Source organism: Ruegeria sp. BA2, assembly GCF_056539605.1.
In genome coordinates, this window is sequence record NZ_JBQFVE010000004.1 from 226,066 (window position 1) to 336,971 (window position 110,906).

120 protein-coding genes (1 of these 120 running past the window's edge) are annotated in these 110,906 nt (G+C 58.4%); 56 read left to right on the forward strand and 64 right to left on the reverse strand.

Features of this window, described 5'->3' with window-relative positions; genetic code table 11:
* From ACR0NN_RS11145 to ACR0NN_RS11185, 9 genes are all read right to left on the reverse strand, one after another.
* Positions 1-211, reverse strand: the 5' portion of a protein-coding gene (locus ACR0NN_RS11145; protein WP_170685228.1) for a YHS domain-containing (seleno)protein. It extends 263 nt beyond the left edge of the window; 211 of the gene's 474 nt are visible here — the first part of the coding sequence; the start codon lies at positions 209-211; its stop codon lies beyond the left edge, outside the window.
* Between the two features lie 173 nt (positions 212-384).
* Positions 385-657: a hypothetical protein gene (locus ACR0NN_RS11150; RefSeq protein ID WP_170722248.1), complete on the reverse strand. Its 273-nt coding sequence runs from the start codon at positions 655-657 to the stop codon at positions 385-387.
* Positions 654-1,259, reverse strand: a complete 606-nt coding sequence (gene plsY / locus ACR0NN_RS11155; RefSeq protein ID WP_170722247.1) for a glycerol-3-phosphate 1-O-acyltransferase PlsY — start codon at positions 1,257-1,259, stop codon at positions 654-656. Before plsY ends, ACR0NN_RS11150 begins: the two co-directional genes overlap by 4 nt.
* Positions 1,259-2,539 carry a dihydroorotase gene (pyrC, locus tag ACR0NN_RS11160; RefSeq protein WP_170722246.1) on the reverse strand — a complete coding sequence of 427 codons (1,281 nt, stop codon included), beginning with the start codon at positions 2,537-2,539 and terminating at the stop codon, positions 1,259-1,261. Before pyrC ends, plsY begins: the two co-directional genes overlap by 1 nt.
* On the reverse strand, positions 2,536-2,922 hold the full coding sequence (locus ACR0NN_RS11165) for a hypothetical protein (protein ID WP_480684674.1): 387 nt from the start codon (positions 2,920-2,922) through the stop codon (positions 2,536-2,538). Before ACR0NN_RS11165 ends, pyrC begins: the two co-directional genes overlap by 4 nt.
* Positions 2,907-3,431, reverse strand: a complete 525-nt coding sequence (locus ACR0NN_RS11170; protein ID WP_170722244.1) for a hypothetical protein — start codon at positions 3,429-3,431, stop codon at positions 2,907-2,909. The genes ACR0NN_RS11165 and ACR0NN_RS11170 overlap by 16 nt, the downstream gene beginning before the upstream one ends.
* A complete protein-coding gene (locus ACR0NN_RS11175) occupies positions 3,428-4,363 on the reverse strand; it encodes an aspartate carbamoyltransferase catalytic subunit (RefSeq protein WP_170722242.1) in 936 nt (311 codons plus the stop codon). The genes ACR0NN_RS11170 and ACR0NN_RS11175 overlap by 4 nt, the downstream gene beginning before the upstream one ends.
* Positions 4,364-4,423: 60 nt before the next feature.
* Positions 4,424-4,777, reverse strand: a complete 354-nt coding sequence (locus tag ACR0NN_RS11180) for a hypothetical protein (protein WP_480684677.1) — start codon at positions 4,775-4,777, stop codon at positions 4,424-4,426.
* Positions 4,774-4,962 (reverse strand): hypothetical protein, encoded by a 189-nt coding sequence (locus ACR0NN_RS11185; RefSeq protein ID WP_480684679.1) that lies wholly within the window; start codon positions 4,960-4,962, stop codon positions 4,774-4,776. Before ACR0NN_RS11185 ends, ACR0NN_RS11180 begins: the two co-directional genes overlap by 4 nt.
* Before the next feature lie 160 nt (positions 4,963-5,122).
* Here ACR0NN_RS11185 and ACR0NN_RS11190 point away from each other — a divergent pair, with 160 nt between their 5' ends.
* From ACR0NN_RS11190 to ACR0NN_RS11210, 5 genes are all read left to right on the forward strand, one after another.
* On the forward strand, positions 5,123-5,896 hold the full coding sequence (locus tag ACR0NN_RS11190; protein WP_170722233.1) for a uracil-DNA glycosylase: 774 nt from the start codon (positions 5,123-5,125) through the stop codon (positions 5,894-5,896).
* On the forward strand, positions 5,893-6,492 hold the full coding sequence (locus ACR0NN_RS11195; RefSeq protein ID WP_170722231.1) for a metallophosphoesterase: 600 nt from the start codon (positions 5,893-5,895) through the stop codon (positions 6,490-6,492). The genes ACR0NN_RS11190 and ACR0NN_RS11195 overlap by 4 nt, the downstream gene beginning before the upstream one ends.
* 79 nt (positions 6,493-6,571) lie before the next feature.
* The gene (gene moaB / locus ACR0NN_RS11200; RefSeq protein ID WP_170722228.1) at positions 6,572-7,114 is read left to right on the forward strand and encodes a molybdenum cofactor biosynthesis protein B; all 543 of its coding nucleotides are present in this window, start codon (positions 6,572-6,574) and stop codon (positions 7,112-7,114) included.
* A 106-nt stretch (positions 7,115-7,220) separates the two neighbouring features.
* On the forward strand, positions 7,221-8,678 hold the full coding sequence (locus tag ACR0NN_RS11205) for an RND family efflux transporter (protein WP_170722226.1): 1,458 nt from the start codon (positions 7,221-7,223) through the stop codon (positions 8,676-8,678).
* A gap of 5 nt (positions 8,679-8,683) precedes the next feature.
* Positions 8,684-12,085 (forward strand): efflux RND transporter permease subunit, encoded by a 3,402-nt coding sequence (locus tag ACR0NN_RS11210; RefSeq protein ID WP_170722224.1) that lies wholly within the window; start codon positions 8,684-8,686, stop codon positions 12,083-12,085.
* Here ACR0NN_RS11210 and ACR0NN_RS11215 read toward each other — a convergent pair.
* Complete coding sequence (locus tag ACR0NN_RS11215) at positions 12,065-12,550, reverse strand: NUDIX hydrolase (protein WP_480684682.1); 486 nt, start codon at positions 12,548-12,550, stop codon at positions 12,065-12,067. The two genes, ACR0NN_RS11210 and ACR0NN_RS11215, sit on opposite strands and share 21 nt — an antisense overlap.
* A complete protein-coding gene (locus ACR0NN_RS11220; RefSeq protein ID WP_170722220.1) occupies positions 12,504-13,316 on the reverse strand; it encodes a protein-disulfide reductase DsbD domain-containing protein in 813 nt (270 codons plus the stop codon). Before ACR0NN_RS11220 ends, ACR0NN_RS11215 begins: the two co-directional genes overlap by 47 nt.
* Positions 13,317-13,464: 148 nt before the next feature.
* Here ACR0NN_RS11220 and ACR0NN_RS11225 point away from each other — a divergent pair, with 148 nt between their 5' ends.
* Positions 13,465-14,019 carry a YqgE/AlgH family protein gene (locus tag ACR0NN_RS11225; protein ID WP_170685240.1) on the forward strand — a complete coding sequence of 185 codons (555 nt, stop codon included), beginning with the start codon at positions 13,465-13,467 and terminating at the stop codon, positions 14,017-14,019.
* On the opposite strand, the gene ACR0NN_RS11230 is transcribed toward ACR0NN_RS11225, so the two are convergent.
* Positions 14,016-14,963 (reverse strand): L-threonylcarbamoyladenylate synthase, encoded by a 948-nt coding sequence (locus ACR0NN_RS11230; protein WP_170722218.1) that lies wholly within the window; start codon positions 14,961-14,963, stop codon positions 14,016-14,018. The two genes, ACR0NN_RS11225 and ACR0NN_RS11230, sit on opposite strands and share 4 nt — an antisense overlap.
* 132 nt (positions 14,964-15,095) lie before the next feature.
* Here ACR0NN_RS11230 and ACR0NN_RS11235 point away from each other — a divergent pair, with 132 nt between their 5' ends.
* From ACR0NN_RS11235 to ACR0NN_RS11265, 7 genes are all read left to right on the forward strand, one after another.
* Positions 15,096-16,799 (forward strand): acyl-CoA dehydrogenase family protein, encoded by a 1,704-nt coding sequence (locus ACR0NN_RS11235; protein ID WP_170722216.1) that lies wholly within the window; start codon positions 15,096-15,098, stop codon positions 16,797-16,799.
* On the forward strand, positions 16,799-17,845 hold the full coding sequence (locus tag ACR0NN_RS11240) for an MBL fold metallo-hydrolase (protein WP_170722214.1): 1,047 nt from the start codon (positions 16,799-16,801) through the stop codon (positions 17,843-17,845). The genes ACR0NN_RS11235 and ACR0NN_RS11240 overlap by 1 nt, the downstream gene beginning before the upstream one ends.
* Positions 17,846-17,849: 4 nt before the next feature.
* Complete coding sequence (locus tag ACR0NN_RS11245) at positions 17,850-18,299, forward strand: DUF6173 family protein (RefSeq protein ID WP_170722210.1); 450 nt, start codon at positions 17,850-17,852, stop codon at positions 18,297-18,299.
* A 64-nt stretch (positions 18,300-18,363) separates the two neighbouring features.
* Positions 18,364-20,202 carry a glycerophosphodiester phosphodiesterase gene (locus ACR0NN_RS11250; RefSeq protein ID WP_170722209.1) on the forward strand — a complete coding sequence of 613 codons (1,839 nt, stop codon included), beginning with the start codon at positions 18,364-18,366 and terminating at the stop codon, positions 20,200-20,202.
* The gene (locus ACR0NN_RS11255) at positions 20,189-20,743 is read left to right on the forward strand and encodes a hypothetical protein (RefSeq protein ID WP_170722207.1); all 555 of its coding nucleotides are present in this window, start codon (positions 20,189-20,191) and stop codon (positions 20,741-20,743) included. Before ACR0NN_RS11250 ends, ACR0NN_RS11255 begins: the two co-directional genes overlap by 14 nt.
* Positions 20,744-20,811: 68 nt before the next feature.
* Positions 20,812-20,946 carry an aa3-type cytochrome c oxidase subunit IV gene (locus ACR0NN_RS11260; protein WP_170685247.1) on the forward strand — a complete coding sequence of 45 codons (135 nt, stop codon included), beginning with the start codon at positions 20,812-20,814 and terminating at the stop codon, positions 20,944-20,946.
* A 23-nt stretch (positions 20,947-20,969) separates the two neighbouring features.
* The gene (locus tag ACR0NN_RS11265; protein WP_170722204.1) at positions 20,970-21,602 is read left to right on the forward strand and encodes a hypothetical protein; all 633 of its coding nucleotides are present in this window, start codon (positions 20,970-20,972) and stop codon (positions 21,600-21,602) included.
* Here the strand turns inward: ACR0NN_RS11265 and ACR0NN_RS11270 are convergent.
* The gene (locus tag ACR0NN_RS11270) at positions 21,591-21,923 is read right to left on the reverse strand and encodes an AzlD domain-containing protein (protein ID WP_170722202.1); all 333 of its coding nucleotides are present in this window, start codon (positions 21,921-21,923) and stop codon (positions 21,591-21,593) included. The genes ACR0NN_RS11265 and ACR0NN_RS11270 overlap by 12 nt on opposite strands.
* Positions 21,920-22,630 (reverse strand): AzlC family ABC transporter permease, encoded by a 711-nt coding sequence (locus tag ACR0NN_RS11275; RefSeq protein ID WP_170685250.1) that lies wholly within the window; start codon positions 22,628-22,630, stop codon positions 21,920-21,922. Before ACR0NN_RS11275 ends, ACR0NN_RS11270 begins: the two co-directional genes overlap by 4 nt.
* 49 nt (positions 22,631-22,679) lie before the next feature.
* Here ACR0NN_RS11275 and ACR0NN_RS11280 point away from each other — a divergent pair, with 49 nt between their 5' ends.
* Genes ACR0NN_RS11280 through ACR0NN_RS11295 form a run of 4 tightly spaced genes read left to right on the forward strand, consistent with a single transcriptional unit; the run spans position 22,680 to position 25,969 of the window.
* Entirely contained in the window at positions 22,680-23,570 is an 891-nt protein-coding gene (locus ACR0NN_RS11280) for a formate dehydrogenase accessory sulfurtransferase FdhD (RefSeq protein ID WP_170722937.1), read from the forward strand.
* Positions 23,563-24,219 (forward strand): molybdenum cofactor guanylyltransferase MobA, encoded by a 657-nt coding sequence (mobA, locus tag ACR0NN_RS11285; RefSeq protein WP_170722200.1) that lies wholly within the window; start codon positions 23,563-23,565, stop codon positions 24,217-24,219. Before ACR0NN_RS11280 ends, mobA begins: the two co-directional genes overlap by 8 nt.
* Positions 24,216-24,707 carry a molybdopterin-guanine dinucleotide biosynthesis protein B gene (gene mobB, locus ACR0NN_RS11290; RefSeq protein ID WP_170722198.1) on the forward strand — a complete coding sequence of 164 codons (492 nt, stop codon included), beginning with the start codon at positions 24,216-24,218 and terminating at the stop codon, positions 24,705-24,707. The genes mobA and mobB overlap by 4 nt, the downstream gene beginning before the upstream one ends.
* On the forward strand, positions 24,704-25,969 hold the full coding sequence (locus ACR0NN_RS11295; protein ID WP_170722195.1) for a molybdopterin-binding protein: 1,266 nt from the start codon (positions 24,704-24,706) through the stop codon (positions 25,967-25,969). The genes mobB and ACR0NN_RS11295 overlap by 4 nt, the downstream gene beginning before the upstream one ends.
* Here the strand turns inward: ACR0NN_RS11295 and ACR0NN_RS11300 are convergent.
* From ACR0NN_RS11300 to ACR0NN_RS11310, 3 genes are all read right to left on the reverse strand, one after another.
* Positions 25,966-26,958 carry a hypothetical protein gene (locus ACR0NN_RS11300; protein ID WP_170722193.1) on the reverse strand — a complete coding sequence of 331 codons (993 nt, stop codon included), beginning with the start codon at positions 26,956-26,958 and terminating at the stop codon, positions 25,966-25,968. The genes ACR0NN_RS11295 and ACR0NN_RS11300 overlap by 4 nt on opposite strands.
* Before the next feature lie 15 nt (positions 26,959-26,973).
* Positions 26,974-27,444: a transcription elongation factor GreA gene (greA, locus tag ACR0NN_RS11305; RefSeq protein WP_170395722.1), complete on the reverse strand. Its 471-nt coding sequence runs from the start codon at positions 27,442-27,444 to the stop codon at positions 26,974-26,976.
* A gap of 229 nt (positions 27,445-27,673) precedes the next feature.
* On the reverse strand, positions 27,674-28,054 hold the full coding sequence (locus tag ACR0NN_RS11310; RefSeq protein ID WP_170722191.1) for a VOC family protein: 381 nt from the start codon (positions 28,052-28,054) through the stop codon (positions 27,674-27,676).
* An 89-nt stretch (positions 28,055-28,143) separates the two neighbouring features.
* Between ACR0NN_RS11310 and soxR the strand changes: the two genes are divergently transcribed.
* The 4 genes from soxR to ACR0NN_RS11330 all read left to right on the forward strand — a co-directional run bounded on the left by soxR (position 28,144) and on the right by ACR0NN_RS11330 (position 33,009).
* Entirely contained in the window at positions 28,144-28,599 is a 456-nt protein-coding gene (gene soxR, locus ACR0NN_RS11315; protein ID WP_170722189.1) for a redox-sensitive transcriptional activator SoxR, read from the forward strand.
* A gap of 135 nt (positions 28,600-28,734) precedes the next feature.
* A complete protein-coding gene (locus ACR0NN_RS11320) occupies positions 28,735-30,381 on the forward strand; it encodes an electron transfer flavoprotein-ubiquinone oxidoreductase (RefSeq protein ID WP_170685257.1) in 1,647 nt (548 codons plus the stop codon).
* Between the two features lie 104 nt (positions 30,382-30,485).
* Positions 30,486-32,198 carry a tetratricopeptide repeat protein gene (locus ACR0NN_RS11325; protein ID WP_170722186.1) on the forward strand — a complete coding sequence of 571 codons (1,713 nt, stop codon included), beginning with the start codon at positions 30,486-30,488 and terminating at the stop codon, positions 32,196-32,198.
* Entirely contained in the window at positions 32,188-33,009 is an 822-nt protein-coding gene (locus ACR0NN_RS11330; protein WP_170722182.1) for a 4-(cytidine 5'-diphospho)-2-C-methyl-D-erythritol kinase, read from the forward strand. Before ACR0NN_RS11325 ends, ACR0NN_RS11330 begins: the two co-directional genes overlap by 11 nt.
* Here the strand turns inward: ACR0NN_RS11330 and ACR0NN_RS11335 are convergent.
* On the reverse strand, positions 33,002-34,000 hold the full coding sequence (locus ACR0NN_RS11335; protein WP_170722179.1) for a polyprenyl synthetase family protein: 999 nt from the start codon (positions 33,998-34,000) through the stop codon (positions 33,002-33,004). The genes ACR0NN_RS11330 and ACR0NN_RS11335 overlap by 8 nt on opposite strands.
* A 56-nt stretch (positions 34,001-34,056) precedes the next feature.
* On the opposite strand from ACR0NN_RS11335, the gene ACR0NN_RS11340 reads away from it, so the two are divergent.
* From ACR0NN_RS11340 to ACR0NN_RS11350, 3 genes are all read left to right on the forward strand, one after another.
* Positions 34,057-34,272, forward strand: a complete 216-nt coding sequence (locus ACR0NN_RS11340) for a putative signal transducing protein (RefSeq protein ID WP_008755664.1) — start codon at positions 34,057-34,059, stop codon at positions 34,270-34,272.
* On the forward strand, positions 34,269-35,036 hold the full coding sequence (locus ACR0NN_RS11345) for a methyltransferase (protein ID WP_170685261.1): 768 nt from the start codon (positions 34,269-34,271) through the stop codon (positions 35,034-35,036). The genes ACR0NN_RS11340 and ACR0NN_RS11345 overlap by 4 nt, the downstream gene beginning before the upstream one ends.
* Positions 35,037-35,160: 124 nt before the next feature.
* The gene (locus ACR0NN_RS11350) at positions 35,161-35,325 is read left to right on the forward strand and encodes a DUF465 domain-containing protein (protein WP_170685262.1); all 165 of its coding nucleotides are present in this window, start codon (positions 35,161-35,163) and stop codon (positions 35,323-35,325) included.
* Here ACR0NN_RS11350 and yddG read toward each other — a convergent pair.
* The 10 genes from yddG to ACR0NN_RS11400 form a co-directional block, all read right to left on the reverse strand.
* Complete coding sequence (gene yddG, locus ACR0NN_RS11355) at positions 35,322-36,188, reverse strand: aromatic amino acid exporter YddG (protein WP_170722177.1); 867 nt, start codon at positions 36,186-36,188, stop codon at positions 35,322-35,324. The two genes, ACR0NN_RS11350 and yddG, sit on opposite strands and share 4 nt — an antisense overlap.
* Positions 36,185-37,132 carry a transcriptional regulator GcvA gene (locus tag ACR0NN_RS11360; RefSeq protein ID WP_170722175.1) on the reverse strand — a complete coding sequence of 316 codons (948 nt, stop codon included), beginning with the start codon at positions 37,130-37,132 and terminating at the stop codon, positions 36,185-36,187. The genes yddG and ACR0NN_RS11360 overlap by 4 nt, the downstream gene beginning before the upstream one ends.
* 303 nt (positions 37,133-37,435) lie before the next feature.
* Complete coding sequence (gene phbB / locus ACR0NN_RS11365; protein ID WP_170685266.1) at positions 37,436-38,158, reverse strand: acetoacetyl-CoA reductase; 723 nt, start codon at positions 38,156-38,158, stop codon at positions 37,436-37,438.
* A gap of 187 nt (positions 38,159-38,345) precedes the next feature.
* A complete protein-coding gene (locus ACR0NN_RS11370; RefSeq protein ID WP_170685267.1) occupies positions 38,346-39,521 on the reverse strand; it encodes an acetyl-CoA C-acetyltransferase in 1,176 nt (391 codons plus the stop codon).
* Between the two features lie 194 nt (positions 39,522-39,715).
* On the reverse strand, positions 39,716-40,549 hold the full coding sequence (locus ACR0NN_RS11375) for an EAL domain-containing protein (protein WP_170722172.1): 834 nt from the start codon (positions 40,547-40,549) through the stop codon (positions 39,716-39,718).
* Positions 40,550-40,660: 111 nt separating this feature from the next.
* Positions 40,661-40,849, reverse strand: a complete 189-nt coding sequence (locus ACR0NN_RS11380; protein WP_170685268.1) for a hypothetical protein — start codon at positions 40,847-40,849, stop codon at positions 40,661-40,663.
* A gap of 88 nt (positions 40,850-40,937) precedes the next feature.
* Entirely contained in the window at positions 40,938-41,909 is a 972-nt protein-coding gene (locus ACR0NN_RS11385; protein WP_170722170.1) for a sterol desaturase family protein, read from the reverse strand.
* Positions 41,906-42,292 (reverse strand): hypothetical protein, encoded by a 387-nt coding sequence (locus tag ACR0NN_RS11390; RefSeq protein ID WP_170722168.1) that lies wholly within the window; start codon positions 42,290-42,292, stop codon positions 41,906-41,908. Before ACR0NN_RS11390 ends, ACR0NN_RS11385 begins: the two co-directional genes overlap by 4 nt.
* Before the next feature lie 59 nt (positions 42,293-42,351).
* On the reverse strand, positions 42,352-42,681 hold the full coding sequence (locus ACR0NN_RS11395; RefSeq protein WP_170685271.1) for a hypothetical protein: 330 nt from the start codon (positions 42,679-42,681) through the stop codon (positions 42,352-42,354).
* A gap of 93 nt (positions 42,682-42,774) precedes the next feature.
* Positions 42,775-43,341, reverse strand: coding sequence for a TlpA disulfide reductase family protein (locus tag ACR0NN_RS11400; protein ID WP_170722166.1), 567 nt, complete (start codon positions 43,339-43,341; stop codon positions 42,775-42,777).
* 21 nt (positions 43,342-43,362) lie between these two features.
* Here ACR0NN_RS11400 and argH point away from each other — a divergent pair, with 21 nt between their 5' ends.
* The 4 genes from argH (at position 43,363) to ACR0NN_RS11420 (ending at position 49,068) form a co-directional block, all read left to right on the forward strand.
* Positions 43,363-44,751, forward strand: coding sequence for an argininosuccinate lyase (gene argH, locus ACR0NN_RS11405; RefSeq protein WP_170722165.1), 1,389 nt, complete (start codon positions 43,363-43,365; stop codon positions 44,749-44,751).
* Entirely contained in the window at positions 44,751-44,933 is a 183-nt protein-coding gene (locus tag ACR0NN_RS11410) for an argininosuccinate lyase (protein ID WP_170722162.1), read from the forward strand. Before argH ends, ACR0NN_RS11410 begins: the two co-directional genes overlap by 1 nt.
* Before the next feature lie 288 nt (positions 44,934-45,221).
* Positions 45,222-46,487 (forward strand): diaminopimelate decarboxylase, encoded by a 1,266-nt coding sequence (gene lysA, locus ACR0NN_RS11415; RefSeq protein WP_170722160.1) that lies wholly within the window; start codon positions 45,222-45,224, stop codon positions 46,485-46,487.
* Positions 46,488-46,521: 34 nt separating this feature from the next.
* Entirely contained in the window at positions 46,522-49,068 is a 2,547-nt protein-coding gene (locus ACR0NN_RS11420; RefSeq protein WP_170722158.1) for a TIGR02302 family protein, read from the forward strand.
* Here the strand turns inward: ACR0NN_RS11420 and ACR0NN_RS11425 are convergent.
* Entirely contained in the window at positions 49,065-49,787 is a 723-nt protein-coding gene (locus tag ACR0NN_RS11425; RefSeq protein WP_170722156.1) for a zinc-ribbon domain-containing protein, read from the reverse strand. The two genes, ACR0NN_RS11420 and ACR0NN_RS11425, sit on opposite strands and share 4 nt — an antisense overlap.
* Positions 49,788-49,969: 182 nt before the next feature.
* On the opposite strand from ACR0NN_RS11425, the gene ACR0NN_RS11430 reads away from it, so the two are divergent.
* From ACR0NN_RS11430 to ACR0NN_RS11445, 4 genes are read left to right on the forward strand one after another with little or no spacing between them, the layout of a single operon-like run.
* The gene (locus ACR0NN_RS11430; RefSeq protein ID WP_170685279.1) at positions 49,970-50,647 is read left to right on the forward strand and encodes an ATP-binding cassette domain-containing protein; all 678 of its coding nucleotides are present in this window, start codon (positions 49,970-49,972) and stop codon (positions 50,645-50,647) included.
* The gene (locus ACR0NN_RS11435; RefSeq protein ID WP_170722155.1) at positions 50,644-51,543 is read left to right on the forward strand and encodes an FtsX-like permease family protein; all 900 of its coding nucleotides are present in this window, start codon (positions 50,644-50,646) and stop codon (positions 51,541-51,543) included. The genes ACR0NN_RS11430 and ACR0NN_RS11435 overlap by 4 nt, the downstream gene beginning before the upstream one ends.
* Positions 51,543-52,283: a lysophospholipid acyltransferase family protein gene (locus ACR0NN_RS11440; RefSeq protein ID WP_170722153.1), complete on the forward strand. Its 741-nt coding sequence runs from the start codon at positions 51,543-51,545 to the stop codon at positions 52,281-52,283. Before ACR0NN_RS11435 ends, ACR0NN_RS11440 begins: the two co-directional genes overlap by 1 nt.
* Positions 52,270-52,875, forward strand: coding sequence for a pyridoxamine 5'-phosphate oxidase family protein (locus ACR0NN_RS11445; protein ID WP_170722151.1), 606 nt, complete (start codon positions 52,270-52,272; stop codon positions 52,873-52,875). The genes ACR0NN_RS11440 and ACR0NN_RS11445 overlap by 14 nt, the downstream gene beginning before the upstream one ends.
* Before the next feature lie 20 nt (positions 52,876-52,895).
* On the opposite strand, the gene ACR0NN_RS11450 is transcribed toward ACR0NN_RS11445, so the two are convergent.
* Complete coding sequence (locus ACR0NN_RS11450; protein WP_170722149.1) at positions 52,896-53,489, reverse strand: NAD(P)H-dependent oxidoreductase; 594 nt, start codon at positions 53,487-53,489, stop codon at positions 52,896-52,898.
* A gap of 101 nt (positions 53,490-53,590) precedes the next feature.
* Between ACR0NN_RS11450 and ACR0NN_RS11455 the strand changes: the two genes are divergently transcribed.
* A complete protein-coding gene (locus tag ACR0NN_RS11455; protein ID WP_170722147.1) occupies positions 53,591-54,169 on the forward strand; it encodes a TetR/AcrR family transcriptional regulator in 579 nt (192 codons plus the stop codon).
* Positions 54,170-54,186: 17 nt separating this feature from the next.
* Here ACR0NN_RS11455 and lpdA read toward each other — a convergent pair whose 3' ends face one another.
* The 9 genes from lpdA to mdh all read right to left on the reverse strand — a co-directional run bounded on the left by lpdA (position 54,187) and on the right by mdh (position 65,097).
* A complete protein-coding gene (lpdA, locus tag ACR0NN_RS11460) occupies positions 54,187-55,575 on the reverse strand; it encodes a dihydrolipoyl dehydrogenase (protein WP_170722145.1) in 1,389 nt (462 codons plus the stop codon).
* A 69-nt stretch (positions 55,576-55,644) separates the two neighbouring features.
* Positions 55,645-55,917, reverse strand: coding sequence for a hypothetical protein (locus ACR0NN_RS11465; RefSeq protein ID WP_170722142.1), 273 nt, complete (start codon positions 55,915-55,917; stop codon positions 55,645-55,647).
* A 2-nt stretch (positions 55,918-55,919) separates the two neighbouring features.
* Positions 55,920-57,440, reverse strand: a complete 1,521-nt coding sequence (gene odhB / locus ACR0NN_RS11470) for a 2-oxoglutarate dehydrogenase complex dihydrolipoyllysine-residue succinyltransferase (RefSeq protein WP_170722140.1) — start codon at positions 57,438-57,440, stop codon at positions 55,920-55,922.
* A gap of 3 nt (positions 57,441-57,443) precedes the next feature.
* Positions 57,444-60,401, reverse strand: a complete 2,958-nt coding sequence (locus ACR0NN_RS11475) for a 2-oxoglutarate dehydrogenase E1 component (protein ID WP_170722137.1) — start codon at positions 60,399-60,401, stop codon at positions 57,444-57,446.
* On the reverse strand, positions 60,398-60,937 hold the full coding sequence (locus tag ACR0NN_RS11480) for a DUF805 domain-containing protein (protein ID WP_170722135.1): 540 nt from the start codon (positions 60,935-60,937) through the stop codon (positions 60,398-60,400). The genes ACR0NN_RS11475 and ACR0NN_RS11480 overlap by 4 nt, the downstream gene beginning before the upstream one ends.
* Before the next feature lie 34 nt (positions 60,938-60,971).
* Positions 60,972-61,853: a succinate--CoA ligase subunit alpha gene (sucD, locus tag ACR0NN_RS11485; RefSeq protein WP_170455655.1), complete on the reverse strand. Its 882-nt coding sequence runs from the start codon at positions 61,851-61,853 to the stop codon at positions 60,972-60,974.
* Between the two features lie 33 nt (positions 61,854-61,886).
* Positions 61,887-62,594 carry a class I SAM-dependent methyltransferase gene (locus ACR0NN_RS11490; RefSeq protein WP_170722133.1) on the reverse strand — a complete coding sequence of 236 codons (708 nt, stop codon included), beginning with the start codon at positions 62,592-62,594 and terminating at the stop codon, positions 61,887-61,889.
* A gap of 39 nt (positions 62,595-62,633) precedes the next feature.
* Positions 62,634-63,827 (reverse strand): ADP-forming succinate--CoA ligase subunit beta, encoded by a 1,194-nt coding sequence (gene sucC, locus ACR0NN_RS11495; protein ID WP_170722130.1) that lies wholly within the window; start codon positions 63,825-63,827, stop codon positions 62,634-62,636.
* Positions 63,828-64,134: 307 nt separating this feature from the next.
* Positions 64,135-65,097: a malate dehydrogenase gene (gene mdh, locus ACR0NN_RS11500; protein WP_010442827.1), complete on the reverse strand. Its 963-nt coding sequence runs from the start codon at positions 65,095-65,097 to the stop codon at positions 64,135-64,137.
* 161 nt (positions 65,098-65,258) lie between these two features.
* On the opposite strand from mdh, the gene ACR0NN_RS11505 reads away from it, so the two are divergent.
* Positions 65,259-66,014 carry a sulfite exporter TauE/SafE family protein gene (locus ACR0NN_RS11505; RefSeq protein ID WP_170722127.1) on the forward strand — a complete coding sequence of 252 codons (756 nt, stop codon included), beginning with the start codon at positions 65,259-65,261 and terminating at the stop codon, positions 66,012-66,014.
* Here the strand turns inward: ACR0NN_RS11505 and ACR0NN_RS11510 are convergent.
* On the reverse strand, positions 66,011-66,310 hold the full coding sequence (locus ACR0NN_RS11510) for a hypothetical protein (protein WP_170722125.1): 300 nt from the start codon (positions 66,308-66,310) through the stop codon (positions 66,011-66,013). The two genes, ACR0NN_RS11505 and ACR0NN_RS11510, sit on opposite strands and share 4 nt — an antisense overlap.
* 175 nt (positions 66,311-66,485) lie before the next feature.
* On the opposite strand from ACR0NN_RS11510, the gene ACR0NN_RS11515 reads away from it, so the two are divergent.
* The 11 genes from ACR0NN_RS11515 (at position 66,486) to ACR0NN_RS11565 (ending at position 75,267) form a co-directional block, all read left to right on the forward strand.
* On the forward strand, positions 66,486-67,343 hold the full coding sequence (locus ACR0NN_RS11515) for an HpcH/HpaI aldolase/citrate lyase family protein (protein ID WP_170722122.1): 858 nt from the start codon (positions 66,486-66,488) through the stop codon (positions 67,341-67,343).
* A 7-nt stretch (positions 67,344-67,350) separates the two neighbouring features.
* The gene (locus ACR0NN_RS11520) at positions 67,351-67,905 is read left to right on the forward strand and encodes an NnrU family protein (RefSeq protein ID WP_170722120.1); all 555 of its coding nucleotides are present in this window, start codon (positions 67,351-67,353) and stop codon (positions 67,903-67,905) included.
* A 12-nt stretch (positions 67,906-67,917) separates the two neighbouring features.
* Complete coding sequence (locus ACR0NN_RS11525; RefSeq protein ID WP_170685297.1) at positions 67,918-68,124, forward strand: DUF1737 domain-containing protein; 207 nt, start codon at positions 67,918-67,920, stop codon at positions 68,122-68,124.
* Complete coding sequence (locus ACR0NN_RS11530) at positions 68,124-69,152, forward strand: MaoC family dehydratase (RefSeq protein ID WP_170722118.1); 1,029 nt, start codon at positions 68,124-68,126, stop codon at positions 69,150-69,152. Before ACR0NN_RS11525 ends, ACR0NN_RS11530 begins: the two co-directional genes overlap by 1 nt.
* A 66-nt stretch (positions 69,153-69,218) precedes the next feature.
* Positions 69,219-69,893, forward strand: a complete 675-nt coding sequence (locus ACR0NN_RS11535) for a DUF1194 domain-containing protein (protein ID WP_170722116.1) — start codon at positions 69,219-69,221, stop codon at positions 69,891-69,893.
* Positions 69,894-70,097: 204 nt separating this feature from the next.
* A complete protein-coding gene (sdhC, locus tag ACR0NN_RS11540) occupies positions 70,098-70,481 on the forward strand; it encodes a succinate dehydrogenase, cytochrome b556 subunit (RefSeq protein ID WP_170722934.1) in 384 nt (127 codons plus the stop codon).
* Between the two features lie 13 nt (positions 70,482-70,494).
* Positions 70,495-70,878, forward strand: coding sequence for a succinate dehydrogenase, hydrophobic membrane anchor protein (locus ACR0NN_RS11545; RefSeq protein WP_170722114.1), 384 nt, complete (start codon positions 70,495-70,497; stop codon positions 70,876-70,878).
* A 12-nt stretch (positions 70,879-70,890) separates the two neighbouring features.
* Positions 70,891-72,699: a succinate dehydrogenase flavoprotein subunit gene (sdhA, locus tag ACR0NN_RS11550; protein ID WP_170722112.1), complete on the forward strand. Its 1,809-nt coding sequence runs from the start codon at positions 70,891-70,893 to the stop codon at positions 72,697-72,699.
* Between the two features lie 12 nt (positions 72,700-72,711).
* Positions 72,712-73,491, forward strand: a complete 780-nt coding sequence (locus ACR0NN_RS11555; protein ID WP_170408332.1) for a succinate dehydrogenase iron-sulfur subunit — start codon at positions 72,712-72,714, stop codon at positions 73,489-73,491.
* 88 nt (positions 73,492-73,579) lie between these two features.
* A complete protein-coding gene (locus ACR0NN_RS11560; protein WP_170722110.1) occupies positions 73,580-73,831 on the forward strand; it encodes a hypothetical protein in 252 nt (83 codons plus the stop codon).
* 572 nt (positions 73,832-74,403) lie between these two features.
* Positions 74,404-75,267 carry a DUF1989 domain-containing protein gene (locus ACR0NN_RS11565; RefSeq protein ID WP_170722108.1) on the forward strand — a complete coding sequence of 288 codons (864 nt, stop codon included), beginning with the start codon at positions 74,404-74,406 and terminating at the stop codon, positions 75,265-75,267.
* A 13-nt stretch (positions 75,268-75,280) separates the two neighbouring features.
* On the opposite strand, the gene deoD is transcribed toward ACR0NN_RS11565, so the two are convergent.
* The 3 genes from deoD to ACR0NN_RS11580 form a co-directional block, all read right to left on the reverse strand.
* Positions 75,281-75,991 (reverse strand): purine-nucleoside phosphorylase, encoded by a 711-nt coding sequence (gene deoD / locus ACR0NN_RS11570; RefSeq protein ID WP_170722106.1) that lies wholly within the window; start codon positions 75,989-75,991, stop codon positions 75,281-75,283.
* A 17-nt stretch (positions 75,992-76,008) separates the two neighbouring features.
* Positions 76,009-76,320, reverse strand: a complete 312-nt coding sequence (locus ACR0NN_RS11575; protein ID WP_170722103.1) for an H-NS histone family protein — start codon at positions 76,318-76,320, stop codon at positions 76,009-76,011.
* 113 nt (positions 76,321-76,433) lie between these two features.
* Complete coding sequence (locus ACR0NN_RS11580; protein WP_170722101.1) at positions 76,434-78,401, reverse strand: protein meaA; 1,968 nt, start codon at positions 78,399-78,401, stop codon at positions 76,434-76,436.
* A 145-nt stretch (positions 78,402-78,546) separates the two neighbouring features.
* Here ACR0NN_RS11580 and ACR0NN_RS11585 point away from each other — a divergent pair, with 145 nt between their 5' ends.
* The 6 genes from ACR0NN_RS11585 to ACR0NN_RS11610 all read left to right on the forward strand — a co-directional run bounded on the left by ACR0NN_RS11585 (position 78,547) and on the right by ACR0NN_RS11610 (position 85,454).
* Positions 78,547-79,929 (forward strand): 1-acyl-sn-glycerol-3-phosphate acyltransferase, encoded by a 1,383-nt coding sequence (locus tag ACR0NN_RS11585; protein WP_170722099.1) that lies wholly within the window; start codon positions 78,547-78,549, stop codon positions 79,927-79,929.
* A gap of 111 nt (positions 79,930-80,040) precedes the next feature.
* Positions 80,041-81,327 carry a crotonyl-CoA carboxylase/reductase gene (gene ccrA, locus ACR0NN_RS11590; RefSeq protein ID WP_170589705.1) on the forward strand — a complete coding sequence of 429 codons (1,287 nt, stop codon included), beginning with the start codon at positions 80,041-80,043 and terminating at the stop codon, positions 81,325-81,327.
* Positions 81,328-81,694: 367 nt separating this feature from the next.
* The gene (locus ACR0NN_RS11595; protein ID WP_170722097.1) at positions 81,695-82,414 is read left to right on the forward strand and encodes a helix-turn-helix transcriptional regulator; all 720 of its coding nucleotides are present in this window, start codon (positions 81,695-81,697) and stop codon (positions 82,412-82,414) included.
* Positions 82,415-82,497: 83 nt separating this feature from the next.
* Positions 82,498-83,136, forward strand: coding sequence for an acyl-homoserine-lactone synthase (locus ACR0NN_RS11600; protein WP_170722094.1), 639 nt, complete (start codon positions 82,498-82,500; stop codon positions 83,134-83,136).
* A gap of 60 nt (positions 83,137-83,196) precedes the next feature.
* On the forward strand, positions 83,197-84,729 hold the full coding sequence (locus ACR0NN_RS11605) for an AAA family ATPase (protein WP_170722092.1): 1,533 nt from the start codon (positions 83,197-83,199) through the stop codon (positions 84,727-84,729).
* Positions 84,726-85,454: an SDR family NAD(P)-dependent oxidoreductase gene (locus ACR0NN_RS11610; protein WP_170722090.1), complete on the forward strand. Its 729-nt coding sequence runs from the start codon at positions 84,726-84,728 to the stop codon at positions 85,452-85,454. Before ACR0NN_RS11605 ends, ACR0NN_RS11610 begins: the two co-directional genes overlap by 4 nt.
* A 3-nt stretch (positions 85,455-85,457) precedes the next feature.
* Here the strand turns inward: ACR0NN_RS11610 and ACR0NN_RS11615 are convergent, their stop codons facing one another.
* The 13 genes from ACR0NN_RS11615 to ACR0NN_RS11675 form a co-directional block, all read right to left on the reverse strand.
* Positions 85,458-86,222 (reverse strand): TIGR02186 family protein, encoded by a 765-nt coding sequence (locus ACR0NN_RS11615; RefSeq protein WP_170722088.1) that lies wholly within the window; start codon positions 86,220-86,222, stop codon positions 85,458-85,460.
* Position 86,223: 1 nt separating this feature from the next.
* Positions 86,224-87,144 (reverse strand): sulfite exporter TauE/SafE family protein, encoded by a 921-nt coding sequence (locus ACR0NN_RS11620; RefSeq protein ID WP_170685314.1) that lies wholly within the window; start codon positions 87,142-87,144, stop codon positions 86,224-86,226.
* A 260-nt stretch (positions 87,145-87,404) separates the two neighbouring features.
* A complete protein-coding gene (locus tag ACR0NN_RS11625) occupies positions 87,405-88,415 on the reverse strand; it encodes an ABC transporter permease (RefSeq protein ID WP_170722086.1) in 1,011 nt (336 codons plus the stop codon).
* Positions 88,415-89,509, reverse strand: a complete 1,095-nt coding sequence (locus ACR0NN_RS11630; RefSeq protein WP_170685316.1) for an ABC transporter permease — start codon at positions 89,507-89,509, stop codon at positions 88,415-88,417. The genes ACR0NN_RS11625 and ACR0NN_RS11630 overlap by 1 nt, the downstream gene beginning before the upstream one ends.
* A 3-nt stretch (positions 89,510-89,512) precedes the next feature.
* On the reverse strand, positions 89,513-91,042 hold the full coding sequence (locus ACR0NN_RS11635) for an ABC transporter ATP-binding protein (RefSeq protein WP_170722084.1): 1,530 nt from the start codon (positions 91,040-91,042) through the stop codon (positions 89,513-89,515).
* A gap of 81 nt (positions 91,043-91,123) precedes the next feature.
* Positions 91,124-92,122, reverse strand: a complete 999-nt coding sequence (locus ACR0NN_RS11640; protein WP_170722081.1) for a BMP family ABC transporter substrate-binding protein — start codon at positions 92,120-92,122, stop codon at positions 91,124-91,126.
* A 147-nt stretch (positions 92,123-92,269) separates the two neighbouring features.
* Positions 92,270-92,689, reverse strand: coding sequence for a GNAT family N-acetyltransferase (locus tag ACR0NN_RS11645; protein WP_480684705.1), 420 nt, complete (start codon positions 92,687-92,689; stop codon positions 92,270-92,272).
* Positions 92,686-93,276, reverse strand: coding sequence for a tRNA (adenosine(37)-N6)-threonylcarbamoyltransferase complex dimerization subunit type 1 TsaB (gene tsaB, locus ACR0NN_RS11650; protein WP_170722079.1), 591 nt, complete (start codon positions 93,274-93,276; stop codon positions 92,686-92,688). Before tsaB ends, ACR0NN_RS11645 begins: the two co-directional genes overlap by 4 nt.
* A complete protein-coding gene (locus ACR0NN_RS11655; protein ID WP_170722077.1) occupies positions 93,266-93,829 on the reverse strand; it encodes a NifU family protein in 564 nt (187 codons plus the stop codon). The genes tsaB and ACR0NN_RS11655 overlap by 11 nt, the downstream gene beginning before the upstream one ends.
* A gap of 69 nt (positions 93,830-93,898) precedes the next feature.
* The gene (locus ACR0NN_RS11660; protein WP_480684708.1) at positions 93,899-94,492 is read right to left on the reverse strand and encodes a DsbA family protein; all 594 of its coding nucleotides are present in this window, start codon (positions 94,490-94,492) and stop codon (positions 93,899-93,901) included.
* A 9-nt stretch (positions 94,493-94,501) separates the two neighbouring features.
* Positions 94,502-94,957 carry a universal stress protein gene (locus ACR0NN_RS11665; RefSeq protein WP_170685323.1) on the reverse strand — a complete coding sequence of 152 codons (456 nt, stop codon included), beginning with the start codon at positions 94,955-94,957 and terminating at the stop codon, positions 94,502-94,504.
* 72 nt (positions 94,958-95,029) lie between these two features.
* Positions 95,030-95,893 carry a branched-chain amino acid aminotransferase gene (locus tag ACR0NN_RS11670; protein WP_170722071.1) on the reverse strand — a complete coding sequence of 288 codons (864 nt, stop codon included), beginning with the start codon at positions 95,891-95,893 and terminating at the stop codon, positions 95,030-95,032.
* Between the two features lie 58 nt (positions 95,894-95,951).
* On the reverse strand, positions 95,952-96,413 hold the full coding sequence (locus tag ACR0NN_RS11675; protein WP_170722068.1) for an Lrp/AsnC family transcriptional regulator: 462 nt from the start codon (positions 96,411-96,413) through the stop codon (positions 95,952-95,954).
* A 129-nt stretch (positions 96,414-96,542) separates the two neighbouring features.
* Between ACR0NN_RS11675 and ACR0NN_RS11680 the strand changes: the two genes are divergently transcribed.
* On the forward strand, positions 96,543-97,592 hold the full coding sequence (locus ACR0NN_RS11680; protein ID WP_170722066.1) for a Glu/Leu/Phe/Val dehydrogenase: 1,050 nt from the start codon (positions 96,543-96,545) through the stop codon (positions 97,590-97,592).
* Positions 97,593-97,654: 62 nt separating this feature from the next.
* Here the strand turns inward: ACR0NN_RS11680 and trpS are convergent, their stop codons facing one another.
* Positions 97,655-98,683, reverse strand: coding sequence for a tryptophan--tRNA ligase (gene trpS / locus ACR0NN_RS11685; RefSeq protein WP_170722930.1), 1,029 nt, complete (start codon positions 98,681-98,683; stop codon positions 97,655-97,657).
* An 86-nt stretch (positions 98,684-98,769) separates the two neighbouring features.
* Here trpS and ACR0NN_RS11690 point away from each other — a divergent pair, with 86 nt between their 5' ends.
* The gene (locus tag ACR0NN_RS11690) at positions 98,770-99,456 is read left to right on the forward strand and encodes a rhomboid family intramembrane serine protease (protein WP_170722063.1); all 687 of its coding nucleotides are present in this window, start codon (positions 98,770-98,772) and stop codon (positions 99,454-99,456) included.
* A gap of 6 nt (positions 99,457-99,462) precedes the next feature.
* Here the strand turns inward: ACR0NN_RS11690 and murJ are convergent, their stop codons facing one another.
* The 3 genes from murJ to ACR0NN_RS11705 are packed head-to-tail and all read right to left on the reverse strand — an operon-like array spanning position 99,463 to position 104,952.
* Positions 99,463-101,004, reverse strand: coding sequence for a murein biosynthesis integral membrane protein MurJ (murJ, locus tag ACR0NN_RS11695; protein ID WP_170722061.1), 1,542 nt, complete (start codon positions 101,002-101,004; stop codon positions 99,463-99,465).
* Entirely contained in the window at positions 101,001-103,820 is a 2,820-nt protein-coding gene (locus ACR0NN_RS11700) for a [protein-PII] uridylyltransferase (protein ID WP_170722059.1), read from the reverse strand. Before ACR0NN_RS11700 ends, murJ begins: the two co-directional genes overlap by 4 nt.
* Positions 103,780-104,952, reverse strand: a complete 1,173-nt coding sequence (locus ACR0NN_RS11705) for a penicillin-binding protein activator (protein ID WP_170722057.1) — start codon at positions 104,950-104,952, stop codon at positions 103,780-103,782. Before ACR0NN_RS11705 ends, ACR0NN_RS11700 begins: the two co-directional genes overlap by 41 nt.
* Positions 104,953-105,039: 87 nt before the next feature.
* Between ACR0NN_RS11705 and rsmI the strand changes: the two genes are divergently transcribed.
* The 3 genes from rsmI to gshB all read left to right on the forward strand — a co-directional run bounded on the left by rsmI (position 105,040) and on the right by gshB (position 107,264).
* Positions 105,040-105,897, forward strand: coding sequence for a 16S rRNA (cytidine(1402)-2'-O)-methyltransferase (gene rsmI / locus ACR0NN_RS11710; RefSeq protein ID WP_170722052.1), 858 nt, complete (start codon positions 105,040-105,042; stop codon positions 105,895-105,897).
* A 1-nt stretch (position 105,898) separates the two neighbouring features.
* Positions 105,899-106,270, forward strand: a complete 372-nt coding sequence (locus tag ACR0NN_RS11715) for a YraN family protein (RefSeq protein WP_170722050.1) — start codon at positions 105,899-105,901, stop codon at positions 106,268-106,270.
* A 61-nt stretch (positions 106,271-106,331) separates the two neighbouring features.
* The gene (gshB, locus tag ACR0NN_RS11720; RefSeq protein ID WP_170722048.1) at positions 106,332-107,264 is read left to right on the forward strand and encodes a glutathione synthase; all 933 of its coding nucleotides are present in this window, start codon (positions 106,332-106,334) and stop codon (positions 107,262-107,264) included.
* Here the strand turns inward: gshB and ACR0NN_RS11725 are convergent.
* The 4 genes from ACR0NN_RS11725 to cobU are packed head-to-tail and all read right to left on the reverse strand — an operon-like array spanning position 107,261 to position 110,862.
* Complete coding sequence (locus ACR0NN_RS11725; RefSeq protein ID WP_170722046.1) at positions 107,261-108,775, reverse strand: YifB family Mg chelatase-like AAA ATPase; 1,515 nt, start codon at positions 108,773-108,775, stop codon at positions 107,261-107,263. The genes gshB and ACR0NN_RS11725 overlap by 4 nt on opposite strands.
* Positions 108,776-108,822: 47 nt before the next feature.
* Entirely contained in the window at positions 108,823-109,707 is an 885-nt protein-coding gene (locus tag ACR0NN_RS11730; RefSeq protein WP_170722043.1) for a glutathione S-transferase, read from the reverse strand.
* Between the two features lie 58 nt (positions 109,708-109,765).
* On the reverse strand, positions 109,766-110,344 hold the full coding sequence (locus ACR0NN_RS11735; RefSeq protein WP_170722040.1) for a histidine phosphatase family protein: 579 nt from the start codon (positions 110,342-110,344) through the stop codon (positions 109,766-109,768).
* Complete coding sequence (gene cobU / locus ACR0NN_RS11740; protein WP_170722038.1) at positions 110,341-110,862, reverse strand: bifunctional adenosylcobinamide kinase/adenosylcobinamide-phosphate guanylyltransferase; 522 nt, start codon at positions 110,860-110,862, stop codon at positions 110,341-110,343. Before cobU ends, ACR0NN_RS11735 begins: the two co-directional genes overlap by 4 nt.
* Between the last annotated feature and the right edge of the window lie 44 nt (positions 110,863-110,906).

A 110,906-nucleotide genomic window follows, 5' to 3' on the forward strand; every position in this document is an offset into this window, starting at 1 on the left:
ATGCAAAACGATACAGCGCTTCGTTGTGCAGGGTCGAGATGCGATAGTCGCCTTTGGTCGCCTCGCCAACGGTGAAATAGGCAACGGGGTCATAGCCCTGCATGGCCAGACCGGTCGAGCTTGCGTTGATTTCAACACCGGCCGCCATTGCCGAGCTAGCAATTGCAACAGACAGCGCGACACCGCTGATGATGGATTTGAACTTGTTCATGACTTCACCTTTCGTGAATAGGCTCGCTTTGAGAGCACTGAAATTTTGCCCGGGCGAACCGGATTTGATTGTCGCAACGCCGGTAATTGGTCGTCACAAAATCCCAGTTGGGGAATGGCCTGTTCACGTTCAAAGCAATCAATTGTGATTGTGCAGAAACAAATACCGGGTGTTCATTCCTGCACGTCTGGGACAAGCTTCAGTACGAAATCCACGACCTTCTCAGCGGGCATTTCGCAAGGGCGAAGCAACGCGGCTTTCCCGGTCAGATACAGGTTCAGGCTGATATAGTCAGAACCGCCCAACTGCTCGGCGACCAGTTTGTGAGATTTCCCACCCGCCATGATCTGATGCGACACCACGTATCGGTCATGGCCCGCAGTCCCGGTAAACGTACCGATAGGCAGATTGTTGAGGGCGTCCAGAAAGGCGCTGGGTGCGATCACGACTTGCCGATTTTCGGCTCGGTCCCTGCCTTGATCCGCGCAAGGTTGGCGCTGTGCCGCCAATAGACCAACAGGGTCAGCGCAATCCCAAGGATGAACGTGCTGCCATCCGTCAAAACCATGATCCAGGTCGTCGACAGTGCAGCGGCAGCCAATGCGCCAACGGACGAGATACGCCAGATCAGCGCTGCCACCAACCAAGTCAGGCAGCAGGCAACACCGACGCGCCAATCCAGCGCCAGCCAGAGGCCCAGAAATGTTGCCACGCCTTTGCCGCCTTTGAAGCCCAGCCAGACGGGAAAGCAATGCCCCAGAAACACTGCAAGCGCCGCAACCTGCGCGGCGTCTTCTCCGGCCAATGCCCGTGCAAGCAGTACGGCAACTGCACCTTTGGCGGCATCAAGCAGCAATGTCAGCGCCGCCGCCGCCTTGTTCCCGGTGCGTAAAACATTGGTAGCACCTATATTGCCTGACCCAATCTGCCGAAGATTGCCCAGCCCCATCACACGCGCAACAATCATGCCAAACGGGATAGACCCGAACAGGTATCCCAGCGCGGCCCACAAGATGAGCTGGGTCATTGAACTGTCGATTATGGGCATCAGGTTCTCCGGTACACTTCTTGTCCTGCGACATATGTCGCGGTGACCTTACCCTGCATCCGTTGCCCGTCAAACGGCGTATTCTGTGATTTTGATTTCAGCGAAAAGCGGTCCAGAACAAAAGGATTGTCCGGGTCGAACAGCACAAGATCGGCGGGTGCGCCCTCGGCCAATCGACCGCTTCCCAGCCCAAGCCGTTTGGCAGGGTTCAGCGCCATGGCGCGAAACAGCGTTGGCAGGTCCAACTGCTCCGAGTGATACAGCCGCAGTGCTGCGGGCAGCAGCGTTTCCAGCGCCACCGCGCCCGAGGCGGCTTCTTCAAACGGCAGGCGCTTGCTTTCCTCGTCTTGCGGGGTGTGCATCGAACTGATCGTGTCGATCAGGCCGGTTCGGACCGCTTCGATGATGGCTTGCCGGTCATCTTCGGACCGCAGCGGAGGTTTGACCTTGAAGAAGGTGCGATAGTCGGCCACGTCCAACTCGTTCAGCGTCAGATGGTGGATCGAGGTACCGGCGGTGATATCCAGCCCATTGCGTTTGGCGCGGTCCAGCGCGGGCAGAGCACGGGCCGCTGTGATCTGATCGGCATGGTAGGCCGCGCCCGTCATCTCCAACAAGGCGATGTCACGGTCCAGCCCCATGCGTTCGGCTATAGGCGACACAGCGGGCAAGCCACGCAAGGCGGCGAATTTGCCGCTAGTGGCTGCGGCACCAGCGCTGAGCCCCGGCTCCTGAGGGTGGGCAATGACCAGCGCACCGCAGGATTTCGCGTAGGTCAGCGCGCGCGAGAATACTTTGGTATTGGTGATCACGTGATCGCAATCCGTAAATGCGACAGCGCCTGCGTCTTGCAGGAACCCGATCTCGGTCATTTCGCGCCCATCGCGGCCCTTGGTTAGGGCGGCCATCGGCAGGACATTGACGGGCGCATCAGCCTGCGCACGCCGGGTCGCAAATTCCAGCGTTTCGGGCGTATCGACGGCTGGTAGCGTATCGGGGCGCGTGACGATGGTGGTCACGCCTCCGGCAGCCGCCGCCAAACCGGCAGATTTATAGCTTTCCTTGTGCCGCTCACCGGGTTCACAAACCTTGACGCCGATATCAACGATGCCGGGGGCAAGGCATTGCCCTTTGCAATCGATCACCTGCGCGTTAGCGTCTGGGCCTGCGCCTTCACCGCGCGCGCTGATCCGACCATCAGTGACCTGCAAACACCCTAAGCTGTCCGTGCCCGTTTCGGGGTCGATCAGACGGGCGTTGGTAAAGATCAAATTGCTCATGCCATTGCTCTTTCAATTGCGGCTTTTGTAGCGGCTGGGTCTGATTGGTATTTGATCAGGTGCTTGTCACCGCTTTTGGTGACAATCTGGACAAAGCTGCCCATCGTGTTGACGGCCTGTATCTGATTCAGCGCCACCTTGCGTGGACCGGGACCCGTTAGGTTGGTTTCGGTCATCTCCCAAGTGGCGGCCATCTCTTCCGAGGCCAGATACCACGCGCGGATGGTTATGGCTGCCAGACCGGCAGGCGCGCCGGTCCAGACATAGGGGTTTCCGATCAGCCAAAGTACGATCATCGCACCCGCCATCGCAAACGCAGCCAGCCACGCATTGGTTCGTATATACGCGCCTTTGTCCGGAGTGAACGTCACAGGATCAGCCAAAGGGCGCCTCCGATGATAAGCGCCATGACCACGGCAAATATCGATGACCCCAACCTTTGTGCCTTGGCCCTGGCTTCCCGTGGTGGAGGGGGAGAGGCTGAGAACGGTTTTGCACTTTCGGTTTCGATTGTGCCGCCAGACCAGTTGGTCGCTTCTTCAGTGAACAGGCCGATCAGGCGCAGGCGCGGATCGGGTGACAGCGTTGCCGCTCGACCACCAAACGCAGCGCTGCGCAGGACCATCACCCAGCTCTCTATGGCTTCGAGTTTCGAGCGGTCCAACTGGTCGTCCGAGACACCACAGCCTTCGCTGAGATACCCATATAAGCCCAGGTCTTCCAGGTCAGAGACAGGGAAGATATCGATCTGATCGGGGTCCAACCCCTCAACGCCAAGTACCTGACCAGCGGCACCCGGTTCTCGCAAAAACTTCGCCTCTTCGGGGCGCATATCCAGCGTGAACAGGCGGATCACGCCGCGTTCGTTAGGGGCGACAATCAGATCGCTCATGCCGCCTCGCTTTGGTTGCGCGCTAAAAGTTCCATCGCGGCCATACGCACAGCGACGCCCATCTCAACCTGCTCCTGAATGACGGATCGGTTGATGTCATCTGCCAGAGTGCCATCGATCTCAACCCCCCTATTCATGGGGCCCGGATGCATGACAATAGCGTCCGGCTTGGCCAGCGCCAGCTTTTCAGGGTTCAGCCCGTATCGGTGATAGTATTCTCGTTCTGACGGGATGAATCCGCCATCCATCCGTTCTTTCTGGAGACGCAGCATCATCACCACGTCGACGTCTTTGAGGCCCTCGCTCATGTCATCATAAATCTCGGCTCCGAATTCGGAAAACTGTGGGGGCACAAGCGTCGGGGGGCCGATCAGGCGGATGCGGTTCTCCATCTTGCCCAGCAGGATCAGGTTTGACCGCGCGACGCGGGAATGTGCCACGTCTCCGCAAATGGCGATGTTCAGTCGATGCAGGCGGCCTTTGGCACGGCGGATGGTCAGCGCGTCCAGCAGGGCCTGTGTTGGGTGCTCATGCCGACCGTCACCTGCGTTTAGCACGGCGCAATTCACCTTCTGCGCCAACAGGTCCACCGCGCCGGAATGAGGATGCCGCACCACCAGCAGATCGGGATGCATCGCATTCAGCGTCATTGCGGTATCGATCAGCGTTTCACCCTTTTTGATCGAACTGGCCTGCATCGCCATGTTCATCACATCCGCGCCCAGTCGTTTACCCGCCAGTTCGAAACTGGCCTGTGTGCGGGTGGAGTTTTCGAAGAACATGTTGATCTGCGTCAGCCCTGACAGCACGTCCGAATGCTTGGACGATTGCCGGTTCAGGTCCACATAGGTTTCGGCCAGATCGAGAATGGCGGTGATATCGGATTGCGACAGATGCTCGATGCCAAGAAGGTGACGATGGGCGAAACGCATTGGGCGGGCTCCTGTCTGACAATCGGACCGCTTATAGAAAGCCAAACGCGCAGAGGCAACCTAAGGTTCCGACCCTTCGGGCAGTTTCTCGCATCCGCCTTCGGGCAAACATTGCTCGCCCGGTTTGCACCATTTGCCATAGCCGCAATCGATAGCCTTGATCGGCACACATCCCTGATGTTCCGAGCATTTGAAGCCGGGACGGCATTGCGATCCGGTTTCCTCGCACAGGAACCAGCCGGGGCGGGAGCATCCGCCGCCCGGTAGGCAGGACGAACCGGACCCGCAGGTTCGACCATCGTCGCAGGTAATGACCGGGCTGGGTGTGAAATCCGGTGTGTTGCGTTCGCATTCTCCGCGCCCATTGCAAAAACTGTCGCCCGGGCAATCCAGTCGTGATGTGCATTTGTTCAACCCAGCAGGTGCGCAACGGGTGCCACCTGCCACGCAGCGTTCAAATGGGCCGCAGGTACGACCGCCGCCGCAATAGGTATGACCCGGAGGGATGCAACGCCCATCAAAGCTGCAGCGCTGGCCAGCGGAGCAACATCCGCGACCACACTGCAACTGACCGGGGCGGCATTGAGAGTTGCGGTCAAACAGTTGCGCGTGTGCCGAACCGCCCGAAGTTGCAAGCAACAATCCAATCAGAAGGAATCGCATAAATGACAGCATGACTCTGCCATGGTCGGTGCGACCCTGTGCCATGGCAAGGTCTATTCGCTTTCCCTCGGACAAAAGCTGGTTAGATTGAAAGCTATGGAATCGGGCTTGGATTATCATACGGCGCGTGCGCTGCTGGAATGGCAGATCGAATTGGGCGCAACCGATGCGATTACGGATGCGCCGATCGACCGCTATGCATTGCCGGACAAAGCGCCCAAGGCGGAAAAGCCAGCAGCCGCGAAGCCAGCCAAGACCCCCGCGACGCCCGAAAAGGTCGACCCAGTCGAGATTGCGCAGCACGCAGCGAACGCTGCCGGGTCGCTGGACGAATTGCGCGCCGCGATGGATGCGTTTGGTCTGTGCGACCTGAAACGCGGCGCAAAGCAGCTTGTGTTTGCTGACGGAACCCCCGGTGCACGGGTGATGATCATCGGGGAAGCGCCCGGTCGCGATGAGGATCGCGAGGGCAAGCCGTTCGTCGGGCGCGCCGGGCAGTTGCTGGACCGAATGCTGGCAGCGATTGATCTGGACCGGAACGAAAACGCCTATATCACCAACGTATTGCCATGGCGGCCTCCGCAGAACCGCGATCCCAAGCCGGAAGAGATCGGCATGATGAAGCCGTTTCTGGAACGGCACGTGGCCCTGGCCAAGCCCGAGGTTCTGGTGGTGATGGGCAACATCAGCTGTCAGGCGGTGCTGGGCAAACGCGGGATCACCCGGCTGCGCGGCAACTGGGATCAGGCGCTGGACCTGCCGGTGATCCCCATGTTTCACCCTGCCTACCTGCTGCGCCAGCCGCAGATGAAACGGCAAGCCTGGGCTGATCTGCTTGAGCTGCAAGCGTGGCTGAGAGGTGGCGCATGAGGGTTCTGGCCTTCTCTGATCTGCATATGGCGCGCAACCGGGCCGCTGATCTGGTGGCGGCCAGTACCGAAGCCGATCTGGTCATCGGGGCCGGAGATTTCTGCAACATGCGGCAGGGGCTGGATGAGGCGATGGGAATGCTGTCGGGCATCGCGGCCCCGCTGGTTCTGGTGCCGGGCAACGCCGAAAGCGCCGAAGAATTGACTGACGCAGCACCCGAAGGCGCTCATGTATTGCAGGGGACAGGCATGACCCTGGATGGTTTGCGCCTTTTCGGGTTGGGCTACGGTGTCCCGCCCACCCCGTTTGGCGACTGGTCCTGCGACCTGACCGAGGCTGAGGCTGCAGAGCTGCTGGATCGGTGCGAGACGACGGATATTCTGATCGTGCATTCTCCGCCCAAGGGACATGGCGATACCACCTCGCAGGGGGTGTCGGTTGGGTCGGTAGCTGTGCGCGATGCGGTGGAACGGCTTCAGCCAATTCACGTCTTTTGCGGACATATCCATGATAGTTGGGGCTATCGTGGCACAATCGGGCGCACGCAGATCGCCAATCTCGGCCCGAAAGTGCATTGGTTCGAGGTGACGACATGATCGCGGCAACGGTCTGCCGTTCATTAAATTTCAAACTGTAAATCCGCGCCTTGCGCATCACCGAAAGGGCCTGGCAGACATGTCACGCATCGACGAAAGCATGGAATTCATCCCCATCCGCATCGCGGTCCTGACCGTGTCGGACACACGTTCGCTGGCCGAGGATCGCTCGGGCCAGACACTGGTGGATCGGATCGAACAAGCGGGCCATTCGGTGGCAGATCGCAAGATCATCAAGGATGAACGCTCTGAAATTGCGGACCAGTTGCGCGCTTGGATTGCTGATCCCGAAATTGATGTGGTGATCTCGACCGGAGGCACGGGCCTGACCGGTCGCGATGTCACCGTTGAGGCCCATCGCGACGTCTATGAAAAAGAAATTGAGGCTTTCGGAACCGTCTTCACCATCGTGTCGATGGAAAAGATCAGCACTTCGGCCGTGCAGTCTCGCGCGACAGGCGGCGTGGCCGGTGGGACATACCTGTTTGCTCTGCCGGGTAGCCCGGGCGCGTGTAAGGACGCGTGGGATGCGATTTTGGAGAAACAGTTCGATTATCGCCACCGGCCCTGCAATTTCGTAGAAATAATGCCCAGATTGGACGAACATCTGCGACGGAAGTAAACTGGTCCTGCGTTTAACTCATCATAACCGCTTTGTGGCTTGGCATTTTTTACGGCCCGGCTACCTTTGCGGAAGGCAACATGTGCAACCCGAGGTAAGTTGACCGATGCGATTTCTGCGGCAAAGCCTTGTTGGGGTGTTCCTGGCGTTTCTGACGCTGGGTCTGTTGGTCGTTGCCGCTCAGATGATCTCGGGCGCGGTGCAGGATGTGCTGACGCGGGATAACAAAGCCCCTCAGGCGCGGGAACGCGTTTTCGCCGTCACCGTGCGCACCGCCGAGCCTGAAACTGTAACACCCTATCTGGAAGCGTTTGGTCAGATTCAAAGCCGTCGCAGGCTGGAATTGCGCGCAGCCTTGGGTGGGCGCGTTGTCTCTCTGGCGGAGGATTTCGAGGATGGCGGCACCGTAACAGCAGGTGAGCTGTTGGTGGAACTTGACCCTGCCGATATGCAATCGGCACTCGACCGCGCCAAATCCGATCTTTTGGATGCTCAATTCGAAGAACGGGACGCCGAGCGTTCGCTGCTGCTGGCGCAGGATGAATTGAAGTCGGCTGAAGCACAGGCCGAGCTGCGCGACCGCGCGCTGCAGCGTCAACAAGATTTGCAGACTCGCGGCGTCGGCGCGGCTGCCAGCGTCGAAGAAGCGGAACTGGCGGCAACTTCGGCGCATCAGGCGGTTCTTGCGCGCAGGATTGCCCTGGCGCAGGCGGAATCTCGGGTGGATCAGGCCACAACTCTGTTCGCGCGGGCGCGCATCGCGCTGGAGGGTGCCGAGCGTGATCTGGAAGATATGACCATCCATGCCGGGTTTGACGGGACGCTGACCGAGGTGACCTTGGTCGAAGGCAGGTTGGTCGCGGCCAACGAAAAGCTGGCCGAACTGGTGGATCCGAACGCGCTTGAGGTCGCGTTCCGGGTTTCGACCGCGCAATTCGTGCGGTTGCTGGATGGGCAGGGTGATTTGATCGCCGCGCCGGTTACGGTTTCGCTTGAGGTCACGGGAACGGATCTGACCGCCACGGGACGGATCAGCCGCGACAGCGGTGCTGCAGGCGAAGGGCAGACCGGGCGTTTGATCTATGCCCGTCTTGACGATGCCCCGGGTTTCAAGCCCGGAGATTTCGTGACCGTCTCGATCGAAGAACAACCATTGGACAATGTGGTGCGCCTGCCATCCTCGGTTCTGGACGCCACGGGCAACGTACTGGTGCTCGGCCCTGATGACCGGTTAGAGCCACTGGCCGTTCAACTGATCCGCCGACAGGGCGATGAGGTTCTGTTGCGCGGCGAAGGCTTGGAGGGTCGAGAGGTCGTGATCGGCCGGACCCCATTGTTGGGTTCAGGCGTTCGCGTGCGTCCCCTGCGGATTGAGGCGAATGCCGAAGCTGATCCAGGAATGGTTGAGCTTTCCGATGAAAAGCGCGCGCAGCTTGTCGCGCAGGTCGAGGCCAGCGATGCGATGTCTCAGGAAGACAAAGCCCAAGTATTGGGTCAGTTGAGCGAGGCACAGGTGCCTGCCGCCCTCGTTCGTCGCCTTGATGACAACCGGGCCGGGGGCTAAGCGCGATGATCCGCGACATTCCCAACGCGGCGGGCGGTATCCTCAGCTATTTCACCCGGCATCGCACGGCGGCCAACCTGCTGCTGCTGGTCATGTTGGTCCTCGGGGCTGCTGCGATTCCCAACATGCGGGCGCAGTTCTTTCCTGATGTGATCCTTGAGCGGGTTGATGTGAACGTTCAGTGGGACGGCGCAGGCCCCGAAGATGTCGACAACGGTATTATCCAACTGCTCGAACCGGCGCTTTTGGCGGTTGAGGGCGTCGCCAGTACCGAGTCGACTTCGCGCGAAGGAACGGCGCAGGTCCGGCTGGAGTTTGAGCCGAACTGGGACATGTCTCGCGCGGTTGAGGAGGTTCGAACGGCTGTCGACAGCGTCACCAATCTGCCCGAAGACGCCGAAGAACCAACCATCCGTCGTGGTGCCTGGCGGGATCGGGTCACGGATGTTGTCATAACAGGGCCCATCGAAGCTGAACAACTGGCCAAATTCACCGATGAATTGATAACCCGCCTGTTCGCTGTTGGTGTCACGCGTACCACCATCCGAGGACTGGCTGCACCGCGCGTGGTTGTCGAAGTGCCCACCGCGCAGTTGATTGCCAATGACATCTCGCTTTCAGATATTGCCGAGGCAATATCCGCCGAAGTTACCACTAATCCCGCAGGCGACGTTACGGGAGCCAATGCGCGCATTCGGACTGGCGTTGAAAAACGCACCCCGGAAGAGATCGAAGGCATTGCGCTGCGCAACTTCGCCGATGGATCCAAGCTGGTTGTCGGTGATGTGGCGCAGATACGCGTCGAGGGTGTAACCCGCAACCGCAGTTATTTTGTCGGCGACAACCCGGCGATGTCGATCCGCGTTGACAGGTCCAACCTAGGCGATGCCATCGGCATCCAGCGCGATGTCGAGGATGTGGTGGCCGAGATGCAGGCCAGCCTGCCCGAAGGTATTACGGTCGAATTGATCCGCACCCGCGCGCAGGCGATCACCGACCGGCTGGATATTCTGGTCGACAATGGGTTGGTCGGGCTTGGCCTCGTGGTGTGTCTGCTGTTTCTGTTCCTGAACGCTCGCATCGCTTTCTGGGTGGCCGCCGGTATTCCCGTGGCAATGTCGGCTGCGATTGCACTGATGTATCTGGGCGGGCTGTCGCTAAACATGGTCTCTCTGTTCGGGCTGATCATCACACTCGGCATCGTAGTCGATGACGCCATCGTGGTCGGCGAGCACGCCGATTTCCGCGCCCGCCGACTGGGTGAGGCTCCGATGGTTGCCGCAGAACGCGCCGCCCGACGCATGGCGATGCCGGTATTTGCCGCAACCGTCACCACCGTTATCGCGTTTTTCGGCCTGACCGCGATTGGTGGCCGGTTTGGTGAGTTAATCCGGGATATTCCGTTTACGGTTATCGCGGTTCTGATCGCCTCGCTGATCGAATGCTTTCTGATCCTGCCCAACCACATGGCCCATGCCATCGCGCACTCGGCCAAGGAGCATTGGTATGATTGGCCCAACCGCGTTGTGAACAAAGGCTTCCGCTGGGTGCGCGACAACCTGTTCCGCCCGCTGATCGGCTGGGTGGTATGGGCGCGCTATGTTGTCGTTGCCATGATGGTGGTCATTTTGGCCAGCCAGATCGCGCTATTCATCCGGGGCGATGTGAACTGGCGCTTCTTCAATGCGCCGGAACGCGGCTCGGTCACTGGCAATTTCATCATGGTCGAAGGTGCCACCCGCGCCGAGACGCTGGAAATGATGCGCATGGTGCAGCAGGCCACCGAGGAATTGGGCCAGACCTACGAAGAACGTCATGGCCGCAACCCCATCGAATATGTACTGGCTGAAGTCGGCGGAACAGCGGGATGGGGGCTGCGCGCGGCGGATGGCAAGGATGACGACCTGCTGGGTGGTATTTCAATCGAGCTGATCGACGCCGACCTGCGCCCCTATTCCAGTTTCGAATTTGTAGGCGAGCTACAGGATTTCGTGCCCCGGCACCCAAAGGTCGAGCTGCTCAGCTTCCGTGGATGGCGTTCCGGACCGGGTGGCGACGCGATTGATGTGCAATTCTACGGCGCGGATGTGAATTCGCTGAAATCTGCGTCCGAAGACCTTCAGGCTGAACTTGCGAAATACTCTGAAGTTTCAGCGCTCGAAGATAACCTCGCCTATGACAAGGAAGAGTTCATACTGGATCTGACCGCGCAAGGCCAGGCGCTGGGCTTCCGCATCGAAACACTGGGCCGTGTACTGCGGGATCGCCTGAACGGGATCGAGGCCGCAACCTTCCCGGATGGGCCACGCAGCACGGAAATCCGGGTCGAACTGCCCGAGGGCGAGCTGACCGCCGATTTCCTGGAACGCACGCTGATGCGGACACCTGATGGCGTCTATGTCCCGCTGGCCGATATCGTTTCGGTCGAGCGTAAGTCAGGCTTCTCGACGGTTCGGCGCGAGAACGGCCTGCGGGTGATTTCGGTGAATGGGGACATTTCCGAAGACGATCCCGCAAGGGCCGCCGAAATTGCCCGCGCGATGCAGGAAGAAATCCTTCCCAATATTGCCTCTGAACGTCAGGTCGAATGGCGCATGGCAGGCCTGAGCGAGCAGGAGGATGAATTCCTGTCTGAGGCCCGCACAGGCCTGATCCTGTGTCTGACCGGGATTTATCTGGTTTTGGCCTGGGTCTTCGCCAGTTGGACGCGACCCCTTGTGGTGATGGCGATCATTCCCTTTGGCCTCGTCGGCGCGATCTGGGGGCATTATCTGTGGGATGTACCGCTGAGTATGTTCACGGTCGTCGGCCTATTGGGCATGACCGGGATCATCATCAACGACTCGATCGTGCTGGTGACCACCATCGACGGGTACCAACAGGAACGCGGGCTGGTGCCTTCAATCATCGAAGGCACGGCGGATCGGTTACGGCCGGTGATGCTGACCACGCTGACGACGGTCCTGGGCCTGACGCCATTGATGTACGAAAGCTCTCAGCAGGCGCAGTTTCTGAAACCAACCGTGATCACCTTGGTCTATGGGCTGGGCTTTGGGATGGCCCTGATCCTGCTGCTGGTGCCTGCGCTTCTGGCGATCCTAAACGACATCTCGCGCCCGATTACATCAATGCGGCGGGCCCTGCGCGCCCCGGATCGGGTGGTGCGCAACGCCGTTCGCGCAACCGGTGTGGCATTGGCGGTCTGGCTGGGGGCCTCGATGATCTGGCCTGCAGCGACGGGCGCGCCGATCGCATTGCTTTCGGGATTTTATCCTGCCGCTGAAGGCCCGAGCATTTTACAGATGGGATTTGGCGTCTTTGTCGCCGGTGCGACCGTTATCTTGTTGTTGGGCGTTCTGCTGTCGAGCTTGCTTTATGCGCGACTATCAGGACGTGCTGAGGTCTGAGCGGGCAAGCGCAAGACTTAGCAGATCCGGCACGCGGTCGCTCATGGGCAGATTTTGGGCTACGATCTGGGCTATCGGAAACCAGCGCGCATCCCGAGCGTCATCAGCAGCGACGGGTGTTCCCGACACATAGCGACACGCAACACCCACCAGTAGGTAATGTGCCTGCACCTGCCCATCGTCGTCGCGCAGCAGCAGGTCGAGATTGTCGAGGTAAGCCATCGGTTCCGCGATCAGACCCGTCTCTTCCATCAATTCCCGAGCCGCAGCGTCAAGAACGGTTTCACCCCATTCCACGTGACCGCCAGGAAAACCCCACAATCCGGCATCAGGTTGCTTGCTACGCTGAACCAGCAGCACCTGTTGGTCATGCAGAACAACAGCCAGAGCGCCGATCTTTGGAGTTTGGCTCATGCAGTCAGCCAGCGCTGCATCCCCGGATATCCACAGCGTGGTTTGCGCCAAGAACGGTGATCCGCACTTCGGAGCGATCCAAGGCAAATGGTCCGCCCGATGCACTGATGACCTCCGAGCTGGTAATCAAAGTGTTGCCTTGGCGGCGCGTTTCTGGCTGCGATGCCCAAAGTGCGGGATTGCCCGGCTCGATGACAGCGAATTCAGAGCCGCCAGCCGAGGGCATGGTGATATGCGCCTCGATCTGCATGCCGTCCGCCGTTGGTGTCAGATGACAGGTCGCGTCTGCCACCCCGGCCTCACGCTCGGAAAACGGGCGCTGGGCCAGAGCCGCCGCGATGGCCGGATTGCGCCCGGCGTCGGCGTCCAGCGTATGGTCGATATCCAGCCGACCCGGCACGCAGACATCCTTGCACACGCCTAAATCCATCTCACCGCGCAAACGCACGGGCTTTGCCGGATTTTTAGGAGTGATTTCGACCGGCAAAACCAGTTGGTCTTCGTATCCGATCGAGCGCAGGCCGTTCTGGTCAAACACATGCGGCGCGGGCCAGGTAATCGCGATATCCGCGATATTGCCCGAGCCATTCCAGTCGAACTGCGGCGGGATACCTGCATCGCCAGGCGCACGCCAATAGGTTTTCCACCCGTCTTTGAGCGTCAGGCGCAAAGCGCCCTGATACGTGCCTTTGGCGGTTTTACCGCCATCCAACACCTCAAGCTGCACCAGATTGTCGACCCCTTGCGCAAGGGCAGGGGCGCTAATGCACAGGCTGGTGGCACAAGTGGCCACAGTGGATATCCAGAGTTTTCTCATAGGCTGAACATGCGCATTCTGGGCCTGAATGCCAAGTCACGTTCCGGTCACCTCGCTGAAATGCACGGAAATCCTTGCAGGTCCCTTGCCATTCCCCGGTTCGCGGGGTCATTCTAGGGGTATCCGATGGCGCAAGAGATGTCTGCTGATGGACCTTACGGGAAAACTGTTGATTGCAATGCCCGGAATGGGTGACCCGCGATTCGAGCATTCGGTTGTCTATATCTGCAGCCATGGTGATGATGGCGCGATGGGTTTGATTGTGAACAAGCCCTCGGACCTGCGGATCAAGACACTGCTGGAACAGCTCAACATCCCATGTCGCATTCCGGTTATCGGCGAACGTCTGGTGCAGTTTGGCGGCCCGGTTGAGATGTCGCGTGGCTTCGTTCTGCATAGCTCGGATTACGAGGCGAACCTGCATTCGATGCAAATCTCTGACGATTTCAGCATGACCGCAACGCTGGATGTGCTTGAGGATCTGGCCTCGGGCAAAGGGCCGCTGAACTCGATGCTGACACTGGGCTATTCCGGCTGGGGGCCGGATCAGCTTGAGGATGAGATCGCCATGAATGGCTGGCTGACCACCGAGGCGTCTTCGAAACTGGTCTTCGATGTACCCGATGATGAGAAATGGGAGGCCGCGTTGGCGACCCTTGGGGTTGATCCGCTGACACTGTCGGCCAGCGCAGGTCGCGCCTAGTCGCGTGGAGCTGCCGCTCGGCGAAGGCGGTCGTTGATTGCCGCACCCAGTCCAGTGCCAGGTATCGGGGATACGGCAATTGGCCGCCCGGTTTCGTTCAGCTTGTGCAGCGCTGCAAACAGGTTGGCGGCGGCCTCGGGCAGGCTACTGCTTTCGGATAGATTCACGTCACACGCGATCGGGCCAAAACCCAACAAAACTTCATCGCCTTGGCGCGATTCGGCATTCAGGCGCACCGGCGCATCTGGCGCGTAATGCGATTGCAACTGCCCCGGCGCTGTCAGCAGATCACCCGGCTGGTGATGATGCAGTTCCGTCTGTAGCACCTCTTCGATCTGTTCTAGTGCAACACCCCCCGGGCGCAGCAGGGCGGGTGCTCCGGCCAGCCCTACGATGGTAGATTCAAGACCGACACCGCAGGGTCCATCATCCAGAAAGGCCGCGATGCGCCCGTCTAGCCCGGCCCGGACATGTTGCGCTGTTGTCGGGCTGATTTGACCAGAAGGGTTGGCCGATGGGGCGGCGACGGGGCCGTCGAACTCGGCCAACAGGGCTTGTGCAGCCGGATGCGCGGGCACCCGAACGGCCAGAGTATCCAACCCCGCTGTGACGAGTGATGAAATCCCGTGATCGGCCCGCAAGGGGAGAACTATTGTCAGTGGGCCGGGCCAGAAGGCTTGGGCGAGCCGCTCGGCCTGATCGGTCCACTCAACAAACCGTTTTGCTGTCTCGGTGGAGGCGACATGGGCGATCAGGGGGTTAAAGCTGGGCCGTCCCTTGGCCTCGTAGATCGCGGCCACGGCCTCGCCGTTCCGTGCATCACCACCCAAGCCATAGACCGTCTCGGTTGGGAAGGCGACGAGCAGCCCTTGCCGCAACAGATCGGCGGCTTTGGTGATGCCGTCGGCGTCTGCGAATAATTCTTGAGTACCGAGAAGGGTCATAAGTCGTGACGCCGCGTTTTGGTTGCTTGCAGTTCAGGTCACGGTAGGTAATCGTGCCAGCCCAGATGAATACCGGCGTGGGGCCGGGATTCCAACCCCACGCTGACAACGTGCCAGACTCAGAGGGAAACAATGCCCTATCGTGCCCCGATCTCAGACTATGAGTTCCTGTTCCGCAACGTGATTGGTTTTGACCAGATCGCCGCGACCGAGAGGTTCTCGGACGCCAGCGAGGATGTGGTCAGCGCTATTCTGACCGAAGCTGGGAAGATGTGCGAAGAGATCATGGCCCCGCTGCAGCGACCCGGTGATCTGGAACCCGCCCGGTTGGAGAATGGCGTGCTGCGCACCTCTCCGGGCTATGCAGAAGGGTGGAAAGCAATCGCCGAAGGCGGCTGGATCGGGATGAGTGGGGATCCCGAATATGGCGGCATGGGCCTGCCGATGACCATGACCACAGCGGTGAATGAGATGATGAGCGCCGCTTGCCTGTCGCTCCAACTCGCTCCGCTGATGACTCAGGGCCAGATCGAGGCGTTGGAACATCATGCGAGCGATGAACTGAAAGCGATTTATCTGCCCAAGATGATGGCGGGCGAATGGTCAGGCACCATGAACCTGACCGAACCGCAGGCCGGATCGGATGTGGGCGCGTTGACATCGAAGGCCGAAGATAACGGCGATGGCACTTATTCGGTGACCGGCCAGAAGATTTACATCTCGTGGGGCGACAACGACTTTACTCAGAATGTCTGCCATCTGGTTCTGGCCCGTCTGCCCGATGGCGTGCCGGGCACCAAAGGGATTTCGCTGTTTCTGGTGCCAAAATACATCCCCGACGAAAACGGTAATCCAGGTGTTGCCAACGATTTGAAAGTCGTCTCGCTGGAACACAAGATGGGCCTGCATGGCTCGCCCACCTGCGTGATGCAGTATGACGGGGCCAAAGGGTGGCTGGTTGGCAAGGTGCATGGCGGTATGGCCGCGATGTTCACCATGATGAATAACGCGCGATTGGGCGTCGGTGGCGAAGGTGTGGGTGCGGCTGAAGGGGCCTATCAGCATGCTTTGGCCTATGCGCTCGAACGCAAGCAGGGCAAGACGCCCTCGGGTACGATCATCGACCATGCGGATGTGCGGCGGATGCTAATGAGCATGCGCGCGGATGTATTTGCGGCACGGGCGATTATGCTGGCCAATGCCGCGGCGATTGACATGGCGCAGGCCACGGGTGAGGCCGATTGGACGGCGCGCGCGGCGCTTCTGACGCCGATCTGCAAGGCCTTTGGGACCGAAACCGGAATGCGCGTATCTGAGACAGGTGTGCAGGTGCATGGCGGCATGGGCTTCATCGAAGAAACCGGCGCAGCGCAGTATTACCGCGATGTCCGCGTGACTGCGATCTATGAAGGCACCAACGGCATTCAGGCCATGGATCTTGTGGCGCGTAAGATGATGGACGGGGGTGAGGCGGCCTCGAACCTACTGGACGAGATCGAGGATCAGGCCGAAAAAGCCCGCGCGACGATGCCGGAACTCGCGGGTCCCGTGTGGGAAGCTTCTGAGTCTCTGCGTGAGGCGACCGAGTGGGTCGTCGCGCAATCAGATATGAACAACCGGTTTGCCGGTGCGTCAGCCTATCTCAAGGCTTTTGCCCGCGTTCTGGGTGGGCATTATCACCTGTCTGCAGCTCTGGCTGACCCCGAAGGTCCGCGCGCAAAACTTGCGCGGTATTACATCAATGCGCTGCTGCCCGAGCATACGGGCCTACTGGCGCAGGCGCAGAACGGGGCGGATGACCTCTATGCGCTCAGTGCTGAGGAGTTGGCAGTCTGATGGATGGCGAGGCCCCACAAGTGATGCGATACCCGTGGGAAGAACCGCCCGCACCCGGCGAATGGGTCGAAGTTGCAGAAGGGGTTCTGTGGATCAGGCTGCCTTTGCCTATGGCGCTGGATCATGTGAATGTCTACGCGCTGGATGACGGCGACAGTTGGACCCTGGTCGATACGGGGCTGTCTTCAAAGAAAACGCGCGTGATCTGGCAAACCCTGATGGAAGGCCCATTGGCCGGCAAACCCGTTAACCGGGTTGTCGTCACCCATCATCACCCCGACCACATCGGCAATGCGGGCTGGTTCCAGTCCGAACATGGCGCCGAGCTAGTGACCAGCCGCACTGCGTGGCTGTTTGCCCGCATGCTGACGTTAGACGTTCAAGAAAACTGGCCAAAAGAGACGCTTGAATATTATCGCAGTGCTGGCATGGATGCGGATGTGTTGGCGGGCCGGATGGCCGAGCGCCCGTTCAATTTTGCCGACACCGTTTACCCGATGCCGCTGGGCTTTACCCGAGTGAAGCAAGGCGATGTGATCCGCATAGGCGGGCGCGACTGGGATGTTCATATGGGCAACGGCCATGCGCCCGAACACTGCACGTTCTGGAGCCGCGATGACAATCTGGTGCTGACCGGCGATCAGATCCTCAGCTCGATCAGTTCGAATTTGGGCGTCTATGCGACCGAGCCGATGGCTGATCCTGTGGCTGACTGGTTGGAATCCTGCGAACGTCTGCAACCTTTGGCCCGATCAGATCATCTGGTGTTGGGCGGGCACAAATTGCCCTTTACCGGGCTTCCGATCCGGATGCGGCAGTTGATTGACAATCACCATGGCGCGCTGGACCGGCTGCTGAATGACCTCGACCAACCCAAAACCGCCGCTGACTGCTTTGCCCCGCTATTCAAGCGACCGATCAAGGCGGGCGAGTACGGCCTCGCGCTGGTCGAAGCGGTTGCACATGTGAACCATCTCTACCACATTGGAGCTGTCACCCGGACGCGCCGCGCGGATGGGGCGTGGGAATATCAGCGCAAAGGGTAGAGCAATGGACAAGATCGAAACATCGGCCGAAGCGGCGGAATCCGCGGCGCTGCCCCGCTGTTATGAGGTGCACGCCAACCCTGATGCTGCCTCGGGGCAAAAAGACCTGCCCAAGCCGTTGCAAAAGCCGGTAGAAACCAAAAGCCCCGCGCAATGGGCTTATGAACGCCTGATCCTCTATATCCAGAATTTCGAGAAAACGCTGGACGGCGATCACGAGGTTGCCATGGGCTTTACCGGTGGCGACGCAGGCGTCATGCGCATCGAAGGCATGGGCTATTTCGATCCCGATATCATCACCTTCTACGGCTCGGATGGTGGCGGGGCCAAGACCCAGCTGGTCCAGCATGTCAGCCAGTTGAACGTGATGCTGCGCGCATTGCCCAAAACGATCGAGGACAAACCGGCCAACCGTATCGGTTTCCGGCTGGCGGCTGATCTGGAAGACAGCTAACGCGCACCCTTGCAATTCACGCTTTCGCAGCCTTGAATGAGTTCACCATTCAGGAGGGCACCGCGTGACCAATTTCTCAGCCGTTACAACTGCCTATCGTGGCGCCTGGACCCGGCGACGCGTCTTTGTGCCGATCTATCTGGCGGTGCGGTTATTGTTGGTCGCCCTGATCGCGCCGGGTGTGGCGATTGCGGTCAATCTGGCCGTTTCTCTCTCGGATCAATCGGCCCTGACAGATCAGGACATCGCCATGTTCCTGCTGTCGCCTGCCGGATTCATCGCAGCGGTAGTGGTGCTCAGCTTGTTCCTGCTGGCCGAGGTTTTCGTCTTCTCGGTGATGGCCGGATCGCTGCGAATGGGTGAGAGCGACCCGTGGCGCGCTGGCAGTGCCTCGATCCGGTTGATTCTAACACGCCTGCCTGCACTATTCGAATTTGCCGCACGGTTCATACTGCGTGTCTTGCTGCTGGCGCTGCCCTTCGTTGTTGTGGCGGGTGTGATCGCGTGGTGGACGCTGACGGAATATGACATCAACTATTACCTGACCTTCCACCCACCATCATTTTGGGTCGCCGTTGTGTTGATCGGGATTGTAGTGCTGTGTCTGGCCTGGGTTCTGATCCGTAGGCTTTCAGCCTGGGCGCTGGCGCTGCATCTGGTGCTATTTGAGGGCAGCAAATCGAAAGAAGCATTTGCAAGCAGCGCGGATCGGATGGAGGGCAAACGGGGCCGCCTCAAGATCGAGCTTGGACTGTGGCTTGCCATGCGTATTGTCATCGCAGCCCTGATTGCGGGCGTTGCCGGGGTCCTGTTCGATCTGGTGCCACTGCAAGAATGGACCAACCTGCGTTTAGCGCTGATCCTCAGCCTGATCGTTGCGGGCTTGTGGTCGCTTGCGGGGCTTGTCCTTGCAGCTGTTGCGCTGGGTGCATTGGCGGTTCTGCTGGATGGGTTCTTCGACGCAAAAGGCAAAGAGGTGCCGCATCCCGAACCGGGCAATCTGCGCGCGCCGGTTTATGCCGTGGTTGGTAGTGCGATCATTGCTTTGGTCATCGGGCTCTGGTTCGGGCAGGAATTGCTGGCGCGCATTCAGGCCCCCGACCATGCGGATGTCATCGGCCACCGGGGGGCTGCGGCGATACGGCCGGAAAACACTATGGCAGCGGTTCTAAAGGCTATCGAAGACGGGGCCGACTGGGTCGAAATCGACGTACAAGAGACCGCCGATGGCGTGGTCATCATCGCTCATGACAGTGATTTCATGAAACTGGCAGGCGTGCCGCTTAAGGTTTGGGACGCGACAATGGAGGATGTGGCTGAGATCGATATCGGCAGCTGGTTCGGCCCGGAATATGCCTCGGAACGTACGCCCACGCTGTACGATGTATTAGAGGCTGCGAAGGGCAAGTCCAAAGTCATAATCGAGCTGAAATATTATGGCCACGACGTTGATCTTGAGAACCGCGTGGCGGCGATTGTCGAAGAGCTTGAGATGCAGGACCATATCGCCACCATGTCGCTGAAATACCCTGCGGTGCAAAAGATGAAGGCGCTGCGCCCCGATTGGCGCGCAGGGGTTCTGGCCGCGACCGCGATTGGGGATCTCTCGGGGCTCGAAGGTGATTTCGTGGCCGTGAATGCGGCGACGGTGTCGCCGGGGCTGATCCGATCGGTCCACGACGCAGGTAAGGATATCTATGTCTGGACAGTGAATGACCCGTTACAGATGTCGGCCATGGCTTCGATGGGCGTCGACGGGCTGATCACCGACCGCCCGGCCATGGCCCGCGAAGTGCTGCGGGTCCGGGCTGAAATGGGGCCGGGTGAGCGGCTGATGCTTTGGCTGGCAACAACCTTTGGTTTGTCGGTTGACACGTCAGAGATGCGCGATGAAAGCCCTTAAATTCATCGCTCTTCTTGCCTGCTGCGCACTTCCAGCCAGCGCGCAAGACTTGATGCGAAGCGTCGAGATGCCAGCGCATCGGGCGTTGGTAGACACCATCGTGGGCGCTGAGTTGGCCCCGTTTGAAACGGATGGCTGCTCGGGCGGATTATCGTCAAGCTGGCGTCTGGTCGCCGAGACTTTTCCCAAGTTCAGCCTGCTGTATGAGGAACATCCGCCATGGGAATATTGCTGCGTCACCCATGACCGCGCCTACCATAACGCGGGCGGTGCTACGCAGGCCGAGGCCAGTTTTGACGCCCGCCTTACCGCCGACGACGCATTGCGTGCCTGTGTCCAATCTCACGGCGCAACGCATGCCGACGAATATGCCGAACGCTATGATATGACACCGGATCAGATCCGCTCGGTCCATTCAATCACGTCCGAGGCGATGTTTCTGGCGGTGCGTTTCGGGGGCGGCCCCTGTAGCGGCCTGCCCTGGCGCTGGGGGTTTGGTTATCCGGGCTGCACAATCTTTGGCCCAACTGCGCGCGAATGACGTCGTGACAGGCCCGGAATTTTGCATTATCCAACACCTCAAACACGCGAATTGGGATTCTAAGACACATGGCTGATCACAAGCACGGCGAGATGGACATCACTGTTCAGACCAAAACCTTTGACGGGTTCATCAAATTCACCACTTGGTGTGTGGTGGCAATTGTCTTCCTCTGCATCTTCCTGGCAGTCTTCGCGGCGTAATCGGTTTTTCGAGGCGCGTCCCTGTGATCAGGATATTGATAGCCTGTCTTCTGGCAGCGATGGTTGCAGGTTGCGCTGGATCGCAGCGCCCGCAAGCCGATCCTTCGGAAATCGTTGCCCGATCCTATCGTGATCCGGGGCCTTCGACGCTGACACTCTATACGATGATCAGCACGCGCACAGGCTCGGGCGCGCATACGTCGCTAATGATCAGTGGCAGCGAACGGGTGATCTTTGACCCTGCCGGGTCCTTCCGCGCCGACGTCGTGCCGATCAAGAACGACGTATTGTATGGCATCACCCCCAATGTCGAACGCGCCTATCGCAGCAGTCACGCCCGAGAAACACATTACGCCCGCATCCAGACCATCGAGGTAACACCGCAAAAGGCCGAAATTGCGCTGCAATTGGCCAAACAGATGGGCCCGGTCGCGGGGGCGTTCTGCGCCAATTCAACGGCTCAGCTGTTGCAGCAGGTACCAGGTTTCGAACAGATCAGCACCACATTCTATCCTGTCAAACTGTCTGATCAGTTCGGTCAGATACCGGGTGTTGTGACCACGGAATATCGTGAGAGTGACTCGGCCGATCTGCAGCAGGGCCTGGCCGAAAACAACGCGCGTCTCAACCAGCTTGAAGCGGCGTCAACCAACTAGGTAAAGCAAGGCATACAGCGTCGCTGCGCCGCTGAAGATCGCGGCCAGCACGTTCTTTGTGACATACCCGACCGTTAACGCCACCGCCGCTGCGGACATGCGCGGCGGATCCGGTTGGCCGTCTGTGGCCGAGGGCCACACGACCAACGGCGCAATCAGGGCCGGGATGATCGCCACCGCCGTATATCGCAGATGCCGCAACAGCCATGGTGGCATCGGACGATCACCAACCAAGCCGATGAAGGTGAAGCGCAGCAGATAACTGCCAACGGCCAATCCAATAATGATGAACCAGATGGTGGGGTCGCTGATCTGAGTCATGGCCTGCTTCGCTCCAGTATCAATTCAGCTTGTGCACCGGCAATCATGCCCGCAGCACCCGCAATCAGAAGGCCTAGATTAAACGGCACCGCCACCGTAAGCAGAGCCACCACAATCGCCACCAGCGCGGCAACCACATGCGCCAGCGTTCGCATCATCGGCCCGATCATCGCCAGAAAGGTGATTGGCAGGGCGAAATCCAAGGCCCAGCTTTCCGGTATCTGAGTGCCCAGTACCGCGCCCAAATATGTACCCAGAATCCAAAGCGGCGTGATCGGTGTGACTGAACCCACAAAATAGATCATGCGCTGTCGCACAGACATATCAGGCTCTTTTTCGAACTGCACGATCGAGCAGGCATAGGATTGATCGACGATCAAATAGGCCGCACACGCGCGCTGCCACAATGGTGCAGCGCCCAGAAACGGCGTTAGTGAGGCCGAATACATTGCAACACGCAAGTTCACAGCCAGCGCAGAAATCAGAACGATCACCGTAGGCGTATTGTCTTGCAGCAGTTGCAGCGCGGTGAACTGCGCTGCCCCGGCAAAAACCGTGGCGGAAAAGGCCAATGTCTGAACGACGTTAAACCCAGCTTCGGTCGCAAAAACGCCGAACAACAAACCAAAGGGCATTGCGACAAAGACAAAAGGCGTGCCGTCGCGAAAACCTTTCCAGAAGTATGACTTGGTGGTGGCAGAGGTCATGGCTAAATCCTATGGTATTGCGAGCAGCAGTAGCCGTCTTGGGGAGGGGTTGCAATTGGCCACGGAATTGGACCTGTCAGACTATCTTATCGCGCCCGACCCAGGTGCCGCCCGCCTAACCCGCGCGGTGCAAGGCGTGAATCAGAACGGTGAGGTTAGCCAGATATCAGTGGTTGAAGAACGTCCGCTGACGATTTTCCTAAACGCGCAGGAAATCGTGACCGCGATGACCATCGGCGACTATCCCGAATATCTTGCGCTCGGGTTTCTGCGCAATCAGGGGATGCTGCTTGCGGATGATGAGATTACGCGTGTCGACTATGACGACGATCTGGAAACTGTGGTTGTGCGCACCGCCCGTGAAACCTCGTATGAGGACAAGCTGAAGAAAAAGACCCGCACAAGTGGCTGCGCCGTAGGCACTGTGTTCGGGGACATGATGGAGGGGCTTGAGGATGTGCGCCTGCCACAAGTCGCGGTGCGTACCTCGTGGCTCTATGAACTAGCGGCCAAGATCAACCGCACGCCGTCGCTGTATCTTGAGGCCGGGGCGATCCATGGCACGGTCCTGTGCCGCGAAAACCGCCCGCTGGTCTATATGGAGGACGTGGGCCGCCATAACGCTGTCGACAAGATCGCAGGCTGGATGCTGTCCGAGGGTGAAGGCGCTGCGGATAAGATTCTCTACACCACGGGCCGCCTGACCTCGGAGATGGTGATCAAAACGGCGATGATGGGAATCCCGGTCCTCGCCTCACGCTCAGGCTTCACCGCCTGGGGTGTCGAGATTGCGCGCGAGGTTGGTCTGACCCTGATCGGCCGCATGCGCGGGCAGCGGTTTGTTTGCCTGTCCGGTGAAGACCGCCTGGTGCGCGACGTCGATCCGGCATCTGTTGCGGTTGAAGACAAGAAACATCGCAGGAAAAGCGCCAATGAATGAGCAAGTGCAAAGACCGTTGGGTGTGATCCTCGCAGGCGGTCTCGCGACCCGTATGGGTGGGGGCGATAAAGGATTGTTGCAGATCGGCGGCGTCAGCCTGATGGATCGTGTGATCGACCGGCTACGCCCTCAGGTGGATGGGCTGGCGCTCAATGCAAACGGGGACGCGTCGCGGTTTTCCGATTTGGGTCTGCCCGTGATCGCAGATTCGATTGAGGGGTTCGCAGGACCGCTTGCCGGTGTTCTTGCTGGTCTCGATTGGGCCGCAGAACAGGGTGGCCAATCCATCGTGACGGTTGCTGCGGATACGCCGTTTTTTCCGCGTGATCTCGTGCCGCAGTTGGTACAGGCCTCTGAAGGGCAGAAACACCCGCTTGTTCTTGCCACCACACCGCGCACCGGGGAGGAGGCCCTGAAATCCGGTGGCAGCAAGCGGGTGAACCGGCATCCAACCTTTGGTCTTTGGCCTGTCGCGCTGCGCGATGATCTGCGCGCGGCCTTGAGCGATGGATTGCGCAAAGTTGTCCTGTGGACCGATCAACATGACGGGCGCGAAGCCCTGTTCCCGGCTCAGCCGTTTGATCCTTTTTTTAACGTCAACACGCCCGACGATCTGGCCCACGCCGAAACCCTGTTGGAGCAGGCATGAGACTTTACGGCGTCACCGGTTGGAAAAACGCGGGCAAAACCGGGCTGATGGAGCGGCTGGTGGCCGAGATCACCGGGCGCGGGTTTACCGTTTCCACCGTCAAACATGCGCACCATTCCGTCGATGTCGATCAACCCGACACCGACAGTTATCGCCACCGCACAGCAGGCGCGTCCGAGGTACTTTTGGCATCTGGCCAGCGCATCGCTGTAATGCAGGAATTGCGCGGCGCGCCAGAACCAAATCTGGATACATTGCTGGCCCGATTATCGCCGGTTGATCTGGTTTTGATCGAAGGTTTCAAACGCGAGGGCCATCCGAAGATTGAGGCATTCAGGGCCGAGGCGGGCAATCCACTGATCGCCGCCGAAGATAGCTCGATCAGAGCCATTGCCAGTGACACGCCTTTAGAGTTGGATCGCCCGATCTTCGATCTGGACGATACTGCAGCGATCGCAGACTTCATCCTTGGGGAGGTTGGATTATGAGCAAGCCGGATATCGCACCTCCGCCTCTGCGCAATGATTGTTTTGCCTTGCCTGCAGGGGTGAACTGGACGCCCGTCGATGACGCTCTGGCACTGTTGCAAAACAGATTGACCGTTGTGACCGGGATCGAAACCGTACCGCTGATGCAAGCCACGGGTCGCATTCTGGCGCAGGATGTCCAGGCCAGGCGGTCAAATCCGCCGCTGCCGAACACCGCGGTTGATGGGTACGGATTTGCCGGACCTGCGCCGGATGGCCCCTGTATCATGCCGTTGGTCGAAGGCCGTGCCGCGGCGGGTGCTCCGTTCAGCGGTCAGGTGCCCCCGGACCATGCTGTGCGTGTATTGACCGGGGCGGCCCTACCCGAGGGTGTCGATACGGTCATTCTGGAAGAAGACGTGACGCTCGATCAGGGCCACATCGCGTTTCGGGGGCCTTTGAAACAGGGCGCGAACGCACGAAAGGCGGGCGAAGATGTGGTCGAAGGCGCGCTGGCCCTACCTGCCGGGCGGCAACTGACACCCGCAGATTTGGCGCTTCTGTCGGCGGTTGGAGTGGCCGACGTGGCGTTGCGCAAGGCGTTGCGCGTCGGGGTGCTGTCAACCGGGGACGAATTGGTCGAGCCGGGCGATATCGCCGGCCCGGGTCAGATCTATGATGCTAACCGCCCGATGCTGCTGTCGATGATCGACCGGATGGGATTTGTGCCGATTGATCTGGGCCGGGCCGAGGATGATCGCGAGGCGCTGAAACACCATCTGGATCGCGCCGCGCGACAAGTGGATGTGATCCTGACCAGCGGTGGCGCCTCTGCGGGGGATGAAGACCATGTTTCGGCCTTGTTGCGCGAGGCTGGCGCGATGCAGGAATGGCGGGTCGCGTTGAAACCTGGTCGGCCTCTGGCGCTTGGAATGTGGGATCAAACGCCGGTCTTCGGCCTGCCGGGCAATCCTGTGGCGGCAATGGTCTGCACATTGATCTTTGCCCGCCCAGCGCTGAGCCTGATGGTCGGGGCGGGCTGGCAGGAACCGCAGGGGTTTGACGTGCCCGCCGCGTTTGAAAAGCGCAAGAAACCGGGCCGTCGCGAATATCTGCGGGCCCGCATCCGCGATGGACGGGCTGAGGTGTTCCACTCGGAAGGATCAGGCCGGATCAGCGGGCTCAGCTGGGCGGAAGGGCTGGTCGAAATCGAAGATGGTGCGCGCGATATCAAGCCGGGCGATCCGGTGCGATTCATTCCCTACGGCAGCTTCGGGCTTTAATCGAACGTCCCCGCCACGCGTCCCACCAGCATGAAGGCTCGCGCTGTGCGTGTTTCGCCTAGGGCGGTTAGTTCAGCATCGCTGGCCTCGGGTTCGAACTCAACAATCATATGGTCAAAGCGGCGCAGGAAGTGGTGTGCCGCATCACGAAAGATCGGGTCCTGCTTCATCCGCGCAGCGGTCAGGGCCAGCGTTGAGCGATCCCGAATACCACCCAGTGCAGCCACAGATCGCCCGCGCGCGCCTTGCGCAAACTGCCGCCAAATCTCGGGCCGGGCCATGTCGGGGCGCAGGTCGTCCATGTAGATGCCCTCCTGGCTGAGAAGGGTCAGAACGTCCTGCGAGGCCTGTACAAGTTGTGCTGCCTTACGATCTTTCAGCGCAAGGCGCAGCGCATCGAACCCCTCGGCGTCACTTTGTGTTTCGGGGAAATTCAAGGCGCGGATAAAAATATCCGTTGGCAACGGCGGGGCGATCTCATCCGCTGGTGTGCCCAGTTCCAAACTCGTCTGATCCGCCGGTTCCGAGGTGGGTTTGCTGCCGCGTGTCGGTTCGCCGCGATTGGTCGAGAAGGTGGCCAGCGCGCTTTCGGTTTTCTTCGCGCTTTGGGCGATTTCGTCCAGCTTTTTTCCCACGGTTGGCTCATACGTGCTGGCCGCGCGCTGTTGTTGAACCACATAGCTGTTGCGGATTGCATCAATCGCAGTCTGCAACCGGGCGCTTTCTTCGCGCATGACACGGCTGGCGCGCATCGCCAGCGCAGCGACCCAGATCATTGCCACCGGCATGAACACCGCCAGGAACGTAACGATGAACCCGCCCTGCTGTGCGCCGGGCAGCACCAGAAACACAACCGACACCACCAGCCAGATTAGGCTGAGAACAAAGGCCGCAATCTCGATCTCGGTGATCGAAGGATGCGCCGGGCGGTCGTAAATTCCCAGCGAGGTCGGCTTTTCGGTTTCCTGCTCAGGTTCGGACCCTGACATGACAAACGCTCCGGATCAGGCGTATTCGATACTCAGAACTTCGTATGAGCGCACACCGCCGGGGGTGCGGACCTCGACGCTGTCGCCTTCTTCCTTGCCGATCAGGGCGCGGGCGATCGGGGATTTGATGTTCAGAAGGCCTGCTTCAATATTGGCCTCATATTCACCCACGATCTGCCAGGTCTTTTCTTCGTCGGTATCCTCGTCGACCAGCGTCACCTTGGCACCAAACTTGATAGCCCCCGACAGCTTGGCCGGATCAATGACATCGGCGAGCGACAGGATGCCCTCAAGTTCTTTGATGCGGCCCTCGATAAAACCCTGCTTTTCCCGCGCCGAATGATACTCAGCATTCTCTTTCAGGTCGCCGAGTTCCCGGGCCGAGGCAATCGCTTCGATGATCGCAGGGCGCTCGACGGATTTCAGGTTCTTCAGCTCCGCCTCGAGCGCGGCATTGCCCGAGGGCGTCATGGGGATCTTTTCCATAGTCTTGTCGTCCACGCATAAATGTTACGCCCCGCCGCACAAAAGCGTCGGGGCGAAGGATGGGTTGGCATTTACCTGACCCAAATGGAGCGTGAATTGCAAGGGGGGAGGCGTGCCTTGTCAGTAAACTTGCGACTTAGTGCCACCGCCAGTAGGCGCGCGCCGATTGCGCTGCCCCAGAAGTTCGCCGCGTCGCCAACGGCTGGCCTCGTGCCCAAGCCACAACATCTCAATCATACTGAACCACCTCGAACTCGATGCCATTCTCATCGTTGAAATAGAACCGCCTGCCGGGCTCGTAATCCGCATGGTTGTGAGGTTCGAACCCCGCCTTGCGGACCCGTTCTTCGGTGGCGTCAATGTCTTCGACCAGCACGCCGACGTGGTTCAGACCACCCACGAAGTCATAGCTGCTTTCGCCTGACGGCTGTGGATCGCTGGGCGCATAAAGCGCCAGATACGTGTGCGGTCCACCCACGTGCACCGTATAGCCACCCGCGATGGCCGGGCCTTCCCAGCGGGTTTGCCAGTCAAAGACTTTCTGCATCCACGCTGCGGATGCCTTTGGGTCGCGGACCGTGAAATTGGTGTGTTCTAACGTCGCCATCATGGGATCTCCTTCCGGTTTTTAGGCTTGTCCCGACTCACCGTAATTTCTAAACCTAACTTTAGGTCAAGAGATTATTTTGAGAGGATGCAATGGCAGTTTCCGAAGGTCTGGCAATTGGCGCACTGGCGCGGCGCACCGGGTTGGCAGTCTCGGCCATTCGGTACTACGAAGCGCAGGGATTGATATCTCCATGGCGGAATGCTGGAGGGCAGCGCCGATATCAGCGCGCGGATATCCGGCGACTCAGTTTCGTGATGATTGCGCAGCAGTTTGGGCTGACCTTGCCAGAAATACGCGACGTCTTGTCGGAATTGCCCGGAAACCGCACTCCGACCCCGCAGGACTGGAAAAGCATCAGTGAAGGGCTGCGCACCCGATTGGACCAGCGAATCGATACGCTGAAGCGATTGCGCGACAATCTGGATGGGTGCATCGGTTGCGGCTGCCTGAGCCTGCCGAAATGTCGGCTTTACAACCCAGATGACCGGGCGAAATCGAATGGTAGCGGTCCCAGATACCTGATGGGCGACGCTCCCGAGGCATAACTGCCGCATTGCAGCAATGTTACGCCGTGTTTTGATTGACCAAGGTCTTTCAGAACATGTAATCACGCGTGAAACAAAATTGCGCAGACCATGCAGTGATAGCGCCAATTCGGAAAGACAGCTAAGGAGCCAACGATGGCCGAGATTGAACGCGAAGCAATGGAATACGATGTGGTTATCGTGGGCGCAGGTCCTGCGGGCCTGTCGGCGGCCATCCGACTGAAACAACTGGATGCCGACCTGAATGTCGTCGTTCTGGAAAAGGGCTCGGAAGTGGGTGCGCATATCCTGTCGGGTGCTGTGCTGGACCCGTGCGGTCTGGATGCGCTGATCCCGGATTGGAAGGAAAAAGGGGCGCCGCTGAACGTGCCGGTGCACGAAGACAATTTCTATATGCTGGGTGAGGCGGGCAAAATCCGCATCCCCAACTTCCCGATGCCACCGCTGATGAACAACCACGGCAATTACATCGTCTCGATGGGCAATGTCTGCCGCTGGATGGCCGAGCAGGCCGAAGAGCTGGGCGTTGAAATCTTCCCCGGCATGGCCTGTTCCGAAATGGTCTATGGCGAGAATGGCGAAGTCAAAGGCGTTGTGGCCGGTGTCTTCGGTCTGGAGCCTGACGGGTCATACGGCCCCAACACAGAGCCGGGCATGGAGCTGCACGGCAAATACGTATTCCTGTCGGAAGGCGTTCGCGGCTCGTTGTCCAAAGAGGTCATCAACAAATACGACCTGTCTGCGGGTAAAGAACCGCAGAAATACGGCGTCGGCATGAAAGAGATCTGGGAGATCGATCCGGCCAAGCACAAAGAAGGCAGCGTCACACACACGATGGGCTGGCCTTTGGGCAGCAATGCAGGTGGCGGGTCGTTCATCTATCACCTTGAAAACAATCAGGTCTATGTCGGTTTCGTGGTCCACCTGAACTATAAGAACCCGCACCTGTACCCGTACATGGAATTCCAGCGCTTCAAGCATCACCCGATGGTGGCGGACTTGCTGAAAGGCGGCAAGCGCGTGGCTTATGGCGCGCGGGCCATCACCGAAGGCGGCTATCAGTCGATGCCGAAGCTGGTGGCACCGGGCGTGGCGCTGTTGGGGTGTTCGGCGGGCATGGTCAACGTGCCGCGCATCAAGGGCAACCACAACGCGATGCTGTCAGGCAAGGCGGCGGCCGAGGCTGCGTTCGATGCCATCAAGGCCGAGCGTTCGGGCGATGAACTGACCGCCTATGAGACTGAAGTGCGTGACGGCGCCATCGGCAGCGACCTGAAGAAGGTGCGCAACGTCAAACCGATCTGGTCGAAATGGGGCCTGACCGCATCGTTGATGCTGGGTGGTCTGGACATGTGGACCAACACGTTGGGCTTTTCGCTGTTTGGCACTGTGGGCCACGGCAAGAACGATGCTGAATCGACCGAGGATGCCAGCAAGCACCAGCCGATCGACTATCCCAAACCCGATGGTGTTCTCTCGTTCGACCGCCTGACCAATGTGTCCTTCGCGGCAACCAATCACGAAGAAAGCCAGCCCTGCCACCTGCGTCTGGCCGACCCCGAGATCCCGGTAAAGGTCAACCTGCCCAAGTTCGACGAACCGGCGCAGCGCTATTGCCCAGCAGGGGTTTACGAAATGGTCGAGGATGAAAACGGCCCGCGATTCGTGATCAACTTCCAGAACTGCGTGCACTGCAAGACCTGCGACATCAAAGATCCCAGTCAGAACATCACCTGGACCACGCCGCAAGGCGGCGACGGGCCGAACTACCCCAATATGTAGGCAATAACCCGGGCACTGGCAGGGTCGTGAAGGCTCTGCCATTGCCTCTGGACCAGCAAAGCCCTAGCTTGTCGTTCAGTCAACGACAGCAAGGCAGATTATCAGTGGTTTCCCTGGTTCGACGCGCGGCTCTGGCCGTGATCCTCAGCACCTCCTTCGCGCTTCCGGCGGTTTCTGATACCGGATCGGGCTCGTATCTGGCCGGGCGTCAGGCCATTTACCAAAGCGACTACCCCGCTGCCGAGCGCTATTATACACGGGCTTTGCAAGCTGATCCCAGGAACCCGAAGCTGCTGGAGAATGTCGTCGTCGCCCGGCTGGCACTGGGTCAGGTCGAGCGTGCGCTGTCCGTCGCAAAGGTCATCGAAGATAACGAACTGCCCAGCCAGGCTGCACGCATGGTGATCGCGGCCAATCTGGTGGCTGAGGATAAGTTGGATGAATTTCTGGCGCGTGATCCAGAAACGCAGGGCATTGGTCCGCTGGTTGATGGTTTGATGATCGCCTGGGCCCATATGGGTCAAGGCGCAATGACCAAGGCCATGGAGCAATTTGATGTTGTTTCCACGCAGGACGGCCTGAAAGAATTTGCGCTTTTTCACAAAGCGATGGCTTTGGCCTCGGTCGGAGATTTCGAAGGTGCCGAGGAAATCCTTGCTGCTGATGATGGCGCGGTCGCCCGGTTCTCGCGTCGTGCTGCGTTGGCGCATACCGAAGTGCTGTCGCAACTCGATCGCAATGATGAGGCGTTGGAGTTTCTTGAAAACGTCTTCGCGGCAGGCAGCGACCCGACCATCGAAGGATATGTCGAACGTCTGTCCGATGGCGAAACACTGCCGTTTACCCATGTCCGCTCGGCCCGGGATGGTATGGCCGAGGTGTTCTTTTCCGTTGGTGCCGCGCTGAGCGCTGAGGCCGCACAGGACTATGTTCTGCTCTATGCCCGCGCGGCGACCTTCTTGCGCCCCGATCATATCGACGCAATCCTGCTGAGCGCCGAGTTGCTGGATGGACTGGAGCAATATGATTTGGCCGTTGATGTGTATCGTCAGGTTCCGCCGGACAGCAGCGACTACCACGCCGCCGAGCTTGGCCGTGCCGAAGTGCTGAGCCGTTCAGACAGGAAAGATGCTGCCGCTGAAGTGCTGCAAAACCTTGCCGCGCAAAGCCCGGAATTGCCCGGCGTGCATGTGGCTTTGGCTGATCTGCGACGCCAACAAGAAGACTACGCCGCCGCTGTCACGTCTTACGACACAGCGATTGGCCTGACCGAAGAAGGTTCAGGCAGCAATTGGTTCTTGCATTACGCCCGCGGGATTTCGCACGAGCGCCTTAAGAACTGGGACCAGGCCGAGGCCGATTTTCGTCGCGCGCTCGAGCTGAATCCGGACCAGCCGCAGGTGCTGAATTATCTGGGATATTCGCTGGTTGAACGGCAGGAAAAGCTGGATGAGGCGCTTGAGATGATCGAACGCGCCGTCGCCGCACGTCCGGACAGCGGGTATATCGTCGACAGTCTGGGCTGGGTTCTGTTCCGTCTCGGCCGCTATGACGAAGCGGTCGATCATATGGAACGCGCGGTTGAGCTGATGCCGGTTGATCCGGTTGTGAATGACCACCTGGGTGATGTCTATTGGGCTGTGGGCCGCGCCCGCGAGGCCGAGTTCCAGTGGAAACGTGCGCTCTCGTTCATTGATCCCGAAGATAGGGATGGCGAGGCCGACCCCGAGCGCATCCGCCGCAAGATCGAGGTTGGGCTGGACGCCGTTCTGCAGGAAGAAGGCGCCGAACCCCTGAAGGTCGCCAATGAAGGCTGAGGCATTTGCCCCCGCCAAGATCAACCTGACCCTGCACGTAACCGGCCAGCGAGACGATGGCTATCACCTGCTGGATTCGCTGGTTGCCTTCGCAGATGTCGGGGACAAGCTGACCTTTACGCGCGGCCATGATCTGTCCCTGTCGGTAAACGGCGAATTTTCCAAGGGTGTACCCACCGACCAACGGAATCTTGTCTGGCAGGCGGCGGAGGCGATCGGCTGGGCCGGACATATCGAATTGACCAAAGCATTGCCCCACGGCGCGGGCATTGGTGGTGGCTCGTCCGACGCTGCAGCGACGTTGTGGGCATTGTCCGGTCAGGGGATCGATATCCCGGATGATCTGCCATTGTCATTGGGAGCCGATGTACCGGTTTGCATGAAAGCACAAGCAACTCGGATGCAGGGGATTGGCGAGCGACTTTCGCCGGTCCAATTGCCTCATCTGCCTGCCCTTCTGGTCAATCCGGGTGTGCCTGTGCCAACCGCGTCGGTCTTTCGCGCGATTGCAATGCGTAACAATGCACCCATGCCGGATCAGATCCCTGAATTTGAATCGCCCGAAGACTGTGCCGATTGGTTGGGTGATCAGCGCAACGATCTCGAAGTGCCGGCAATGGGCGTTGCACGAGAAATCGAATTTGCGCTGGACGAGCTACGGCTGACCAATCGAGCAATGCTGGCCCGTATGTCGGGTTCAGGTTCAACCTGTTTCGCGCTCTATCCGACCATGAAGGCCGCTCATTTCGCAGCCTATGATATCGGAGCGGCCCACCCAGAATGGTGGTGCCGCGCTGTGCAGCTTAGTTGAGGCGCGATACAACGTAATCGGCCAGATCACTGAGCAGAGTACGGATTTCATGATCTGGCAGCGCGGTCAGAGCGGCCTTGGCCTTGGATGCCCATCCGAAAGCATCCGCACGGGTGGCCTCTAGCGTTTGGTATTTAGCCATCAGCGATAGAGCATTATCCAGATCACCCTCTTCCTGCCGACCGCGCCCGATTGTGCGCTCCCAGAACGCGTGTTCATCGGCGGTGGCTTGTGCCACGGCCTTGATCACCGGCAGGGTCAGTTTGCGTTCGCGGAAATCATCGCCGACATTCTTGCCGGTCGCTTTGCTGTCCCCTTGATAGTCCAGCAAATCGTCAGCGATCTGGAACGCTATTCCCAGCGCGTCGCCGTAATCATACAACGCCTTGACCTGCGCCTCAGATGCGCCCGCTATGACGCCCCCAACTTCGGTCGCAGCCGAGAACAACGCCGCCGTCTTGCCGCGTACGACCTGCAGATAGATGCCTTCGTCCGTGCCCAGATCTGTCGCTGCGGTCATTTGCAATACTTCACCCTCGGCGATGGTTGCCGAGGCGTTGGCCAGAATGTCCAGAACCCGCAATGATCCGGTTTCAACCATCAACTGGAAGCTACGGGAAAACAGGTAATCCCCAACCAGAACACTGGATTTATTATCCCACAGCAAGTTCGCCGTGGGCCGGCCCCGCCGTTGCCCGCTTTCGTCCACGACGTCGTCATGTAGTAGGGTTGCGGTGTGAATGAACTCGACCGTAGCCGCCAGCTTGATGTGATGGTCGCCGGAATAGCCAAACAGCTGCGCCGCTGCCAAAGTCAGCATCGGGCGCAGGCGTTTGCCACCCGCTTCAACCAGATGCGCTGTCACTTCAGGAATGCGAGGGGCATGTTCTGATGCCATGCGCGACCGAATCAGCGTATTTACGGCTGCCATTTCGCCCGCCAGCATCTCTGCCAGACGCTCATGCGGTTTCGAGATCGTGCTGACGTTCATCACACTCCTGATACAAGGCTCGACATCCCACTCACCTTGCCCTTACATCCATCCCCATGAAAGAACTATTGCGCAGCACCGATCCGACAATCTTGGCTTTTGCAACCGCCCTTCTTGAAGGCGAGGATATAGACTGCTTTCAGATGGACGTAAATATGAGCATCCTCGAAGGCGGCATCGGAATCTTCCCGCGCCGCCTGATGGTGCGCGCCGATGATCTGACCCGTGCCGAACGTGTCATGCGCGATAATGAAATACCGCTAGGGCGATGAGCCGTTTCTCCGACTGTGACCTAACCTGCAATGATTTTCTAGGTGGTCGGGTGCGCCTGTGGCAGCCGCGCTCAGGATATCGCGCAGGGGTCGATCCGGTTTTGCTGGCGGCTTGTGTCCCGGCACGCCAAGGCCAGACGGTGCTAGAACTGGGGTGCGGGGCAGGGGCTGCGATCCAGTGTCTGTTGGCACGCGTGCCTGATCTGCAGTCAACAGGGGTTGAGCTACAGCCTGCCTATGCGGATCTAGCCCGCCGCAATGCGATCGAGAATGTCGAGATTACGGTGGTTGAGGCGGATTTGAACGCCCTGCCGGATGATCTGCGCCAAATGCAGTTTGATCATGTGATCGCCAACCCTCCGTACTATCGGGCAGGGGCGCATAGTCCGGCCAGTGATACGGGGCGGCGGATGGCGTTGGGTGAAAACACACCGCTGTCGGATTGGATCGATGTCGCTGCCCGACGTTTGGCACCGCGCGGTTACCTGCACATGATCCAGAAAGCCGACCGCCTGCCGGATATGCTGGCAGGATGTACGGGCCGGTTAGGCTCGGTCGAAATACTGCCATTGTCACCGCGCACAGATCGCGCCGCTGAGCTAGTGATCTTGCGCGCCAGAAAAGGTGGGCGCGCCGCATTCAGGCTGCATGCCCCCCTGGTTCTGCACACGGGCGATAGGCACGTCGAGGATGGCGAAAGCTATACGCCGCAGGTCTCTGCTGTCCTGCGCGATGGGGCGGATTTGACCGGGCTTTTTGCCTGATCGGCAATGACCAGCCGAATTTGTCGGATTTATTACAGATTCTGTGCGTCTGCAGCGTGACAGGCTGGAAATGATATGATCAACTTCCTAGGTGGATAGTATAACCCAACCAAGGAGGATCGCCATGAGCGTGAGCGCACATCTGACGGAGCTGAAGAAAAAACACGAAACTCTCGGTCTTGAAGTGGAAGAAGCCCAACGCTCGCCTGGCATCGACGATCTCCATATCGCGCAACTTAAAAAGCAAAAGCTGAAGCTGAAAGAAGAGATCGAGCGATTGTCGACTTAGGCTTTAAGACTGGCGCGTGCTGCAATGGCCGCGCCACCGGTGACTAACAAGGCCGCGATCGCCAAACCCCAGGACGGGGCGGCGATCCCGGCCAGAACCAGAACCAGCGTGGACAATAACGGAGCTGCATATGAGGCGGTGCCGAGAATTTGAATATCGCCACGCTTGACCCCGATATCCCAGACATAAAAGGCCAGCCCCACAGGCCCTAACCCCAATGCCAGGGTCGAGGCCCAGCTGACGGCGCCTCGCGGCCAAACCGTTTCTTCGACCGCGAAATGCAGCACCCACGAGGCGATTGCAGTCAATACGCAGAACACGGCGACCGAGCTTGTGGGCACGTCCCCCAACCTCCGCGACAGAACCGAGTAGCTTGACCAAGTCAGCGCGCATAACAGCGCCAACCCATAGCCGGGCAAGTGCTGAATCTGGAACCCTGCGCTGCCACCCCCGGTGATGATGACTGCGGCCCCTGCAAAGCCAAGGCATGCGCCGATCAGATGGCCGGGTTTCAGATGCTCACCGGGTAGCAGGCCTGACAGCAATACAATCAGTAAAGGCCAGAGATAGGCGATCAACCCGGCCTCCGCTGCAGGGGCCATTCGCAGGGCCGAGAAATAGAGCGCGTGATAGCCAAAAAGCCCAATAGCGCCAAACAGATAGGTCGTCCAGGCGACTTTGCGCAATTGCCCCAGACCACCGCTTGTCATGGTCCAGATCAGACCCAAAGTGCCGCCAATCGTAAAGCAAATCGCGTTCAGCAACAGGGGCGGTGTCGGGGATGATCCGACTGTAAACAAGGCCAGCAATGACCAAAGCAAAACGGCGATAAAACCGATTGCCGTCGCACCCATTTTGCTCATTCTGAGGCCACTTTCTCGACAGGGATAATTTCGAATTCATCCGATATGTGAGCGGTTTTTTCAATCTCGGATATGAACCAGTCGCGAAAGGCTGCGATCTGGGGCCGAGTCTCCGCGCCCTGTAGGCATAGAAAACGGAAACGTCCTGCGGTTTCCAGCGCGACTTTGAAGGGCGCGACCAGGCGTCCCTCGGTCAGGTCCTTCAGGATCATTGCACGCCGCCCCAGCACGACACCAACTCCGGCCACGGCTGCGTCGATGGCGTGATCGGCATTCGAAAAATGCGCCCCGTGTGTTGGCGTGAAATCCAATCCGATTGCCCGAAACCACGCTGGCCAGTCGCAGCGCGGCTTTAGAAAATTGATCGAGTCATCATGAATTAAAGGTGCCTCACGCAGTGCTTCAGGCGTTGGGAATTGTTCCGCCAATTCAGGCGTCATCACCGGTGTTAGCCATTCCCTGCGGACGGGAACGGAATAAAGACCCTCATCCGGCCCATAGCCAAAGCGGATCGCCACATCCACATCATCGCGCTCAAGGTCCATGTTGCGCAATGTGGCCGAGAACTTAAGGTCAATCCCGGGGTTTGCCCGGGCAAATTCGTACAGACGCGGAGCTAGCCATTTCGCCGTCAGGGCAGGGCCGGCGGTAACCGTCAAGCTCGTTTCGTCCTGCAAGCGCCGCGTCGCCTGCCACGCAGCTTGCAAGGCGGCAAAACCATCAGCCGTTCCGGGTGCCAGCGTACGTCCGGCCTCAGTTAGCTCCACGGCGCGGTTGAGGCGGCGAAACAGTGGGTGCCCCAGATGCTCTTCCAGCGATTTGATCTGAAAGGACAGGGCCGCCGGCGTCACGTTCAACTCATCCGCCGCCTTGGCAAATGACATGTGTCGCGCAGCGGCATCGAAGGCACGCAAAGCGGTGAGCGGAGGCAGGCGGTCGGACATATCGGTTAAGATTCTCTGAACTGAAGCGGCGAAAACTCTCGTTTGTACAGTTTAAAATCAAAGGCCATGTTGATGGCAAGACAAATTCACCTTGATAGAGAGGGCATCAACATGATCGAGATGACATCAAACCCGGCCATCCAAAACGCCATTCACCGTGCCCATGAAGAGCGCAGCAAGGTCGTTGTAGCGTTCTGGACCTGGCTATTCGGTTCCCGCTGATCGCAGCGCGCGCGATCTTACGGGATAAAAGAAGGGCCGGTCCTTGGTGGACCGGCCCGTTTTCGTTTCAATGGCTCCAATTCAGACGAAGAACTGCGCCCCATTGGCTGAGATGGTCGAGCCGTTGATGAACTGCGAATCATCCGACGCCAGGAAGGCCACGCAGCGCGCGATTTCTTCCGGCTCACCCAGACGACCGGCCGGAATCTGGCCAATGATCGATTCACGCACTTTTTCCGGCACCGCCATCACCATCTCGGTCGCGATGTAACCCGGGCAGATTGCGTTGGCGGTGATACCGGCCCGCGCGCCCTCTTGCGCCAGTGACTTCACAATCCCCAGATCGCCAGCTTTGGTGGCGGCATAGTTGACCTGCGCAAACTGACCCTTCTGACCGTTGATCGAGCTGATCACGATGATGCGGCCAAACTTGCGCTCACGCATGCCAGGCCATACCGGATGGACGGTATTGAAGACACCCGTCAGGTTGGTGTCGATCACCTGATGCCATTGTTCGGGCGTCATCTTGTGGAACGGCGCGTCGCGGGTGATCCCTGCGTTGGCGACCACGATGTCGATTGGACCGACCTCGGCTTCGACCTTCTCGATACCCGCTTTGGATTCGTCGTAATCCGCAACATTCCATTTGTAGGTCTTGATACCGGTCTCTTCGGTGAACTTTGCGGCGGCTTCGTCATTGCCTGCATAAGTGGCGGCAACATTGTATCCTTCGGCCTTCAGCGCCTTGGAAATTGCTGCGCCGATGCCGCGGGAACCGCCGGTTACGAGTGCTGTACGTGCCATTTAGGACTCCTCCAAATATAGTCGTCTTGGTAATTCTGTTACTCTGAGATATGTAGATGCGCAATATCGTTTCGCGATCGATTTTGTCTTTCTGTCCGGCGATAGTGTCGCATCCAAGGGATATGATCCGATTGTAACAAAAAAGGGCGCCTCTTGGACGCCCTTTTCTATTGAGTTGTCAACGCACTCAGTCGCGCTCCACGCACAGGGCGACGCCCATGCCGCCACCGATGCAAAGGGTCGCCAGACCTTTCTTCGCGTCGCGGCGTTTCATTTCGAACAAAAGGGTGTTCAAAACTCGGCAACCGGATGCGCCGATCGGGTGACCGATGGCAATCGCGCCGCCATTGACGTTCACGATCGACGGGTCCCAGCCCATGTCCTTGTTCACTGCGCAGGCCTGCGCGGCGAAGGCTTCGTTGGCTTCGACCAAATCAAGATCGTCAACCGACCAGCCTGCTTTTTCCAACGCCTTGCGCGAGGCGTAGATCGGACCGACACCCATGATCGACGGGTCCAAACCGGCGGTCGCGTAGGATGCGATACGGGCCAGAGGCTCAATCCCGCGCTTTTCGGCATTCTCGGCCGACATCAGCAGGGTGGCTGCGGCACCGTCGTTCAGGCCCGAGGCGTTGGCCGCCGTCACTGAGCCATCCTTGGTGAAGGCCGGGCGCAATTTAGCCATTGCCTCCATCGTTGCGCCGTGGCGGATGTATTCGTCCTTGTCCATCACGATGTCGCCCTTGCGGGTCTTGATGGTGAACGGCACGATCTCATCTGCGAATTTGCCCGCGTTCTGCGCCGCTTCGGCCTTGTTCTGCGAGGCAACGGCGAATTCGTCCTGCATGTCGCGGCTGATCTGCCATTTCTCGGCCACGTTCTCGGCGGTCTGACCCATGTGATAGCCGTTGAAGGCATCCCACAGGCCGTCGCGGATCATGGTGTCTATGTATTTCATGTCACCCATCTTGTGACCGGCGCGCAAGGCAGCGGCGTGGGGGGAAAGGGTCATGTTTTCCTGCCCACCGGCGGCCACGATCTCGGCATCGCCCAACTGGATGTGCTGTGCGCCCAGAGCGACAGCGCGCAGGCCCGAGCCGCATACCTGGTTGATGCCCCAGGCGGCGCTTTCTTGCGGCAGACCCGCGTTGATATGCGCCTGACGGGCGGGGTTCTGGCCCTGAGCGGCGGTCAGAACTTGACCCATGATGGTTTCGCTTACCTCGCCCTTGTCGATCCCGGCGCGTTCTACAACGGCCTCAAGGACAGCAGCGCCCAGATCATGTGCGGGGGTGTTCGCAAACGAACCGCTAAAGCTACCGACGCCCGTACGTGCGGCGGATGCGATTACTACGTTGGTCATACAGTCAATCCTTTACCGTCATGGTCTTGCGGGAAATCTGACGGCGCAGGTCACGGAGAAGCAATCTCCAAAAGCAAGAGCGCCTCGTGATCCCCCGCTCCAGCATCTTCTGCAATACCGCAATGCTGCATCTGCAGCAACGGACAGCTTGTCTCAGAGTAGGCAGCGGCGAAGAATTGCGTGGCCTCTTGTAATCAACTGCCCGTTTTTTCGACCTTTTCTCGACTCCATGGCGGAGTGACCGATGGCGCGCCGTATAGGTACCCCTGCAGGCAATCGACTCCATTGGCGATCAGAAAATTGGCATCCTCGGCACTTTCAACCGATTCGGCTGTGACCAGCATTTCAAATTCGCGCGCTGCGGCGATCAATGCCCGCACCAGTGCCTGATTGTCAGGGCTGCCGCTGATACCGCGAATGAACTGCCCGTCAATCTTGGCGGCATCAAACAGAAACTCGCGGAAATGGCGAAAGCCAAAGTTACTGGCCCCGAAATCGTCCAGCGCAAAGGCAATGCCACGGGCCTGTTGGCGATCCATGAAATCGACCACAAGTTCGGGCACCTGCATGGCTGATCCTTCGGAAATCTCCAGGATCAGCCTCTCGCCCAGACTTGCATCTTTCTTAAGGAACCGGTCCAGCACACGCGACCAACTGGCATATCCGATAGACCGGGCCGACATGTTGATGGACAAGCGAATGCCTGGATTTCGGATCAGCGTGCGCAGGCCCATCTCAAGCGCGATACAATCCAGATCCCGGCCGATGGGCGTGTTTTCGACCTGCGGCATGAACTCGCGCGCGGGGATCACCCGGCCGGTTTCGTCCAAAACCCGGATGAACCCTTCATAAAACGCGATGCCTTGCGGGGGGTGCGCTTGAATCACGGGTTGAAACGCCAGCCTGCATTGCTTGTGTTTCACCGCCTCAGTCGCCATTTGCAGCACCGATTGATCCCGAGCGTTTATTGCGGCGCTCAGCGGGTCATCCGATCCCTCGGGCAGGTCTGCGCGTTTCCTGTTTCCCATAATGTTCCGAATCCCTGATCCCGATGATGTGGGTCAGAAATCAGTTTCGGCGAAAGCAGGTAAAACTGGGGTTAACGGATGCAGGATTAATGTGGACGTTCGAACAGAAACTTAATGCGTTGATTGCCAGGCGTGACGAAGCGTGGCTGCGGCCCCAACAAGTGCCCCGAAAAGCCCAAGTGTCGCCATGACGAAACCCAGTGCAAGCAACGTTGGCGCAGCTCCGTTCAGTGCGGCGGTCATGGTTACGACCAGTCCCAGCAAGCCCGTGACTGTCGAAATTTTCAGAAGCTTTGGCATGAGACCCCCGGAAACCGATAACTTAAATCATCCCCCGGATATGGAGCCCCTGTGCCAAAATTCAAGCAGATAAAAGGTCTTTTTGAGACTAGGTCTGTTTTGCCGCAGGGGCGGAATGTTCCGCATCAAACCGCTCAAACCCGGGCGTGCCACGATCTTCGGGATGGCGGGTCAGATGCTTGGCCTTGATCTGCTCGGAATTGTCTCGACTGCCATCATGGCTATAGCCCGGAGGCGCGAAACAATAGGCCAGACGCTGGCGCATACTCAGCCCGGGCTGAGTGGCGTCGTTCCAAATTCCGACCCACTCATGAAAGGCCACGCGTAGCGGGTTGAAGGTGCCGATATTGTGGACCAGACCGTAGTCGACCTTATCGTCCTCTTGCTCGGGAACAAATGTGCCGAACAACTTGTCCCAAATGATGAAGACCCCGGCATAATTGCAATCCAGATACCGCGCATTTCGCCCGTGATGGGCACGGTGGTGGCTGGGGGTATTCATCACCGCCTCGAACCAGCGAGGCATTTTCCCAATGGCCTCGGTGTGGATCCAGAACTGGTAGATCAGATTCAGGCCTCCGACGAACAGCACCATCGCCGGGTGGAACCCCAGCAAAATTAGCGGAGCGCGCACCACCATCATGAAGGTAAAGGTGTAGGTCCAGGTCTGCCGCAGCGCCGTAGTCAGGTTATAGTGTTGCGAGCTGTGGTGGTTCACATGACTGGCCCAGACCCAGCGGATGCGGTGCCCGAAGCGATGCACCCAGTAATAGCGCAGATCATCCAGCACAAAGCACAGGATGATAACCGGAATCGAAGTCCCCAGGTTCAACGGCGTGATCTGCCACAGCCACATGAAGAACGCGTAAGCGATGAAGCCCAGCAAAAAGCCCGAGGCGATATTGCCCGCCCCCATAATCAGCGAGGTCACCGCATCGCGCGTCTCATACCGCCCGCCCCGGCCTTTGACGGCGATCCACAGGAACTCGGCCAGAATGGCTGCGATGAAGAAGGGCACGGCCCATTGCACCGCGTCGGGAAAACTCACGTGATCGGTCATGTGGGATCCATCAGATATTGCCAGTGGCGGCGCTCGGTTTGGTCTAGATGCAGGATCACACGCGGAGTGCCGAAATCGCGAAACTGAACCTCGATCCCTTCCGGGTGGTCGATCCGATCGAAATCCAGCAGATGCCGCGCCACGGTATCAGCCCCAAATGACCAGAGCAGCCCGGCGCCGGTCTCGGTTCGCACAAGGGCTGCGTGGCCGTCATGCGCCACGGTCACGTCGATGACGGTATCGTCTGGGAAATGCCGCAGCCACTCCGAGCGGGCGCTGTCGGGTGTCAGCTGACGCAGGCGCGATTTGCCTGTCACATGCAGCAGCAATGTGATCCCGACGATACCGCCCACCACCAGAATCAACAGAATTTCAAGCGGCATTCCATCCTCCTACAGGCAAACTGTAGGGGAGGTGATGTGCTGTCAAAGGTGGCGTGGCGTCAGGTGTTTTCGAGGCCTTCCAGAATTTCGTGTTGAACGATGCGCTGGACAAACGGCATCAGGCCATCGGGCCCCGAAGCCCTGTCTTTGAGGTGAATGCAGATATCGGGCCTGCGCGCCGCAATTATGCCCACGATTTCCCCGCGTATCTTGTCATCGAGACCTGCGCCCATGATCGCGCAGACGATGCGCGGTTCCGCGTCCAGCTGCCGACGGACCTCATCCTGATCATGCGCACCCAGCCATTGGATCGGCAGATGGTCCAGCTGGCGGGCCACGTCGCCGATCACATTTGGAAGTCGCCCAATTAACAGTACTACCGGTTTCATCGGTGTCCTCCCCCTATCCGGCCATAAACAAAAACCGGCCCATTGGGGCCGGTCACATCTTACCACAATTTTACGACAAGAGCGCGAGAGAGATCAGCTGTTGCCTTCAACTAGGGCCGAGATAATCGCCTTCGCGCTATCCGAGTTCCACTCGGCATCGCCAATCAGGCGCGCGATTTCCCTGCCTTCCGGGTCCAGGATGACCGTGATAGGCAGCGCGATTACGCCAAACTCGCGCGCGGCGGTCTGTTTGGGGTCCTGATGGCGCGGCAGGTTTGCGATGCCGTTCTCGTCAAAGAACTTCTTGATCCCGGCAGGGGTGTTGCGTCCCGTCGCCAGGGTCAGCACCTCGAATTTGTCACCGCCGAATTCGTCCTGCAACTCCGCGATCTGCGGCATCTCTTTGCGGCAAGGCGCGCACCAGGTGGCCCAGAAGTTCACAAGCACGTATTTGCCCGCATAATCCTCGAGCGTGCCGACACCGCCATCATCTTCCAATTGAAACTCGATCGTTTTTGCTTCTTTCGGTTCCTTGTGCAGGATCAGCCGTTTCAGCGTGCCGTCACGCAATGGGGCCAAGGTCTCGGCATCCGTTGCCAAAGCGGCGTTTGCACCCAGCGCGAGGGCCATATAAAGGGGGATCAGACGTAACAGGCGCATATCAACTCCGGGTTTTCTTTCATGACCGATCAATCTTCGAACCAGATGTGGGGCGGCCGCTTTGCCGCCGGTCCAGACGCGATCATGGAGGCGATCAACGCCTCGATCGGGTTCGATCAGCGGATGGCAGCCCAGGACATTGCTGGCTCGCGCGCCCATGCCGCCATGCTGGCTGCCACAGGCGTTATTACTGATAGGGATGCGCAGGCTATTCGGGAAGGGCTGCTCACCGTTTTGTCAGAAATCCAGAACGGAGAATTTCAGTTCTCGACCGCGCTGGAAGACATTCACATGAATGTCGAGGCGCGCCTGAAAGAGGTGATCGGTGAGCCCGCAGGCCGTTTGCACACGGGCCGGTCGCGTAATGACCAAGTGGCGACCGACTTCAAGCTCTGGGTTCGCGATCAGTTGGACGCCGCCGAGACGGGCCTGCTGGCCCTGATCCGCGCGCTTTTGGCGCAGGCCGAGGCCGGAGCGGATTGGGTCATGCCCGGTTTCACTCATCTGCAAACCGCGCAGCCGGTAACTTGGGGCCACCACATGATGGCCTATGTCGAGATGTTCGGGCGCGATTTGTCTCGCGTCCGCGATGCACGCAATCGGATGAACGAATCCCCCTTGGGTGCCGCCGCACTGGCCGGAACCTCCTTCCCGATCGACCGCCACATGACGGCTGAGGCGCTGGGCTTCGACCGCCCAGCTGCCAACTCGCTGGATGCCGTCAGTGACCGCGATTTCGCGCTTGAGTTCCTGTCAACGGCCTCAATCTGCGCCGTCCACCTGTCGCGCTTTGCCGAAGAGCTGGTGATCTGGTCTTCGGCCCAGTTCCGCTTTGTGACGCTGTCCGATCGGTTCTCGACCGGCTCATCAATCATGCCGCAAAAGAAGAACCCGGATGCCGCCGAACTGATCCGTGCCAAGGTGGGCCGCATATACGGTGCCAACACCGCGTTGATGATGGTGATGAAGGGCTTGCCGCTGGCCTATTCCAAGGACATGCAGGAAGACAAGGAACAGGTCTTTGACGCCGCCGACAACTGGATGCTGGCGCTGGCCGCGATGGAGGGCATGGTCAAGGACATGACAGCCAATCGTGACAGCCTTGCCGCGGCAGCGGGTTCCGGGTTCTCGACGGCGACCGACCTGGCTGACTGGCTAGTCCGCGTGCTGGGCTTGCCGTTCCGTGATGCGCACCACGTCACTGGATCTCTGGTGGCCATGGCTGAAACCAAAGGTTGCGACCTGCCCGATCTGACGCTCGAAGACATGCAATCGGTCCACTCGGACATCACCGATGACGTCTATTCTGTTCTTACCGTCGAAAATTCGGTAAACTCGCGCCAATCTTATGGTGGCACGGCACCCGATCAGGTGCGGGCCCAGATCAAGCGGTGGAAGGCGCTGGTGTGATGCGAATGATACGTGTGGTGCTGTTGATTGCTGCCGGTGCAGCTTTGGCTGGCTGCGGTGCAGATGGCGAGCCGATCCAGCCCACAATGAGCGCCAGCGTGGGCGTCGGCAGCAGTGGCACCTATGGCGGCGTTGGTCTTGGCCTCAGACGCGGCGGATTGGGCGTGTATTTGGGGCTCTGACGCCCTGCGATTGCAATTTGCCGAATGCGCCCCATCTGCCATCTACACGTTTCAATGAAATGAGAACACGCATGAGACCTGTCGGCCTGATCCTTTGCCTCGCCCTGCTTGCGGCTTGCGACCCATCGGGCCCACCCCGATCAGAGCCATCAACGTCAACCAGCAGCGGCTCGGGCATCTTGGTGTCTGGCTATGGCCGGGTCGGAATCTCAACACGCAGATGACGCGGGTCAGCTAACTGCGCAGAATCCATTGATCCGCAGGACGCTTTTGGTCTAAGCGCGCGGTATGGATCATTTTCTCTACCGCGACGGCGCGCTTTACGCCGAGGATGTCCCAATCTCCGAAATCGCTGCCGCGGTCGGAACCCCGTTCTATGTTTATTCGACAGCGACGCTACAGCGGCATTTCAAGCTGTTTGATGACGCGCTGGAAGGAACCGATCACCTTGTCTGTTATGCGATGAAAGCGGCCAGCAATCAGGCGATCCTGAAGACGCTGGCGCAGGCGGGCGCGGGGATGGATGTGGTTTCTGGCGGGGAATATATGCGTGCCAAGGCGGCAGGGGTGCCGGGTGAAAAGATCGTCTTTTCGGGCGTCGGTAAAACAGCGGATGAGATTCGTACTGCCCTGACCGGTGGCATCCGCCAGTTCAACGTCGAATCTGAACCCGAGATGCAGGTGATCAATGCGGTCGCAATGGAATTGGGCGTCATCGCGCCGATCACCGTTCGGGTGAACCCGGACGTGGACGCCAAGACCCACGCCAAGATCGCAACCGGCAAGTCCGAGAACAAGTTCGGCATCCCGATCTCGCGCGCCTCCGAAGTTTATGCATTGGCCTCCAGCCTGCCAGGGCTGGAGGTCATTGGGATCGATGTCCATATCGGCTCACAACTCACCGAGTTGGAGCCGTTTGAATTGGCGTACAATAAGGTCGCCGAACTGACCGAGCGTTTGCGCGCCGAGGGTCACACGATCCGCCGCCTCGATCTGGGTGGTGGTCTGGGCATCCCCTATACCCGCTCGAACGACGCGCCGCCGCTGCCGGTCGAATATGGCGCGATGATCAAGAAAACACTGGGCCATCTGGGCTGCGAGATCGAGATCGAGCCCGGTCGCCTGATCGCAGGCAATGCGGGTCTCATGGTTTCCAAGGTCATCTATGTCAAATCCGGCGAAGACCGCGATTTCCTGATCCTCGACGGCGCGATGAACGATCTGATCCGCCCCGCGATGTACGAGGCGCATCATGACATTGTTGCAGTGCAGGAACCTGCGCCCGGTGTGGAACAACGCCCTTATGACATCGTCGGCCCGGTTTGCGAGTCCAGCGATACTTTTGCCAAACAACGCAACATGCCGCCCTTGGAATCAGGTGATCTGATCGCCTTCCGCAGTGCGGGTGCCTATGGCGCCGTCATGTCCAGCGAATACAATACACGGCCCCTGATCCCCGAAGTTCTGGTGAATGGGGATCAATTTGCCGTAATTCGTGAACGCCCAAGCTTTGACGAAATCATAAACCGCGATACCATACCTTCGTGGCTCTGACGCGATAGGCGCGCGGGCCGATCAGGAGGCCCGCTTGCGCGATAACCAGACCCTGCCAATTCCAAGACTGTCCCTGTGGCTGACGCACGGGGGTATGCTGGCCGAGCAGGTCATGCGCGCCTTCTGGCCTTTTTTCTCGATCTTAATGACCCTAATGGCGGCTTTAATGCTGGGGTTACAAGACCTTGTGCGCATCGAAACCGTTTGGGTTTCTGCCGCCATTGGGCTGATTGCGCTGCTTGTAACGGCGATTCTTGGCGTTCGGCGGTTTCATTTGCCGACGCGGGCTGAGGCGCTGATCCGGTTGGATGAAACCCTGCCGGGGCGTCCGATCCAGGCGCTGATGGACGATCAGGCCGTTGGTGCCATGGATGCGGATTCGGTTGCTTTGTGGCAGGCGCACCAATCTCGTATGGCGGACCGCGTATCCAAGGCTGATCCGGTCAAACCCGATTTAAGGTTGGCCTCTCGCGACCCCTACGCCCTGCGCTATGCTGCATTGCTGGCATTGGTTGTTGCAGCGCTGTTCGGGTCATTCTGGCGGATCGGATCCGTCGCTGACATGACACCGGGGACAGCGCAGGCCGCGCAGGGCCCGACATGGGAAGGTTGGGTCGAGCCTCCGCGCTATACCGGCTTGCCAACGCTCTATCTGGCGGATCAGACCGATCCCACGCTGACGGTGCCCCAAGGTAGCCGCATCACGTTGCGCTTTTACGGTGAGATTGGTGCACACAGTCTGACCGAGACAACAACGCCGCTTGGAACCGAAGCCGCGACAGAGCCCGAGCAGGACTTTGTCGCCGACCGCTCTGGCCAGTTGCGGATTGAAGGCCCAGCGGGGCGCGATTGGGCGCTGGAAATCCTTGCGGACACCGCGCCTGAGATCGAAGTGGCGGGGAATGCTGAATCCGAAGCTGGCGGCCAGATGAAGCTGCCCTTTACCGCAGCGGATGACTATGGAATCGTTTCTGGCACGGCCCGGATCGAACTGGATCTTGCTTCAGTGAACCGCGAATTTGGTCTGGCGACCGAACCGGAGCCGCGTGAGACCATCACGGTCGAGCTGCCGATGCCGATCACCGGCGACCGGTCTGAGTTTACCGAAGACCTGATCGAAGATTTCTCGCAGCACCCATGGGCGCATCTGCCTGTAAAGATCACCCTCATGGCCCTTGATGCGGCAGATCAGGAGTCAGTGGCGGAACCCTATTCGACCGAACTGCCCGCGCGGCGGTTCTTTGACCCGCTGGCCGCGGCGGTGGCAGAACAGCGCCGCGATCTGCTCTGGTCACGCGAAAATGCACTGCGCGTGGCGCAATTGCTGCGCGCTGTTTCGCATTTGCCCGAAGACCTGTTTCGATCAGATACAGCCTATCTGCGCCTGCGCGTAATCCTGCGCCGGCTGGAGGCGTTTGACCAATATGGCGCGCTGAATGTCGAACAACAGGAAGAGATTGCTCAGGCCCTTTGGGAACTTGCCGTTCTGATCGAAGACGGAACGCTGGCCGATGCGCTCGAGCGGATGCGCCGCGCGCAGGAGCGTCTGACCGAGGCCATGCAAAACGGTGCCAGCGACGAGGAAATCGCCGAGCTGATGCAGGAACTGCGTGAAGCGACCGAGGACTACATGCGCCAGTTGCAGCGCCTAGCGCAAGAAAACGGTGAAACCCAACAAGGCCAGCAGGGTCAAAATGGCGAGACTATGCAGATGACGCAGGATGATCTGCAGCGCATGATGGATCGCATTCAGGAACTGATGGAACAGGGCCGCATGGCCGAGGCGCAGCAGGCGCTGGAAGAGTTCCAGCAGATGATGGAAAACATGCGCGTCACGCAAGGGCAGGGCCAAGGTGGCCAATCCGAGGGGCAACAGGCCATGGAAGGCTTGGCGGAAACTCTGCGCGAACAGCAAGGGCTCAGTGATCAGGCGTTCCGCGATCTTCAGGAACAGTTCAGCCCCGGCACCCAATCTGGTGAAAGCCAAGGGAACGAAGGCCGCAACGGTGGTCTTGGTCGAGGCCAGAGCCACGAAGGCCAAGGCGGCCAGGGCGAAGGACAGGATGAGGCGGGCGAAGGCCAGCAGGGTCAAGGTTCGCTCGCAGATCGGCAGCAGGCGCTGCGAAACGAACTCAGACGGCAGGAACAGGGTCTGCCCGGCGGTGGCACGCCCGAAGGCGATGCTGCACGCGAATCACTGGGTCGCGCCGGGCGCGCAATGGACGAGGCCGAGGATGCGCTGCGCGGCAATGATCTGGCCGAAGCGATTGATCGTCAGTCAGAGGCGATGGAAGCCCTGCGCGAAGGCATGCGCTCACTCGGAGAAGCGCTGGCGCAGAACCAGCAAAACCAACCCGGGCAAGGCACCGAGGCCGGTGATATGCAGGCCAACAACCGCGACCCATTGGGCCGTGCACCGGGATCGGCAGGATCAATCTCGACCGATGACAACCTGTTGCAAGGTGAAGACGTCTACCGACGCGCGCGCGAGTTGCTGGATGAAATCCGTCGCCGGACGGGCGAACAGGATCGGCCTCAGCTTGAGCTGGAATATCTCAAGCGCTTGCTCGAACGGTTCTAGTTCTGCCCTGCGCCACCCGTTTGCGCTTCCAGCCACAGGCGCGCCTGATCGACCAATGAAACGTATGATTTCAGCACTGGATCAGCTTGCGGTACCGCTTCGCTGATCTGATTGGCATTGCCATAGATCAGAAACAGAATGACCCCGATGATGACGATCAGCGCAAAGCCGCGTAGGAAACCGCCGGACTTGCGCGCCGGGGCGGCCGCCTCGGCCTCGTCCGATGTCAATTCGCTGCGCAGTCCCGAATTGATCGCCTCGACATCCGGTAACTCATCTTTCTGACCGGCATCGGTGGCCGTTTCCGTGGCTGCGGGACGTTTGGGTTTGACTTTGGCTTCTTCGGGCGGGTCCAGCGCCAGATCGGGCTGGCTTTCCAGACTGCTCCCTTCGCGTTCACGAAGTTCCGCCTCGCGCGCAGCCTCTTCTCGCAGGATGCTGGATACCGCAGGGTCCACATTTCCAACGGCTTCCTCTTCTGTCGGTTCGGGCTCGGTCTCGGCCGCTTCGAATTCTAGAGCGTCCCTTGCCTTGACGTTTTCCAGCTCGACCGAAGGCTTTTCAGCCAAAGCTTCCGGCTCTGCGTCGCTCGCGGCGGGGTGTTTGTCCTGAAACCAGGTCTCTTCGCAGTTCGAGCACTGAACTTCGCGCCCGTCTTCCGGGATCACCTCGTCCGGGACTTCGTACTGGGCGCTGCAATTCGGACACGTTAAACGCATTCTGCCTCCTGGCCGTCAAGGCTGGCCTGATAGTAGTTTTTTCAGGGATGATATTCCGTTAAGACCCAACAGCAAAGCGTGTTTTCGGTTTCGCGGGCCAAGTGTCGCCAATTGGCCCCGCCCGAGGCATTGAATCCACCGCTGCGCTCGGGCAAGAGAAGCGCAGAACAATGGGGGCAGGCGTGATCGAGCTGGAAAATCTCAGCTATACCTACGGCGGCGGCGAATTGCTGAGCGATGTGTCGCTGCAATTACAGCCCGGATCGTTCCACTTTCTGACGGGCCCGTCGGGCGCGGGCAAGACCACGTTGCTCAAGCTCTGCTATGGCGCGTTGCTGCCGACCTCGGGCAGGTTGATGGCCTTTGGTGAGGATATCGCCCGCATGGATCGCGATCAGATGGCTCTGCTGCGTCGACGGATTGGTGTGGTGCATCAAGATTGTCGCTTTTTGGATCACATGACGCTGGCCGAGAATGTCGCGCTGCCGTTGATGGTCTCAGGGCGCGCCGAAAATGGGCAGCAGGATGATCTGACCGAGCTGTTGGGCTGGGTCGGGCTTGGCAGCAGACTAGAAGCACACCCGCCCGAATTGTCAGGGGGTGAACGCCAACGCGCCGCATTGGCCCGTGCGGTTATTCTCTCGCCCGATGTCGTGCTTGCGGATGAACCCACCGGCAATGTGGATTGGGAGATGTCGCAACGACTGCTGCGCCTGCTGGTCGAACTGAACCGCATGGGCAAGACCGTGCTGATCGCCACCCATGACCTAAGCCTGATCCGCGCGGCCAAAAGCCAGGTTCAGGCCCGTGTTCTGCGTATTGCCCAACGCCGGCTTCAACTCGCGGGGGCGGATCTATGAGTACGGGCACAATCCGCAACCTGCTGCGCCGAGATACCCGCGCCGATCGGGTGGTGCCACCCACGGGCTTCACCGCGCAGCTGACCCTTTTTGTCTCGGGCGCGATGGCGTTTCTGGCAGTGTTTGCGCTGGCCTTGTCGCTGGCCTCGGGCCGTTTGGCAGATCGCTGGGCATCCGAACTGGCGGGCGCCGCGACCTTGCGGATCAATGCACCTGCCGACCAGCGCGCGGCACAGACTGAGGCCGCGTTGACGGTCCTGCAGCAGACGCCGGGGGTTGCATCAGCCCGCGCGTTGACCAGCGAAGAACAGGCCGCACTGCTTGCGCCCTGGTTCGGGCCGGACTTGCCGCTGGGCGCCCTGCCAATCCCGCAGCTGATCGAGATCATCGAAGGTGAACCCGGTTTGGATGCGGCAGGCCTGCGCCTGCGATTGGGCGCCGAAGTGCCCGGCGCGGTTTTGGACGATCATACCCGCTGGCGCGAACCGCTGGTGGATGCGGCCAATTCGTTGCGGCGTCTGGGCTGGATTTCGATCCTGCTGATCGGCGGCGCCACCGCCGCCATGATCACGCTCGCTGCCAACGCCTCACTCGCTGCCAACGCGCAGATTATCGAGGTGTTGCGGCAGGTCGGTGCACGCGACCGTTTCATCGCCGGAGCTTTCGTGCGCCGTTTCACTTTCCGCGCGCTTTTTGGCGCCACAGTCGGCACCCTGTTGGGAATGTCTGGTGTTTTACTATTGCCCGAGGCTTCGGATACGGGTGGATTTTTGACCGGGCTTGGGTTTCAAGGGATCGGATGGCTGTTGCCTGCGCTGATTCCGATACTGGGCGCCGCCGTCGCCTTTTTGGCCACATGGTCCGCCGCGCAGCGCAAATTGAAGGAGCTTTCGTGATGTTCATGGCCATTCAATGGGTCCGATCGCTGATCTTCATGATCGTCATCTATGCCTGGATGCTCGTGCTGGGCATTGTCTTCGCCCCTTACGCTCTGTTTGCCAAACGCGGTGCATTGCGGGCCTGCAAAACCTATGCGCGCACGACCATGTGGCTGGCCCGCTGGATGGTAGGCATTCGCTGCGAAGTACGCGGTGACGTGCCCCATGGCGAGGTGGTCGTGGGGGCCAAGCACCAGTCCTTCCTCGACATCATCATCATTTTCAACGCGGTGCCTCATGGCAAGTTCATCATGAAACGTGAATTGCTGTGGACGCCGATCATCGGAATGTACGCGCGTCGCTTGGGTTGTATCCCTGTCAATCGTGGCAAACGCGGTGCAGCAGTTGCCAAGATGGTCAAGGACGTTGCCCGCGAGTTCAGCGAACCCGGCCAGTTGGTGATTTACCCCCAAGGCACGCGCGTCGCACCGGGGGTGCATAAACCCTATAAGGTCGGGACGGCAGTTCTGTATGAAGGTCTCGGGTTTCCCTGCGTGCCGGTGGCCACCAATGCGGGGGTCTTCTGGCCCAGAACGGGCGTCATGCGCAAACCCGGCACCGCGATTGTCGATTTCCTCGACCCGATCGAACCCGGCGTGGCGCGCAATGACTTTCTGGGACGGCTGGAAAACGTGATTGAGACACGGTCTAACGAATTGATGCGAGAAGTGGGGTTTGACCCGGATGGAGTTCGTTAAGGATATCACCGCGCTTGAGGCGCTCTATGGCACGCCCGGAGCAGCGGCCACGCGCAAAGTGGCGCGAAGACTGACGCCTCTCTACCGCCAATGGATCATGGCCTCGCGCCTGTGTATTCTCAGCACTGTCGGCCCCGAAGGCGTTGATGGTAGCCCGCGCGGGGATGACGGTCCGGTTGTGCTTGAACTCGATCCGGGCACCCTGGCCCTGCCGGATTGGCGCGGAAACAACCGTTTGGATTCATTGCGAAACATCGTACGTGACCCCCGTGTGTCGCTGATGTTCATGGTCCCCGGTTCGAACAATGTTGTGCGGGTGAACGGGGCGGCCCAGCTGACCGCTGACGAAGGCCTGCGCGCACGGTTCGAGAAACACGATAAGCGCCCCGCAACCGTCATCGTGATCGAGATTTCCGAAATCTACACGCAATGCGCCCGCGCCCTGATCCGGGCCGGAACCTGGCAAGGGCGCGACGAAAGCGGAGGCCTGCCAACGGTAGGTGAGATCCTGTCGGAAATGACGTCGGGTGAAGAAGGCGGCGCGCAATATGATCAGGAATGGGGTGCCCGCGCCGCTAAAACCATGTGGTAGAGCACCCTTGGGGCTTGCGCTCAAAGCGCGGCGGCACCCATTTTGGCCACCTTACTGATCCAACGATCAACATCTCCGGGTTTGGGATAGCTCGCTCCGGCAAAATAAGTAAACCGCGTGGGTTTGAATCCGACAAAGCCCAAAATCTGATCGCGTAGTTGCCGCAGCAACGCCTGGCGATAAATCAGACGCATGAACCAGCCCGGCGTGTCCGATGTCAGGATCACTCGTGCAGTCCGGCCGGTCAGCATCGGCGCAGGAAAACCGATCTTCGTTGTGTTTCGCGTATCGAATGTGCGCCCCGGGATGAAGGCCCGGTCGATTAGCCCTTTCAGTTTGGCAGGCAATCCTCCCCACCACATCGGCGTTGCAAGGACAAGGTGATCGCTCCACTCGAAATCCTGCAACACCTGTTCAAGCACGGGTTCAAGCGGTTTGTAATCTTCATAGTTTCCCTGCCCAAAGTCGTGATCGAACTGCAGATCACTCAGATGTACCATCCGTACCTCATGCCCCTGCGCAAGGGCCGCATCTGCATAAGTTTGTGCAAAGGTTCGCGAAAGACTGCTTTTTCCGGGGTGCCCATCGAGGACAAGTATCTTCTTCGTTTGCATTGTGATTCTCCAAAAATGACCGTGGTCACTTTCTAGATGTAAAAAATGACCGTGGTCAATAATAAATTTGACCGCGGTCAATAAATGTGCGAGCAAGCGTCATGAAACAGCCGATTCAAAAACGAACGCTCAAAACGCGTGCGCGCCTAATCTCCGCAGCAGAGGGCGTGATCCAGGTGAATGGATACGAGGCCTTGCGCGTAGAAGAGGTGGTTCAGGCCGCTGGCGTCGCCAAAGGAACGTTCTTTGCCCATTTCCGTGACAAAGATGCTCTGATGGAAATCCTTCTGGCGGAAAAGCTGAACGCTTACTTTGATCAGGCCGAGGCCGGGCCTTCTCCAAAAACGGTATCCGAACTTATCGCCACGTTGGATTCTGTGCACGGTTTCATGACGGTTGAACGCTATGTATTCGACCTGCTCATCCGATATTCAGGTGCGACAGCGATCACCGAAATCGGTCCGATCGCCTATTTCTTTGAACGGTATTTTCGCGTCGTAATGATGTGGCTTGAAAAAGCGGATGTCCGCAAAGACGTACCTGCTGAGCTTTTGGCCGAAGGGGTGCAGGCCTTTGCCATTCAGGCCATGTCGTTGCGCTTCTGTGCGCTTCACGCATCGACCCGTTTTGAGGACCGGCTCGAAACCTATCTTGAGGCGTGGTTGACCCCGGCGAGATAGTCGCCGGGGTCTGATCGTCAGCTATGAATAGGCCCGTCACCGCAGGCCAAAGCGGCCTCGCGGACCGCTTCGGAATAGGTCGGGTGGGCGTGGCAGGTCAGCGCCAAATCTTCGGCTGACGCGCCGAATTCCATCGCCACGCAAACCTCGTGGATCAAATCCCCTGCTGCTGGGCCAATGATATGCGCGCCCAGAATACGGTCGGTTTCTTTGTCGGCCAGAATCTTAACGAACCCGTCCGTCATCATGTTCGCCTTGGCGCGGCCATTGCCCATGAACATGAACTTTCCGACCTTATAGGCGCGGCCCTGTTCCTTCAGCGTTGTTTCGGTTTCACCCACATTGGCCACCTCGGGCCATGTGTAGATCACGCCCGGAATGACGCCATAGTTCACGTGGCCATGCTTGCCCGCGACCTGCTCGGCGGCGGCCATGCCCTCGTCTTCGGCCTTGTGGGCCAGCATCGGTCCTTCGGTCACGTCGCCGATGGCGTAGATGCCTGAAACATTGGTCTGCCAATCGGCCCCAACCTTGATCTGGCCGCGCGGGGTCATTTCAACGCCCAGAGCGTCAAGCCCCAGCCCGTCTGAGTACGGCTTGCGCCCTGTGGCGACCAATACGGTATCGGCATCGATCACATGCTCACTGTCATCTTTCAGCAGCTTGTACGTCACCTTGGCCTTGGTCTTGGTGGCCTCGGTTTTTTGCACCGCTGCGCCCATGACAAATTTCAAACCCTGTTTCTTAAGGATACGCTGGAAGGTCTTCTGCACCTCAGGGTCCATGCCCGGCGTGATTTCCTTGAGGAATTCGATCACCGTCACCTCGGCGCCCAAACGGCTGTAGACCGAGCCCAGCTCAAGCCCGATCACACCGGCCCCGATCACCACCATCTTTTTGGGAATCTTGCCCAGCGACAGCGCCCCGGTCGACGTCACGACAACCTTTTCGTCGACCTCAACACCCGGAAGCGCCGATGGCTCGGAACCCGACGCGATGATGATGTTCTTGGTCTCATGCACCTCATCACCAACCTTGACCTTGCCCGCAGCGGGGATCGAGCCCCAACCTTTCAGCCAGTCAATCTTGTTTTTCTTGAACAGGAACTCGATGCCCTTTGTGTTGCCTTCGATCACCTCGTCCTTATAGGCCTGCATCTGCTTCCAATCGACCGAAGGCGATTTGCCCTTCAGACCCATCTTGGCAAAGTTATGCTCGGCCTCGTGCAACTGATGCGAGGCATGCAGCAGCGCCTTGGATGGGATACAGCCCACATTCAGACAGGTGCCGCCCAGTGTCTCGCGTCCTTCGACCACGGCAGTTTTCAGCCCCAGCTGGGCACAGCGGATGGCGCAGACATAGCCGCCCGGGCCTGCTCCGATTACGATGACGTCATAATTTGCCATTTTATTCTCCTAAAACTTGAGGAGTGAATTGTGAAAGAAGCGGCCCGTTCCCTTGGTCCGCTTGATAACTCATGAGACCGGGGTCAGCACCTTGACCTGAATATGTGCAACGCCACCACGTTCGTGATGCATGGCCAGTTGTTCGGATTCAATAAAGTCTTGTGCACGATCCAGATCCGTAATTTCGAACAAAGCAACCGCATGGTCCTTTTGCGCCGGATCTTGCCAGATGTGGAGGTCGCGGATGCCCGCGGCCTTGCGCATCGGTTGATCCTCGCGGAACACTTTCAGCCAGACATCGAAATCGGCCACATCAGCCTGCCAGAGTACATGTGTCGCCATGATTACAAGTCCATCAGCAGACGGCGCGGATCTTCCAGCGCCTCTTTCACGCGAACAAGGAACGTGACCGCGCCTTTGCCGTCAACAATACGGTGATCATAAGACAGGGCCAGATACATCATCGGGCGGATCTTGATCTCGCCATTGATGACCATTGGGCGGTCTTGGATCTTGTGCATCCCCAGAATGCCCGATTGCGGCGGGTTCAGGATCGGTGAAGACATCAGCGAGCCATAGACACCACCGTTCGAGATCGTGAACGTGCCGCCCTGCATTTCCGCCATCGAAAGCTTGCCGTCACGGGCGCGCTTACCTTTCTCGGCAATCGCCTTTTCGATGGCCGCAAACGACATCGAGTCCGCGTCCCGGATGACCGGAACCACCAGACCCTGAGGCGTACCGGCGGCAACACCCATATGCACGAAGTTCTTGTAGACGATGTCATTGCCATCAATCTCGGCATTCACTTCGGGCACTTCTTTCAGCGCGTGGCAGCAGGCCTTGGTGAAGAAAGACATAAAGCCCAGTTTCACGCCATGCTTCTTCTGAAACAGCTCTTTGTACTCGTTGCGCAGGGCCATCACCTCGGTCATGTCCACCTCGTTATAGGTGGTCAGGATGGCGGCGGTGTTCTGTGCATCCTTCAGGCGTTTGGCGATGGTCTGGCGCAGACGGGTCATGCGCACGCGTTCCTCGCGGGCTGCATCATCTGCGGCGACCGGGGCGCGCGTTGCCTGGGCAGCGGGGGCGGGCACGGCCGCCGCAGGAGCTGGGGCCGTCGCTGCCGCGGCAACTGCTTTTGCTACGTCTTCTTTCATGATGCGGCCATCGCGCCCGGTGCCTGTGACCTGATCCGCAGACAGACCGGCTTCGGCCATCGCTTTTTCGGCTGACGGTGCGTTTGCCACATCCTTGCCGGTGCTTGCTGCGGCAGCCGGGGCTGCTGCCGCTGCCACCGGAGCGGGTGCAGCACCCGCCGCCGCGCCGGAAATCACTGCCAGCTTGGCGGTGGCATCCACGGTCGCTCCCTCGGGCGCTACGATCTCAGCCAATACGCCTCCTGCCGGGGCGGGAACTTCGACCGAAACCTTGTCGGTTTCCAACTCACACAGCATCTCGTCCTGCGCCACGCTGTCGCCGACCTGCTTGAACCATGTTGAAACGGTTGCCTCGGTCACGGATTCACCCAGCGTTGGCACCATGACGTCCACGCTGCCTCCTGACGCCGCCGGAGCTGCCGCAGCAGGGGCCGGTGCAGCCGCAGCCGGAGCGGGGGCTGCGCCTTCGCCAGCGGTTATCGTCGCCAACAGGGCGTTGACACCAACGGTCTCACCTTCGCCAGCGACGATCTCTCCCATGGTTCCTGCAGCAGGAGACGGGACTTCGACCGTGACCTTGTCGGTCTCCAGCTCACACAACATTTCATCCACGGCGACCGCATCGCCCGGCTTTTTGAACCAGGTTGCAACAGTGGCTTCGGTGACAGACTCGCCCAGCGTGGGAACACGAACTTCAATCGTCATCGGTTACTTTCCTTCAATAGTCAGCGCTTCGTTCACCAGCGCTTCTTGTTGGGCTTTGTGTTGGCTGGCCAGACCCGTCGCGGGCGAGGCCGAGGTTGCGCGGCCCGCATAAACCGGGCGTGTGTTCTTAGCGCCGATGCGGGTCAGAACCCATTCGATATTGGGTTCGATAAAGGTCCAGGCCCCCTGGTTCTTGGGTTCTTCCTGACACCAGACCATCTCGGCCCCCTTGAAACGCTCAAGCTCGTTGATCAGCGAATGCGCGGGGAAGGGATAATACTGTTCGATCCGCATCAGGTAGATGTCGTCGATGCCACGCGCGTCGCGTTCTTCAAGCAGATCAAAATAGACCTTGCCCGAACACATGACGACCCGCTTGATCTTGTCATCTGCCACCAGCTTAGTGTCCGAGTTGCCCTGCTGAGCATCATCCCAAAGCACCCTGTGGAAGCTCGAGCCTGTGGTGAATTCCTCGGCCTTGCTGACCGCCAGCTTATGGCGCAGCAGCGACTTCGGCGTCACCAGGATAAGCGGCTTGCGGAAAGTCCGGTGCAATTGACGGCGCAGGATGTGGAAATAGTTCGCAGGTGTCGTGCAGTTCGCAACGATCCAGTTGTCCTGACCGCACATCTGCAGGAACCGCTCAAGCCGTGCGGACGAGTGTTCTGGGCCTTGCCCTTCGAACCCATGCGGCAGCAGCGTGACCAGACCGGACATCCGCAGCCACTTCGATTCACCCGAACTGATGAACTGATCGAACATGATCTGCGCCCCGTTGGCGAAATCGCCAAACTGCGCCTCCCACAGAACCAGTGCGTTGGGCTCGGCCAGCGAATAGCCGTATTCAAAACCCAGCACCGCATATTCCGACAGCATCGAGTCGATTACGTCATACTGCGATTGCCCGGCACGGATGTTATTCAGTGGGTAATAACGTTCTTCGGTCTCCTGGTTGACCAGTCCAGAATGACGTTGGCTGAACGTGCCGCGCGTCGCATCCTGTCCGGCTAGACGCACCGGGTAGCCTTCGGTCAGCAACGAGCCGAAAGCCAGCGCTTCACCGGTAGCCCAGTCAAAGCCGGCACCCGATTCGAACATCTGTTTCTTGTGATCCAGAAGACGACCAACAGTCTTGTGCAGCGCAAACCCCTCCGGAGCACTGGTCAACGCGGTACCAATCTCAGCAAACGTTTCCGGAGTAATCGCGGTCTCACCCCGCATATACTCATCTTTGTGCTTGTCCAGATGCGACCAGCGCCCATCCAGCCAATCAGCCTTGTTGGGTTTGTAATCCTTCCCGGCATCGAACTCTTCGTTCAGATGCGCCTGGAATGCGGCCTTCATATCCTCGATCTCGCCCTCGGGGATCAGGCCATCCTTGACCAGACGTTCGGTGTACAGCGACAGCGTAGTCTTATGCGTCTTGATCTTCTTGTACATGATCGGGTTGGTGAACATGGGTTCGTCACCCTCGTTATGACCAAACCGGCGGTAGCAGAAGATATCCAGCACCACGTCCTTGTGGAACTTCTGGCGGAACTCGGTCGCCACTTTGGCGGCATGCACCACCGCCTCGGGGTCGTCGCCATTCACGTGGAAGATCGGAGCCTCAACCATCAGCGCGATATCCGTGGGATAAGGGCTGGAACGGCTGAAATGCGGCGCGGTGGTAAAGCCGATCTGGTTGTTTACCACGATATGCATGGTGCCGCCGGTCTTGTGCCCCTTCAGGCCCGACAGGCCAAAGCCTTCTGCGACAACGCCCTGACCGGCAAAGGCCGCATCACCGTGCAGCAGGATGCCCATGACCTTGGTACGGTCCTCGTCGTTCAACTGGTCCTGCTTGGCGCGGACCTTGCCCAGAACGACGGGGTTCACCGCCTCAAGATGGCTAGGGTTCGCCGTCAGCGACAGGTGCACCGAATTGCCATCAAACTCGCGGTCGCTGGAGGCACCGAGGTGATATTTCACATCGCCTGACCCATCTACGTCCTCAGGCTTGAAGCTACCGCCCTGAAACTCGTTGAAGATCGCGCGATAGGGCTTGCCCATCACGTTGGCCAGAATGTTCAATCGGCCCCGATGGGGCATGCCGATCACGATATCGCTGAGGCCCAAGGCGCCGCCGCGCTTGATGATCTGCTCCATTGCGGGGATCAGCGCTTCGCCACCATCCAAGCCAAATCGCTTGGTGCCCATGTATTTGACGTGCAGGAACTTCTCGAACCCCTCGGCCTCGACCATCTTGTTCAGGATCGCTTTCCGGCCCGGCTGTGTGAAGGCGATCTCCTTGCCATAGCCTTCGATCCGTTCCTTTAGCCATGCGGCCTCTTCCGGGTTCGAGATATGCATGTATTGCAGCGCGAAGGTGCCACAATAGGTCCGCTTCACGATCTCGACGATCTGCCGCATACTGGCCATCTGCAGGCCCAGCACGTTGTCGATGAAGATCGGGCGATCCATATCGGCATCGGTAAAGCCGTAAGTCTTCGGGTCCAGCTCTGGATGCGTACTTGCGGCGCGCATACCCAGCGGGTCCAGATCCGCGGCCAGATGGCCCCGGATGCGATAGGCCCGGATCAGCATCAGCGCCCGAAGGCTGTCCAGCACCGCGCGCTTGATCTGGTCATCGCTGACCTCAACACCCTTGGCCGCCGCCTTGTCCTTGATTTTGTTGCCCGCTGCTTTGGCGTCGATCTCGGCCCACTCGCCAGTCAACGCACCGGTCAGATCATCCGCAGGCATCGGAGGCCAATCGCTGCGCGCCCACGAAGGCCCCTCGGCCTCGCGCTGCACATCCGGCGCGTCATCGCCCATGGCCTTGAAGAACTCGACCCAGGCTGCGTCGACCGCACCGGGGTTCTTGGTGTACTGGGCATAAAGCTGCTCCAGATATTCGGCATTATGCCCCTGCATGAAGCTTGAGGCATGAAAGGCGGTGTTGGGCGAGTGTTCGGTCATTGGGCTACCTCATATGGGTTGGGACCGTATTGGTTAGTGCCTGGTTCGCTGGGGCGGGTCAGCCACCACAGAACCAGGAGGGGCGACACAAACAGGACAAGAAGTGTCGGAATGACAATAAGAAGAGTTGCGCGGGTGAACAGGATATCCAACGTGCCGCCATGGAACTGGCTGGCAAGGCCGATGCCAAAGATCAGGACGGCAAGCGCACCAAGTATCAGCAGGATCGGCAGCAGAGCATAAAGCCCGCTGCGCCCGGTATCATGCATCCGCCGCCATGCAACGGCCAGATGCGGGAAAAAGACGATCAGGCTGACGATGCTTTGTACCGGGCCTGTTGAGGTGGCCGTGACGGATTTGGATGTTTCGGTTTCAGTCACTGCGACCTGAGTGAAGAACTGCCAGTCGATGATCCCGGCGATGATGTTCCAGATCACGATGAACAGGAAAAAGAACCAGTATTCGGGCCGTGAGGCACGGCCCGAGAAGGTGAAAAACTTGGAGAAACAGGTTTTAACGGCTTCGCCGAAAGTCATGTTTACCGCTCCTCCCAAAGCAGTCAAATTCTGGTCAACCAATCGCTTCCAGTACAGCCTCACCCAGCTGCGCCGGGCTTTCGGCTACGACGATACCGGCCGAGCGCATGGCTTCGATCTTGTCCTCGGCTCCGCCTTTGCCACCGGCGACAATTGCGCCCGCGTGGCCCATGCGGCGGCCCGGAGGGGCTGTGCGGCCTGCGATGAAACCAGCGGTCGGCTTTTTGCGACCCTTCTTGGCCTCATCCGCCAGGAACTGGGCGGCTTCTTCCTCGGCCGAGCCACCGATCTCACCGATCATGATGATCGAGTGAGTCTCGTCATCGGCCAGGAACCATTCCAGCACGTCGATATGCTCGGTCCCTTTGATCGGGTCGCCGCCGATGCCCACACAGGTGGACTGGCCCAGACCCACATCGGTGGTCTGCTTGACGGCCTCATAGGTCAGCGTGCCTGAGCGGGATACAACGCCGACCGAGCCGCGCTTGTGGATGTGGCCGGGCATGATGCCGATCTTGCAGGCATCCGGAGTGATAACACCTGGGCAGTTCGGGCCGATCAGACGCGAGTTTGAGCCTTCCAGCGCGCGCTTGACCTTCATCATGTCCAGAACCGGGATACCTTCGGTGATGCAGACGATCACTTCCATCTCGGCATCAATCGCTTCGAGGATCGAGTCTGCCGCAAAGGGCGGCGGCACATAGATCACGCTGGCATTGGCTTCGGTCACATGCTTGGCCTCGTGGACCGAGTTGAACACGGGCAGGCCCAGATGCTCCATCCCGCCTTTGCCGGGGGTCACGCCACCGACCATCTTGGTGCCATACGCAATGGCCTGTTCGCTGTGGAATGTGCCCTGCGAGCCGGTAAAGCCCTGACAGATCACTTTGGTATTTTCATCGATGAGGACTGCCATTTCGTGGCCTCCATAGTGATTAATGTTAGCGCGCTAGCTGTTTTGTTCACCAGCGCTGCGGATCTTGTTTTGGTCTGGCTCAGAACCGCGACGCGCCAAGGCGTCGATGACTTGGTCTCTGGACCAAATCCCCAAAGACCGGTGTTTTTGACCTTCTCGTGTCAGCATAAACTCGGGGTCCAGGCTAATTTCGCCCGTTTCACTTACGGTCTCGATCGGTTCTGAAAAGTTGAAAGGTGCAACGCATGGGTTGAACCGTTTGAAACCCCCGTTTCTCGGCAGTTTGGGATTTCGCGGGATGTAATGCCTTGTCGTCAGCAAATACGGGATTTCGCTTCCGACGAAGTTTTCAAAGAAGGCCCACCGCAACCACCATTTTAGATGAAAGAGGCAGTCGCGGCACATCATCATGTCTGCCTTTGGCAGAGCGTCCGACGTGATGTCGAGGTGCATGAACTCACGCCCCGGAGCAGCATGTTGCTGTTCAACCTCTTCCAGAACCTCCCGCGAAATATCGCCGCCGATATACTGAATGCCGGTCAGGTCCACCTGCTGCATCCAGGTCCAGTCACCACATGGCGCATCAAGAAACGTTTTGACGTTGTACGCGTCGAAAATTCGGGGAAGCGCATCACGCAGCGGCCGGGTCGCCGCAAGGGTCGACCCTTGCCCCGAACGCGGTCCGTTCTGGCGCCCGGACCAGCTCAGCGTTTCAAAAGTGTCTCTCAAACCACTGCGCATAGCGGTTCTCCGTTCGTTTCAAAGTTCGATGAGCAACGGCTAGCCTTTAACCGCCTTCACGATCTTCTCGGCACCATCTTTCAGGTTGTCCGCCGCGATCACGTCGAGGCCAGAGGTGTTGATGATCTCTTTACCTTTCTCGACATTCGTGCCTTCCAGACGCACGACCAGAGGAACCTGCAGGCCGACTTCTTTCACCGCAGCAACAACGCCTTCGGCAATCACATCACAGCGCATGATGCCACCGAAGATGTTGACCAGAATGCCTTTGACGTTCGGGTCCGAGGTGATGATCTTGAATGCTTCGGTCACTTTCTCTTTGGTGGCACCGCCACCCACGTCGAGGAAGTTGGCAGGCTCGGCCCCATAGAGTTTGATGATGTCCATCGTCGCCATCGCGAGGCCCGCACCGTTGACCATGCACCCGATCTCACCGTCCAGCGCGATGTAGTTCAGGTCGTATTTGCTGGCTTCCAGTTCCTTGGGGTCTTCCTCGGTCGTGTCGCGCAGCTCGGCGATATCGGGGTGGCGGTAGACCGCGTTGCCGTCAAAGCCGACCTTGGCGTCCAGCACCTTTAGATCACCGCTGTCCGAGACGATCAGCGGGTTGATCTCCAGCATCTCCATATCCTTCTCGACGAAGGCATTATAAAGCTGGTTCATCAGCTTGACGCATTGCTTGACCTGCGCACCTTGCAGGCCCAGCGAAAACGCGATGCGGCGACCGTGGTAAGGCTGATAGCCTGTCGCGGGGTCCACCGAGAACGAAAGGATTTTCTCGGGCGTGGCGGCGGCCACTTCCTCGATATCCATGCCGCCTTCGGTCGAGCACACGAACGAAATCCGGCTGGTCTGGCGATCCACCAGCAGAGCCAGGTAAAGTTCGCGTTCGATGCCCGAACCGGCCTCGATATAGATGCGGTTGACCTGCTTGCCTGCGGGGCCAGTCTGGTGCGTGACCAGCGTGCGGCCCAACATCTTCTTGGCTTCTTCGGCGGCTTCTTCCACCGATTTGGTCAGACGGACACCGCCTTTTTCGCCCGCGTCGGTCTCTTTGAACGAGCCCTTGCCGCGCCCGCCCGCGTGGATCTGCGCTTTGACAACCCAAAGCGGCCCATCCAGTTCACCGGCTGCGGTTTTGGCTTCCTCGGCGCGCAACACGGCGCGACCATCGGAGACCGGAGCGCCATAGCTGCGAAGAAGCGCTTTGGCCTGATATTCGTGAATATTCATCGAAACTGTCCCGTCTGACTACGATTACCCTGTTATAGGGGTGTCTAAGCGCCAAAATTAAAGAGTTTTTTGACGTGTCACTGGAATTTGCCGAAGATTTTCAGTATTTGTGATCACAGGTTTTTGGGGTGTGATCACAAAGTGCAAAAGGCGCACGAGCTTGATTCGATTAGATGGGTTTGTACTGGGAAAACACATTCATGTTTCGGATTTGCGACGTTTGCGCCAACATTTCTGAGCCAAATGATCAGCTCAAAAGAAAACCGGCCCACTAAGGGGCCGGTTCTGAAGTCCTGGGCGTGTACGTTTACGCCAGCGAGCTGTCGATGCCTTTACATGCCTCGATCAGGCCTTTCACAGCATTCACGGAGTTGTCGAAACCGGCCTGCTCTTCCTCGTTCAGCTTGATGTTCACGACCCGCTCGACACCACCGGCACCAATCACGGTCGGGACGCCGACATACATGCCTTCAACGCCCAGCTCTCCATCGCAATAAGCGGCACAGGGCAGAACGCGTTTCTGGTCTTTCAGATAGGCTTCGGCCATTTCGATCGCCGAAGTGGCAGGCGCGTAGAAGGCCGAGCCGGTTTTCAGAAGACCAACGATTTCGGCTCCGCCATCGCGGGTACGCTGAACGATGGCGTCCAGTTTCTCTTGTGTGGTCCAACCCATTTCAACCAGGTCGGGCAGCGGGATACCTGCGACGGTCGAATAGCGAACAGAAGGCACCATCGTGTCGCCGTGACCACCCAGAACAAAGGCGGTGACGTCGCGCATCGAGACGTTGAACTCTTCCGACAGGAAGTGCGCGAACCGGCCCGAATCCAGAACACCCGCCATACCGCAAACCTTGTTGTGCGGCAGGCCTGAGAATTCGCGCAGAGCCCAGACCATCGCGTCCAGCGGGTTGGTGATGCAGATTACAAACGCATCTGGCGCATTGGCGGCAATACCTTCGCCGACCGATTTCATGACCTTCAGGTTAATGCCCAGCAGATCATCGCGGCTCATGCCCGGCTTGCGCGGCACGCCAGCGGTGACGATGCAGACGTCGGCGCCCGCGATATCCTCGTAGGACTGGGTGCCCTTCAGCTTGGCGTCAAAGCCTTCCGAGGGGCCGGACTCGGCGATATCCAGCGCCTTGCCTTCCGGGGTGCCTTCGGCGATGTCGAACAGGACAACGTCACCGAGTTCCTTCATTGCAGCGAGGTGGGCGAGCGTGCCGCCGATCTGACCTGCGCCGATCAGCGCGATCTTGGGTCTGGCCATTTGGAATATCTCCGATGGGTTTTAAAATCGCGGTTTTGCTAGTCGTAAATGCGACGTCGCGCAAGCCTTCTGCGCCGCGGCATGCTATCGCATACCGTTTGCATGCCCCGCACCGATTGCGCTAAACCGCCTGTGACACATGCATATTTCCGGGGCGCCCGATGTTCGAGATGAACCTGATGTTTTTTGCCGTGGCGATCCCGGCGGTGATCTTCGCGGGTATCTCGAAGGGCGGGTTCGGCTCGGGGGTGGCCTTTGCGTCGTCGTCGATTCTGGCATTGATCCTGACACCCGGGCAGGCGCTGGCGTTGATGTTGCCGCTCCTGATGGTCATCGATCTGGCCACCCTGAAACCCTATTGGAAACGCTGGAGCTGGCCGGATTCCCGCCTTCTGATCCTGGGTGCAATACCCGGCGTCGCACTGGGCGCGTGGCTTTATCGCGCCACCGATGATGATCTGCTGCGTCTGCTGATCGGCGGGATATCGGTCGGCTTCGTGATCTGGCATATCGCCCAGACCCGAGGCTGGGTGCGCGGCTTTGCCAATCGCCTGCCCCCTTCGGCGGGTTTGTTTGCCGGGCTGATCGCCGGGTTTACCAGCTTTGTCAGCCATGCGGGCGGCCCGCCCGCCGCCGTTTACCTGTTGTCCCAACGCCTGTCGAAGACCGAGTTTCAGGCATCGACCGTACTGGTCTTCTGGGTGATCAACGCTGTCAAATTTGTCCCGTTTGCCTATCTGGGCCTGTTTACCTGGCACACAGCCTTGGCTGACCTGTTGCTCACCCCGTTTGCGATCCTCGGGGCCTGGCTGGGTGTTCGGGCGCATTTCATGCTCTCCGAACGTTTGTTCTTCAACATTGCCTACGTCCTGCTGACCCTGACAGGATGCAAGCTGATCTGGGATGCGCTGGTTTAGGTGTTAGGCGGCAGCGCTTCGGCTAGTGTTTCATAAGATTGACCCGAGGCGATGAGACAGGTCACGCCTTCCGGCAAGGTCACAACAATGGTCCAGCTGCCTGTCGCGTCCGAGGCAAAAACCTCCATCACGGCACCCTGACGCGCTATCCCGATGCCACGCCGGGTTTCGCCATAGGTCTGCGCCAATCGCATGATCACATCCTCCCGTGGCGCGCAGTTCTGGGCGCTGACCTGCTGTGCCGCCAGCGCCATGATCCCCAAACCAATCGTCATTTTCAGCAATATCGCCTTCATTGGTCACCCCTTTCGTGTTCTTCCTCAAAGCAGCGTGCCGCAGGCAGACGGACATCGCGTTAAGGCAACGCACGTTGCGCAGCGCTGGAAATGCTGCGCTGCGGCGATTTTGTTCTTGAACTTTCCGTCAAAAAATGCCCCATTCCGCGCAACATTATTTCAATGGGAGAGTCCTGTGGACCCGCGCCAACGCCCCTATCGCTCAGTTCTCTATATCCCCGGCTCACGCGAGCGGGCATTGGACAAGGCGCGCACGCTGCCGGTGGATGCGATCATTTTTGATCTCGAAGACGCGGTGTCAGCGGACGAAAAAGAGAATGCACGCGAAACGCTCAAGGCGGCTCTGGCCACCGGAGGTTATGGCGCGCGGGTCAAGATCGTGCGCATCAACGGGCTCGATACCGAATGGGGGCGTGCGGATGCCGAGGCCGTGCGTGAGATGGACGCCGACGCGGTGCTTCTGCCCAAGGTCACCTCGGCTGCTGATGTGGATGCGCTCTCCGCAATCACCGGCGATCTGCCGATCTGGGCTATGATGGAAACGCCGCGCGGTATGTTAAACGCAGCGGAAATCGCGGCCCATCCGCTGATGGCGGGCTTTGTCATGGGCACGAATGATCTGGCGAAAGAGCTTCAAACCCGCTTCCGCCCCGACCGCCTGCCGATGATGACCTCGCTCGGCCTGTGCCTGCTGGCGGCTAAATCCGAAGGGCTGCTCATCGTCGATGGCGTTTACAATGCGTTCAAGGACGCCGATGGCCTGCAGGCTGAATGTGCCCAAGGCCGCGACATGGGTTTTGACGGTAAAACGCTGATCCATCCCGCGCAGGTCGACATCGCGAATACGGCCTTTGCACCCTCGGAAGATGAGATTGAACTGGCCCGCCGTCAGATCGCCGCCTTTGAAGAGACCGAGGCCCAAGGACAGGGCGTTGCCGTTGTCGATGGCAAGATTGTTGAAAACCTACACGTTGTATCTGCCCGCGAAACTCTGGCAAAAGCAGAGGCGATAGTAGCTTTGCAAGCGGGGTAAGCCAGCGATGGGCTTTGTTCTTCTGATCCTTGGTGTGGCGCTGTGGTGGGCCGCACATCTGTTCAAGCGCGCGATGCCAGACCGCCGGGCCGCCATGGGCGATGCGGGCAAGGGCGTTGTGGCGCTTGCTTTGGTGGTCTCGATATTGCTGATGATTTTCGGCTATCGCATGACCGATTTCATCTATGTCTGGGCGCCGCCAACCTTCCTGATCCACGTCAACAACCTGTTGGTGTTGTTCGCGTTTTACTTTGCCAGCCCGGCCGGAACCAAAGGCCGACTGCTGAACAAGGTCCGCCATCCAATGCTGGGCGGATTTAAACTCTGGGCCTTCGCGCATTTGCTGGTGAACGGCGATCTGGCCTCGATCGTGCTGTTTGGTGGACTGCTGGCCTGGGCAATTGTCGAAGTGATCGTGATCAACAAGTCCGAACCTGAATGGACACCGGGCGAACCCGGCACCTATGGCAAGGACGCGATGTTCTTTGTGGGCTCCATCGTGCTGTTGGGCGTTGTGGGCTATATTCACGGGCTGGTCGGCCCATCTCCGTTCGGTGGTTAAGGGGCTTTTTCAATGGCAAAAATTTATCGTCTGCTGACCGAAGAAGACACCTCGGCCTTCTGCCACAAGGTCTCGGACGCTTTGGCGAAAGGGTGGGACCTATATGGTGATCCCTCCTATGCCTTTGACGCGGCCAACAACGTGATGCGCTGTGCGCAGGCTGTGACCAAAGAGGTCGACGCCGACTATTCCCCCGACATGAAACTGGGACAGCAATAATGGCAAAAACCAATCCGGGTAATTTCTTCGAGGATTATTCTATCGGGCAGGTCCTGCATCACGCCGTGCCGCGCACGGTGACGGATGGCGAGCGCGCACTTTATCACGCGCTCTATCCCGCGCGGCACGCACTCTATTCCTCGGATGAGTTCGCCCGGAATTGTGGCCTGCCGCAAAGTCCGATTGACGATCTGGCGGCCTTCCATGTGGTGTTCGGTAAAACGGTTCCCGATATCTCGCTGAATGCAGTCGCCAATCTGGGTTATGCCGAAGGGCGCTGGCTGCAACCGGTCTACCCCGGTGATACGCTGCGCGCTGAATCTGAGGTGATCGGCCTCAAGCAGAACTCGAACTGCAAAACCGGTGTCGTCTGGGTCCGCACCCGCGGGATGAACCAGCGCGACGAAGTGGTGATCGAGTATGTTCGCTGGGTCATGGTGCGCAAATCCGACCTCGACGCGCCCGCGCCTGAAACGGTGGTGCCCGAGTTGAAGAAAGCTCTGGACGCCAGCGATCTTGTGGTGCCGCAGGGCCTCGATTTCTCAAGATATGATTTTGTACAATCCGGTGAAAACCACCGCTGGGATGCGTACAACACGGAAGAAACGATTGATCACGTCGATGGCGTGACCGTTGAAGAGGCCGAGCACATGCTCGCCACCCGCCTCTGGCAAAACACCGCCAAAGTGCATTTCGACCTGACGGTCCGCCCCGACGGTCGGCTGATCTATGGCGGCCACGTCATCTCAGTGGCGCGTGCTTTGTCGTTTAATGGCTTGGCGAATGCGCAGATGATCGTTGGTCTGAACGCAGGCGCCCATGCCAACCCCTGTTTCGCGGGCGACACGATCAAGGCCTGGTCCGAGGTTCTGGACAAGGCCGAAACCGGAACCCCCGGAATCGGCGCCATCCGCCTACGCCTTGTTGCGACCAAAGGCGGCGAGCCCTTCGCTCTGCGTAATGACGCAGGCAAATATCTTCCTAACGTGCTGTTAGATTTGGATTATTGGGCACTGATGCCGATGTGAGTTTCGCCATCCGGCGGCTAACATTGAAGTGATCGCGCTCTGCGAAAACCATGCTACGCTTGGTGCATGATGATGTTGCGTGCGATCGTCGCCAGCTTGTGTCTGGCCCCTCAGGCTTATGCCTGTGATTTGGCTCTGGCCTTGGCTGTTGACGTTTCGGGCTCGGTCGATTCCCAGGAATACCGTATCCAAATGGACGGCCTTGCCGCAGGGTTGCGCGATCCGATTGTGTCCGAGGCCTTGGTGCGCGGGCAAGCCCGACTGATGTTGGTACAATGGACAGGCAGCTCACGCCAACGGATCACAATCCCCTGGACCCGGATCGACAGCTTTCCCACATTGGACAATTTTGCCGAACAGGTCGCAGCCGATCCTCGTGTCTGGCGAAACTTCTCAACTGCAATTGGTGAGGCGCTCGATATGACCGTTGCTAGCTTTGGCGAAGTGTCTGAATGTAAAAGACATCTGATTGATCTTTCGGGTGATGGAATCTCGAATGAAGGTATTGAGCCGTCGACGATCCATACCAAACTGCGTGATCGTGGGATCACCGTGAATGCGATCGCAATTGAAGAAAGCGAACCTGATCTTACAGCCTATTTCTTTGAGAATGTTATCGTGGGGGAAGGGGCCTTTGTCGTCTCTGCAGCAGGATTTGACGACTACCCGGAACGTATTCGCAAGAAGCTGTTGCGCGAGGTGACGCAGCAGACTGCTGGGTTAACGGCGGCGCAACCATAGATTCGTGATCACATTGCTTTTCCATTGAAAACGCTAACATTGGAGGTGTCGAATGTATTTTGTGATCACGAGATTATTTTGCGTGATCACAAATGCGTCTTATCGTCAATTTTGCGGCAAAATTACTGGATTTTGCACCTGCAGCGCGTGACAGAGTCGCAAAAAACAGTAAAACGTTCGGTAGCCAACCGAAAAGGAGCCAACATGGCCGATGTAAATCGAGGCAACCGCCCGCTCTCACCTCATTTGACGATTTATCGTCCGCAGATGACCTCCATCTCTTCGATTATGGTGCGCATCACGGGTCTTGCGTCTTTTGGCTTGGCTTTGTTGGTCGTTTGGTGGCTGCTTGCAGCGGCCACATCGCAAAGCGCCTTTGAACAAATCAATGGATTGATGACCAGTTTCTTGGGTGATCTGGTCATGTTCTGCGCGGCGTGGGCTATTTTCTATCACATGTTGGGCCGTTTGCGGCACGTCATCTGGGATCTGGGATATTGCGTGGAGGTTGAAGTGTCCGAGAAGATGGGCATTGGCATGTTCGTGTTGGCTACGGTGCTGGCCCTGATCACCGCCGTGGCGCTTTGAGAGGAGGTTGGCTATGCAGTTTCTGACAGACCGTAAACGCGCGCAGGGCATGGGAGCTGGACGCGCAGGAACGCATCACCACTGGCAAATGATGCTCAGCTCGGCGGCGCTGGTCATCCTTGTTCCGCTGTTTGTATTTACCTTCGGGCGCGCCCTGGGTGGAACCTATGAAGAGGCTTTGGCCTATTACAGCCGCCCGTTCCCGGCGATTGTCATGGGTCTGACACTTGTCGTCGTCGTCCCGCACCTGTTGCGTGAAGCGCAGGAAGCGATTGAGGACTATGTGCATGGCGTTGCCGAAAAGCTGGCGCTGATGGTCGCACGGGCCTTTGCATACACATTGATTGCTGCGGGTCTTTTTGCGCTCGCGCGTCTGGCCCTCGGATATGCGCAGTAAGGAACAAGAACGATGACAGCAGCATATGAATACGAAACCCACGAATATGACGTGGTTGTTGTTGGGGCCGGCGGCGCGGGTCTGCGGGCCACATTGGGTATGGCGGAACAGGGACTGCGCACGGCCTGTGTGACCAAGGTTTTCCCGACCCGTTCGCATACGGTGGCGGCACAGGGCGGTATCGCCGCGTCCTTGTCTAACATGGGGCCGGACCATTGGCAGTGGCATATGTATGACACCGTAAAAGGCTCTGACTGGCTGGGTGACACCGATGCGATGGAATACTTGGCGCGCGAAGCGCCCAAAGCCGTTTATGAGCTGGAACACTACGGCGTACCATTCAGCCGGACCGAGGAAGGCAAGATCTATCAGCGTCCGTTCGGCGGCCACACGACCGAGTTTGGTGAAGGTCCCGCCGTGCAGCGCACCTGTGCAGCTGCCGACCGGACCGGCCACGCGATCCTGCACACCCTCTATGGTCAGTCGCTGAAGAACAATGCCGAGTTCTACATCGAATATTTCGCCATCGATCTGGTCATGTCCGACGACGGGCAATGTCAGGGTGTTGTCTGCTGGAAGTTGGACGATGGCACGATGCATGTCTTCAACGCCAAGATGGTTGTTCTGGCAACCGGCGGCTATGGCCGCGCCTATTTCAGCGCGACCTCTGCCCATACCTGCACCGGTGATGGCGGTGGTATGGTGGCCCGTGCGGGTCTTGCGCTGCAGGATATGGAGTTCGTTCAGTTCCACCCAACCGGCATCTACGGATCAGGCTGCCTGATTACCGAAGGTGCGCGTGGTGAGGGCGGGTATCTGACCAACTCGGAGGGCGAACGGTTCATGGAGCGTTACGCACCCCAGTATAAGGACCTTGCGCCGCGCGATTATGTCAGCCGTTCGATGACCATGGAAATCCGCGAAGGCCGTGGTCATGGCGACAATGGCGATCATATTCACCTGAACCTCAGTCACCTGCCGGCCGAGGCTCTGGCGGAACGTTTGCCGGGGATCTCGGAATCGGCACGTGTGTTTGCGGGAGTCGATGTGACCAAGGAGCCGATCCCGGTTCTACCAACGGTGCACTACAACATGGGCGGTATCCCGACCAACTATTGGGGAGAGGTTTTGAACCCGACTGCCGACAACCCAACGGCCGTGGTTCCGGGGCTGATGGCCGTCGGAGAGGCCGGCTGCGCCTCGGTTCATGGGGCCAATCGTCTGGGATCGAACTCGCTAATTGACCTTGTGGTCTTTGGCCGCGCGGCGGCGATCCGGGCGGGTAAGGTTGTGGATGCCGAAGCGCCGAACCCGGTTCTGAACCAGGCATCGGTCGACAAGGCATTTGACCGCTTCGATGCTGTGCGCAACGCAAGTGGCTTGATCCCGACCGCCGATCTGCGGCTTGAGATGCAGCGCACCATGCAGGAAGACGCGGCCGTGTTCCGCACCGCCAAGACAATGGCGGAAGGCGTCGAGAAAATGACAGCGATTGCAGCCAAGATGGACGATCTGAAGGTCTCGGACCGTTCGCTTGTCTGGAACAGCGACCTGATGGAATCGCTGGAGCTGACGAACCTGATGCCAAGCGCGCTGGCCACCATTGTAGGGGCCGAGGCCCGCAAGGAATCCCGCGGCGCCCACGCGCACGAGGATTTCACCGAGCGTGACGACGAAAACTGGCGCGTTCACACCGTCAGCCGCGTCGAAGGCAACAAGGTTGAGCTTAGCTATCGCCCGGTCATCGTCGATCCGCTGACAAACGAAGACGAAGGCGGCATCAGTCTGAAACGAATCGCGCCCAAAGCGCGGACGTTCTAAGGAGAGGAACTTATGGTACAACTGACCCTCCCCAAGAATTCGCGCATCACGACGGGCAAGACTTGGCCCAAGCCCGATGGCGCGACCAATGTGCGCAAGTTTCAGATTTATCGCTGGAATCCCGATGATGGCCAGAACCCACGCGTTGACACCTATTTCGTCGACATGGATACCTGCGGTCCCATGGTTCTGGACGCGCTGATCAAGATCAAGAACGAGATTGATCCGACCCTGACCTTCCGCCGGTCGTGCCGCGAAGGCATCTGCGGATCCTGCGCAATGAATATCGACGGGATCAACACGCTGGCCTGTATATACGGCATGGATGAGATCAAGGGCGACGTGAAGATCTACCCATTGCCGCATATGCCGGTGGTCAAGGACCTGATCCCGGACCTGACGCATTTCTACGCGCAGCACGCCTCGATCATGCCGTGGCTGGAAACCAAGACCAACCGTCCAGCGAAAGAGTGGAAGCAGTCCATCGAAGACCGCAAAAAGCTGGATGGTCTGTATGAATGCGTGATGTGTGCCAGCTGCTCGACCTCGTGCCCCAGCTACTGGTGGAACGGCGACCGCTACCTTGGCCCCGCCGCGCTGCTGCACGCGTATCGCTGGATCATCGACAGCCGGGATGAGGCCACAGGCGAGCGTCTGGATGAGCTTGAAGACCCCTTCAAGCTGTATCGCTGCCATACCATCATGAACTGCGCCAAGACCTGTCCCAAAGGTTTGAACCCGGCCAAAGCGATCGCCGAGATCAAGAAGATGATGGTCGATCGTGCAGTTTGAACACAGTCGATCGTAAGAATGAAACCCGGGATGGAAACGTCTCGGGTTTTTTCGTGTTATGAGGGCATTGATATATCGGAGAACATCAGTGACCTCAGCACTTTACAAAACCTTGGCCATCGTTTCGATTGCCGCGCTCTCAGCATGTGGCGGATCATCGAGCAGTCGAGCAAATCTTGTGTTCAAGCAGGTGGAATGCGCAGAGCAGGCAGGCATTTCCGGTTCTTTTACCACGCAATATGAGCTTCGGAATGGCAAGCAAACCGAAGTGTTTGTTCCCGGAAACGGCGTGAGCGAAGCTCAGGCTGCCAAGGCGAACGCCTGTATGACTGCCGCCTAGTCCATAAGTCTCTTAAGGCCGGCACAGGTAATTGTCGGCCTCACATGCTCCATGTGCATAGCGATACTGAAAAAAGACTTGGTGAAGTTAGGTACACGCTCGCCTAGTTCTTGATCGGGGGGGAGAGCACAAAAATCGAGGGTACTCCGATGAGCACGCAAAACCACAAGATTGACGCTGCCAAAGCGATGGAATTGTTGGAACAGGCATAGGCCTACTAAACGCCCGAGCCGGTCGTTCCAGCCAAAAACGAAACTCCTGAACTCTTTGAATACTCCAACGCTGCCTGATCTGCTGGGCTTGAAAAACGCGACACAATCGGCGAAGCAGTTGCATGCCTATTTTGCTGCTTCTGCTTGCCGCCGGTGTGTTTGCCTATTTCTTTTGGCGATCCCGCACGTCTTCACTGACGCGCGACTGCAGATGGCGGCAACACCGAAGTGAGGGCCAGTGGCGTTGCGCCTATTGTGGCGCGGTCTCAAAGTCTGATGCCGAACCCACCCAATGCCTGAAAGGGCAATAAGGACGGTTTGGGGTTTTACGTCCGGACGAACTGAGCCACTCTCCGCCCCATGACAGAATCTCGGAACACGCCCCGCCCACCCGCCGATGCAGATACACGCCGCGCTGTAGCTCCAGTTATCTGCTACCCAAATGACGGGCTGCCACAACCCGACCTCGGGCTGTATCAAGCTGCGCGTGATACAGCGCACAAAACGGGTGAGGTGTTGGTGCCACCGCGAGATGCACGTTGCTTTGAAGTGCCTGCGGGGCATTTCTTTCGGATTACCTCGGTCGAGGGCCCGCAGGTCGGTGACCTGAACCTTTGGAGCCTCAACGATCTGTCTGAGAGGTTTTACTCCGGGAAGACGCGCGCGTTGCACGGTACCCACATCACCACGGGTGAGCGCATGTGGTCGAGTTTCCCGCATATGCGCCCCATGGCGACGATCATCGCAGATACGTTGGGATGGTACGGGATTGATGAGTTCGGAGGGTCTGTGCACGATGTGATCGGGACCCGGTGCGATCCCTATACCGGTAATCTGCTAGCTGGGTCCCAGTACCATTACTGTTGCCATTCGAACCTGACGCGCGCGTTGGCGGATCACTTGGGCATTTCCTTGGCCGAGGCGGAGCCTGCCGTACATGATGTATTGAACGTGTTCATGTGCACCGGTTTCACGCGTGATACTGGGCAGTATTTCATGAAAGCTTCACCCGTCCGTCCGGGGGATTACCTTGAGTTCTTTGCCGAGATTGATCTGCTTGGAAATCTCAGCGCGTGCCCCGGCGGTGATTGTTCGTCCGAACACTCATCAGATACCGCGGCGTGTCATCCCTTGCTGGTCGAAACATTTGCCCCAGCTGACGGTGCATTGACCGGGTGGAGCAGCCCCGTGCGCAACGGATATGACCGCACGCACGGGCGCTAAGGTTTCTTGTGGCTCAGCTGTCGGGGAAGGCGGCTTGCAAGGCGATTTCGACCATGTCACCAAAGCTGCTCTCTCGGTCCGAGGAGGGCAGGGCCTCGCCAGTCAGCAGATGGTCGGAAACAGTGAGGACCGCTAGAGCCCGACATTTATGACGCGCCGCAAGGATGTAAAGCTCTGCCGCTTCCATCTCGACGCCCAGAATCCCGTGCCGAACCATTTGTTCGTTCAGGTCCGGGCGTTCGTCATAGAAGATATCGGAGGAGTAGATGCCACCTACATGTGTCGGCGTGCCTTTTGCGTTCGCGGCCTGCGCGGCAGCTTGCAACAGGCCCCAATCGGCACAGGGTGCAAAGTTCAGCTCCTTCATGATCCCGCGCGAAGGGGTGCTGAGCGTTGTCGAGGTCATTGCCAGAATGACGTCGCGCACATTCACGCTGTCCTGCATCCCGCCACAAGACCCGATCCGGATCAGGGTTTTAGCGCCGTAATCACGGATCAGTTCGTTCACGTAGATCGACAGGGACGGCATTCCCATGCCGCTGCCTTGAATCGTGACCCGGTTGCCTTTCCAGGTGCCGGTGAACCCCAGCATTCCGCGCACCTCGTTGACCAGGTGGACATCGTCTAGAAACGTTTCGGCCGCCCATTTGGCGCGATAAGGGTCGCCGGGCAAAAGAACGGTTTCTGCGATCTGGTCTTTTTCAGCTCCGATATGAATCGTCATTTGGGAGACACCTTCGCCTAGATTTCGAGATCGGAAATATCGATTCCGGTTTTGATTGCATCATGAACCCATTGCGGTTTGCGGCCCCGTCCGGTCCAGGTTTGATCGGGATTGTTAGGGTTTCGGTATTTCGGCTTGGCCGTTTTTACCGATTTGGCACCATCCCCTGACAATTCGGACAGCGAAAACCCGAACTCGGCTGCTGCCGTTTCTGCGGCTTTCAAAGCCTCCTTACGCTCACGCGCTTCAGCGGTTTTTAGCGCTTTTTCGATCCGATCGCGCAATTCGCGCAATTCTTTACGCGACATTTTTTCCAGATCGATTGCCATTTTATTCTCCATTCCAGCGAATCCCCAGCTTATTGACGGGGAAATTGAATTAGTCTGGCTTTAATTATTCCCATTTTAGGGGAAATAAAATTGGAGATTTCAGGAATTCCTTTTTATTCGGCTGCGATTTCCTTGGGGTCAACCAAAGTGACGATATCTCCCATGATCGCATTTAGTTCAAAATTCTTGGGTGTGTAGATTTTTGAAACTCCCATGGAGCGCAAATGCTCGGCGTCTTCATCGGGGATGATGCCGCCTACGATAACTGGGATATCACTTAGCCCTGCTGCTTTCAGCCGCGTCATCACGTCCTTCACCAAAGGCAGGTGGCTGCCAGACAGAATAGACAAGCCGATCACATGCGCTTTGTCTTCTTGTGCCGCGGTTACGATTTCTTCGGGCGTCAGGCGGATACCTTCATAGCTGATATCCATACCACAGTCTCGCGCGCGAAAGGCGATCTGTTCGGCCCCGTTTGAGTGTCCGTCCAGACCGGGTTTGCCAACAAGAAACTTCAGCCTGCGCCCCAGTCGATCGCTGACTGCGTCTACGGCTGCGCGCAGGTCCTCCAGCCCTTCGGTTTTGTTCGATACTGACCCCGATACGCCGGTTGGTCCACGATAGGTACCGTATGCTTTGCGCATTTCTTCAGCCCATTCACCGGTTGTCACACCAGCCTTAGCCGCAGCGATGGAAGGTGCCATCACGTTGGCGCCAGATTTCGCTGCTTCGCGCAGGGCTTGTAACGCCGCAGCCACGGCAGCGTCATCCCGGTCCGCACGCCAATCGTTCAAGCGCCCGATTTGTTCCTGCTCGACCGCCGGGTCGACCACCATGATGCCACCATCTTCGGACTGCAGAGGCGATGTTTCGCCCTCTGTCCATTTGTTCACGCCGACGACAACAGTTTCGTTGCGCTCAATCCGGTTCAGGCGCTCGGCATTTGATTCGACCAACCGGGATTTCATATATTCGATCGAGGCGACCGCGCCGCCCATCGACTCAAGGTTGGCAAGCTCGGCCCGTGCCCCATTCTTGAGCTCTTCGACCTTGGCATCGACAACCGGATTGCCGTCAAACAGATCGCCATATTCCAGCAAGTCAGTTTCATAGGCGAGGATTTGTTGCATTCGCATCGACCATTGCTGATCCCAAGGGCGGGGCAGGCCAAGCGCTTCGTTCCACGCAGGCAACTGGACGGCGCGTGCACGGGCGCGTTTCGACAATGTAACTGCCAGCATTTCGATCAAAATGCGATAGACGTTGTTTTCTGGCTGCTGTTCGGTCAGTCCCAGCGAGTTCACTTGAACGCCGTAGCGGAATCGGCGGAACTTGGGGTCTTCTACGCCATAGCGCTCGTGCAGGATCTCATCCCAAAGATCGACGAATGCGCGCATTTTGCACATTTCGGTAACAAAGCGAATGCCTGCATTCACAAAGAATGAAATCCGACCGCACAATGCGGGAAAGTCTTCGGCCGGAACGCGGGGGCGCAATTCATCCAGCACGGCAATGGCAGTTGCCAGTGCATAGGCCAGCTCTTGCTCGGGTGTCGCTCCGGCCTCTTGCAAATGATAGGAACACACGTTCATCGGGTTCCATTTGGGCACGTTGTCATAGCAATACTCGGCCACATCCGCGATCATCTTCAGCGAAGGCTTGGGCGGGCACACATAAGTGCCGCGGCTGAGGTATTCTTTGATCAGGTCGTTCTGAACGGTGCCCTGTAGTTTCGAGACATCCGCGCCCTGTTCCTCGGCCACCGCGATATACAACGCCAACAACCATGGAGCCGTGGCATTGATCGTCATTGAGGTGTTCATCTGCTCAAGCGGGATTTGATCGAACAGAACCCGCATATCCCCCAGATGGCAGATGGGAACACCAACTTTGCCAACCTCACCACGCGCCAAGGTGTGATCACTGTCATATCCGGTTTGGGTCGGCAGATCGAACGCGACAGACAGGCCCGTCTGCCCTTTTGCCAGGTTCGCACGATAAAGCGCGTTTGACGCCTTGGCCGTCGAGTGACCGGCATAGGTACGGATGAGCCAGGGGCGATCTTTCTGCAACTGCGTCATGGGTCATGCCTCGCGGATCTTTGAGCAATAAAATTACTTTCCTTGACGGTAAATAGTAATTTTAAACCCATGTCAATTCGCTGCATCGCGGCATCACTGGTTTCTGCAGATTGTGGGTGGCCTCGATTGATGGCACTGTGCCCAAATGATGCAGACTGTGGAAATTCCGCTTTGGCTGTTTGTGCTGATCGTGCTGTTTGCCGCGGTCACATTTGCCTCGCATTTTTTGTTCCCTTCGGTGCGTTGGTTTTTCCGCCGCCGTCTTGAACGGGCTGTCGCGCGGTTGAACAAGCGCCTGCAACGCCCAATCCAGCCATTCAAGCTGGCTGGGCGGCATGACATGATCCAGCGGCTCATCTATGACCCGCAGGTCAGCCGTGCGGTGCAGCAGCATGCCAAGAAGGAGGGCGTTCCGGACGCAGTGGCATCGGAACAGGCCCGTCGCTATGCGCGCGAGATCGCACCGTCCTTCTCGACAGTAGCGTATTTCAGTATCGCGATCCGATTTGCGCGTATGCTGAGCAATGCGTTCTACAAAGTTCAACTGGGATATGAAGACAAGGCCGCGCTGGACAATATCGATCCGGACGCTACGGTGGTTTACGTCATGAACCACCGTAGCAACATGGATTACGTGCTGGTCACATATCTGGCCGCGGATCATTCTACTCTGTCCTATGCCGTCGGCGAATGGGCGCGTGTCTGGCCGTTAAGCCGATTAATTCGCGCGATGGGCGCCTACTTTATCCGCCGCAAGTCAGGCAGCGATTTGTATCGCCAGGTGCTTGCAAGCTATGTGCGCCACGCGACCGAAGCGGGCGTGACACAGGCGATGTTCCCCGAAGGCGGGCTGAGCCTGACTGGCAAGCTGGGCCGCCCCAAGCTAGGTTTGCTGAAATACATCCTTGATGGTGCCGAGCCGGAGGGTCGGGATGTTGTATTTGTTCCTGTGGCCCTGAACTACGATCGGGTGCTTGAAGATACTGTTCTAACGGCAGCTGCGAAAGACAGCGAGCGCCGTTTCCGTGCACGGATCGGAGTGATTACCCGTTGGACGCTCAAACAGATCTGGCGCAGGCTTGTTGGACGCTACAAGAGGTTTGGTATTGCCTCGGTACGATATGCGACCCCGATATCACTTAAGGAATTCCGGGCCTCGCATGAACGGGACCTCACGACTGACCTAGCGCGTGAGTTGATGCGCAGGATCGGTGCCGCCATCCCCTTTGTTCCGGTTCCTGCAGCGTGTCGGCTGATACAGGAAGAGGGCCAGATGTCGGAGCATGAGGTGAAGGAGCGGCTATTGGCTCTGGGCGGTGAGGCCGTTGCCGAGGATGGCGGCAAGGCGATTGACGATGCGATCAATCAACTGGTCGAGCGCCGGATATTGCAACGTGAGAACGGGGTTCTAAGCCCGTCGGGTCAGCGGTCTGAGTTGCTTACCTATTATGCCGCCGCATCGGAGCCTACCGTTCAGGGCAGTAATGATGCGAGTGCAGAAAGTATTTCTGCGACTGCTGGGTCATAAAATTACAAAATAGACGCCAAAACGGTTGCAATATTACCAAGAGGATAATATTCCGTCTTTGGAAGCCCGCGATTCTGCGGCGCGGCAACATTTGAAAACAAGGAGGCCAGCATGGCTTTGGATGTCGATAGCGGTATCGCGTCGTATGAGGCGCCGGAGAAGGACCTCTATGAAATGGGTGAAATCCCTCCGATGGGGTATGTTCCCAAGCAGATGTATGCCTGGGCCATTCGGAAAGAGCGTCATGGCGAACCCGACACCGCGATGCAGCTTGAGGTCGTCGATGTCCCAAAGCTGGACAGCCACGAAGTTCTGGTCCTCGTTATGGCGGCAGGTGTGAACTACAATGGCGTCTGGGCGTCACTTGGCAAACCAATCAGCCCGTTTGATGGCCACGGCCAACCGTTCCATATCGCGGGATCGGATGCTTCAGGCATCGTTTGGGCCGTCGGTGACAAGGTTAAGCGCTGGAAAGTCGGCGATGAGGTTGTGATCCACTGCAATCAAGACGATGGCGACGATGAGCACTGCAATGGCGGCGATCCGATGTATTCGCCCAGCCAGCGCATCTGGGGCTATGAGACACCGGACGGCTCGTTCGCGCAGTTCACCAATGTACAAGCTCAGCAATTGATGCCACGCCCCAAGCACCTGACCTGGGAAGAAAGTGCCTGCTATACCCTGACGCTTGCGACCGCCTATCGGATGCTGTTCGGGCACGAGCCGCATGATCTGAAACCCGGCCAAAACGTTCTGGTCTGGGGGGCCTCGGGTGGCTTGGGCTCATACGCCATCCAGTTGATCAATACGGCTGGTGCAAATGCGATTGGTGTGATCTCGGACGAAAGCAAACGTGACTTCGTTATGGATCTGGGTGCCAAAGGTGTCATTAACCGCAAGGATTTCAATTGCTGGGGCCAGTTGCCCACTGTGAACACGCCGGAATATGCCGAATGGTTCAAAGAGGCCCGCAAGTTTGGCAAGGCCATCTGGGATATCACCGGCAAAGGTGTGAACGTCGATATGGTGTTTGAGCATCCCGGCGAAAGCACGTTCCCGGTTTCGACCTTTGTTGTGAAAAAGGGCGGAATGGTTGTGATTTGCGCAGGTACCACCGGTTACAACCTGACCTTTGATGTGCGTTACATGTGGATGCACCAGAAACGTCTGCAAGGTTCGCATTTTGCGCATCTCAAACAGGCCTCGGCTGCGAACCAGTTGATGGTTGAGCGACGTCTGGACCCTTGCATGTCCGAAGTCTTCACCTGGCAGGATCTGCCCGAGGCGCACATGAAGATGATGCGCAATGAGCACAAGCCAGGCAACATGTCTGTGCTGGTGCAGGCCCCGCATACGGGCATGCGGACACTTGAGGAAGTATTAGCGGCCCGCGACTAACGGTCTCAGGCAATCAGCAGCTACAACACCCGTAGGGCACGCATCCGCCTTGCGGGTGTTTGCTATTTCGGTCAGTGGTTCTGCATTTTCAACAACTTACGAAATATCTCCCCGCTATTTTTGGGGAGTAGAAAGCAGCGAGTAGGCCGAATTAGTCTGCACATGTTATGGTTGTGTTAACCCTTCGTTAACTATTTCGGGGACACCCTGATGGCGCAAAATGAGTGGATTTTGGACGTTCTGTCGGACCTCAACGCCTTTGCGATAGCGAATGGTTTGAGCGCGCTTGCCGAGCAGCTTGACGACACAAGACTGATCGCCGCGGCCGAGATTGCGTCCTTGAAGGATGAGGCTTGCGCGCCTGCGAATGGGAACAAAGTTCGATTTGAGCCAGATCCTCGAGGATTTGGAAAACACCAGCACGCTTGAAGAACTGACCGATGTAACGGTCCAGTTACGAGAACCACTGCAAATTGATCACATGACCTATCACTGGGTTGACGGCGCCGGGGATCAATACGGGTTTACGACCTATTCAGACGCCTGGGATGAGCGCTATCGAGACAAAAATTACCATCGTATCGATCCGGTTATTCTGGGATGTTTCCAGCGTTTTCACGCAGTGGACTGGAAGCAGTTAAACTGGTCCGGCAAAGCAGTGCGGGCTTTCTTGCAAGACGCACAAGTGCATGGAGTCGGAAATCAGGGATATTCGATCCCGCTGCGGGGACCCAGCGGGCAGTTCGCACTGTTTACTGTTAACAACACCTGTGATGACGCCGCGTGGCAGGCATTCATACAGTCTTATGGCCGCGATCTGATCCTTGTGGCACATTTTCTCAATCGCAAAGCGTTGGAGTTTGCCAAAAACCGGCAGCCGGAAACCACGCGCGGTCTCTCGCCCCGCGAAATTGATGCGATGACGTTGCTGGCGTTGGGCTATAGCCGGGCGCAGGTGGCCCATTCGCTCTCGATTTCCGAACATACGCTGAGGGCTTATATCGAAAGCGCGCGCTCAAAACTCGGAGCGCAAAATACGACTCATGCAATCGCCACCGCACTAAGTAGAGGATTAATAGTCGTTTAACGACCGTACGGTGGTCTCATCTTAAATTAACCACGTGTTCGTACCCCCTTTGTTCCAACTGTGGACGACAAGGGGAATACGTCATGTTGCGTTATTTGTATGCGGATGAGCTGCATAAATTTCCGGATTTGGCCAAGGGGATGTTCAGGGACCGTGCGGATCAGTTCAAAACCCGCCTTGGCTGGGACGTTAAGGTTAATGACAAGGGGGAAGAGCGGGACCAGTATGATGATCTCAACCCGCTCTATGTGATTTGGGAAGAGGCGGATGGCAGCCACGGCGGGTCGATGCGTATTTTGCCAACAACCGGGCCGGTTATGGTTAATGATGTGTTCGGGCATCTCACTGGCGGCAGTCCCATCAACAGCCCGCTGATCTGGGAGGTCACCCGCTTTTGTCTTTCGCGCAACGCGAGCGCTCATACCGCTGGGGCCATCATGCTCAGCGGTGGTGAAGTGATGGAGGGCTTTGGTCTTACTCATATCGCGGGCGTTTTTGATGCGCGCATGATCCGGATTTATCGACTGATTGGTTCTTCGCCCGCCGTGCTGGGCACCGAAGGGGCGGGCCGCGATCAGATTTCGGTTGGTCTGTGGCCTTATTCGGCGGAAGATTGCAACCGGGTCGCTGCCCGCGCAGGTATCCCGCGAGAGTTGTCGCGGCTGTGGTTCAGAACGGCTTTTGGTAACAGCGTGCAGCATCGGTTTGCGCTGTCTGCCTGAATGTGCGGAAATCGTATTCCGCATCTGGTGGGGGGCGGCGCGTCCCTGTAGGGTCGCGCCATGTCCTTGCCCCAAGTCACCTTTTCTGAAGATCAGGCCGCCGCCTTCGACAATATTGCCGAGATGTTGCGCGCGGCTGGTGTTGACCTTGAAGACGATGCGCTGCTGAAATTGCCCGGCAATGGCAAGTCCGGCGTCATGGCCGTTGTTGGCAAGGCTGGATCAGGTAAAACCCTATTGCTGGCAGAGCTTTACAAGGCCTTGGCCGAGTCTGGGGTCAACTTGATCTCGGGCGATTTCGAAAGCCGCAAATCCCGCGACAAGCGCAGCCTCGCGATCCTTGCACCAACCAACAAGGCCGCAAGTGTGCTGCGGCTGCGTGGGGTACCTGCGACGACGATCCACCGCATCCTTTACACGCCCGTCTACGACCCGGAATATGAGCGCATTGCCGAGTGGTTGGCGGGCAATGATGAGCGTCCCGAGATCGAAGGGTTGACGGATGAGGCGCTGGATCGGGCAGCAGCATTTTATGCCAACAACAAATCCATCCCCGGTGCACTGGCCGCTGCCGGTTTGCGCGGGTCCGACTTTATAACCGGCTGGAAACGCAGGGATGAGCCGCTGGACATTGGTTTTGTGGACGAAGCCTCGATGCTGGATGATCGGCAGTTCGAGGATTTGAAAGAAATCTTTCCGACGCTTCTACTGTTCGGTGACCCGGCGCAGCTGGCACCTGTCAATCAGTCGGGTTCGATGGTGTTTGACGCTTTGCCTGAACCGCGCAAGCAGATCCTGCATCGGGTGCATAGGCAGACGGCAGACAACCCTATCCTTGATCTGGCCCACGCTCTGTCCGATCCCGCCATGGGCTTTGAGGATTTCGAGCGATTGGTCGAAGACACTGCCCGCAAGGATGATCGTGTTGTGTGGGGCCAGCGGGTCGAGGTTGATCTGATGGCGCGCAGCCCCGTTCTGGTTTGGCGAAATGCAACCCGTATCCGTTTGATTCAGGCGTTTCGCACCGTCCATGGGGCACCGGAGACCGAGTTGCTGGAAGGAGAGCCGCTGATTTGCGACGGTATTGAACTGCCGCTGAAGCATCGGAAGAAACGGTTGGATCTTGAGGCACGCGGACTGATCAAGGGGGCTCAGGTTATTTATCTCGGCCCCGGCCGTAAGCCGGGGTTCTCGCGCCTGCATGTGATGGGGGCTGAAGACCCACAGGTTTCGGCGGCGTCGATCGTGCAGATCGAGAAGCCCGATGAAGAAGAGCCGTTTATTCCCTATGCCGCACGTATGGGCGCCACCTTTCTGCACGGCGCGGCGGTGACGATCCACAAGGCACAAGGCTCACAATGGGACACGGTGCAAGTCTTTGCACCCGACATCTATGCCGCGGCCCGTATGGGGCGCACCGAGGCGGGGCAACCCTTGTGGAAGCGTCTGGCTTATGTGGCCATCACGCGCGCGCAAGAGAGGCTGATCTGGGTGGTGCGGAACCGGTTGTCAAAACCAACCCATCCGTTGCGCGTGGATGATTTGCGGGCGATTGCTGCACCATCACTGACATTGGAGGCGGAAGAGACATGAAGACCATCATTGTAACCGGTGCCAGTTCGGGGATAGGCCGGGCGACAGCGGAGTTGTTTCTTGAAAAGGGTTGGACCGTCGGTTTACTTGCGCGCAGCGCTGATGCGCTGGACGCGATGGCCGACACGTTCGAAAGAGCCATACCGCTGGTCGCGGACGTCACAGATCCCGTCGCTGTTACGCGGGCTTTCCGGACCTTCTCGAATCGCACGGACCGGTTGGATGTCTTGTTTAACAATGCAGGTATATTTGCTCCCGGAGGCACGATTGACGAGATCGCGCTGGAGGATTGGTACAACTCGGTAAACGTTAACCTGAATGGTATGTTCCTGTGTGCACGCGCGGCATTTGCGGCGATGCGGGCACAATCACCGCAAGGCGGTCGGATTATCAATAACGGCTCAATTGCAGCCCATGTGCCGCGCCCCAATTCGGTGCACTATTCGGCGACGAAACACGCGATCACCGGACTGACGCGCAGCTTGTCACTGGACGGGCGTGAGCTCAGCATCGCCTGTGGGCAAATCGATATCGGCAATGCGCGGACACAAATGGTTCAGGATCTGGTCGACAAGGCGATTGCGGATGGGCAGACCCCTGATCCGACCATGGATGTTGGCGATGCCGCCCGATCGGTTCTGCACATGGCCGAATTGCCGCCTGAAGCGAATGTTCAGTTCATGACGGTTATGGCCACGACCATGCCCTATATCGGACGCGGCTAAAGATCAGTTTTCCCGCAACATGCGGAACGCTGTTGAGGCACCCCAACCAGCCGCAATCGCGATGGCCAGCGACATGAGGCCGTACCAGATCGGTTGCTCGCGGGACATGTTGTAGAGGAACCTCTCAAGCCCAACTTTGCGCACATCGATGGTTGTTTCAAAGGTCGACACAACCTCACCACCCCGCGTCAGAAATATGCGGGCTGCATAGTCCCCTTCGGTAAGGTCGGCGGGCATCTCGATTGACGTGCGAAACAGGGTTTGCTCGTCCACCGCAACCGTATTTTCCCGGATCGAATAAAGCCCGTCATCTTCACGAATGCGGATGACGGCTTCGGAAAAATCTTGAGCACCCTGAATGTTCATATCGGCGCCGACCGAACGGATGGCGCGTTCGATCGAGACTTTGTACCGCAGGTCTTCGGTATGGGTTAGAACTTCCTCAAACGGGGCGCTGGTGGCGACGGCGTAAAAGCTTGGCGCCAGATCAACGACAAGGCTATCGGTGTTCACCCAGATGCCAAACCGCTTTTCCTTGCGCCGCACGGTGACAGGCTCTGATGGTCCAACAATGGATACGATGACCTCAAGCGGTGGCCCCGATGGCACAGGTGCTTCACGTTTTACGGCGCCAAACACCAAGATTTCAGAGCCGTCGAAATTGGCGGTGATCGAAACGCGATCCTGGCTGAGGCCGAGCACAACCTGTTCTTCGGCTGCATGCACAGGCAGGCAAATCAGGCACATAAGGGCGATCAGGCGCAACATCTCAGTGCCCTCCCGCAGCGCCGAGCGAGTACAGCTCAGAAGGCTGCAACAACAGATCAAGCGCAAGCTTGCCACAAACGGCAAGCACTAAGGCTGCCAGCAGGACGCGCAGTTGTTCAGCAGGCATCCGCGCGCCTATTACTGTTCCGATCTGGGCACCTACAACACCGCCAACCAGCAACAGAACCGCCAGCACAACGTCCACGGTATAGTTGGTTGTTGCGTGCAGCATGGTGGTGAAGGCTGTCACAAAGATGATCTGAAACAGCGAGGTTCCAACAACTACTTTAGTCGGCATGCCCAGAAGATAGATCATCGCAGGCACCATGATGAACCCGCCGCCGACACCCATGATTGCTGACAAGATGCCGACGAAGAGGCCGACAATCACCGGCGGGATAACCGAGATATATAGTCCGGAGGTCCGGAAACGCATCTTGAACGGCATGGCGTGGACCCATCCACGCTGACGTCGTTTCGGAGCTTGCGCCCCGCCCTTGCGAGATTTGCGGAGCGCATTGAGGCTTTCGATAAACATCAAGCTGCCAATGACGCCCAGGAAGACGACGTAACACAGCGTGACCAGCAGATCGACCTGCCCGAGACTTTTGAGATAGTTGAAAATGACGACACCCAGTGCCGCCCCTACCAATCCTCCGATCAGCAGGACCGTGCCCATTTTCAGGTCCACCGTTCGACGCCTGAAATGCGCCAGCACCCCTGAAAATGATGAGGCGACGATCTGGTTTGCCTCGGTAGCAACGGCAACAGCGGGTGGAATGCCGATAAAGAACAGCAGCGGGGTCATCAGGAACCCGCCGCCCACACCGAACATCCCCGAAAGGATGCCCACCATTCCGCCCAAACCCAGCAACAGAAAGGCGTTTACAGAAACTTCGGCAATCGGGAGGTAAATCTGCATGGCTTCTTCTAGACAGGACAGGCCGTGCCACGTGACGTGACAAAGCCGTTAGTAACGTAACTCTCAATAGACGAAGCGCGCGCGCCAGGTGGGGCCATCCGTGTGTTTCCGTGGCTCAACCTGAAATTAGTCGAGAGCATGGCTGCGGAACTCGTGCGGGACACGTCCATACCCCCTTAGAGCGGTTGCGTCATACAAAATCAACTCTGTATGCCGCTTTGCAGCAAACAGGACTGAGGGGCAGTCCTAAACTGGCTCTATCAACGTTCTTTTACGTAGGGTTCACCGCCCGCGCGCGGTGGAATCGCTTTGCCGACGAAGCCCGCAAGAATCACCACGGTCAGGATATAAGGCAGCGCGTCCATGACCTGCACCGGGATCACGACCCCGCCCAGATCGATGTTCTGGAATCGCAAAGCGATAGCCTGCAGCAGCCCGAACAACAGACACGCCCACATCGCGTGCCAGGGTCGCCATTTTGCAAAGATCAGTGCGGCGAGCGCGATAAAGCCGCGCCCCGCCGTCATCTCTTTGACGAACCCGGCCTGCAGCGCTGTAGCCAGATAAGCGCCCGCAATTCCGCAGAGAACGCCGCAGATTGCAACAGCCGCATAGCGCAGACCCACAACCGAGACCCCTGCAGTATCGACCGCGGCCGGGTTTTCACCCACGGCGCGCAGGCGCAGACCAAAGCGTGTTCGGAACAGAATCCACCAGGTCAGAGGCACCATGAGGAAGGCCACATAGACCAGAATGGAATGACCGGACAGAAGCTCGGAATAGGCCATATGCAGAGCATTGGTTTCAGACATAAGCTCGGAAACCGGGCGGCCTGTCAGTTCTGCGTCAGCTGGACCGATTGCGTAAGGGAACTCGGCGGATTCAAACCGTCCTTGTCCGAAAAGCGATGGGGTGCGGCCACCTTGTTGGAACCAGCTTTGGGCGATCAAAACGGTCAGGCCTGAGGCAAGGAAGTTGATGGCAACGCCCGAGATGAGTTGATTGCCCCGGAACGTGATTGATGCAAAGCCATGCAGTGCTGAAAGAACCAGAGACGCCGCGATCCCCGCGAACAACCCCAACCAGACAGAACCGGTCACTGCAGCGACAGCTGCCGAGAAGAAGGCTGACATCAGCATCTTGCCTTCGAGACCGATATCAAAGATGCCTGCGCGCTCGGAATAGAGACCCGCCAGACAGGCCAGCAGCAGCGGTGTGGCCAGCCGCACTGTGGAATCGAGGACCTGGATGAGCGTAACGAAGAACTCCATCACTTTGCCCCCTTCCGCAAGCTGAGAAAGATTTTTTCAAGCGGTATGCGCACCATGTTGTCCAGCGCACCGGTGAACAGGATGACGAGCGCCTGGATGACGACGATCAGCTCACGCGGGATTGATGTCCAAAGCGCCAATTCAGCGCCGCCTTGATACAGGAAGCCAAACAGAATCGCGGCCAGAAAAACGCCAAACGGATGTGATCGGCCCATCAGGGCCACGGCGATGCCGATGAACCCCGCGCCTTCGGTCGAATTCAGAACCAGCCGCTCTGCCTCGCCCATGACGTTGTTGATCGCCATCAGACCGGCCAACGCGCCTGAGATAAGCATCGCGATGATCGTGATGCGCACGGGCGAGATACCCGCATAGACCGCACCGGTTTCCGAATGACCATACGCGCGGATTTCATATCCCAGCCGCGTGCGCCAGATCAGGGCCCAAACAACGATGCAAGCTAGGATCGCGACGAAAAACGAAATGTTTGCAGGGGCCCCCCGAAAGACGATGTTCTCAGCGCTCGAAAACATTGACTGGAAGGTCGGCAGGTGTACCGCCTCGGGGAACCGCGCGGTTGCCGGGTCTTGCGAACCTTGCGGCCGCATCACGTTGACCAGCATATAGTTCAGGAAGGCGGCCGCGATGAAATTGAACATGATCGTGGTGATCACGATATGGCTGCCCCGTTTGGCCTGCAGATAGGCCGGGATCGCTGCCCAGGCGGCACCAAACAGTGCCGCACCCAGTGCAGCAGCGACCAATGCGATGCTCCAATGCGGCCAAGGAATGTAAAGACAGACCATGGCAACGCCAAGCCCGCCCAGCATCGCTTGGCCCTCACCCCCGATATTGAACAGACGTGCGTGGAAGGCGACGGCAACAGCAAGGCCTGTGAACATAAAGTTGGTCGCGTAATAGAGCGTATAGCCCCAGCCATAAGTCGACCCGAGGGCGCCTGTGACCATCAGGTTGACCGCTGCAATCGGGTCTTCTCCGATCGCGAGGATGACGATTGCCGAGAGGATTGTGGCCAAGAGCAGGCTGATGATCGGGATCAGCACCACATCGGCCCATTTGGGCATTTTTTCCATGGTTCAGGCGGCCTCTCCTGCAACACCGGCCATTAGCAGGCCCAGTTCTTTTTCATCCGTGTCGGCGGGCAGGCGCTCGCCCATGATATGCCCATCAAACATCACCGCGATCCGGTCTGATAGCGAGAAGATCTCTTCCAGCTCAACTGACACCAGCAAGATCGCCTTACCCTGATCGCGCAGGGCGACAATCTGTTTGTGAATGAATTCGATCGCACCAATATCAACGCCACGCGTGGGCTGTCCGACCAACAACAGGTCGGGGTTGCGCTCAATCTCGCGTGCTACGACGATCTTTTGCTGGTTGCCGCCCGAAAAGCTTTTGGCGGTTAGCCAGCCATTGGGTGGGCGCACATCGAATTTCTCGATCTTGGCTTCGGTATCGGCACGCAGGGCAGCGTTATCCATGAAGATACCGCGCTTGTAGGCCGGGTCGCGATGGTAACCGAAGGCCACGTTTTCCCACGCGTGGAAATCCATGATCAGGCCTTCGCGCTGGCGGTCTTCGGGCACATGAGCGATGTGCTTTGCGCGCCGCGCCTGCCCGTCAGATCCGGCACCGCTGAGGGCCAAAGGTTCACCATTCAACTTGATCGATCCTTGACCAGAACGCATCCCGCCCAGAACTTCGAGCAATTCGGATTGCCCATTTCCGGCGACCCCGGCAATGCCAACGATCTCACCTGCGCGGACCGTCAGATTGATGCCTTTGACACGCTCAACCCCAGACGAGTCGGTGACGCTGAGGTTTTCGATTTCCAGAACCGGTTTGCCCGGTTTCGCCGGTACCTTGTCAACCTGCAGCAGGACCTTGCGGCCTACCATCAGCTCGGCCAGTTCCTGCGGGTTGGTGTCGGCGGTTTTTACGGTCGCCGTCATTTCACCACGCCGCATCACCGAGACGGTGTCGGTGTTTTCCATAATTTCGCGCAGCTTGTGCGTGATCACGATGATCGTTTTCCCTTCGGACCGGAGCCGGTCAAGGATGCGGAACAATTGATCCGCCTCGGCGGGCGTCAAAACCCCGGTGGGTTCGTCGAGGATCAGAATCTCAGCCTTGCGATACAGCGCTTTGAGGATTTCGACCCGCTGCTGCATACCCACGCCAATCTCGTCGATGCGCTTATCAGGATCGACGAAAAGTTCGTATTCTTCCTCTAGGTCTTTCAACTCTTTGCGAGCCTTCGCCAGCGACGGGGCCAACAGCCCACCGTCTTCGGCTCCAAGAACGATGTTTTCCAGAACGGTGAAATTCTCGACCAGTTTGAAATGCTGAAACACCATTCCGATTCCCGAGGCGATCGCCGCCTGGCTGTCAGGGATGTCGGTCTTGGTGCCGTTGATCCAGATTTCGCCTTTGTCGGCTTTGTAAAATCCGTAGAGGATGCTCATCAGCGTGGATTTGCCCGCTCCGTTTTCACCGATGATCCCATGGATCGTTCCGGGGGCGACGCTGATGGAAATATCTTTATTGGCCTGAACCGGCCCAAAGGCTTTGGAAATCCCTTTGAGCTCAATGGCGGGGACGGTCATATCTTGTCCTTGGGTTGCCGAAAGGGCCGCATGCGGCAGAGTGGCGCAGGGCGGAGGCCATGGCCCCCGCCCCCAGTTACATCAGAACTGCAGTGCAGGGCAGCTGTCGTTCTCGTAGTAGCTAACAACGCTTACGTTGCCGTCGATGATATCGCGACGGGCACTTTCAATGGCCGAGTTCATTTCTTCGCTCACCAGTTCCGCGTTGTTTTCATCCATCGCAACGCCAACGCCATCTTGTGCAAGACCCATGGTGTAGACACCGGTCTGGACGTCTTCGCCAGCTTTCATGGCGTCATATACAGCAACGTCCACACGCTTGAGCATCGAGGTCAGGACCTTGCCCGGGTGCAGGTGGTTCTGGTTGCTGTCGACACCGATTGACAGGATGCCTTCGTCGGCCGCGGTTTGCAGAACGCCAACACCGGTACCGCCCGCAGCGGCGTAAATCACGTCAGCACCCTGGCTGATCTGTGCTTTGGTCAGCTCCGAGCCCTTCACCGGGTCGTTCCATGCTGCAGGGGTGGTACCTGTCATATTGGCAACAACGTTGATGTCCGGGTTCACGGATTTCGCGCCTTGTGCGTATCCACAACCAAAGTGGCGGATCAATGGGATATCCATGCCACCGATAAAGCCTACCGTGCCGGACTGGGACGCCATCGCCGCCATCATGCCGACCAAGTATGATCCTTCATGTTCGGCAAATCCGATCTGGCGAATGTTCGGGGCTTCCAGCCAGGTCACGTCAACCGCAACGAATTTGGTATCCGGATAGTCACTTGCGACCGCCGCCAATGGATCGGCCATGGCGAAGCCCATTGTGATAATCGGGTTTGCGCCCGCTTCGGCAAAGCGGCGAAGCGCTTGTTCGCGCTGGGCTTCCGACTGAAGCTCGATCTCGCGATAGGTTTTGCCGGTCTGTTCCGCCCAACGCTGAGCGCCATTATGCGCGGCTTCGTTGAACGATTTGTCGAACTTGCCACCCAGATCAAAGATAAGGGCCGGTTCCGCCATTGCAGCGCCTGCGGTTAGTGCAACCGCCGCGGCTGCGCCCATCAAGGATTTCATAAATGTCATTTGTTACTCCCGTTGGCTATTATCGGTCCGGGGCTCAATCCCCCGGTACCCACTCAGAGCGAGCATACCTGTTGTGATGGCGGGAATTAAGGCTGTTTGCAACAGCTTCGGTCAACTGATTTTTGACCATATGGTCTAAAAAAGTGATTATTTGCCGTTTAGAAGGCATTCCATGACAATTGCATCGACGTTTTGGTCGGTTTTGCGTTGATAATACGCACTGCGCCTACCGCATGGCGTGTATCCACAGGATTGGTACAGGGCGATAGCCTGTTGGTTGTCTTCGGCGACCTCCAGAAAGGCGCGCGTTGCGCCAAGAACCCGTGCTTTGGCGTGCCACTCTGACATGATGGTCCGAGCCAGCCCTTGCCTTTGATGGTCAGGGTGAGTCGCGATTGTCAAAAGCTCAGCCTCATCAGCGATGATTTGGATCAGAGCAAAAGACCGAGCGTCCCCAATGACATAGGTAAAGCGACTGGCCAACAATTCGGCGAATTCATCAGCGCCCCATGGGCGAGACTGGTTGAACGCGGCTGCGTGGATATCCGCCATTTCCTGCGGTGTCATTCGTCCAACAGCACCGGTGGGATATCGCTGGAAGGCGCGGCATCTGCGGGACGAACATAGAATGGGGCTGGTGGGGCTTGCACATCAGTCCAACGGCGCGCAGCAATCAGCGCGATCGCGTTTGCCTGCTGTTCCGGGCTGCTACAGAAATACAGGGGGCCCATTTCTTCTGACAACTGACGTGAGGTCAATCGAGCCGCTTCACCCGCGGGCTGCACATAAACCTGATCACGCGGGGCAGGAATCGCTGGCAGATGACCAGAGGGCGCCAACTCTGCCAGAGCGTCAAAGCCGGACACACCGACGGCGGGAACACCCAGCCCAAGCGCCAAACCGCGCGCTGCGGATACCGAAATACGAATGCCGGTAAAGTTGCCGGGGCCTATTCCAACGCCAATCGCGTCAAGCGACTTCCACGTGCAGCTGTTCCGAGTCAACAGCTCTTCGAGCAATGGCATCAACCGTTCGGCCTGCCCTCGGGTCATCGCTTCAGCATGAGTCGCGATAATTTGGCCGTCTTGCAACAAAGCGGCCGCGCAATGCGCGGCCGATGTGTCAAATGCAAGGATTGTCGGGTCAGACCGCAACAGGGCGAACCTCGGTCACTTCGGGAATGTAGTGACGCAGCAGATTCTCGATCCCCATTTTCAGCGTCAGGGTCGAGGAGGGGCAGCCCGCGCAAGCGCCCTGCATGTGCAGGTAGACTACGCCCCGATCAAATCCGTGGAACGTGATGTCGCCACCGTCTTGCGCCACAGCGGGGCGCACCCGGCTGTCCAGCAGATCTTTGATCTGGTTGACGACCTCGGCATCTTCACCCGTATGTTCAGCGTGACCCGAGGCCGTTTCTACATCCGCGCCCATGACCGGTTGGCCAGACTGGTAATGTTCCATCACAGCGCCAAGGATGGCTGGCTTGATGTGATCCCATTGCACGTCCTCGGATTTGGTAACAGTGACGAAATCATTGCCGAAGAACACGCCTGTCACGCCGTTCACGCCGAAAATACGCTGCGCCAGCGGTGATTTTTCGGCGGCTTCTGCGCTTGGAAAATCTGCGGTGCCCGCTTCCAGAACCGTCTGGCCGGGCAGGAACTTTAATGTTGCCGGGTTAGGTGTGGATTCGGTTTGAATGAACATGTCGCGGCTCCGTCTAAGGTGCCTCTGATATGCGCGTCCAGGCGGGGGAAGTCAAGATTTGGAACCGTTCTAAATTGCGCTCGCATGAGAAATTGCGTCATCCAGGCGGTCGTCGCCCCAAAACAACTCACCCCCAGCGATAAAACTTGGCGCGCCGAATATGTGCAGCGCTTTGGCCTGATCGACCTGATCAAACAGGGCCGTTTTGATCTGTGGATCACCCGTCCGTTCCAAAGTTTCAGGTGAAACATCCGCTGCAACAAGGCAATCGGCTAAAGCCGAAGGGTCCGAGATGTTCTGCCCAGCCCCAAATTGTGCTGAGTAGACCTCCCTTGTGAAAGCGGCTCTCTGATGCCCTTGCTCAACCGCCAACGCCAGACGCGCTGCTTTCAGACTATTCTGCGGAAACGGCTCTGGTTGTTTAAGGGGCAGTTTGCGAGCTGTGCAGAGCCGCTCCATATCGCGCCACATGTACCGTCCTTTTGCGGGATAGAGATTGAATGGCGAGGTGTTCCAGCCCTGTTCCGCAAAGATCGGCCCAAGAAGAAAGGGTTGCCATTCCACCACAACCCCTTTTGCGGACGCCGCCTGTTCGATCCGCATCGCGCTGAGGTAAGAATAGGTTGATGCGAAATCGAACCAGAACTGCAGCTTGGCAGACATGGGCTGGCCTCAGGTAATGGCTTCCAGCTTTTCCTTGCTCAGGTCGCCGGGAACAATGGTGATCGGAATGGGAAGGCTGCCGGAGTTCCGGGTCAACTGCGTGACCAGCGGTCCGGGGCCTTTCTTGTCGGTCCCAGCACCCAGCACTAGCACCCCTATTTCGGTGTCGGATTGGACATGTTCGATGATCTGGGGGACCGGATCGCCTTCGCGGATGGCCAATTCGGGTTCGACCCCTTGCTTGTCGCGCATCCACTTTGCGAAAACTTCAAAATGCGCGTGAATGCGTTCGCGCGCTTCTTCGCGCATCACTTCAGCCACGCCGATCCAATGGTTGAATTCGTCTGGTGGAATAACCGAAAGAACCGTAACTCCGCCGCCGGTATGGGCCGCGCGCATGGCAGCAAAGCGCATGGCGTTCAGGCACTCGCGGCTGTCATCCAGAACGACTAGGAACTTACGCATTTTTGTCCTCGTTTGTTTTCAGGATCATGCCTGACCGCAGGCACTGAGGCAACCGAAACAGGCAGGATCGGGTCAACGATTGCCCGCCGCCCAATCCCAGTACATTTCGCGTGCGCGGCGAGCAATTGGGCCGACCTGATACTGCGTATCATCCAACGCGGTGACCGGGGTTATCTTACTCATGTTACCGCTCATGAAGACTTCGTCGGCCTGGTGAAAATCATCAAAGCTGAGGACTGTTTCGTGTACGGTCACGCCACCATCGCGCAGGTTTTTGATGTGGCGCGCGCGGGTGATCCCGGCCAGGAAGGTTCCGTTAGGGATCGGGGTGAAAACCTCACCATCGCGGACCATGAAAATATTCGCGGTCGCAGTTTCCGCCACGTGCCCCATCGCATCAGCGACCAGCGCATTTGAAAACCCCTTGTTGCGCGCCTCACGCAGCATTCTTGCGTTGTTGGGGTAGAGACACCCGGCCTTGGCGTTAACGACAGCCGATTCAAGCACAGGACGACGAAAGCGGGTGGTCGTCAGCGTCGCCGAGACGGTCTCGGGCGCCATAGGAATTTCTTCGAGGCAGATGGCAAATCCGGTGCTGTCTTCCTGTGGCACAATCGCGGTCTGATCCCCATCGATTCCCCAATACATCGGTCGGATATAAACTGCGGTGTCCGACGCATAGCTTTGAAGTCCTTCATGCACCAGTTCGACCATTTGTTCGGTACTCACCATAGGCGTCAGCATCAACGCCTCGGCCGAGCGATTGACCCGCGCGCAATGAGCATCCAAATCCGGGGTGAGCCCGTTGAAGAACCGGGCACCGTCAAACACGGATGAGCCCAGCCATGCGCCATGGTCAGCTGCGCGCATGATCGGGGCGTCCCCGTCATGCCATTGCCCATCGAAATAGGTGCGGATGTTTTTGCCGACTGCCATTGCGCCCTCCCTCAAGCTTCGGGAAACCTAGGTTGGGGTTGGCGTAAGGTCCAGCAGATTATCCACGTGGCATGGGCAACGCCTCACGCTTGACCATGGTGCGCAAGGCAAAGTTCGATCGCAGATTTCGGATCCCTTGGATTTTCATCAGACGGTTCTCCAAAAACGCATCAAACGCGTTGAGGTCTTTGGCCACAACACGCAGCAGGATATCCCGCGATCCGGTCATAAGGTAACACTCCATCACCTCGTCACAGCGGCGAATGGCCTTTTCGAAAGAATCAATGGCATTCCGATCCTGCTTCTCCAATTCGACAGATACAAAGATCGTAACGCCGAACCCAAGCCGCTCGGGATCAATCCGCGCAGTATATCCCGTTATTATTCCGTCTCGCTGCAACCGATCCAGACGGCGCGCGCAGGGTGTGGGAGACAATCCAACATGATCAGCCAGATTGATAACGGTCATGCGGCCGTCGTTTTGCAGGGCGCGAATTATCTTGGAATCTATATCGTCCATGGTGGAAAGTGCTATCAGAACTAGTCTGAGTGTAGAATATCACTAAAATACCGCCGAAGATAGCGACATTTAGGTGAAAATCGCTCGCTAACAGGTGGCAAACTCCACGGGATAGCCCGGAGGAGAAGAATGGACATCACCGTCATAGACGCGCCAGAGCACGAGTGCGTGGTTGAATTCAAAGACAGCGCACTTGGTCTTTTGGGCTATATCGCTATTCACTCGACCCAACGCGGTCCTGCGGCTGGTGGTGTGCGGATGCGCCCCTATGGGCATGCGGCTGAGGCGTTGCACGATGCCCTGCGATTGGCGAGAGGCATGACTTTCAAAAACGCTGCGGCTGACCTTCCACTTGGGGGTGGCAAAGCCGTTATTATTGGTGACCCGCAGGTCGATAAATCGCCCGAGCTTTTGCGGGCTTTTGGGCAAGTGATCGAAAGCCTGAGTGGCCAGTATTGGACCGCAGAGGACATGGGCATGACACCGGCTGACATGGTGCATATCGGGTCGGGGACCACATATGTGGCCGGTTTGGCAGAGGGCGCGTTTGCCAGCGGGGATCCATCACCGATCACTGCGCGTGGGATCTTCAATGCCATCCGCGTTACGGCGCAGCATCGGTTTGGGCAATCCAGTCTTGGTGGCCTGACCGTGTCCGTTCAGGGCCTTGGTCACGTGGGTGAGCATCTTTGCCAATTGTTGCACGATGAAGGCGCACAGCTGATCGTGACAGATATCGATGCCCGGCAGTCGGCGCGCGTGGCCGAACGGTTTGCAGCACAGGCGGTTGCACCAGATGCGATCTACGGCGTCGAAGCAGATATTTTCGCCCCCTGCGCGATCGGAGGTATCCTGAACGAAACGAGCATTCCTCTCTTACAGGTTGGTGCAGTGGCAGGGGGCGCGAATAACCAATTGGCCAGCGACGCGGATGCGCAATTGCTTCACCAGCGCGGCATTCTGTATGCGCCTGATTTCGTCGCCAATGGTGGAGGCATCGTGAATGTGGCGACAGAAATCTTGCGTATCGCCGAGAGCGAGGCCTGGGTTGCTGATCGATTGCAGGCGCTTGAACAGACGATGGATCGAATTCTGACCAGAGCCAGTATCGAAGGGGTCAGCCCGCATGAGGTTGCCGAATCTATCGTGCATGAGATGCTGCGCCCGCAGGCCGCCTGAGAGACGACAAATCGAAAAACGCCGCCCGTGATAGGACGGCGTTTAGTTTTTCTAATCTGCGGTTACGACTTCCCTGCGCCAACCATGCCGACAATCTCGTAGGTTTTCTGCAAGATCGGTGATGCGATGGCTCGAGCGCGTTCAGCACCACGAGCAAGAATCTGATCGATCTCAGCCTCTTCTCCCATCAGGCGCGCCATCTCGGACGAGATGGGCGACAGCTTTTCAACCGCCAATTCAGCCAGCATTGGCTTGAATTCACCGAACTGCTTGCCGCCAACCTCTGCCAGAACCTGCTCGGCTGTCTGATCGCTGAGCGCGGCGTAGATATTCACCAGATTGCGCGCCTCGGGACGCTCTTCAAGCCCTTTGATTTCCGAAGGCAATGCATCCGGGTCGGTTTTGGCCTTGCGGATTTTCTTGGCGATGGCGTCGGCGTCGTCGGTCATATTGATCCGCGTCATATCAGACGGGTCCGACGACGACATCTTACGCGATCCGTCGCGCAGGTTCATCACACGCGGCGCTGGGCCACCGATGACGGGCTCGGTCACAGGGAAGAAGTCCACGCCATAATCGTGGTTGAACTTGATCGCGATATCGCGGGTCAGTTCCAGATGCTGTTTCTGATCCTCACCAACCGGCACATGGGTCGCGTGATACACCAGAATGTCGGCTGCCATCAGCGCAGGATATGCAAACAAACCCAACGAGGCGTTCTGAGCATTCTTGCCCGCCTTGTCCTTGAACTGAGTCATCCGCTGCATCCAGCCAATCCGGGCGATGCAGTTGAAAATCCAAGCCAGCTGAGTGTGCTCGGGCACCTGGCTCTGGTTGAACAGAATGGACTTTTCGGGGTCCAGACCTGCAGCGATGAACCCCGCACAGACTTCGCGGGTCTTTTCACGCAGGCGATCGGGGTCTTGCCAGACAGTGATCGCGTGGAGGTCAACCATGCAATAGACGGTCTCGAAATCCGGTCCTTGCATATCCACGAAACGTTTGAGTGCACCCAGGTAGTTGCCCAAGTGCAGGTTTCCTGAAGGCTGGATGCCGGAAAACACGCGGGGCGTGAATTGGGTCTCGGTTATCAAAGGAAACTCCTGTCTGGAAAAATCAGCCCCCGTCGCTTACCCATGAGGCAAAGGGACGTCAACAGCCGCGAAAGGCCAGCCCAATGAGCAGTGAGCATTATACACCGCCCGTGAACCCTTTGCCGCCGGTCGTGGTGGCGTTGGTTCTGTTCATCATCGGGATCGAACTGGCCTTCATGCTGGGTAGCCGGGGCTTGATCGGTGGGCCGACCGCTGTCGGGTGGCGGCTGGATGCGCTGCAGCAATATACGTTCTCGCCCGATATTTTCGACTGGATGGTTCAGAACGGGCGTTGGCCGTTCGAGCATTTGATCCGCTTTGTCACTTATCCCTTTGTCCAAGCAAATTTCACGCAAGCCGTGTTTGTCTGCGTGTTTGTTTTGGCTATGGGGAAAATGGTGGCCGAGGTCTTTGGCAGCGTCGCCATGTTGATCATATTTGTGCTGTCAGGTGTCGGCGGCGCGCTGGCCCATGCCTTGCTGCTGAACCCTCCTTATCCGCTGGTCGGTGGGTTCCCTCCGGTCTACGGGCTGATCGGCGCGTTTACCTGGTTATTGTGGCGTAAGCTTTCACTGGTCGGGGAAAACCAATCCCGCGCCTTCAGCCTGATTGCGGTTCTGATGGGGATACAGCTGCTGTTCGGCCTGATTTTTGGAGGCACCTCTGATTGGGTTGCTGATCTGGGTGGGTTCGCCACAGGCTTTGGCTTGTCGTTCTTTCTGGCCCCGGGTGGCTGGGCGCGCATTCTCAGCAAAACACGGCGCGATTAATAGGCATTAGCTGCGACGCAGCGCTGTTCGGAACTCTGAAATCCGGAAGGCGCCGAAGACGTGTCCCAAAAGGAAGTACGCCGCCGCCGCAGACATAATGAGCATCAGCAGTGCAAGATAACGCCAACCCGGCAGGGCAAACGCCCATCCGAATAGCTGGATCGCCGCGAACAACACCACGCCCATGCCTGCTGAGGCCGCAACGATCCGCCAAATCCGTTGTTTGAAACGGTCATCAAACCGGGCCTCATCACCCATTCTGCGCGCACCGATTGCAAGCAGCGCTACCATCGCCCAACCAGCCGTCGATGCCGCGATTGCGGGCGCAATCCACCCGATAATAGGGTAGAGGCCAAAGGCAAGCCCGGCATTCACCACCATTGCAACCACAGCGTATCGAAACGGTGATTTGGTATCCTCGCGCGCAAAGAACAGCGGCTGCAGTAGCTTTTGCAGCATGAATGCGGGCAGTCCGACCCCGTATATGGCCACGGCCAACGCGGTGGCCGCTGTATCCTCGGCGCTGAACTGGCCGCGTTGAAACAGGACGGACACGAGCGGGCCGGGGATGATCATGAAGGCAACCGTTGAAGGCAGGGTCAGCAGCAGTGTGAACTCACCAGCCCGCGAAAAGGCGTTGCGTGCACCATCCTTGTCATCAGCACGCAGGCGGCGTGACAGGTCCGGCAACAGCACGATGCCGACAGCGATGCCAACCACACCAAGCGGCAATTGATACAGGCGATCTGCGGCAAACAACCAGCTGACGGCCTTTTCGGTTTTCGAGGCGACAAGCTGCCCGACCACCAAATTGATCTGCGTCACCCCCATGGCCAGCGCCGCCGGCACCGCGATCCGCACCATGCGCCGCATTTCCGGGCTTAGCTTTGGCCGGCCGGGTCGAATGCGAATGCCCGCGCGTTCGGTTGCAACCCAGACCAGCGCCAATTGCGCGACGCCCGCAACCGGAATGACCGCGATCAGCCAGCGGATCACCTCTCCGCCGGATAGCGCGCCGAAGATCAAGGCGGAACAAGCGAAGATGTTCAGCAATACCGGAGCAGCAGCTGCGGCGGCAAAGCGCCCGGTTGCGTTCAAGACGCCTGAAAACAAAGCGGCGAGAGACATGAACAGAATGTAAGGAAACACGACATAGCCGTAGTCGACCGCAAGATCGAAACGTTCATCGCCATAGAACCCTTCGGCGGTCACCCAGACCAGTGCAGGCATGAAGACCATCGCCAGACCGACAAGGGCCAGCACGGCCACCGCCAACAGGTTGAACGCATCTTGTGCAAAACCTTCGGCGTTTTCGCCTCCCTCCAGGCGCTTTGAGAACATCGGCACAAATGCTGCATTAAACGCACCCTCGGCGAAAAAGCGGCGGAACATATTGGGCAGACGGAACGCAGCAACGAACGCGTCCATCACCGGGCCGGGACCAATATAGGCGGTCAGCAGAATCTCTCGCAAGAAGCCCAGAATGCGGCTTGCCAAGGTCCAGAAACCAACGGTGAAAAAGCCCGAAATCAGGCGGATCGGCTTCATGAGGCCGCCCGCTCGGCGCCTTCGGTGATGGCCGTGCGCAGCTTGGCTTCCAGCCCGCGCTGCTTGGCCTCGGAGTGGTACTTCAAGCCGAACATGTCTTTGACATAGAAGGTATCGACCACCTGTTCGCCATAGGTCGCGATGACGGCATTAGCGACATAGACATTCGCCGCCGCAAGCGTACGGGCCAGGTCATAGAGCAAACCGGGCCGGTCGCGGGTATCAACCTCGATGATCGTGTAAATCTCGGATCCTTCGTTGTCGAAGGTGATATGGGTTGGAACGTTAAAGGCACGTTCACGTTTCTTGATCTTGTCGCGTGATTTCAAGGCATCCCGCGCGACCACTTCACCCTTGAGGGTCTTGTGGATCATCTGGGTCAGACGCGGCAATCGCGAAGCCTCAAACGGATGGCCTTCGGCGTCCTGAATCCAGAACGCATCAGTCACATAGCCGTCTTTGGTCGTATAGCTGCGAGCATCCACCACATTGGCCCCGACAAGGGCCAGCGCCCCGGCGATCCGTGCAAAAATACCTGGGTGATCCCCCATCGCGAAACAGGCGCGGGTCGCGTCGCGATCTTCATCCGGATGAAGGCAGATTTCGACGGCACCGGGATCGCCGCTATCTTCCAGCGATTTCAACATCTGCGCAAATTCGACATGGGTTGAAAGGTTCAGACCTTGCCAATAGGGATCATAATGCCGCCCTGTTTCGGTCTTCAGATCGGTTTTGGACCAGCTCTCCAACGCAGCGCGCAACCGTTTTTTCGCCTCGGCCCCGCGATTGGCGCGGTTGAGGATTTCCATCCCCGATTCCAGCGCGCGCTTGGTGTCGGCGTGCAGGGCGCGCAGCAATGTGGCTTTCCAGTTGTTCCACGTGTTTGGCCCAACCCCGCGAATGTCGCAAACTGTCAGCACCGTCAACAAATCCAGCCGTTTGACGGTGCCAACGGCTTTGGCGAAATCGCGGATTGTGCGCGGGTCCGAGATATCGCGCTTTTGCGCCATATCGGACATCAACAGGTGATAGCGCACCAGCCATTCCACGGTTTCCGCATCGGACTTATTCAGCCCAAGGCGGGGCGCAACCTTGCGGGCGATTTGCGCGCCAAGGATTGAGTGATCTTCGGGCCGCCCCTTGCCGATATCGTGCAGCAGCAGGGCCACGTACAGAACCTTGCGATTGACGCCTCCTTCAAGGATCGATGACGCCAGCGGCAGTGCTTCGATCAGCTCTCCGCGCTCGATCTGGGCCAGATTGACAATGCACTGGATCGTGTGCTCATCCACCGTATAGCTGTGATACATATTGAACTGCATCATCGCCACGATCGGCTCGAACTCGGGCAAAAAGGCCGACAAAACACCCAATTCGTTCATCCGACGCAGAGCGCGTTCGGGGTTGCCGTGTTTTAGCATCAGATCAAGGAAGATGCGCCGCGCCTCTTTGTCGTTGCGCATCTCTTCGTCGATGAGGTTCAGGTTTGCCGTGACCAGTCGCATCGCGTCCGGGTGGATCAGCATCCCTGTGCGCAGGCCTTCTTCGAACAGCCTCAGCAGATTGAGCTTGTCTTGCAGAAATTTGTCTGGCTCAGCAATATCCAGTCGACCGTGGACAACTCTGTACCCGGCCTTGACCCGAGGACGACGGCGGAAGATGCGTTCCAACAAAGCCGCACCCTTCATGTGCGAGGCTTCTAGCTTGGTCAAAAAGATGCGGGTCAGCTCGCCCACGCGGGTTGCTTCACGGAAATAGCGTTGCATGAACACTTCGACGGCACGCCGCCCGGCGCGGTCTTCATAACCCATGCGCTCGGCCACCTCGACCTGCAGATCGAAGGTAAGCTGTTCGGTCGCGCGGCCTGTCACCAGGTGTAGATGAGACCGAACAGCCCATATAAAATCTTCGGCCTGAACGAACTCGTCAAACTCTTCCGGAGTGAACAGGCCCATCGGGACCAGCTCAGCCACATCTTTCACGCCATAGATGTACTTGGCGATCCAATAGAGCGATTGCAGATCGCGCAGGCCGCCTTTGCCCTCTTTGACATTGGGCTCAACCATGTAGCGTTCACCCTGCTTTAGATGCCGCTCATCCCGTTCTTTCAGTTTGGCTTCGATGAATTCGCGTTCGCTGCCTTTGAAAAGGTCAGTTTTCAGACGCGCCTCAAGCTCAAGCGCCAATGCCTGATCCCCGACCAGGTAGCGCTGCTCCAGCATGGCAGTCCGGATGGTAAAATCATCGGCCCCCAGACGCAGGCAGTCTTTGATCGTTCGCGATGAATGCCCGACCTTCAAGCGCAAATCCCACAGGATGTAGAGCATGGATTCGATCACGCTCTCAGCCCATGCAGTGATCTTGTACGGGGTCAGGAACAGCAGGTCGACATCAGACGAAGGCGCCATCTCGCCGCGCCCATATCCACCCACGGCCAGCACAGCGATCTTCTCGCCTTGGGTGGGGTTTGCGAGGGGGTGCAAATGCTCGCTCGCGACGCGCATCGCGGTGCAAACCATCTGATCAGTCAGAAAGGTGTAGGAATGTGTCAGCGGCCTCGCGTCGAACGGGCGTTGGGCAAAAGCATCAGCAATCGCTTTGCGTCCGTCTTTTTGGGCGTCGCGCAGTATACGCACCGTTTCGGCACGCAGGGCGGCATTGTCCGAAGTGTTTTTAACCGCATCGGTCAGGCTGGCGTTGACCTTGGCACTGTCAAAAATCTCGTCAGCCGGACAGATCAGTTTGGCTTCGAGCGCAGAATTCTGCGCCGGTCGCTCAGAATCCGGCGCCAGAGAAGCTTTGTGGGGCAGGGTCAATCACAACCACCTGTTTGTTCTGGATCGTGGCAACAGCCAGACCGCGTTCATTCGTACCGTTTGGTCGTAGGCGGAAGATTCCGCCGACACCCTGAAATCCGGCGTTTTGGGTCAGTGCTGCCCCTGTCAGAGCATCGGATTTGCCTTGGCTGACCAGCGCTCCGATTGCTGCGATCCCGTCATAGGCCAGCCCAGAGATCGGGTGTGGCGCCTCGCCATACGTGTTGTTGTACCGCTGGCGATAGGCCTGTGCCTTAGCCGGATCAGGCAGCGCAAACCACCCGCCCTGAACACCAGGCAATTCCAGCGTCTGAGCCGGGATGTCCCAACGTGTCAGGCCGATATACTGGGTTGTTGCAGGGGATACGCCTGCCTCGGGCAGCAATTGGCTATAGAGCGGCAGCGCGCCCGCCGTGGTTGCAGTCAGGAAAATCGAATCCGCACCGGTCGAATCGACCGTTGCCTTGATCGCAGGAACCGAGTCGATCACGCCTTGCTGAGACCGGTCATACCCGACCGTTCCCGCATTGTTGACGCGGCTGTTGCTAAGCGCGGTGGCAATCGCGGACTGGCCGAGCTGACCCGCAGAATCGTTGCTGTGTACAATGACTGTGGTGTTTTTGCCCTGCTGTCCGGCGTAGTTCACCAGCCGATTGGCAGTGTTCTGGAAGGTGGGTCCAAGCACATAGACATTTCCGCCCGCAATGCTGGTGTTGTTTGAGAAGGACAGCACGTTGACGTTATTGTTCAATACCGCAAGGCCCGCCGCATTGGCGGCCTGGGCGTAAACCGGTCCAAGAATGATCTTGGCCCCGTCTGCAACAGCCTGTTGCGCAACCGCCGAGGCCGTCCCGGCATTGCCAGCCGTGTCATACACGCGCAGATCAATCTTAACGTTCGGCAAATCCGCGATGGCCAGCCGCGCCGCGTTTTCAAGGCTGCGGGCAAGGGCCGCGTCACCGGATTGAGGCGATCCACTTGGGACCAACAGGGCCACCGGCACCGGGTCAGAGGTATCAATCGAAGGCCCTCCGCCGATACCACCAACATCACAGGCGGCCAAAAAAGCGGCGGTGGCCAGAACAATGGCGGATTTCGCCAGTTTGCGTGCGGGCTTGCAAACGGTAAACATCTAAAAGAAAACTCCCTGATCCGGCGTCTGAGGGCACCTTGGTCTATCGACCCGCGATAATAAACGTCACGCTGTGAGGGTCCAGCTTTGAATTTCCAAAAGATCAGATTGGCCGCTGGGCTGTACTTTGTTGCCACTCCGATCGGGACTGCGCGCGACATTACGCTCAGAGCGCTGGATGTGTTGGCCTCGGCCAACATGATCGCCGCCGAAGACACCCGCAGCTTGCGTCGGTTGATGGAAATCCATGGCGTGCCGCTCGAAGGACGCCGCATTTTGGCCTATCACGATCACAGCGGCGCAGGCGCACGCGGCAAGATACTTGAGGCGCTGGAGCAAGGGCAATCGGTGGCTTACGCGTCCGAGGCCGGAATGCCGCTGATCGCCGATCCAGGTTATGATCTGGGCCGTCAGGCGGCGGAGGCCGGGTATAACGTGACCTGTGCACCGGGTCCTTCAGCTGTGCTAACTGCACTGACATTGGCCGGGCTTCCGACTGATTCATTCTTTTTTGCGGGGTTCCTGCCCAACGCCTCTGGTGCCAGACGATCCCGGATCGAGGCGCTGCGGAATGTGCCCGGAACGCTTGTTTTCTACGAATCACCCAAGCGTGTGGCTGCATGTCTTTCAGATCTAGCGGATGTTTTGGGCGGAGACCGTCAGGCGGCGCTGTGCCGCGAACTGACGAAGAAGTTCGAAGAAACGCGCCGTGGCACGCTCGCCGATCTTGCAACAGAGTATGAGGGCGTGTCGGTGAAGGGTGAGGTGGTACTGCTCGTGGATCGCGCCCATTCGCAATCTGTTAAGGATTCCGAACTAGAAGAGGCCTTGATAAGAGCCTTGGAAACGCACTCGGTGCGGGATGCGGCGGATCTGGTATCAGAAATGTTCAGCCTGCCGCGTCGCCCGATCTATCAAATGGCTCTGAAGCTGGGAAAGGGATGACATGGCGCATAGATCTGTCCGGGGTTCGGTTTCGTATCACGCCGGGCAATCCGCTGAACTTTGCGCCGCCGCCGAATACGAGCGCCGTGGCTATTCAATCGCCAATCGCAGGTGGCGTGGAGCTGGCGGTGAGATTGATCTGATCGCACGCAACGCGGATGGGCTGGTCTTTGTTGAGGTCAAGAAAAGCCGCAGTTTTGAACGCGCCGCCGCCCGGATCAGCCGCCGACAGATGGATCGGATTTGCGCATCCGCTGCCCAGTATCTTGAGCATGAGCCTAACGGTCAATTGACGAATATGCGGTTTGACGCGGCGCTGGTTGATGACGCTGGCGCTGTTCAAATCATCGAAAACGCCTTTGGTTTGCCCTGATCCCCATTGAACCCGACAAGCCTCTGCGCCATGTATCGGGCGTGGAATTGAGGGATACACCATGAAGATCGCCTTTCAGATGGACCCGATCGGGGCCGTGGATATCAACGCCGACAGCTCGTTCCGTCTGGCAGAAGAGGCGCAGGCGCGCGGCCATCAGCTGTTTTTTTATGGCCCGGATCACCTTGCGTATCAGGAAGGCAAGATCACTGCGCGCGGGCATGACATGACGGTGCAACGAGTCGCTGGCGACCCGGCTGTGCTGGGCCCTGAGCGTGAAGTGGATCTGGCTGACTTTGATGTCATCTGGCTGCGGCAGGACCCGCCGTTTGATATGCATTACATCACGTCGACCCATTTGCTGGACCGCCTTAAGGGACAGGCTCTGGTGGTGAACGATCCGTTCTGGGTGCGGAACTATCCCGAAAAACTGCTGGTTCTGGATTTCCCTGAATTGACCCCGCCCACCACGATTGCGCGGGATTTACAGACCATCAAGGCGTTCAAGGAAAAGCACGGCGATATCATCCTCAAGCCGCTTTATGGCAATGGCGGGGCTGGCGTGTTCCGTCTGGACGCGAATGACCGCAATCTGACATCGCTACATGAGCTGTTCACAGGCTTCTCGCGTGAGCCCTTGATTGCGCAAAAATTCCTGCCGGACGTGCGCAATGGCGATAAGCGTGTGATTTTGGTTGATGGCGAGCCTGTCGGTGCCATCAACCGTGTTCCGGCCGAGGGTGAAACTCGTTCAAACATGCATGTGGGCGGACGCCCCGAGAAGATCGGTCTGACCGAGCGCGACATGGAAATCTGCGCCGCGATCGGGCCGCTGTTGAAAGAGCGTGGGCAGGTCTTTGTCGGGATCGACGTGATTGGCGACTATCTGACCGAGATCAACGTAACCTCGCCTACCGGCATTCAAGAACTTGAGCGGTTCAACGGCGTGAACATTGCCGAGAAGATTTGGCAGGCGATTGAGGCCAAGCTTTAAGCACCTGCCTTGGCGCTGATGCGAAAGCTTAGCGCCTCGGCCACATGCGGGCGGCGCACATCGGGTTCTGCGTCGAGATCGGCGATGGTTCGTGCCACCCGCAGGATGCGGTGAAAGGCGCGGGCCGACAGACCGAAACGTTCGGCGGCCTTCAGCAACAACTCTTTGCCCTCTGCGTCAGGGGCGGCGATTTCTTCTAGCAACTTCCCTTCGACGTCCGCATTTTGTCGGGTTTCCGGCGTGTCGCAAAAGCGATCTGCCTGGATAGCGCGCGCCGCTTCAACCCGTGCCGCGACTGTGGCCGAGCTGTCGCCAGAAGGCGGTAGGTCGAGATCGGTAAAGCCGACCGGGGGAACTTCGATCCGCAGATCGAACCGATCCATCAGCGGCCCTGAGATACGGCCCAAATAGTCCTCTCCACAGGCCGGAGCGCGAGAACACGCGCGGGATGGGTCTGTCAGATATCCGCATTTGCATGGGTTGGCGGCGGCCACCAGCATGAACCGGCAGGGATATTTCACATGGGCGTTTGCGCGCGCGACCATCACCTCGCCGGTTTCAATCGGCTGGCGCAGGGTTTCAAGAACGGTGCGAGGGAACTCGGGGAATTCATCCATGAACAAAACGCCGTTATGCGCCAATGAGATTTCACCCGGCTTTGCGCCTTTACCACCGCCCACGATGGCGGCCATCGAAGCCGTGTGATGTGGCTCGCGAAACGGTCTTGCGCGGCAGATGCCGCCTTCGTCCAGCAGGCCGCATAGCGATTGGATCATGGATGTTTCCAGCGCTTCGACCGGTGTCAAAGGTGGCAATATTCCAGGTAAGCGAGCAGCCAGCATGGATTTGCCAGACCCCGGAGTGCCGATCATGATCAAATGGTGCCGCCCGGCTGCAGCGATTTCCAACGCCCGTTTGGCGCGTTCCTGTCCTTTCACATCCCGTAGGTCTCGCGCGCTGGGCGAAAGGTTCACTTCGCCCGGTGTGGCGGCGGGCAGGGCGGCTTGGCCAGTAAAGTGGCGCACCACATCCCCCAAGGACCCGGCTCCAATCACCTGAGTGGCATCCACCCACGCAGCTTCGGCGCTGGAGGCGCTGGGGCAAAGCAGGCTGCGATCCTCGGCGGCTGCGGTCATGGCAGCGGGCAAAGCGCCGACGACCGGAACCAGAGAGCCATCCAATGACAATTCGCCCAACGCAACCGCGCCCTCAGCGGCATCCGCTGGAATAATTTCCAAAGCGGTCAACAAGGCGACCGCAATGGGCAGATCAAAATGGCTGCCTTCTTTGGGTAAATCAGCCGGAGACAGATTGATGGTAATCCGTTTGGACGGCAGCGCGATGGCCATGGAGCTTAGCGCGCTGCGCACGCGGTCACGCGCCTCGGACACAGCCTTGTCTGGTAAGCCGACGATGGAAAACGCTGGTAGGCCCGGAGAAACGGCGCATTGCACCTCGACCGGGCGAGCATCGACTCCCTGAAAAGCAACGGTGTGGGCGCGGGCGACCATGGCAATCCTGTTCTTGGTTAACAGGACGTTGCTGCCATGGCTGCGGTTTAGGAATCGTTAACGCCGCTGATTATCGCGGTGAATTTCGGCCAGGCGTCGGGATCGGCAACAGTTTTGTCTCGGCAAAATGGATTGCATAAACCCCAGATCTTGCCGTCGAGTTCCAGATAATCGTTCACTGGTTTGCCCGAATAGGGACACGTGGCGTTTATCGATGGGCCAGTATTGATCGCTAACGCCTTTGAGTCCCCGCCAATCGGCCAGTTTTGGGCGGGAAGGTCCTGCGCATAGGGAAATGGTTCATAAGCGACTGTCAGGCCCATGGCGCGCCATTGCCGAACGGATGTGTCTGAAAGCAGCTCGACACAGTAAGCGTGATTGGCATCCGATACGGGCAGATCGTAGCCGACGATCCGGGCCGCAACCGGCGTATAGAAGACATCAGCCAATGAATAAGCGCCGAACAATGGACCCGACGCGGCGCCCGAAATATTCCGGGCGTGGGCCCACAGGGTTTCGATCCGGTGGAGGTCTGCAAGCGTGTCAGGAGATGGCTTGAACCCTTCCCAGCGATATCTCAATTGCATCGGGCATTGCCCCCTCAATGCGGTAAAACCCGCGACCATTTCGGCGCAAAGCCATCGTGCTGTCGCGCGGGCAGCTGCGTCTGTGGGCCAAAGTGCTGCTGCGGGGTGGCGTTCCGCCAAGGTCTCGGCCATGGCAAGGCTCTCGCCAACCACCGTGCCGTCCGGTAGACGCAGCGCGGGAACCAGACGCGCTGGCGCCAGTGCTTCCATATCTGCGGCCATCGTCCCGGAATAGAGGCCAATCATCTTGGTGCGGTATGGCAGGCCGAATTTCTCAAGCATCAACCATCCGCGCAACGACCAGCTTGAAAACAAACGGTCACCGATAAAAAGTTCATAAGTCATGAGCGAACGATGGCGGGTCGATGCGCGTCCGTAAATCAGTGATTTGTGCGCAACCCGATCACGGTCGGTGATTGATCCGCTCGACGGACCACCCCGCGTCGTGTCTCAAGATCTCTGTGACCGAGAGATTATCGATGCGGTGGCCGAAGGCTTCTTGTGCTTCGACGTCTAGCGCCCGTTGGACTTGTGTCAGGATCACACCAAAATGGGCGACCACAATCAGGTCTTGTCCGATATGGGTTGCGATCAAGGCATCAATGGCCGCGTCGATGCGACTGCGCACCTCGTTCCAGCTTTCACCACCCGGTGGCCTGACGTCGCCGGGGTTGTCCCAATAGGCAAAACTCAGTTCGGGGTCTTCGGCTTCAATCTCGGCAAAGGGGCGCATCTCCCACGTGCCGAAATTGATTTCGCGCAGTTCACTTTGATGTGGCAGGCGGTGGCGCTTGGCTTGAATTGCAGTTGCTGTGTCAACAGCGCGCGATAGGTCTGATGAGACAACGAAGGCGCTCGATGGCAGATGTTCATCGAGACGGGCGATTGCCGCGTGGTCGCTTAGATCAGCGGGGATATCTGACCACCCCACCATGGTTTTTGCGTGGGTTGGGCCGTGCCGCACCAAATGCAGACGAGTCACAGCGGCGCGCCTTTCAGAACCAATGGCAGCCCCGCCGTAACCTGCACAACACGATCGGCATGCGCGGCCAGTGCAATATTTAGCCGACCCTGCGCTTCGCGGAAGCGGCGGGACAGCGCGTTGTCTGGCACAATCCCATGACCCACCTCGTTTGAGACAATGACGATCTGCGCGGCGCAGGTTGTCAACGCATTCAGAAGTCTGGCCTGCACGCCCTCAAGATCATTCTCTGCAAGTAAGTGATTTGTCAGCCACATGGTTGCACAATCGATCAGACAAACCTGATCAGCCGTCAGCTTTGAAAGTTCCGGTAAGAGATCGAATGGCGCTTCGATAGTCGTCCATCCGCTGCCGCGTTGTGCAATATGTTGCCTGATTTTTAGGCGCATTTCGTCATCAAACACTTGTGAAGTCGCCAGATAAACACGCCTTTTCCCAGTCGTAACAACAAGTTGCTCCGCAAAAAAGGACTTTCCGGATGCCGCGCCGCCCAAGACAAAGGTTAAATTGGGATGCACTTTTATTACCTTTCTGGTGATCCACCCGGTTTTGCTCTGCGTAT

Bases quoted from the DNA above. Each gene is read 5' to 3' on its own strand.
- plsY (WP_170722247.1), bottom strand. From the start codon at position 1,259: ATGCCCATAATCGACAGTTCAATGACCCAGCTCATCTTGTGGGCCGCG.
- pyrC (WP_170722246.1), bottom strand. From the start codon at position 2,539: ATGAGCAATTTGATCTTTACCAACGCCCGTCTGATCGACCCCGAAACG.
- ACR0NN_RS11170 (WP_170722244.1), bottom strand. From the start codon at position 3,431: ATGAGCGATCTGATTGTCGCCCCTAACGAACGCGGCGTGATCCGCCTG.
- ACR0NN_RS11175 (WP_170722242.1), bottom strand. From the start codon at position 4,363: ATGCGTTTCGCCCATCGTCACCTTCTTGGCATCGAGCATCTGTCGCAA.
- ACR0NN_RS11190 (WP_170722233.1), top strand. From the start codon at position 5,123: ATGGAATCGGGCTTGGATTATCATACGGCGCGTGCGCTGCTGGAATGG.
- ACR0NN_RS11195 (WP_170722231.1), top strand. From the start codon at position 5,893: ATGAGGGTTCTGGCCTTCTCTGATCTGCATATGGCGCGCAACCGGGCC.
- moaB (WP_170722228.1), top strand. From the start codon at position 6,572: ATGTCACGCATCGACGAAAGCATGGAATTCATCCCCATCCGCATCGCG.
- ACR0NN_RS11205 (WP_170722226.1), top strand. From the start codon at position 7,221: ATGCGATTTCTGCGGCAAAGCCTTGTTGGGGTGTTCCTGGCGTTTCTG.
- ACR0NN_RS11210 (WP_170722224.1), top strand. From the start codon at position 8,684: ATGATCCGCGACATTCCCAACGCGGCGGGCGGTATCCTCAGCTATTTC.
- ACR0NN_RS11220 (WP_170722220.1), bottom strand. From the start codon at position 13,316: ATGAGAAAACTCTGGATATCCACTGTGGCCACTTGTGCCACCAGCCTG.
- ACR0NN_RS11225 (WP_170685240.1), top strand. From the start codon at position 13,465: ATGGACCTTACGGGAAAACTGTTGATTGCAATGCCCGGAATGGGTGAC.
- ACR0NN_RS11230 (WP_170722218.1), bottom strand. From the start codon at position 14,963: ATGACCCTTCTCGGTACTCAAGAATTATTCGCAGACGCCGACGGCATC.
- ACR0NN_RS11235 (WP_170722216.1), top strand. From the start codon at position 15,096: ATGCCCTATCGTGCCCCGATCTCAGACTATGAGTTCCTGTTCCGCAAC.
- ACR0NN_RS11240 (WP_170722214.1), top strand. From the start codon at position 16,799: ATGGATGGCGAGGCCCCACAAGTGATGCGATACCCGTGGGAAGAACCG.
- ACR0NN_RS11245 (WP_170722210.1), top strand. From the start codon at position 17,850: ATGGACAAGATCGAAACATCGGCCGAAGCGGCGGAATCCGCGGCGCTG.
- ACR0NN_RS11255 (WP_170722207.1), top strand. From the start codon at position 20,189: ATGAAAGCCCTTAAATTCATCGCTCTTCTTGCCTGCTGCGCACTTCCA.
- ACR0NN_RS11260 (WP_170685247.1), top strand. From the start codon at position 20,812: ATGGCTGATCACAAGCACGGCGAGATGGACATCACTGTTCAGACCAAA.
- ACR0NN_RS11270 (WP_170722202.1), bottom strand. From the start codon at position 21,923: ATGACTCAGATCAGCGACCCCACCATCTGGTTCATCATTATTGGATTG.
- ACR0NN_RS11275 (WP_170685250.1), bottom strand. From the start codon at position 22,630: ATGACCTCTGCCACCACCAAGTCATACTTCTGGAAAGGTTTTCGCGAC.
- mobA (WP_170722200.1), top strand. From the start codon at position 23,563: ATGAATGAGCAAGTGCAAAGACCGTTGGGTGTGATCCTCGCAGGCGGT.
- mobB (WP_170722198.1), top strand. From the start codon at position 24,216: ATGAGACTTTACGGCGTCACCGGTTGGAAAAACGCGGGCAAAACCGGG.
- ACR0NN_RS11295 (WP_170722195.1), top strand. From the start codon at position 24,704: ATGAGCAAGCCGGATATCGCACCTCCGCCTCTGCGCAATGATTGTTTT.
- ACR0NN_RS11300 (WP_170722193.1), bottom strand. From the start codon at position 26,958: ATGTCAGGGTCCGAACCTGAGCAGGAAACCGAAAAGCCGACCTCGCTG.
- greA (WP_170395722.1), bottom strand. From the start codon at position 27,444: ATGGAAAAGATCCCCATGACGCCCTCGGGCAATGCCGCGCTCGAGGCG.
- ACR0NN_RS11310 (WP_170722191.1), bottom strand. From the start codon at position 28,054: ATGATGGCGACGTTAGAACACACCAATTTCACGGTCCGCGACCCAAAG.
- soxR (WP_170722189.1), top strand. From the start codon at position 28,144: ATGGCAGTTTCCGAAGGTCTGGCAATTGGCGCACTGGCGCGGCGCACC.
- ACR0NN_RS11320 (WP_170685257.1), top strand. From the start codon at position 28,735: ATGGCCGAGATTGAACGCGAAGCAATGGAATACGATGTGGTTATCGTG.
- ACR0NN_RS11330 (WP_170722182.1), top strand. From the start codon at position 32,188: ATGAAGGCTGAGGCATTTGCCCCCGCCAAGATCAACCTGACCCTGCAC.
- ACR0NN_RS11335 (WP_170722179.1), bottom strand. From the start codon at position 34,000: ATGAACGTCAGCACGATCTCGAAACCGCATGAGCGTCTGGCAGAGATG.
- ACR0NN_RS11340 (WP_008755664.1), top strand. From the start codon at position 34,057: ATGAAAGAACTATTGCGCAGCACCGATCCGACAATCTTGGCTTTTGCA.
- ACR0NN_RS11345 (WP_170685261.1), top strand. From the start codon at position 34,269: ATGAGCCGTTTCTCCGACTGTGACCTAACCTGCAATGATTTTCTAGGT.
- ACR0NN_RS11350 (WP_170685262.1), top strand. From the start codon at position 35,161: ATGAGCGTGAGCGCACATCTGACGGAGCTGAAGAAAAAACACGAAACT.
- yddG (WP_170722177.1), bottom strand. From the start codon at position 36,188: ATGAGCAAAATGGGTGCGACGGCAATCGGTTTTATCGCCGTTTTGCTT.
- ACR0NN_RS11360 (WP_170722175.1), bottom strand. From the start codon at position 37,132: ATGTCCGACCGCCTGCCTCCGCTCACCGCTTTGCGTGCCTTCGATGCC.
- phbB (WP_170685266.1), bottom strand. From the start codon at position 38,158: ATGGCACGTACAGCACTCGTAACCGGCGGTTCCCGCGGCATCGGCGCA.
- ACR0NN_RS11370 (WP_170685267.1), bottom strand. From the start codon at position 39,521: ATGACCAACGTAGTAATCGCATCCGCCGCACGTACGGGCGTCGGTAGC.
- ACR0NN_RS11375 (WP_170722172.1), bottom strand. From the start codon at position 40,549: ATGGGAAACAGGAAACGCGCAGACCTGCCCGAGGGATCGGATGACCCG.
- ACR0NN_RS11380 (WP_170685268.1), bottom strand. From the start codon at position 40,849: ATGCCAAAGCTTCTGAAAATTTCGACAGTCACGGGCTTGCTGGGACTG.
- ACR0NN_RS11385 (WP_170722170.1), bottom strand. From the start codon at position 41,909: ATGACCGATCACGTGAGTTTTCCCGACGCGGTGCAATGGGCCGTGCCC.
- ACR0NN_RS11390 (WP_170722168.1), bottom strand. From the start codon at position 42,292: ATGCCGCTTGAAATTCTGTTGATTCTGGTGGTGGGCGGTATCGTCGGG.
- ACR0NN_RS11395 (WP_170685271.1), bottom strand. From the start codon at position 42,681: ATGAAACCGGTAGTACTGTTAATTGGGCGACTTCCAAATGTGATCGGC.
- ACR0NN_RS11400 (WP_170722166.1), bottom strand. From the start codon at position 43,341: ATGCGCCTGTTACGTCTGATCCCCCTTTATATGGCCCTCGCGCTGGGT.
- argH (WP_170722165.1), top strand. From the start codon at position 43,363: ATGACCGATCAATCTTCGAACCAGATGTGGGGCGGCCGCTTTGCCGCC.
- ACR0NN_RS11410 (WP_170722162.1), top strand. From the start codon at position 44,751: ATGCGAATGATACGTGTGGTGCTGTTGATTGCTGCCGGTGCAGCTTTG.
- lysA (WP_170722160.1), top strand. From the start codon at position 45,222: ATGGATCATTTTCTCTACCGCGACGGCGCGCTTTACGCCGAGGATGTC.
- ACR0NN_RS11425 (WP_170722156.1), bottom strand. From the start codon at position 49,787: ATGCGTTTAACGTGTCCGAATTGCAGCGCCCAGTACGAAGTCCCGGAC.
- ACR0NN_RS11435 (WP_170722155.1), top strand. From the start codon at position 50,644: ATGAGTACGGGCACAATCCGCAACCTGCTGCGCCGAGATACCCGCGCC.
- ACR0NN_RS11440 (WP_170722153.1), top strand. From the start codon at position 51,543: ATGTTCATGGCCATTCAATGGGTCCGATCGCTGATCTTCATGATCGTC.
- ACR0NN_RS11445 (WP_170722151.1), top strand. From the start codon at position 52,270: ATGGAGTTCGTTAAGGATATCACCGCGCTTGAGGCGCTCTATGGCACG.
- ACR0NN_RS11450 (WP_170722149.1), bottom strand. From the start codon at position 53,489: ATGCAAACGAAGAAGATACTTGTCCTCGATGGGCACCCCGGAAAAAGC.
- ACR0NN_RS11455 (WP_170722147.1), top strand. From the start codon at position 53,591: ATGAAACAGCCGATTCAAAAACGAACGCTCAAAACGCGTGCGCGCCTA.
- lpdA (WP_170722145.1), bottom strand. From the start codon at position 55,575: ATGGCAAATTATGACGTCATCGTAATCGGAGCAGGCCCGGGCGGCTAT.
- ACR0NN_RS11465 (WP_170722142.1), bottom strand. From the start codon at position 55,917: ATGGCGACACATGTACTCTGGCAGGCTGATGTGGCCGATTTCGATGTC.
- odhB (WP_170722140.1), bottom strand. From the start codon at position 57,440: ATGACGATTGAAGTTCGTGTTCCCACGCTGGGCGAGTCTGTCACCGAA.
- ACR0NN_RS11475 (WP_170722137.1), bottom strand. From the start codon at position 60,401: ATGACCGAACACTCGCCCAACACCGCCTTTCATGCCTCAAGCTTCATG.
- ACR0NN_RS11480 (WP_170722135.1), bottom strand. From the start codon at position 60,937: ATGACTTTCGGCGAAGCCGTTAAAACCTGTTTCTCCAAGTTTTTCACC.
- sucD (WP_170455655.1), bottom strand. From the start codon at position 61,853: ATGGCAGTCCTCATCGATGAAAATACCAAAGTGATCTGTCAGGGCTTT.
- ACR0NN_RS11490 (WP_170722133.1), bottom strand. From the start codon at position 62,594: ATGCGCAGTGGTTTGAGAGACACTTTTGAAACGCTGAGCTGGTCCGGG.
- sucC (WP_170722130.1), bottom strand. From the start codon at position 63,827: ATGAATATTCACGAATATCAGGCCAAAGCGCTTCTTCGCAGCTATGGC.
- mdh (WP_010442827.1), bottom strand. From the start codon at position 65,097: ATGGCCAGACCCAAGATCGCGCTGATCGGCGCAGGTCAGATCGGCGGC.
- ACR0NN_RS11505 (WP_170722127.1), top strand. From the start codon at position 65,259: ATGTTCGAGATGAACCTGATGTTTTTTGCCGTGGCGATCCCGGCGGTG.
- ACR0NN_RS11510 (WP_170722125.1), bottom strand. From the start codon at position 66,310: ATGAAGGCGATATTGCTGAAAATGACGATTGGTTTGGGGATCATGGCG.
- ACR0NN_RS11520 (WP_170722120.1), top strand. From the start codon at position 67,351: ATGGGCTTTGTTCTTCTGATCCTTGGTGTGGCGCTGTGGTGGGCCGCA.
- ACR0NN_RS11525 (WP_170685297.1), top strand. From the start codon at position 67,918: ATGGCAAAAATTTATCGTCTGCTGACCGAAGAAGACACCTCGGCCTTC.
- ACR0NN_RS11530 (WP_170722118.1), top strand. From the start codon at position 68,124: ATGGCAAAAACCAATCCGGGTAATTTCTTCGAGGATTATTCTATCGGG.
- ACR0NN_RS11535 (WP_170722116.1), top strand. From the start codon at position 69,219: ATGATGATGTTGCGTGCGATCGTCGCCAGCTTGTGTCTGGCCCCTCAG.
- sdhC (WP_170722934.1), top strand. From the start codon at position 70,098: ATGGCCGATGTAAATCGAGGCAACCGCCCGCTCTCACCTCATTTGACG.
- ACR0NN_RS11545 (WP_170722114.1), top strand. From the start codon at position 70,495: ATGCAGTTTCTGACAGACCGTAAACGCGCGCAGGGCATGGGAGCTGGA.
- sdhA (WP_170722112.1), top strand. From the start codon at position 70,891: ATGACAGCAGCATATGAATACGAAACCCACGAATATGACGTGGTTGTT.
- ACR0NN_RS11555 (WP_170408332.1), top strand. From the start codon at position 72,712: ATGGTACAACTGACCCTCCCCAAGAATTCGCGCATCACGACGGGCAAG.
- ACR0NN_RS11565 (WP_170722108.1), top strand. From the start codon at position 74,404: ATGACAGAATCTCGGAACACGCCCCGCCCACCCGCCGATGCAGATACA.
- deoD (WP_170722106.1), bottom strand. From the start codon at position 75,991: ATGACGATTCATATCGGAGCTGAAAAAGACCAGATCGCAGAAACCGTT.
- ACR0NN_RS11575 (WP_170722103.1), bottom strand. From the start codon at position 76,320: ATGGCAATCGATCTGGAAAAAATGTCGCGTAAAGAATTGCGCGAATTG.
- ACR0NN_RS11580 (WP_170722101.1), bottom strand. From the start codon at position 78,401: ATGACGCAGTTGCAGAAAGATCGCCCCTGGCTCATCCGTACCTATGCC.
- ACR0NN_RS11585 (WP_170722099.1), top strand. From the start codon at position 78,547: ATGATGCAGACTGTGGAAATTCCGCTTTGGCTGTTTGTGCTGATCGTG.
- ccrA (WP_170589705.1), top strand. From the start codon at position 80,041: ATGGCTTTGGATGTCGATAGCGGTATCGCGTCGTATGAGGCGCCGGAG.
- ACR0NN_RS11595 (WP_170722097.1), top strand. From the start codon at position 81,695: ATGGGAACAAAGTTCGATTTGAGCCAGATCCTCGAGGATTTGGAAAAC.
- ACR0NN_RS11600 (WP_170722094.1), top strand. From the start codon at position 82,498: ATGTTGCGTTATTTGTATGCGGATGAGCTGCATAAATTTCCGGATTTG.
- ACR0NN_RS11605 (WP_170722092.1), top strand. From the start codon at position 83,197: ATGTCCTTGCCCCAAGTCACCTTTTCTGAAGATCAGGCCGCCGCCTTC.
- ACR0NN_RS11610 (WP_170722090.1), top strand. From the start codon at position 84,726: ATGAAGACCATCATTGTAACCGGTGCCAGTTCGGGGATAGGCCGGGCG.
- ACR0NN_RS11615 (WP_170722088.1), bottom strand. From the start codon at position 86,222: ATGTTGCGCCTGATCGCCCTTATGTGCCTGATTTGCCTGCCTGTGCAT.
- ACR0NN_RS11620 (WP_170685314.1), bottom strand. From the start codon at position 87,144: ATGCAGATTTACCTCCCGATTGCCGAAGTTTCTGTAAACGCCTTTCTG.
- ACR0NN_RS11625 (WP_170722086.1), bottom strand. From the start codon at position 88,415: ATGGAGTTCTTCGTTACGCTCATCCAGGTCCTCGATTCCACAGTGCGG.
- ACR0NN_RS11630 (WP_170685316.1), bottom strand. From the start codon at position 89,509: ATGGAAAAAATGCCCAAATGGGCCGATGTGGTGCTGATCCCGATCATC.
- ACR0NN_RS11635 (WP_170722084.1), bottom strand. From the start codon at position 91,042: ATGACCGTCCCCGCCATTGAGCTCAAAGGGATTTCCAAAGCCTTTGGG.
- ACR0NN_RS11640 (WP_170722081.1), bottom strand. From the start codon at position 92,122: ATGACATTTATGAAATCCTTGATGGGCGCAGCCGCGGCGGTTGCACTA.
- ACR0NN_RS11645 (WP_480684705.1), bottom strand. From the start codon at position 92,689: ATGACACCGCAGGAAATGGCGGATATCCACGCAGCCGCGTTCAACCAG.
- ACR0NN_RS11655 (WP_170722077.1), bottom strand. From the start codon at position 93,829: ATGTTCATTCAAACCGAATCCACACCTAACCCGGCAACATTAAAGTTC.
- ACR0NN_RS11660 (WP_480684708.1), bottom strand. From the start codon at position 94,492: ATGTCTGCCAAGCTGCAGTTCTGGTTCGATTTCGCATCAACCTATTCT.
- ACR0NN_RS11665 (WP_170685323.1), bottom strand. From the start codon at position 94,957: ATGCGTAAGTTCCTAGTCGTTCTGGATGACAGCCGCGAGTGCCTGAAC.
- ACR0NN_RS11670 (WP_170722071.1), bottom strand. From the start codon at position 95,893: ATGGCAGTCGGCAAAAACATCCGCACCTATTTCGATGGGCAATGGCAT.
- ACR0NN_RS11675 (WP_170722068.1), bottom strand. From the start codon at position 96,413: ATGGACGATATAGATTCCAAGATAATTCGCGCCCTGCAAAACGACGGC.
- ACR0NN_RS11680 (WP_170722066.1), top strand. From the start codon at position 96,543: ATGGACATCACCGTCATAGACGCGCCAGAGCACGAGTGCGTGGTTGAA.
- ACR0NN_RS11690 (WP_170722063.1), top strand. From the start codon at position 98,770: ATGAGCAGTGAGCATTATACACCGCCCGTGAACCCTTTGCCGCCGGTC.
- murJ (WP_170722061.1), bottom strand. From the start codon at position 101,004: ATGAAGCCGATCCGCCTGATTTCGGGCTTTTTCACCGTTGGTTTCTGG.
- ACR0NN_RS11705 (WP_170722057.1), bottom strand. From the start codon at position 104,952: ATGTTTACCGTTTGCAAGCCCGCACGCAAACTGGCGAAATCCGCCATT.
- ACR0NN_RS11715 (WP_170722050.1), top strand. From the start codon at position 105,899: ATGGCGCATAGATCTGTCCGGGGTTCGGTTTCGTATCACGCCGGGCAA.
- gshB (WP_170722048.1), top strand. From the start codon at position 106,332: ATGAAGATCGCCTTTCAGATGGACCCGATCGGGGCCGTGGATATCAAC.
- ACR0NN_RS11725 (WP_170722046.1), bottom strand. From the start codon at position 108,775: ATGGTCGCCCGCGCCCACACCGTTGCTTTTCAGGGAGTCGATGCTCGC.
- ACR0NN_RS11730 (WP_170722043.1), bottom strand. From the start codon at position 109,707: ATGACTTATGAACTTTTTATCGGTGACCGTTTGTTTTCAAGCTGGTCG.